The following is a 115,343-nucleotide window of genomic DNA, read 5'->3' as shown; positions in this document are numbered from 1 at the left end:
CTTCTACTTTCGATAGCGATTTCTTTCGCTCGGCACTAGGCCGTTTCGCTACAGGCGTCACGGTCGTGACCGGCCCCAATAAAGACCACCCGAGTCAGGCCATTGGCCTGACCGTCAGTTCCTTTAACTCGGTCTCCCTGAACCCGCCCCTGGTTCTATGGTCGCTGGCCAAGCGTTCCCATTCCCTGCCGCACTTTGTGCAAGGCGCAGGCTATGTGATCCATGTTTTAGGGGCCAGCCAGCTGTCACTGGCCAAACGGTTTGCCTGGGGCGAACAAGCTGAACGCTTTCGCGACCACCCCATCAAACACTCCCCGCTGGGTTTACCCATGCTGGACGACGAGCGTTGCAGCGCCTGGTTTGAATGCAAGCCCTATGCCGTGCATGAAGCGGGCGATCATCTGATCTTTATTGGTGAAGTCACCCACTGCGAACGCAGCGCCCATCAGCCCCTGATCTACCATGCGGGCGACTTTGACCTGACCCCATCGCTGGTGTGATGCATCGTTTCGATCCACTGCCTGACTGCGACCACAGGCCGGGAGTACACTACGCCTTTTACTCCAACGCGCCAACAAGGTCTTGATCATGGCAAACGATGTCGATTGCATAGTGCTGGGAGCCGGAGTCGTAGGTTTGGCCTGCGCCCGACAAATGGCTCAGCAAGGCATGGAGGTTCTGCTGATCGAGCAAACCGCCAGTATCGGCAATGGAGTCAGCTCGCGTAACTCGGAAGTCATCCACGCTGGTATCTACTACACGCCCGGCAGCCTGAAGGCCCGGCTGTGCGTAGAAGGCAAAGCCATGCTGTATGACTACTGCCAAGAGCATCATATAGACCACGCCCGTTGCGGCAAGCTGATTGTAGCCACGACACCAGAACAGGAAGCTGGCCTGCAAAAACTGCAGGATCAGGCACGTGCCTGTGGCGTGGACGATTTGCAGTGGCTGGATGCCGCTCAGGCCAAGGCATTGGAACCGGCCTTGAATTGCAGCGCCGCCCTGCTGTCACCCTCTACCGGCATTGTGGATACCCATGCCTTGATGCTAGCTTTGCAAGGCGATGCAGAAAACCACGGTGCACAACTGGTATTCAATACCCCTTTTGTCAGCGCCCGCGTGCTGCCCGGCCAAGGCTTTGAGGTTCAGGTCGGTGGTGCCGAGGCTTTCAGCCTGACCACCACCCATTTGATCAATGCCGCAGGCCTGGCTGCGGTTGATGCAGCAAGGCACATAGAAGGTCTGGACCCCAGCCACGTCCCGAACGCCTATCTGTGCAAGGGCAGCTATTTTTCGCTGACAGGCCGCTCGCCCTTCAAGCATCTGATTTACCCCATGCCCAATAAAGCCGGTCTCGGTGTGCATCTGACACTGGACTTGGCCGGCCAGGCCCGTTTTGGCCCAGACACAGAATGGGTGCAGGACGAAAACTACGATATGGACCCGCAGCGGGGCCAAGCCTTTTACGCTGCGGTGCGCGAATATTGGCCTGCCCTGCCCGATAACAGCCTGAACCCCGCCTATAGTGGTATCCGGCCTAAAATTGTGCCCGCAGGCCATGCAGCGGCCGACTTCGTCTTTTCGGGGCCCGCCAACCACGGCATCCCGGGACTGCTGAATCTGTTCGGCATCGAATCCCCCGGCCTGACCGCCTGTTTAGCGATTGCACAACACAGTCAGCAAACTCTGGCTCAAGCAGATTAAAAACTCTTCTGAAATCTTTACAATACTGTCGATGAACGATTACATCTTGACCCTATCCTGCCCGGATCGTACCGGCATTGTCCACAACGTATCGGGCTGGCTGCTTGAGCAGAACGGCAACATTCTTGAGGCCCAGCAGTTTGGCGACGCCGCCACCAACCGCTTTTTCCTGCGTATTCAGTTTTCTCTACCTGAAAAGCAGGACGTCAACGCCCTGCAAGCCGGTTTTGCGCCCATAGCTGAAAAATTCGGCATGGAAGCCAATATTTATGATGCCCAGCGCAAAGCCCGTTTGCTGATTCTGGTCAGCCGCCAAGGCCATTGCCTGAACGATCTGCTGTTCCGCGCCCACAGCGGCCAGTTGCCGGTTGAAATTGCTGCCGTGGCCTCCAACCACACTGACCACGCCGGTCTGGCTTCTTCCTACGGCATTCCTTTCCATCACCTGCCGGTGACACCGGAAACCCGTCCCGAGCAAGAACAGCAAATCATCGACCTAGCTCGTGATCTGAAAGTTGATCTGGTTGTGCTAGCCCGCTACATGCAGATTCTGTCCACCAATCTGTGCCAGTCTTTATCTGGCCGTGCCATCAATATTCACCACAGCTTCTTGCCGAGCTTCAAGGGAGCACGTCCCTACCACCAGGCTCATGCTCGCGGTGTGAAGATTATTGGTGCCACCGCTCACTACGTGACGGCTGATCTGGACGAAGGCCCGATCATCGAGCAGGACGTTGAACACGTGACCCATGCCGTCAGCCCGACTGAACTGACACAGATCGGTAGCGATGTGGAATCTCTGGTTCTGGCCCGCGCCGTGCGTGCGCACGTTGAGCATCGTATTTTGCTAAACGATCAGCGCACCGTGGTGTTCCGCTAAGCAGCAGGCTTAAGCCAGTCTTAAGCCCAAAAATAAGGCCCTCAATGCCGCGGATGCAGATCCACGGCATTGAGGGCTTTTTTATTGCCCTAACGCCAAACCTTCACGCCTCGGGTCTACCCCGGCCTCCAGCCCTTCCTTGGTCCAGCGAATCACATGCGTACCGCTGGGAAAAGGCTGTTCACGAACCTCGTGCCCCATCGCTCGCAAGGCTTGGGACTGCTCTGTCACAGAGGCTCCCGCCTCCAGTTCTGTTGCCCAGTTACGGCTGCCATAGTGCGGCAGGCTGACGGCTTCTTGCGCATCCAGGTTCCAGATCAACATACCGGTCAACGCCTGAGCCACGTAAGGAATGATGGCGCTGCCACCGGGCGAGCCCACAGCAATCACAGGACGACCATCCTGCATCACGATCATGGGTGCCATAGAGCTGCGTGGACGTTTACCCGGCTCCACTCGGTTCACAGACAAACGTCCCATCTCATCTTTGGGGCTTAAAGCAAAGTCCGTCAGCTGATTGTTCAGCAAGAAACCACGCACCATAATCTTGCTGCCAAAAGCCGATTCCACCGAGGTCGTCATGGACACCACCTGTCCATTAGCATCCGCCACTGACACATGCGTAGTCGATGGCAGCTCCGGCGTATTGTCAGTGGCTGCTTGCGAATCCGCCAGGGGCTTGCCCGGCTGGGCGTGGCCCATGGAACGATCAGCCTGAATCAAGGCGGCACGCGATTTCAGATACTCCGGGGCCAACAAAGCCTGCTGCGGCACAGACACAAACGCAGGGTCTGCAACCCAGGCGTCCCGGTCGGCAAAAGCCAGACGACCTGCCTCGGAGAAATAATGGATCGCTTCGGCTGACTGGGGGTTTGCAGAGGCAATAGGCGTGTGCTGCAAGATACCCAGCATCTGCATCACGCTGATCGGGCCAGAACTGGGTGGTGCCATGCCGCACAGGGCCCATTGCTGCCAGTCCATACAGAGCGGTTCACGTCGCAAGGCACGATAATCGCGCAGATCCGACTCGGTTAAATCTCCGGCAATGGGATCGGCCTCCACGGCAGCCACCATATCGCGAGCCAGATCACCACTGTAAAACGCCTGCGCCCCGTACTTAGCCAGCACACGCAACACTTGTGCGTATTCTTTATTGTGCAGACGATGACCCACCGGCCACGGTTTGCCTTGCCCATCCAGGAAATAAGCTCGGGTAGCGGCCTTATCAGCCAGCTCCGGGTTGTCGGCAATCAGGGCATGCAAGCGCGGGCTGACTTCAAAGCCGCCTTCGGCCAATTCAATGGCTGGGTCAAACAGCTGAGCCCAAGGCAAGACACCGCCATCCTGATGCATCAACTCCAAGGCACGCATCAAACCTGGTACCCCCACCGAGCGACCGCTATTAACCGCCTGCTTGAAGGACATGGTTTTACCGTCCAACTCGAAGCGGTCCAGGCTGCTGGCAGCAGGTACAGTCTCGCGCCCGTCGTAACTCAACAAGCCAGACTTAGGCTGAAACATCAGCAAGAAACCGCCCCCACCCACCCCGGAGGATTGGGGTTCCACCAAGCCCAAAACCAGTTGACTGGCAATCGCCGCATCCACCGCACTGCCACCCTGCTCCAACATGCGCAAACCAGCGCGGCTTGCCAGAGGATGCGCCGTCACCACCATGCTTTTGCTACTCACCACCTTATCGCGTTGCGCATAGCTGCTGGCTGCTTCGGGGTTCAAGTGCTGGCTTAGGTTCTGCTTGGCCTGAGTAGGCAAGGCCAAGGCTACAGCCAGCGCTCCCAGCACGACGCGGGGTTTCCAATGCAGTCTCATGTGTTCTCCTTTTCTTGCACCAGCAGCCATTGTTCCAGCAATAACACCGCGTCACTGGGCTCATTGGCCGTGGGATAACTAAAAAAATAGGCTTCGCTGACAGGCATGGCATGGGGTACCGGCATGATCAGCTCTCCTTGGTCCAGGGCCTGTTGCACCAAAAAGCGCGGCATCAGGGCCAGCCCCATATCCGCTTGCAGTGCCGCCATCACTAAACTGAACAGCTCATAGCGTGGGCCGGAGCTGACACGCAGATCGGGCTCCAGACCAGCGGAGCGATACCAATCTGCCCAGCTATCCGGCCGCGTCGACATGTGCAGGTGAACCAGCTTGTGCCAGTCACCACTGGCTGCCAGCTTGGGCGAGCAAACCGGCACCAAGTCACCTTCATCAAAGAGCTTGATACCTTCGGTTTGCGGCCATAACTGCCGCCCATGATAAATGGCAGCATCAAAGGGGTGGTCACCAAACTGAAACGGAGTAGTACGCACTGACAGGCTAACCGTGATATCGGGATGGCTCTGGGAGAAAAGGGCCAGACGCGGCATCAGCCACACGGTCGACAAGGTAGGCAGCACAGCCAGATGGATGCTACGGCCCACTCCGGCACGTGCAATCAGGCTGAACGTGTCTTTACCGATCTGCTCCAGGTGATGGCGGATACGGGCGGCATAGTCCCGCCCCGCCGGAGTCAGCACCAGCCGACGACGCACACGTGTCAACAAGCTCACACCCAGACGCTGCTCCAGGCCACTAACTTGTCTATACACCGCGCTATGCGTCAAAGACAGTTCCTCGGCCGCACGCGAAAACGTCCCCAAGCGGGCCGTTGCCTCAAAAGCCTGTAATGCACCCAAACTGGGCACGCCTTGTCTCATTCGTTTCCCTCTTGATTGAAATCTCTGTCCTGTCCAACAACGGCCCTGACGGGATCGTTACGCAAGCACACGATATTGTGCAATTTTATCAATTGCCTTGTGCGCTTTATGCACACTATGCTGAGACTTTATATTGATATCGCCTGCTTGCCAGCGCCTGATAGTGCCGCGGCCAGCCACCATCAGCGATACTCAAGCTGCTCTTTTCCATTTTCCAGACCAATGGCGTCCTCGCCGGCCTCATTTGACTGACCGTATTGATCTTCCCGGAGTACCTCTATGTCTGCCAATCCCTCCTTCCATTGGGACGACCCTCTACTGCTGAATCAACAGTTGAGCGATGAAGAACGTATGGTGCGCGACGCAGCCCACGTTTATGCGCAGGAAAAGCTGTTGCCGCGCGTGCTGGAGGCCTTTCGCCACGAACAGACTGACCCGGCCATCTTTGCCGAGATGGGTGAACTGGGCTTGTTGGGAGCCACCATTCCTGAGGCCTATGGTGGCGCCGGTCTGAACTATGTCAGCTACGGTTTGATCGCCCGCGAAGTGGAGCGTGTGGACTCGGGCTACCGTTCCATGATGAGCGTGCAGTCCTCACTGGTGATGGTGCCGATTTTTGAATTCGGTAGCGAAGAGCAAAAACAAAAATACCTGCCCAAGCTGGCTAGCGGTCAATGGATTGGTTGCTTTGGCCTGACCGAGCCCAATCATGGCTCAGACCCTGGCGCGATGGAGTGCCGCGCACTCAAAGTGGATGGCGGCTATCGCCTGAGCGGCAACAAGACCTGGATTACCAACTCCCCCATTGCCGACGTATTCGTCGTCTGGGCCAAGGTCGTCGGTGGTGAGGACGATGGCAAGATTCGTGGCTTTATTCTGGAAAAGGGTATGAAAGGCCTGTCCACTCCCGCCATTCACGGCAAAGTGGGCTTGCGAGCCTCGCTAACCGGCGAGATTGTGATGGCCGATGTGGACATTGCAGATAGCCAGATGCTGCCCAATGTATCGGGCTTGCGTGGGCCGTTCACCTGCCTGAACTCTGCCCGCTTTGGTATTGCCTGGGGCGCATTGGGCGCGGCTGAATCCTGCTGGCATACCGCCCGCCAGTACACATTGGACCGTAAGCAGTTTGGCCGCCCTTTAGCGGCGAATCAATTAATCCAGAAAAAACTGGCCGATATGCAAACCGAGATCACGCTGGCGCTACAAGGCTGCTTGCGTCTGGGGCGCATGAAAGACGAAGGCACGGGCGCAGTGGAAATCACGTCCATCATGAAACGCAATTCCTGCGGCAAGGCGCTGGACATTGCCCGTCTGGCACGCGATATGCTGGGTGGCAACGGCATCTCTGACGAGTTCGGTATCGCCCGCCATCTGGTCAATCTGGAAGTGGTGAACACCTATGAAGGCACCCACGATGTCCACGCCTTGATCCTGGGTCGTGCCCAAACGGGGATTCAAGCCTTCTTCTAAATCAGACTCGCTAAAGGCAGAACAACCTGTTTTGCCCTTGCCCCCCCCCTTTTTGGGGGCGGCGAGCTAAAAGTACCTTAAGGCTTCAGTTCAAACATGCTGGTGGCTTCCAGCTCCAGCACCAGTTCATCGCGCTGGTTGTAGACATTCCAGCTCCAGCGAACGATGCCCAGATCTGAACGACTGCTGGACACACGCTTGGACAGGACGGTGGCTTCCAGACGGATGGAGTCGCCCTCCCGTACCGGCAGGACCCAGCGCAAGCGTTCCAGGCCGGGGGAACCAAAGGACTCGGAGTCATGTAAGGCAGAGTCCACCGCCATACGCATGGTTTTGCCGCAAGTCAGCCAGCCGCTGGCAATCAAGCCGCCCCAGTGGCCTTGCTCGGCTTGCTTGTCGTCAATGTGAAAGGACTGCGGATCGTACTTCTGGGCGAATTCCAGCATTTCTTCGCGAGTCACAGGAACCAGTGGATGCTTGATAAGCATGCCCACTTCAAATTCAGCAAATTTCATGTAGTTGTGCAACCAAAAAAGCCCCACGCTACGCCTTTGGCTTGCTGCCCCAAAAGGGGGAGCTTTTTGCCGGGGGCGCCGAGCCTTGGGACGGCCCGGCGGCAAAAAAAGATCGAGAGCGCCACTCTACCATCTCTGCCAAAATTTGCAGCCCCCCGCCAGAATGCGTACAAAACAGCAGCAAAATGTCCACATCAGGGACCAGGGCCGGCCAGCCAGTGCGCCCCGGATCAATCTATGGCATAAAGGAAGTTTCCTAATCACTTTAGCGCCCAGTTCGTCCGGGGCTTCTGCACACAAAACGGCTATGACAACACTCGATTCATCTTTGCAATTTGCGAGCCTGACTCAGGGCACACAGGCCATCCAGCTGGAGTATCAACGTATTGCCCCTGAACGGGATACGGCCCCCTTGCTGGTGTTTCTGCACGAAGGTTTGGGCTCGATTGCAATGTGGAAGGACTGGCCGGCGCAGTTGTGCGAACAAACCGGCTGTAGCGGCTTGATGTATTCACGCTATGGCTATGGCCGCAGCACCCCGCGTCAGGACAAGGGCCCCAAACAGCCAGACTATTTGCACGAGCAATCTCTGGAAGTACTGCCGCAATTGCTGGAACAATTAGGTGAAGACGGTAAAAAACGCCCGATTGTGCTGCTTGGCCATAGCGATGGCGGCTCGATCGCCCTGCTGGCGGCCAGCGGCTTTAGCGACAAGCTGCAAGGCATTGTGGTCATGGCCCCGCACCTGTTTGTGGAAGATATTTCCCTGCGCGGCATTCTGGTCGCCCGCGAAGCCTACGAGCAAGGCTTTTTACGCGAACGCCTGGGCCGTTATCACGACAATGTGGAATCGGCTTTCTGGGGCTGGAACGCTACGTGGACCGACCCTCAGTTCCGCGACTGGAATATTGAAGAAGACGTCAGCCGCATTACCTGCCCAATTCTAGCGATTCAGGGGGTGGATGATGAATACGGCACGCTGGAACAGATTCGCCGCATCAAAGAGCTGGTGCCCCATACCGAGCTGCTGGAGCTGGAGCAGTGTGGCCACCTGCCCTACCGCGACAAGGAAGCACAGGTGAACCAGGCAATTACCGACTTTCTGAAGCAGACTGCCCGCTAAGCAGCGGCCGCTCTCAATTCCTGAAACACACAGCCCACTTAAACAGCAGACTTACTCAAAGGCCGCTGCAGCGCGACCCAGGCGGTCATTGACCGCCTGCCAGGCTGGTGTATCCGGGCAGCGTTGCACCCAAATATGTTCGTACTGGCCTTGATCCAGGCGACGCAGCATGGCGTACAAATCCTGGGCATACACTTGCGCATCGTTGCTACACACATACCAGTCATGTACATCCGCCGAAAATGGCGGTAAGGCGGCAAAGGCAACCACAGCCTGTTTTCCACCCTGGGCCAAGGCCGCCTGCACCGCTGGTGCACGATTCTCGTCAAATAACGACAAAGGCGTGCGAGGCGCGTAATGGGCTTTCAAGCTGCCCGATACTTGAGGGGCTTGTTGATCCGGGCTGGCAGGCTCATAGCCTATGACTTCGGCAATCATGGCTGCTGTGATATGACCAGGCCGCAACAGCACGGCACCGACACCTTGCTGGGTACGCGACACATCCACAATCGTGGACTCGATCCCCACTTCTGAAGGTCCCGCTTCCACGATCAGCAAGTCGTCCGCACTCATATCGGCAAACTCGTCACGCACATGGCTGGCGGCAGTCGGTGATACCTGACCAAACTTATTGGCCGAGGGCGCAGCCACTCCGGCCTGTCCGGTGGGCTTGAGTTCAGCCATGCGTTTAAGCAAAGCCTGGGCGACAGGATGGGACGGACAACGAATACCGATGCTGCTTTGACCACCACTGACCGTATCAGGGATGGCCGGGTTACGCGGCAGAATCAGGGTCAAGGGACCGGGCCAGAAGGCATCCATCAATTGTTGCGCCACCGGCGGAACATCCGTTACCCAGTAACGTAGGTCGGCTCCGGGTGCCACATGCACAATCAAGGGATGATTGGCTGGGCGGCCTTTGGCCTTGTAAATCAGCTGCACCGCAGCCGGGTTTTCTGCATCCGCCCCCAAACCGTAAACCGTCTCGGTCGGAAAAGCCACCAGCCCCCCCTGTGCCAGCACATGGGCAGCGTGCTCTATCTGCTGGCCAGAAGGGCTATGAGTGGAATCAGTCATGATCAAAAGCGATGTGCAAGGCGGTAGCGGCTCGTGCTGTGCGCTCGCGCACCTGCTGATCGGATTCGCCCACAATATTGACGTGACCCATTTTGCGGCCTGCGCGAGCTTCTGTTTTGCCATACAGGTGCAAAGACACACCCGGCACAGCCAACAAGGCGGCCCAATCGGGTTCACGCATCTGGCCTTGAGCATCAAACCAGATATCGCCCAGAATATTGAGCATCATGGATGGGCACAGCGCCTGGGTATCGCCCAGGGGCAAGGCAGCCATCACTCGTGCCTGCTGTTCAAACTGGCTGGTGACACACGCATTCATGGTGTAGTGCCCACTATTATGCGGACGCGGTGCCACTTCATTCGCCAGCCAGCGGCCGTCTTCCAGAATGAAGAACTCCACACACAATACGCCTACGTAATCCAGAGTCCGGGCAATCGCTGCCGCTGCCTGACGCGCCTGTTCAGACATGGCATCGTCCTGGAACTGGGCACTGACAGTGGACACCGCCAAAATGCCATCGCGGTGTTCATTGCGTGCGCAGGGAAAGGTTTTAACCTGATCATCCAGACCACGGGCCAGGACAACGGATATCTCGGACTTCAAGGGTTGCAAGGCTTCCAGCACACAGGCTTGCGAACCAAATTCTTTGAAAGCGGCCAGGGCTTGATCACGATCCGCAACACGGGCCTGGCCTTTACCGTCATAGCCAAAACGGGCCGTCTTCAAGATACCGGGGAACAAGGCGCTGTCAGCCGCTTGCAGATCATCCAGGCTCTCAATGGCGGCGTACGGTGCCACTGGCACACCTGCCTGCGAGATGAAAGCCTTTTCACGAATACGATCTTGCACAATACCCACTGCATCGCCAGAAGGCGTCACACGTGTGTACTGGGCCAGGGTCAGCAAGGACTGCGCAGGCACGTTTTCGAACTCGGTACTGACGGCTTGGCACAGTTCCCCCAAACGGACCAGCGCTTGCGCATCATCGTAGGCCGCGCAGATATGCAGATCCGCTACAGCACCGGCCGGGCTTTGGGTGTCGGGGTCCAGCACCGCCACTTTGTAGCCCAGGCTTTGGGCGCTATGGCAGAACATGCGGCCCAGTTGGCCGCCTCCAATCATGCCTAGCCAAGAACCAGGAATCAGAAGAGCAGCATCAGTCATGGGGGTCATCATCACAAAATCAAATCAGGCAGTAGCAGGAGGAACACGCATCGCTCGGGCAGCCTCAGTCTGGCGGGCACGGTACGCAATCAGTTTTTCAGTCAGGACCGTGTCATTAACAGCCAGATTGGCAATGACATGCAAGGCAGCATTGGCAGCACCGGCCTCGCCAATGGCGAAGGTGGCAACCGGCACGCCCTTGGGCATCTGCACAATGGACAGCAAAGAATCTTCACCGCGCAAATAACGCGAAGGCACAGGCACGCCAAACACAGGCAAATGCGTCAGGGCAGCCAGCATGCCGGGCAAATGAGCGGCCCCGCCTGCACCCGCAATAATGGCTTTCAGGCCACGGGCCGGAGCCTGGGCACCGTAATCCACCATATCAATCGGCATGCGGTGAGCGGAGACGACGCGGCATTCATAGGACACACCAAACTCGTCGAGAATGGCTACCGCCTGGCTCATGACCTCCCAGTCGCTGGAGGAACCCATCACAATGCCCACTGTGGGGGTCGCAGGAGTTTGTACGCTCATTAGAGATACGCCCTAAAAGGAAGAAGGCGCCATGCTGCCAGGCGCCTTGGTAAATAGAAAAACTGCAGGGGCCATCCAACGATGGGTTTTCAGGCGGGGCAGACTTTGCGCTGCCCATCGCCCTCCCCAAAAGCCCGGCTCGTTGTCGCAAAGTCGTCCAACGACATACAGCCGTGCACCACGCTGCTTATGACGACTAGACCGCTCGTTTACGGCGAGGGCCTGTCCGGGCTGCAGACCATTCACGCCGTCAGGCGCTCCAGGGCTTCGCGGTATTTATCAGCAGTACGCTCGGCCACTTCAGCAGGCAAACGCGGTGCGGGCGGCGTTTTGTCCCAGACCTGGGTTTCCAGCCAATCACGCACAAACTGCTTATCGTAAGACGGTGGGCTGATGCCTTCGGCATAGCTGTCGGCTGGCCAGAAACGCGAAGAATCCGGGGTCAGCACTTCGTCCATCAAATGCAGTTGGCCTTGATCGTCCAGGCCAAACTCAAACTTGGTGTCGGCAATCAGAATGCCACGGCTGGCAGCGTACTCCGCCGCTTCGGTGTACAGACGCAAAGTCACATCACGGATCTGTTCAGCCAGATCCTGACCGACTTCTTTGACCACATGTGCAAAATCCACGTTCTCGTCGTGCGAACCCATTTCAGCTTTGGCTGCTGGCGTAAACAGCACGTGCGGCAGCTTGGCCGCTTGCTGCAAACCTGCCGGCAAGGTGATACCGCAAACGGCACCGGTCGCCTGATAGTCTTTCCAGCCCGAACCGATCAAGTAACCACGGGCTACCGCTTCCACCATGATGGGCTTCAAGCGTTTGACCACCATGGAGCGGCCTTCTACTTGCGCGCGCTCTTCAGGAGCCACAACATCCACGGGGTTCACGCCCGTAGTGTGATTAGGGATGATGTGTGCCAGCTTGTTCAGCCAGAACTCGGTCATCTGAGTCAAGACAGCGCCCTTGCCGGGAATAGGGTCGTCCAGAATCACATCGAATGCCGAAATACGATCACTGGCTACGATCAACAACTTATCCTCACCCACCGCATACATGTCCCGAACTTTGCCGCGTGCGAGTAGCGGCAAGGAGCTCAGGCTGGATTGATGTAAGGGCTCTTGCACGATTTCATCCTTAAAACGAAAACATCCCGCTGAATGATAGGCAGGCGGGACGACAGTCCCGGCGTCCACGACACCGGGCAAAGACGCGGAACCGGAACAGGCAGTGGTACTGCCAGCGCCTGCTCCGCCTGACAATTACTGAACGATCTGGGACAGCTCGCCGGTGCTGTACTGGCGGGCGATTTCCTGCAAAGGAATAGCCTTGATCTTGGAGGCTTGACCGGCAGCGCCAAATTCCTGGTAGCGGGCCACGCAGACTTTCTTGGCGGCTTCACGAGCAGGTTTCAGGTATTCGCGTGGGTCGAACTTCTCTGGGTTTTCAAACAGGAAGCGACGGATAGCGGCGGTCATGGCCAAACGGATATCGGTGTCGATATTGATTTTGCGCACACCGTACTTGATGGCTTCCTGAATTTCTTCCACGGGCACGCCGTAGGTTTCTTTCATGTCGCCACCGAACTGGCGGATTTCTGCCAGCAATTCCTGAGGTACGCTGGAGCTGCCGTGCATGACCAAGTGGGTGTTAGGCAAACGATGGTGAATTTCTTTCACACGTTCGATGGACAGAATATCGCCTGTAGGCTTGCGGGTGAATTTGTACGCGCCGTGGCTGGTACCGATAGCAATTGCCAGCGCATCCAGTTGAGTGCGGGTCACAAATTCAGCGGCTTGCTCGGGGTCGGTCAACAACTGGTCCAGGGTCAGCACGCCGTCCGCACCGTGGCCGTCTTCTTTGTCGCCTTGCATGGTTTCCAAAGAACCCAGGCAACCCAGCTCGCCTTCAACGGTCACGCCCAGCTTGTGAGCCATGTCGACCACTTTACGGGTCACTTCCACGTTGTACTCAAAGTCGGCAATGGTTTTGCCGTCAGGCAGCAAGGAGCCGTCCATCATCACACTGGAGAAGCCCAGGTCGATAGCGCCTTTGCAAATCTCGGGGGACTGGCCATGATCCTGGTGCATTACCACGGGGATGTTGGGATAGGACTCAACCGCCGCTTCAATCAGGTGACGCAGAAAATGGCCACCGGCGTATTTACGGGCACCGGCCGACGCCTGCATGATGACGGGACTGTCCGTCTCCGAGGCGGCTTCCATAATGGCCTGGACCTGCTCCAGATTATTGACGTTGAACGCTGGAATACCATAACCTTGCTCGGCCGCGTGATCGAGCAGCTGGCGCATGGAAACTAGGGCCATGAGAAGACCTCCTGAAGACTAAAATAATTGAAAAACTTGACGAGGCATGGTTGATGCCCCGCCGATTGTGTGTTGAGCATGTCAAGGAGCAGGCCGACGCGCCGACTTGGGACGAAAAGCGTGCACCACCTGCTCGTGAGTTTGTGCGTAGGGTCCGCCGATCAGGTCGATGCAATAAGGAACGGCTGCAAAAATACCGGGAACCAATACGTGTCCGGTTTCTGAATCCCGTAATCCTTCCAGTGTTTCCTGAATGGCTTTGGGCTGCCCAGGCAGATTGATAATCAGAGCAGCGTGGTCCTGAATCTCTCGGATGACCGCAACTTGCCGCGACAAAATCGCTGTTGGTACGAATTTTAAACTGATTTGGCGCATCTGTTCACCGAATCCGGGCATTTCGCGCGTTGCAGCGTCCAGAGTGGCCTCGGGTGTCACATCACGGCGAGCCGGACCGGTGCCGCCAGTAGTCAAAATCAGGTCGCAACCCGCCTCGACCAAGTCGACCAGGGCGCCGGTAATCTGGGCACGCTCGTCAGGAATCAAGCGCTCCAGATAGGCCGGGGCGACCGTCAAAGCGCAGTCCAACCAGCGGCGTAGCGCTGGTATACCTTGATCCTGGTACTGTCCACTGGAGGCGCGATCCGAAACCGACACCAAGCCGATGCGCAATTGATCCGGATGTTCGCGGGACGACTGTCGATTGAATGTCATGCTTTTCCTTGGAAGCGAAATAAATTACAGGCCCTGAACGGGCCTGCCAATAGCACGATTGTAACGAATCGCAGTGGGGCTTAAATACAACGGCCGCCGTCAACTTCGATGCAGGTGCCGGTTACAAACTCTGCTTCGTCCGAGGCCAGATACAGCGCCGCCGCCGCAACGTCCTTGGGTGTGCAAAAACGTCCCAACGGAATCCCCGCCAAAAAGCGGCTACGGTTTTCCGGCGTATCAGGCATACCCATGAATTGTTCCAGCAAAGCCGTGTCACCAATCACTGGGTTAATGCAATTCACGCGGATATTATCCGGCCCCAACTCAGCCGCCATACCCTTGCTGATCGTCACCACGGCGCCTTTGGTGCCGTTATACCAGACTAGGCCTGGACGCGGCCGTAACGCGGCGGTCGAAGCGATATTGATAAACGAACCGGAACCCTGAGCCCGCAAATACGGCACAAAATGCTTGGCGCTCCAGTAAATGCTTTTCACGTTCACGGCATAGACCAGATCGAACTCGCTTTCACTGACCTCTAGCAAAGGCTTGTTGCGGTGCGTGGTGCCCGCATTATTCACCACAATATGCAGCCCACCACATTCGCGCAGGGCAATATCCAACAGGGCATGAACTTCGTCCCCTTGCGATACATCGCAAGCGGCAAAAATGGCCTGACCGCCTTGTGCCTGAATCTGGGCAACTGCGGCCTGCCCTTGTTCTACATTCAGGTCCGCAATCAGTACACGCGCTCCTTCGCGTGCAAAGCGCTGTGCAATGCCCAGGCCAAAACCCGAGGCACCGCCCGTCACGATAGCCACTTTGTCTTGCAATCGCATGCTTGTCTCCTTCTGCTCTTATATAAAAATGGCGGCTCAACGCCGCCATGTAGAAATACGATTTAGCGTTCAGCAGCCATGCTGCCAGAAAACGCCGGGCACCACAGCCGCGCTTACCCCTAAATGCCCCGGTGATTAGCTGGCAGCATGACGTAAGGCAACCGTTTTCAGACTGGTCAGGGCGTATAGAGCCTCAAAACCTTTTTCACGCCCGATACCAGATTGACCGGTTCCGCCAAAAGGCAGCTCCACTCCGCCTGCTGCGCCATAGTTATTCACAAACACCTGACCGGCCCGCAACTGTCTGGCCATGCGAACCTGGCGGGCGCCATCACGGGTCCAGACACCGGCAACCAGGCTATAGGGTGTGCCATTGGCCATGTCGATCGCTTCCTGCTCCGTGCCAAAAGGCTGAGCCACCAGCACAGGACCAAAGATCTCCTCCTGTGCCAAACGGTGGTTCACCGGCACGTGGTCCAACAACACAGGCACTTGATAGAAACCGCCTGCCGGGGCTTTGGAATCCAGCTTGCCCTTGGCCAGTACCACAATGCCATCCTGATCCAGGTTTTCCAGGTAGGAGCGCACACGAGCCTGTTGCTGCGCACTGATCAGCGGGCCGCAATCCAGATTGTCGCTAGCCGCCCCGGTCAACAGGGCTTTGAAGGCTTCAGCCAGACGCTCGGTAAAGTCGCCATAAATAGCGCGCTGAATCAGCACACGGCTACCCGCCGAGCAGGTTTGCCCGGCATTTTGCACGATCGCATTAACGACAACCGGCAAAGCCGCATCCAGATCCGCATCCGAAAATACGATCTGCGGGGACTTACCGCCCAGTTCCAGGGTGACGGGCACAAAATTCTGCGCCGCCTGCAAAGCCACCTGACGACCAGTGTCCGGCGAGCCGGTAAAAGAAATATGGTTGATGTCAGTATGTGCGGCCAAGGCTTGCCCAGCCTCCTTGCCCAAGCCAGTGCAAATATTCAACACCCCGGCGGGCAGACCGGCCTCGTGCAAAAGCTCAGCCACACGCAGCAAGGACAAGCTGGCATCTTCTGCTGGTTTGACCACGCAAGTATTGCCCGCAGCCAGCGAGGCCGCTACGCTGCGGCCAAAGATCTGCAGGGGGTAATTCCAGGGAATGATGTGCGCTGTGACGCCCAAGGGTTCACGCAAGGTAAAAGCCGTCATCTCCCAACCCAACGGGATGGTTTGACCATGTAGCTTGTCCACCGCACCGGCATAGAACTCGAAATAGCGGACAATAGCGGCAGCATCGGACTGGGCCTGACGCAAGGGCTTGCCGGTATCACGCGATTCCAACCTTGCCAGCTCCTCGCGAGCATCGGCAAGCGTTCGGGCACAACGCAGCAGCAATTGACTGCGCTGCGCCGCACTCAGGCGGCTCCACGGCCCCTGACTGGCACGCCGGGCGGCCTGGACGGCCCAATCAATATCCACCTCGGACGATTGCGCCAGCCGGGCAAAGGTTTCGCCTGTAGAGGGGTCGATAACCGGTAACAAACCACCGCCCTCCGCGCCAAGCTGCTGTCCGTCAATCCAATTGCGACACTCCATGACCGCCTCCAATGCTATTGTTATCTCAGCCAATCGAGCTTTGCTCGAGATCATTCTACTCAAGGACCTGCTGCTGTGGATTCTCAAAACTGTACTTTGCTCCTAGCGGGCGCGGGCGATCTCGGTACTCGCACCGGTCTGCTGGCCCGACGTCACGAATGGCCGGTAATTGGACTGCGCCGCCACGTACCTTTGGACGATCAAAGCGGAATTGAATGGGTTGAAGCGGACTTGAGCGAGCCCACCTCCCTGCGTCTGAAACACCGCAAGATCACCCACGTACTGTACGCCGTCTCTCCCGACCAACGCAGCCAAGCCGCCTACGAACGTGTGTTTTTGCATGGCCTGGAAAATCTGCTTAACGAGCTGGACCTGAAAGCCCTGAAACGCTTTGTCTTTGTATCGTCCAGCGCAGTGTACGGCCCAACAACGGAATGGGTAGACGAGAACTCCCCCACAGAACCCGCCCAATTCAATGGACAGGTGCTGCTAGAGGCCGAGCAACTACTCCACCACCGCATCCCTGCTCAAGCCGTGGTTATCCGCCCCAGCGGCCTGTACGGGCCTGGACGCACCCAACTGCTGGATCGTCTGCGTGAAGGCCGCGCCACGGTTCCAGACAACCCGGATCACTGGGCCAACCGCCTGCATATTGAAGATGCCGCCCGCGCCTGCTGGCACTTGCTACGGGCTCCCGCGCCTTTTCCTTGCTATATCGGGACGGACAGCCGCCCGTATCGGATTACCGAGCTGTATGACGGCTTGGCCGATCTGCTGGAAGTGGCCCACCCCGAACGACGCTCTTCCAGCGAAGGTGGCAAACGCTTAAGCAATCAGCGATTGCTGGATAGCGGGTTTCAGCTGGATTGGCCGGATGCACTGCAGGGGTATGCACAGTTGATTAAAGATGGGGCGTAACCAACGTCGCCCTTATTGCCCGATACCAACGGAGTGACTCGAACCTATCTCGTCTTTAGTTCCGTAATACAGCTAAACCGCGACCAAAAAAAATCCAGCCCACCTAAGTGGGCTGGATTTTTCTTTCAGCAGAATTCTTTATTAAGATCTTCTGCCAAGGTAATACAAGTGCGTTAAGCCTTGTCTTCCAAAGCAGCCACCGCAGGCAAGCGTTTGCCTTCCAGAAACTCCAGGAATGCACCGCCGCCGGTGGAGATGTAGTCCACATCCTCACCAATATTGAACTGGGCAATCGCCGCCAGGGTGTCGCCACCACCAGCAATCGAGAATGCTTTGGAGCCGGCAATCGCGCGCGACAAGGTTTCTGTGCCTTGCGCGAAAGCGGGGAATTCAAATACGCCCAGGGGGCCATTCCAGACCACGGTGCCGGCCTTGGCAATAATGGCGGCAATCTGTTGGGCTGTTTGTGGACCTACGTCCAGAATCAGGTCGTCGTCCTGCACCTGATCGGCCGCTTTGGTTTCAGCAGCGGCATCGATAGCAAAAGACTTGGCGCACACCACATCCACAGGGATAGGGACTTCAGCACCGCGCTCTTTCATGATGCGGATAACCTCACGGGCCTCTTCCAGCTGGCTGTCTTCCACCAGGGATTTACCCACGGACAGGCCGCTGGCCAGCATGAAGGTGTTGGCAATGCCGCCACCGACCACCAGTTGGTCAACCTTTTCAGCCAAAGCGCGCAGGATGGACAGTTTGGTCGATACCTTAGCGCCACCCACAATCGCCACCAGAGGGCGAGCGGGCTGGTTCAGGGCACGGCCCAAAGCCTTCAACTCGGCTTCCAGCAAAGGACCGGCGCACGCCACTGGGGCAAAACGGGCGATACCTTCGGTGGTAGCTTCAGCACGGTGAGCCGTACCGAAGGCGTCGTTTACGTAAACGTCACACAAGGCCGCCATTTTGCGAGCCAATTCGGGATCGTTCTTCTTCTCGCCCACATTGCAGCGGCAGTTCTCCAGCAACACGACCTGACCGGGCGACACTTGCACGCCGTCCAGCCAGTTGCGACGCAGCTCAACCGGCATGCCCAGCAATTCGGACAAACGTTGCACCACAGGTTCCAGCGAATCCACAGGCTGGCACTCGCCTTCTTTGGGGCGACCCAGGTGAGACGTGACCATTACCGCAGCGCCGGCATCCAGCGCCATGCGGATGGCAGGCACCGAAGCACGCACACGCGTGTCTTCCGTAATGCGTCCGTCTTGCAGGGGGACATTCAGATCAGAGCGGATAAATACCCGCTTGCCTCGCAGCGCGTCCGTTTCGGCCAGCGCAGACAAGGTCTTGATGCTTGTAGACATGATTTCTTGTTCTGGGAATTAACGTGACAGGGGCGGGAAATCCCGCCCCTGCTATTCAGATCTTACTTGGCCGACATCAGTGCAATGGTACTGTCGAGCATACGAATGGAGAAGGCCCATTCGTTGTCGTACCAGGCAGCCACTTTAACCATATTGCCGCCGGTAACTTTGGTCAGCAGGGAGTCAACCGTGCTGGACGCGGTGGTGTGGTTGAAGTCGATGGACACCAGAGGTTCGGTGCAGTAATCCAGAATGCCCTTCAGAGCACCTTCCGACGCTGTCTTCAGAATGCTGTTCACTTCTTCAACGCTGGTGTCGCGGCTGGCCACGAAGGTTAGGTCAACCATGGACACGTTGATGGTGGGCACGCGCACGGCGTAACCATCCAGCTTGCCATTCAGTTCAGGCAACACCAAACCGACCGCAGCGGCAGCGCCGGTCTTGGTAGGGATCATGCTGCTGGTAGCCGAACGGGCACGGCGCATGTCTTTGTGACGCACGTCGGTCAGGACCTGGTCATTGGTGTAAGCGTGGATGGTGGTCATCAAACCGCTGAGCACGCCCAGCTCTTTGTGCAAAGGAGCAACCAGGGGGGCCAGGCAGTTGGTGGTGCACGAAGCGTTGGAAATAACGGTGTCGGTGCTTTTCAGAATGTCGTGGTTCACACCGTACACGATGGTGGCGTCCACATCTTTGCCGCCAGGGGCCGAGATGATGACTTTCTTGGCACCGGCTTGAATGTGCTCACCGGCCTTTTCTTTGGTGGTGAATGCGCCGGTACATTCCAGCACAACGTCCACACCCAGCTCTGCCCAAGGCAGGGTCAGCGCATCGCGCTGGCTCAGCAAGCGGATACGGTCACCGTTAACCACCATGTAATCGCCATCCAGCGACACATCGGCGTTAAAGCGGCCATGCACGGAGTCATAGCGAGTCAGGTGCTCGTTGATCTCGGCACCGCCCGAGGCGTTGATCGCCACGATCTCGATATCGTGTTTTTTGCCGTACTCGTAGTGGGCACGCAAGATCATGCGGCCGATACGGCCATAACCATTGATTGCGACGCGAATCGTCATATCAGACTCCAATTACAAAATTTCTTGAACGGCCGCAGCGACCTTCTCTGCTGTCAGACCAAAATGCTTGAACAGGACACCAGCCGGGGCGGATTCACCGTAGGTATCAATGCCCACTACAGCGCCTTCCAGGCCCACGTACTTGAACCACAGCCCTGTCGTACCGGCTTCAACCGCCACACGCGGGAGGCCGGGAGTCAGAACCTGATCACGCCATTGTTTGTCCTGAGCGTCGAACAGATTGGTACACGGCATGGACACCACACGGGTCGCAATACCTTGTTGAGCCAGCTGTTCTTGCGCTTGCAGAGCCAAACCGATTTCCGAACCGGTCGCCATGATGATGGCGCGCGCATCTTGCGCGTCGCGCAGCACATAGCCACCACGGCGGATGTTCTGGATGGTCTGCGCATCACGCTCGACAAACGGTAGGTTCTGGCGCGACAAGAGCAAGGCACTAGGACCACCGTTCTGAACATCCATGCCAATGCTGGTGGGACGCTCAACCGAGCAAGCCCAGGCCACAGCTGTTTCTGTGGTGTCGCAAGGACGCCAGACATGCAGATTGGGGATCAGACGCAGGCTGTTGGCGTGCTCGATGGACTGGTGTGTAGGACCGTCTTCGCCCAGACCAATGGAGTCGTGGGTGAATACGTGTACAACACGCTGCTTCATCAAGGCAGCCATACGGATGGCGTTGCGCGAGTAATCGGAGAAGGTCAGGAAGGTGCCACCAAAAGGCAGGTAACCACCATGCAAGGCCAGGCCATTCATGATGGCGGCCATACCGAATTCACGCACGCCGTAGTTGATGTGGCGACCAAAATGCAGGCCATCGGCCTGAGCGCGAACCGCTTGAGCGCCCTTCCAGTCCGTGAAGTTGGAACCGGTCAGGTCAGCCGAGCCGCCCAGCATTTCTGGCAATTCTTCAACCAGTGCGCTGATGGCCAGTTGCGAGGCTTTACGCGAAGCAATGGTTTCTGCTTTCTGAGCAGTTTCATCAATAAAGGCTTGAACCTTGGCGCTGAAGTCTGCGGGCAGCTCGCCTTTCAGACGGCGGGCCAGTTCAGCGGCCAATTCAGGGTGAGCCTGGCGGTATGCGTCAAAACGCTCTTGCCATTCTGCTTGCTGAACACCGCCTTTTTCGCGGCAATCCCAGCCTTGGTAGACTTCCTGAGGAATTTCAAACGGACCGTGATTCCAGTCCAGCTCGGCGCGGGTAGCGGCGATTTCGTCAGCTCCCAGTGGGGCGCCGTGTACTTTTTCGGAACCCGCCGCGTTAGGTGCGCCCTTACCGATGACGGTACGGCAGCAAATCAGGGTGGGGCCCGTGCCTTCTTTGGCGTTGCTGCGAGCTTGTTCGATAGCCTTATCGATCGAAGCAGCATCGTGACCGTCAACTGCGCGAATCACGTTCCAGCCATAGCTTTCAAAGCGGGCGGGAGTGTCATCACCGAACCAGTTCTCGACCTTGCCGTCGATGGAAATGCCGTTGTCGTCGTACAGCACGACCAGTTTGGACAACTTCCAGGTACCGGCCAGGGAGCAGACCTCGTGCGAGATGCCTTCCATCAGACAGCCGTCACCGGCGAACACCCAAGTCAGGTGATCGACTACATCGTGGCCTTCACGGTTGAATTCGCGGGCCAGCAAGGCTTCAGCCATTGCAAAACCGACTGCGTTACCCAGACCTTGGCCCAAAGGACCTGTGGTGGTTTCCACACCCGAGGTAATACCCACTTCAGGGTGACCCGGCGTACGCGAATGCATCTGACGGAAGTTGCGCAGCTCGTCCATAGGCAGGTCGTAGCCGCTAAGGTGCAACAAAGCGTAGATCAACATGGAACCGTGGCCGTTTGACAACACAAAACGGTCGCGATCAAACCAGGCCGGGTCGGCCGGATTATGTTTCAAGTGCCGGGACCAGAGAACCTGGGCGATATCGGCCATGCCCATAGGCGCACCGGGGTGGCCCGAATTAGCTTGTTGCACGGCATCCATAGACAAGGCACGGATGGCATTGGCTAGGGTTTTATCAGAGGCTGACGCAATATCCATTAGATGCTCATTGGGGCGGTGGCGCGACAATTCCGACTGGCGGACGGCTCACGGCCCTGATTAGTTTATAAAACGCGCTATTTTAGCATTGCTGGCGCTAAATCGGCCCGACTTGACCGGCGGGCTTGCGCTTTCTTCCCCAAGCCTGGGTACGGTATGCTTGTGCGGTTTTTTATGCTTGATGGTGTCTTCATATGGCAGCTCCCCGTTTCTACCACCCCTTGGCCCTGACGGCCGACACTGAAATTGCCTTGCCCGAGGCTCTGGCCCATCACGCCATCCGGGTCCTGCGCCTGAAAGATGGACAGGACATGGTGCTGTTTGATGGACTGGGCACAGAGTACCCGGCCACCTTGCGCATCGACGGCAAGAAAGGCTTTGCCGATTTGGGTGCCGCCCAGACACCAGTGCGTGAACTGGCAGGCCGCATCACCGTGCTGCAGGGCATTGCCTCCAGCGACAAGATGGACTGGATTATTGAAAAGGCCGTGGAAATGGGGGTCAGTCGCTTTGTTCCGATTCGCGCCCAGCGCAGCGTGCTGCAACTGAGTGCGGAGCGGCAAGCAAAGCGCATGGCTCACTGGCAAAAAGTTATTGAATCGGCCAGCGAGCAATGTGGTCGAAACCGTCTAATGGAACTGGCCGCCCCACAGACCTTGGCCGAATACTTTCGCGAAGCACAAACCGGCCTGCATTTATTTTGCGACCCGGATGCACCCAAGCGATTGGCACAAGCCCTTGGCCCGCAGGATCAGGCCATGAGCATCTTGGTTGGTCCTGAGGGTGGCTGGTCGCCCGAAGAGCAGAAAGTGGCACTGGATGCCCAGGCGCAGGCGGTTCGTTTCGGGCACCGCGTGTTGCGGACAGAGACCGCCGCCTTGGCGCTGACAGCAGCGATCAGCGCCTTGCAAGGCTGGGAATAAGGTTTATTCCTCGTCCGAGCTGGAGTAAGAAGCAGGGTCCAAACCGGGTTCCGGATCAGGATGCTTGCCAGCGTGCAGAACGACACATACAAAACGGCGCTCGTTATTCGAGGCCCAGGCATGAACATCTTCACAAACACCCAAAATAGCCTGGGCGTCTTTTTCCAATGCTGGGTCACCACTGTGCAGATTGTCCAGCCACAGGGCCAGGCCTGCTTTCTGGTCCAGCACGGTGTCGCACAGGCAATCGTAGAGTGAATCCAGATTGCCACCAAAAAACTCAGGATAATCAACAGCCTTGGCGACTGCTCGCAGCACAGCAGAACGATTGCGCGCACGATCACAACTTACTTCCAGGGCGGTAAGCCCCTGGTCCTGCGCCTGCTCCTGAAAATCAGCAGCCGTCAGGCCCGTTGCGTCGAGCACGCCGCCTTGTTGCAAAGCTTCTTGCAAAGTCAGGGATTGGCTCATCAGGACGCTTCCTTAAAAAACGCTAACACTTCTTCACGACGACTCATGGTATCGGTCTTTCCTAACTCGATCAGCTCTTGGGTGTAGCCGGACTCGAATAACAAGTATGAAATTAATGCGCCGCCTGTGGTCGGACCGGACTTTGAAGATACACCAAGTACTCGAAATAGGGTACGTGCAGCAGTTGGCATCTGATGAATATGCCGTGTGGCAATTTCATCCAGCGAACGGCTGGGAGTGATGGCAAACGTGCTGACAGGACGCAGCGATTGGCTTTGTAATACATTTGCAGGCATATAGGCAAGCAATGTATTGATGCGCTCCATACGCTCAATATCCGTTGACACACTATCCAGGAATATGTTGGATAAAGCATAGCCACTGATCTGCGCCAAAGAGGGGTATGGCGGATCCTTGGATTCTTGCTCGTGGTAGGTATTGTCCTCATAGCCTGTCCCCACGATCAGCACCTTGTGCGCCCCTAAATGAATGGCCGGACTGATGGGTGCCAACTGGCGCATCGTCCCGTCTCCACACCATTGGGTTTGCTTGCCCACTTGCAGGGACTGAGCCGGAAACATGAAGGGAATGGCGCTGGAAGCCATCAGGTGATCCACCCCTATCACACCGGGGATGGCACGACGCAAATTGCGGGACCAGGGCCGAATACGCTCGTCGGACTGATAAAAGGTCAGGTGTTCCCCGGTGGTATAAGCGGCCGCCGTAATCGCCAGGGCCCCCAAATGTTGCTGGGCCAGATTGCGTTGCAAACGATCAAAATCCAGACTCTCTTCCAGCAGGTCACGCAACGGTGAATTGTCCAGCATGGAGTGCGGCACATGGTCGCGCAAGCGAGGGGACAGCCAGCCCAGGGCCAAAGTGGCTACCCAGTGCACACTGGTGGCCAGCAACTGCAAGGGATCAGCATGAAAAATATCGTTGGTATGCAACGACGCCCACAGCTGTTGTATATGGTCGACAGCCTCATGTGGTTTATCGGCACGGCAGGCCAACCCAGCCGCATTAATTGAACCGGCCGAAGAGCCACAAATAATATCGAAGGGATTTCTGAACTGGGGATTGCGATCAGGGTCCAACAACTCCAGCAAACCGGCCAGCACTCCGGCCTGATACGCGCCGCGCGCACCGCCCCCATTCAAGATCAAAGCCACAGGAGCGGGAGAGCGCTGAATCATGATGGGTATTAGCCTTCAGTAGCGACGTTGGCATCCACGACTGTCACCGCCGTCATATTGACGATACGTCGCACCGAGGATGTGGACGTCATGATGTGTACCGGTGCCCGCGCACCCAACAAGAAGGGGCCAATGGCAACGTTACCGCCCGCCGCCGTCTTGAGCAGGTTGTAGGCAATATTACCGGCCTCCACGTTCGGGCACACCAGCAAATTGGCCTCGCCGCTCAGGGCTGACGTTGGCAGGATTTGATGACGTGCTTTTTCATCCAGCGCGCAGTCACCGTGCATTTCGCCATCCACTTCCAGACTGGGGTCCAACTGGCGTACACGCTCCAGCGCACCGCGCATGGTCACCGCCGCCGGGGAGTCATTGGTCCCAAAGTTGGAACTGGATAGCAAAGCCACCTTGGGCTCGATATTGAACTGGCGCATCTTGCGCGCCGCCGCCAAAGTAATTTCCGCCACCTGATCCGAATTGGGATCGTGGTTAATATGCGTATCCGTCAGCGCCACCGTACGCTCACTAAGCAGCAAAATATTCATGGCAGCATAGGTCTGAACGCCAGGGGCCTTGCCAATGACCTGATCCACCAGTTCCAAGTGGTTCTCGTAACGCCCCACCGTGCCGCAGATCATGCCGTCAGCATCGCCCAGGTGCAGCATCATGGCACCGATCAAGGTCGGACGACGGCGCATTTCCACTCGCGCCATCTCTTTACTGATCCCGCGACGCGACATGATTTCCCAGTAACTGGTCCAGTAGCGATGAAAGCGATCATCCTGTTCAGGGTTGGTCACTTCCACATCAATACCCAAACGCAGGCGCAAACCATAGCGCTCGATACGCTGCTGCAAGACTGCCGGTCGGCCCACCAGAATCGGAGTCGCCAGCCCTTCGTCCACAATAATCTGCACAGCGCGCAGCACACGTTCGTCTTCACCTTCGCTGAACACCACGCGCGATTTGGCACCGTCCTGCACCAAGCCACGGGCCAGCGAGTAAATCGGCTTCATGAAAGAGCCGGATTTATAGACGAACTGGCGCAACTGATAAATGTAGCTCTTCAGGTCCGCAATCGGACGAGTCGCCACGCCCTCTTCCATGGCCGCCTTAGCCACAGCGGGTGCAATACGCACAATCAGACGGGAGTCAAAGGGACGAGGAATAAAGAAGGAGGGGCCGAAAGAGACTTCTTCCAGACCATAGGCCGCTGCCACGCCTTCGTCCTGCTCTTCACGAGCCAGTTGGCAAATCGCCTGCACAGCGGCTTTCTCCATGCCACGCGTGATGGTCGTCGCTCCTACATCCAGGGCACCACGGAAGATGTACGGAAAGCACAGCACATTATTGACCTGGTTCGGGTAGTCCGAACGGCCGGTTGCCATAACCACATCGTCACGCACCGCGTGGGCGTCTTCAGGCAGGATCTCGGGATTGGGATTGGCCAAGGCCAGGATCAAAGGTCGGGCTGCCATTTTCTTCAGCATTTGCGGCTTGAGCACGCCACCCGCAGACAGGCCCAGAAATACATCGGCCCCATCAATCACCTCATTCAAGCTGCGGGCGTCGGTTTGCTTGGCAAAACGGGCCAGCTCAGGCACCGGATTACCGGGGCGTCCTTCGTACAGCACGCCATCAATATCCGTAACCCAGATATTTTCCAGCGGCAGGCCCATGTCAATCATCAGATCCAGACAGGCCAGGGCCGCAGCACCTGCGCCCGAGGTCACTACTTTGACCTGCTTGAGGTCTTTTTCCACCACGCTCAGGCCGTTCAGAAAGGCCGCGGTCACGCAAATAGCCGTGCCATGCTGATCATCGTGAAAAACGGGAATGCTCATGCGCTGACGCAGCTTGCGCTCTACCTCGAAGCACTCGGGCGCTTTGATATCTTCCAGATTGATGCCGCCAAAGGTTGGCTCCAGACCCGCAATAATATCGACCAACTTGTCGGGGTCGGTTTCATTGATTTCAATATCAAAGACGTCCAGACCGGCAAAGCTCTTGAACAGCACGGCCTTGCCTTCCATCACCGGCTTGGCGGCCAGAGGGCCAATATTGCCCAGACCCAGCACGGCGGTACCGTTGGAGATCACTCCAACCAGATTGCCACGGCCGGTATAACGGAACACATTTTGCGGATCATTGACGATTTCCTCGCACGCCGCCGCAACCCCAGGCGAATACGCCAGTGCCAGATCCCGCTGGTTTGATAGTTGCTTGGTCGGCGTGACCGATAACTTTCCGGGCCTACCCTGCTCGTGATATTCCAGGGCTGCTTTCCGAAAATTGGCGTCCATGCTGTGTCCCTACCAAAAAAATAAGCAAAGACCATTCTAGCCCTTGAGTTACAGCAGGGGTCAAGCACAGGTCAGGGTGGGCTTACAGCGTCTGGCCTGGATAGGAAAATCGGTCGACTGGATCAAACAAAGCCTTGATACGGCTGTCGACATCCTGCGCCTGCCAGGACTGCTCCTGATTAGGCCAGGACCAGCCTTCCGGGTCTGAGCCAGTCAGCACAGTCTCGTCCAGCACCAGCCACTCCACCCAGGCTAAATCCCCACCATGACCCAGCATCAAGTGGGCCAAGTTGATGTCCTCGCCTTCTGCCGGCTCCAGCGCATCCAGACGGTATCGACCCGGCCACAACGCTTGCCGCAAGGCTTGCGTCTCGGACTCGCCCATCAGTTGAAACAAGGCGGGAATCAGCTGCTGCATACGCAGGCTATCAAGCGGATTACGGTTGTCCTGCCCAAAGGGGCCCAAGGCAGCTTGGGTGTTGTCGGCCAAAATTACCGAGCAATGCAGCACGCCCGACAAATTGGTACGGCCGGTGGGCCAGTCGTGTTGACGCCGGTCGGCCAACCACGCGGCGACGGTCATCCCGGCAGGGGCGTTAGCCAAGCCTTGAAAACCTTTGGCTTCCATTTCCCCCAGCAAGCAGCCGGGTTGAACAAACCAGCGATTGGAGTTTGGTTCCAGGCGATCACAGCGGGCCATCTGACGCCCAGGGGCTAGAACAATCAGCGGGCCGTCAGTTTCACTGGCCTGCGGCACCCCTTCCAGGCACACCGTCACGCCGTACTCGCCGGCCAGCGTCAGTACCATATGGACGTCCGCACTGGAAGCCGGCTCCAAGCGAGCCTGTTCGTGATCCGGTTCGGCACTGAGTTCCGTCCACTCGCCCTGAACACGGGCTTTCAAACGTGAACAAAATGTCTGCCAAACCGTCTGGGGAGGACGACGCCCCATCAAAAATGCACGCCGCGACGAAGAAACCATAGACTTTTCCTGCAACAAACCTAAACTTAAGGCCAACTGGCCCGCCGGTTTGCGCCCCCATCGAGCACACGCGCATGCCACAGCCACCTGACGCCCTTTTGAGCAAGGTCCTACAATACACTTTTTACCCGAGATTTGCCGTATGTCCCGCCTCGCCAGTCGTACCGAACACGTTCTTCCTTTTCATGCTGTTGAACTCTTCAAACAGGCCAATGCCCTCAAGGCCACTGGCCGCGACATTATCAGCCTGGGCATAGGCGAACCGGACTTCACCGCCCCGCAAGCCGTGGTCGACGCCCTGCATCTGGCCAGCAATCAAGGATTGGGCCAATACACCGCCCCGGCAGGTCTGACAGCCTTGCGTGAGCGCATTGCCCTGTACTACGAGCAGCAGTTCCAGGCCCGCGTCGACCCATCACGTATTGTGGTGACAGCGGGTGCCTCGGGTGCCTTGTCATTGGCAACCCTGGCCTTGATCAACCCCGGCGACGAAGTGCTGATGCCCGACCCGTCCTATCCGGCCAATCAGAACTTCATCATGGCCGCAGGTGGTACCGCCCGCCTGATTCCGGCGACGGCAGAGGAACGTTTTCAGCTCAGTGCCCAGCACATTCGCGAGCACTGGGGTCCAAAAACTCGTGGTGTCCTGATTGCCTCGCCCAACAACCCCACTGGCGCGACGATTTCCCGTCCCGCCCTGCAAGAGCTGATCAAAGAAGTGCGTGCCCGTGATGGTTTCATCATCATGGACGAGATTTATCTGGGCCTGTTTTATGAAGAAGCACCGCTTAGTGCCTTGACCTTGGATCAGGACATTATTGTTATCAATAGCTTTTCCAAGTACTTCCACATGACAGGCTGGCGCTTGGGCTGGTTGATTCTGCCTACGTGGATGACCGAAGTCTGCGAGCGCATGGCCGCCAGTCTGGCAATCTGCGCCCCGTCTTTAGCTCAACATGCCGCCCTGGCCTGCTTTGAGCCTGAAACCATGGCAATTTACGAAGAGCGTCGCCTGGCCTTCAAACAGCGTCGGGATTACCTGCTACCCGAACTGGAACGTCTGGGCCTGCGCGTGCCTGTCCGCCCAGATGGCGCCTTCTATATCTACACGGATATTCGTGAGTACAGCCACGACAGCGATGCCTTCTCGCAGCAGCTTTTGCACGAAGCGGGCGTTGCCGCTGTACCGGGTCGGGACTTCGGCACCTTCCACGCCCCCCACACCTTGCGACTATCCTATGCGACCGGTATGGACCGCCTGCAAGAAGCGATCAGCCGTCTGGGGCAATTTCTGGGCCGCTAAGTACAGCCCTTTGTCAGTTCTTAGGCCTACGCAGCCCGACGCCTGATCTGCGCCTCGGGCTGCCCAGCCCTGCTTCTGCTCAGCCGGGAACTGAACTTATCGTGCCCGGACTGGAATCCCTGAAGCCAAGGCAATCCGTCTGCGCTCGGCCAAGACCTTGGCTCCATAGCCGCCATCGCTGGGACCAGTGGCTCCCACATAACAGGCCAAACCACCCTCAATCGAGCCACGGCGACGGATACAGTCCGACAAAATCTGCCCGCCCACACGAATATTGGCTTCGGGGCTAAGCACCGCCAGCGTGCCTTCCATATAGATATCGAATTTCTCTTTATGGACTTTGGTCATCACCTGCATCAAGCCTTGCGCACCCACATGGCTTTCCGCATAGGGGTTGTAGCGTGACTCAATGGCAATCACTGCCAGGATCAGCTGCGGGTCCAGATTCTTTTCCCGGCCCACAATAAAAGCGGTGTGGATCAAGGCTCCAGCCACCGAATAGGCAATCTTGTACTTGCGAGCCAGATAGCTGCGCAAGGCCTGCTGCTGGGCCGCTGTGACGCCCGCGATGGGCTGCCCGGTCACCGAAGCACGCAGGTTCTTCATAAAGCCTTGATACGTAGAAACCGCTTGTTGCTGTTCCGTCTGGTTCAAGTCCTCACCGTCTTCTGACAGGGCTGGCTGGGTTTTATCCGCAGGCCAGACCGCCTGGCTGTATGCATCGTATTTCACCGCCTCGGGGCGCAAGGTTTGCACGAGACCGGTATAAAGCTGGTTAAACTGAGCGCGCATCGATGGCACAACCACACAGGCTGCAATCGTCACCAGTACGGCAATGCCCAGGTACATGGCACACACGTGCACAAACTCACCGATGCGATACGTCAGGGTGCGGGCCGAGCGACTAAGCACATAGTCCATATCTTGGAAGCCCATGGGATCATCCTTAGTATTGCTAACTGCCCGATGTTAACCTTAGAACCCGGTCAAGGTCTTTGCATGGTTCCCGCAAGACATAAAAAGATCTTGGGCAGGTTCTTTACCACCTAACTATCTGTAAGCGGAGCCCCGTTCTTCTGTGAAATACCGTGACTTAAGAGACTTTATTGCCCAGCTTGAAGCCAAGGGTGATCTGAAACGGATTACGCAGCCGGTTTCCACCTCGCTGGAAATGACTGAAATCAGTGACCGGGTGTTGCGTGCCGGTGGACCGGCGCTTTTGTTTGAAAATGCCCAGCATCAAGGCTCCAAAGCCGCCATGCCCGTCCTGGCCAACCTGTTTGGAACTCCGCAACGGGTTGCCTGGGGCATGGGTGCGCAGGATGTGTCGGCATTACGCGACACCGGCGAACTGCTGGCCAATCTGAAAGAGCCACAAGCGCCCACTGGAATGCGTGATGCCTTGTCCAAGGTGTCCATGCTCAAATCCGCCTTGTGGGATATGAGCCCCAAGAATGTACGCTCCCCTGCATGTCAGGAAGTGGTGCTGGAAGGCAAGGATGTGGATCTGAACCAGATCCCCCTGCAGTTGTGCTGGCCCGGTGACGTGGCTCCCTTGCTGACCTGGGGTCTGGTCATTACCAAAGGCCCGCATGCCAAGCGTCAAAACCTGGGCATCTACCGCCAGCAGTTGATTGGCCGTAACAAGCTCATCATGCGCTGGTTGTCCCACCGTGGCGGTGCCCTGGATTTTCGTGATCATGCACTGACAAACCCCGGCACGCCCTTCCCGATTGCCGTCGCCCTGGGTACCGACCCGGCAACGATTCTGGGTGCGGTCACTCCTGTTCCTGACAGCCTGTCCGAATATCAATTTGCCGGATTGTTGCGCGGGTCGCGCACCGAAGTGGCCAAGGCCTTGGGCAGCGATCTGTCTGTGCCCGCTTGGGCAGAGATTGTGCTGGAAGGCCATATCCTGCCCAGCGATCACCCGGATGCGCTGCCCCCCCAGGTGCCTGAAGGCATGAAGCCGCCTGCCGACAGCAGCTACGAGATGGCACTGGAAGGCCCCTACGGCGACCACACCGGCTATTACAACGAGCAGGACTGGTTCCCGGTCTTTACCGTTGAGCGCATCACCATGCGCCGCAAGCCGATTTATCACAGCACCTACACCGGCAAACCGCCGGATGAGCCTGCCGTGCTGGGCGTGGCCCTGAACGAAGTGTTTGTGCCCTTGCTGCGCAAGCAGCTGCCCGAGATTATCGATTTTTACCTGCCACCTGAAGGCTGCAGCTATCGACTGGCTGTGGTGTCGATTCGCAAACAATATGCAGGCCACGCCAAACGCGTGATGTTTGGTGTCTGGAGTATTTTGCGCCAGTTCATGTATACCAAGTTCATCGTGGTGGTGGACGAGGACGTAAACACGCGCGACTGGAAAGAAGTGATCTGGGCCATGACCACCCGTATGGACCCGGTGCGCGATACCGTTCTGGTGGAAAACACACCGATCGACTATCTGGACTTCGCCTCGCCCGTGTCTGGTCTGGGCGGCAAGATGGGTATGGATGCCACCAATAAGTGGCCCGGAGAAACTCAGCGCGAATGGGGCACACCGATCAAGATGGATGAGTCCACCAAGAAAAAAGTGGACGATATGTGGGGTTCGCTGGGGCTGTAAGCCCCCAGAATCACAAGATATCTATCTGAATGTAGGCAGATAGCGCCTGTCATTTCCATGGCAAAGCTTGCTGACAAGCTAGCCCTGTTCTGCCATCTACATGCAGCGTTAAAAGGGCCCGTGCACAACACGGGCCCTACTATTTCCATCCTCAGCATCAAGCAGACACCTGCTAAACACGCCTTAAAGTGGCTCCACCAGTTCAATCAGGTATTCGTCCGGATCGAATACAAACGCAATAGTGCGTTTGCCATGATTCATCTGTTTAGGGGGCGTCTTGATCTTGACACCACGCTCTTCAAGATAGCGCACTGCCTGATGAACGTCCTTGACCATCAAAGCCAAATGACCAAAAGCACCGCCCTTTTCATAAGCTTCGCTCTGGTCCCAGTTCCAGGTCAGCTCCAGACTGGATTGAGTCGCTTCATTAAAGCTAAGAAACACATTGGTGAATCGACCGGACTCATACTCTGTGTGACGCACAAGCGTCATGCCCAGCGTATCCCGATAAAACGCCAGGGATCGCTCCAGATCCAGAACGCGCAGCATGACGTGATCAAAGCCAAATTGAATTTCAGTGGTACTCATGAGCAAGACCGATGTTTAAAAATGGCAATGTAGCAAAACTGCCCCACTTCAATCATGACCGCTCATCAAGGAGCCATGAGAAATACTCAAGGTGACTCAGGCCGGAGTCATCAGCGTGGAGGACATGGTCTGGATAAACAAAGGCACACAGGGATTGGCATTACTTTCCTGCCACATGATGTTGATAAAGGACTGCGGATGTTGGCCAGACAAGTCCAGATCTATCGCCACCAGATCTCGGTGTACATACTTGCGCAGGGATTGGGACAGGATGGCAATACCAATATTAGCGGCGACCATACTCATAATCCCCGTAATGGTGCTGGCTTCCTGCACCGAATTGGGATGAAAGCCCGCATGGCGGCACAGCGAATAAAAATAGCGCCGCCATACCTGCCAGTGCGTCTTGCTGCCCACCACAAAGCGTTCATTGGCCAGCTCCACCAAGGGAATCGACTTTTCCTTTGCCAGTGGATGATCACTTTGCAAAAGCACAATCGGGTCGTCCCGACACACCGGCTTCCACTGCACCCCTAGCTCCTCGGGGTCGTCAGAAAAGGCAAAGCCGAAACCCAGGTCCAGGCTGCCTTGCTGCAAGCCCTGAATCTGCTGCTGGGTGGGCATATATAACAAATCAGTAGTGATGTTCGAGTATTGCTGCTTAAAGTGCTCCAGCGTTCGGGGCAGAACGTCCTGCACAGCATAGTCGTTGTAGGCAATGATCAAGTGGCCAATGTCGCCAAACTTGGCCTTTTGAGCCAACTCAATCCCGCGCTCCAGATGTACAAAGACCTGCTCTATTTCTTGTAATAGTAAAAAGCCTGCCGCTGTCAGCTTGACCTGGCGCGTGCTGCGTTCAAACAGGTCTACCTGCAAATCTTCTTCCAGCTTTTTGATGATACGCGTCAGCCCCGGTTGCGTGATGTGCAGCAGCTCGGCCGCCTTCTTGAAATGCAATTGTTCAGCCACCGTTTTAAAGGCACGCAGGTGATGCAAATCAAGACGTCCAGGGATCATGACTCAGCTCATTTTTTCGATTGATAACATTTCGATCAATAATAGTGCGCGAATAGTGAATGGACAAGCAATTTACAGAGGTTTAGCTTATCAATCACGCGCTGGCCAGCCTGTTAATGCCGGTAGCAAGACTTGATGCAGATCCAGAGCAAAAGGAGACATTCAGCCCATTCCAGTTGATTCACTATTCAACTTTTGAATCACTAAAAACAAGACTAATACCCACTTATAAATAATAAAAACAGAGCGCCCCACAGGCTTTGATTTCAGAAAAAAACAGATAGTCCCAATACTTGAGGAGACATAAGTATGCACAGGGAAACCACGATGGCCGAATCGGAGCATACCGATACAGGCCATATTAAAAAAGTAATGATGGGTTCAGCGGCTGGCACAATCGTTGAATGGTTTGATTTTGCTTTATTCGGCTATATGGCCGTCTATATTGCACAGAACTTCTTTCCGACCGAAGACAAGATGGCGGGCTTGCTGGCCACCTTTGCCGTGTTCCTGGTGTCGTTTATTGTGCGGCCCTTGGGGGGCATTTACTTTGGCCGGCTGGGGGATCGCATTGGCCGCAAGAAAATTCTGGCCCTGACGGTCTTGCTGATGTCCGGCTCAACGGCTGCCATTGGTCTGATTCCCACTTATCACAGCATTGGTATCTGGGCACCGATTCTGCTGATTATCATCCGCTGTATCCAGGGGCTGTCGGCCGGTGGCGAGTATACCGGTGCCACCATCTATACCGTTGAACACAGCCCCATGAACAAGCGCAATTCCTACGCTTGGGCCATGTCCGGCGCGACCTACTTTGCCTTTGCGCTGGCCGCCGGGATCAGTGCCGGTTTGGCTGCGCTGATCGGTGCTGAAGCCATGGGCGACTGGGGCTGGCGCACCATCTTCCTGCTGGCAGTTCCCATGGGCATTGTGGCTTTCTTTATCCGTGACCATTTGGCTGAATCTCCCGAGTTCCAGCAAATGCGCGCCGAAAAGAAAGGCCAGATCAGCTATAGCGCCTCGCAGGTATTCAGGGCAGAAGGCTCCAATATTGTGAAGCTGGGCGGGTTCATCGTGCTGTACGCCCTGTCCTTCTATATCTTCTCCACCTACATGAATACCTTTCTGCGTACCGTCATTGGCTTGTCGTCGGTCCAGTCCCTGACAGCCAATATGGTTGCCTTGTTGTTCGTCACTGCCCTAACCCCGATTGCCGGCATTATTTCCGACAAGGTGGGTCGCCGTAGAATGATGCAGTTTGCTGCTGTCTGGCATGCTCTGTTTACCATTCCTGCCTACATCATCGTCAGCAAAGGGGCCTCTCTGGAAGCCGCCATTTTCGGGATGCTGATTATCGGTATTGGCCAGGTCGCAGCCAGTGTGGTGGCGGTAACGCTGCTGTCCGAGATGTTCCCTACCGACATGCGCTATACCGCATCGAGCATGTGCTACAACATCACCTTCGCAATTTTTGGTGGTACTGCCCCTTATCTGGCTATCTGGCTGACCACACAAACCGGCAGTTATCTGGCCCCCGCTTTCTACGTGACCGTAGTCGCTGTGCTGTGCTTTTTCTGGGTAACGATACTGATGCCAGAAACCGCCAACAAGCCCTTGCGCCGTTATCACACCGACCCGGCCTCTGAAGCTAAAACAGCGGTTAGTTTAGGGAAAGCCAATATCAGTTAGCCCCTAAAAACCCGACTGATTGCTGGTATCGAACAGCCCTGTTTTACAGGGCTGTTTTTTTATGTCGGAAAAGCATTGATTTAGCGTAAAAGCTATTAACAAAAACGAAAGTCTGCTTATACAAAAATCGTATTCCCATCCCTGCTTCTATAGAATAGCCTTCTATAAAACACCGCAAAAGTAGACTCACTCCCTGCCTCCTGCAGACTGAAGAACGAGCTTGCACTGCCCAAGGGAACCCCGCACATGACCACCCTCAGCCTGACCAACGTAACCGTACGCAGCGATGACAGCTCGCGTTCAGAGGGATGGCTGACGGTGGAGTTCAGCAATGGTCACACGATTAACGCCTACTGCCCTGAAGGCAATGACAACTGGACCCAAGGCACCCAACGCCTATGTGCAAACGACCAGGAGCCCGGTCTACAAAACGTCCTAGTCGATAAGCTCTTGCTGCAGGCTGCCAACGATGGCGGCTACATCGTCTTGCAAGCAGATCTGCCCAGAGCAGCCATCCCCATGACCTACGCCCGCCCCGCGAATGAACATGTCTATATGGAACTGCCCCATCAGCAACAAAGCGTACTCAGCGCAGACTTCCTGCTTATTGCCGCCATCATTGCCGCTGCGCTGTGCGGCCTGAAATGGCTATTTGAAAAGTACCTGCTGCCTAAACTGTAAAAACGCGGGGCATAAAAAAACGCCCTGTAAAAACAGGACGTTTGACTCAAACAAAAAGGCCGGCAACTACAGAGCAAGAACCGTACCGGCTCCTAAGAACCGTTGCTGCAACTGCAAAGCCTGCGACAGCAGAACATCATCCTGATGCGGCTTGCCAATCAACTGCAAACCCATAGGCATTTTCTGGTGATAGCCCAAGGGCAAAGACACGACAGGCAGTCCGGCCAACTGCCAGGCTCGGCTCATGAAGGGCGCCCCCGTGCCTACCGTTTTATATGGGGCAACACCAGAAGCGGCAGGCGCCAGAATGAAGTCCACCTGCTGGCTATCAAACCACTGCAACAAGCTGCGCTTGAGCTCATCAGCGCGTTCCAAGGCGGCAATGTACTCCTTGTAGGGCAAAGCCAAGCCACTGCTGAGCAAACCCTGCATATGCGTGCTTAAGGTTTCATGCTGCTGCTGTTCATAAACCAGATTACGGGCTACTTCATAAGCCATGATCTGGGCATGCAAGGTCGTTAACTCAGCCATTTCATCCGAGAACGGGAAAGCAATACATTGATGCCCCTGCTCCAACAGCGCTTGCTGGCAGGCGGATAGCGTCTCCAGCATGGGGGCCTGCATCTCGCCCAGAGCCTCCCCCGAAAAGCTGGCAAATACATAAGACTGCGGCGTACCCGGTGCCGCCAGACTCAAGGATTTATGCAGCAGAATATTCCGTACCAACAAGGTATCGAGCACATCGTTGCTGATGATGCCCAGCGAATCCAATGACTGAGCCAAAGGCTGGATATTGCGCAAGGAGAACTCGTTTTTACTGCCGACATAGCCGATACAGCCACAGTACGAGGCAGGCCGTATCACTGAGGCAGCGGTTTGAGTACCAAAGGCAATGGGCACCATATAATCCGCCACCGCTGCGGCTGAACCACTGGACGAACCACCCGGCGTGCGTTCCGGATCATGCGGGTTGCTTGTTTTACCCGCTTGGAAATAGGCAAATTCGGTAGTAACGGTTTTGCCCATCAAAATACCGCCGGCTGCTTTCATGGCGGTCACACAAGAGGCATCCATATCCGGGATACGATCCTGATGAATGGCAGAGCCCATGGTGGTGGGGATGTCAGCCGTATCAATGACATCCTTGACTGCAAAGGGCAGCCCCATCAAGGGTGAGGCTTTGTAGAACTCGCTACGGCTCTCATATTCGGCCAGATAGTCTTCCTGATCGATCAGGTATTGCCAGGCCCCTACTTTCTCATCTCGTACTGCAATACGTCCGTAAAAAGAGGCCACTATCTCTGGCAGTGTGGCTTCTCCCGTATGCAGAGCGTGCAGCAATTGATGCAGGGGTAACTTAAACCACTGTCGTTTCATGCTGCCACTCCTTAAGATTGCGCAACAACTGGGCATTCACAGTGGCCACGCCGCCCCCGATACGGCCCTTTTCCCCGGCACCATCAATCATGCCCAGCAAAACCAAAGGCCCTGTATCGCTGGCCATCACCGCTACAGCATCAGTAATGCCTGCACGGCCCGCCAGAAAGGGCAAATGGGTTTTCAAAAACTGGCTTTGACGATTCAGGTAATCCGCAGGTAAAACAGCCTGCAGATTTTGGGCACTGAATGCAGCTAGGTCCAGGCACTGTCCACCCAGCCCGACAAAATCCACCACCGCGCTGTCGCCCAAGGTACCTAGGGCTTGAGCCTGCTCTTTACCGGCTTCTTTACTACCCACGATGGCCGGCGCATCCACAACCAGCCAAGTCTTGGCGCCCGCCAACTGCAAGCCAAAACGCAAGCCGTTGCCCCCTACTTTGACAATGGCATCCGTCCCTGCTGCCTGTTCCTGCGTCGCCAGAATAAGGGCGCTGGCTGCCATCCAATAATTCAGTGCCCACGCCATCGCACCGTAAAGAAAGCTCGTGCTTTGTTCATCATTAATACCCCAAGAGACAATAATGTCGGCCAGCAGGCGAGAAGCATGCATCGTGCGAGCATGACCATCATCACCGTTAAGCAGCGACGCCTGCACAATGGGTGCCAGATCGACAGGGGCGCCAAAATGAGCGACCAGCCTTGCGCCCAGATCCTGATGCAGCCAGCGCAGATGCGGCATCATTTCCTGCGCAAAAATACCCAGGCGTGTACACCACTGCATCCCTTCATTTAGCACGGAGTACTTCTTGTTTGCGGGCCGATTGGCATCGCTCACTTCAATGAGGAACATGGAGGGCGTCGCTACCCCGGCCAAGGGAACAAGCACACCGTAATCCTGGGCGGGAGCCAGTTGCACTCCGCCTTCATCCAGCAAGGTTTGAGCCTCTGCCTTGTTGCTTGCCCAGCCTTCATACAGGATGCCTACCAGTACTGAATTGCGGATGGCGGGCGGCAACTCCGCCGGGCTACGAAAAGGCGGCCCGGCATGCAAAACCAAACGGGCCTGTGAAGGCAGAATCTCTTGCAAGGGTCTGACGCCAGTCCAGAACGGCAGAACTGCTGGCGCGTGCTTATCTACATGCTGAGCCATACCACCTCCTTACGCCACGCGCACCCAGGTTTCACTATTCGCCAAGCTGGCCGACTGCGCCCGCGTGCCGTTGAAATCCCGCTCTATCGTGCTGCCCGCCAAAGGCGTGCCATTAATCAGCACCTTGGCTTCCTGCGCAGGGTGGAATACGCACATCATTTCGTGCTTCTGGGTTTGAGTCTGGCTTTGTGGCAGGTCCACACAAATCGCGGGCTGCGTCATTTGATGCCATTGCAACGCTATGTTCACACCCGCGCTGGCCGAGCTGACCGACTCTGTGACTAACTCAGGAAAGCGATTGACCGTCTGAAACACGCCGTCGCCCAGTACCTTCAACTTGTCCAGGGCAAGCGCTTTACGGAACAGGCCAAAATGACGCACAAAGTCCCGCACCAGATATTCGGCTAAAGGCAGATTGTCGGTAATTAGCCAGCGTGTGTCGCTCTCGTCGCCTTCCTCGTATGGTTTGTCCAGCACCAGAATGGCCTGACCACTGCCGTACTCCGAACTGGCGATACGGAAATACAAGGACAAGGAAGACCAGTCCTGATCCGGATCGGTTTTCAAATAAATAAAGGGGTTATCACCCGTCCAGTCCAAGGTGCCTGTTTTAATACCGTTCATGCTCAGTCTCCGTACTTATGTTTTAGTCATGGGCGTAATCTGGCTGTGTTTAAGCCTGCTCTTTCGCCACCGCATATTCTTCGCGTAACTGCGTGAAATCCGTGCTGGGCTGCCAACCCAGGATGTCCTTGGCGGCACTGCTGCTGAAAATGGAAGCGCGCGGATTGTTCTGATACCAGCGTGGATTCTTAATCGGCGGGACAGCCCCAATAATCTGCGGATACCAGTCGGTAGTAGCCGCAGGATGAGAGCTGTCATCGGCGCTGATAAAGAACACCCCGTAGCGCAGCCCTTGCAGATTGACGGCGGCTTCAAAAGCACGCGCCAGATCAGCCGCCCAGATGTAATAGAACAGCCAGTTACGATCCGGGCTATCCACAAACTGAATGTACTCAGCAATGGTTTCCGGCAAGACCACAGCCAGCGGACGCAGGCAGATCACTTCCATATCTGTGGCATCGCTAAAGCTCTTTGCCATCTGCTCCATCATGATCTTGCTGACGCTGTAGGCCTGATAAGGCTTGTTCTCGTGAGCCTCATCAACAGGCAGATACTGGGGCGTCCAGTCGGCACGCATCTCCGACAAGCCGCAGGCAGAAATGCTGGAGCAAAGCACCACTTTCTTGACGCCGTTTTCACGACAGGCCTGCAGCACATGCCAGGTGCCACGCACATTGACATTGATGTATTGCTCTTCCGGCGCTTTCCAATCGAAATCGATAGCGGCCAGATGAATCACGGCGTCCGCATCTTTGGTGGCTGCGCGTACAGCCTCCAGATTCATCACGTCGGTTTGAATAAATGACACCTGATGCTGGCTAGGCTTCAAATCGGCCACCACCACGTTCATGGTTTGCATCAACTGCTGAACCACGTAAGACCCTACACGGCCCGAGCCGCCTGTAACCACCACTTTTTTCATGGTGTGTTCTCCTGTTTATTGTTATAGATCTAAAACTAATTCGGCCGACACGGCTCGGGAAACGCAGATCATCATGGTTTCATTCAGCTGCCGCTCCTGGGGGGACAAGACAAAGTCCCGGTGTTCAGGCTGGCCGGAAATCACAACCGTCTCGCAGGTGCCGCAAGTACCGTTCTGACATGAACACTTGACCCGTATCCCCTCGCGTTTCAGGGCTGCCAGGATGCTTTCATCACTGGCGACCACGACGCTTTTACCGGACTTTTGCAAGGTCACCGTAAAGCTCTTGCCTTGCAACAAGCCTGGATCGGCTTGCACCGAAAAGCGCTCCAGCACCAGTTGCCAAGCGATGTCAGCCTGTTCCTGTTGATAGCTTTCCAAGGCATTAAGCAAGGCTTGCGGGCCGCAGGAATACACAGTGGTGTGCTCGTCCAGCGCCTTTAAGGCCGCTTCCAGGTCAAACAAACCATCCTGATTGGAGGCATGCGTTGTAATGCGTGCCCCATCCACTTGCTGCAGTTCCTGAAGAAAGATAAAGTCCGCCGCATTTCTGGCCAGATACAGCAAATGCCAGTCCAGACCGGCTGCGGCAGCCGCCTGGACCATAGGCACAATGGGCGTAATCCCAATGCCGCCGGCAATAAAAAAGCACTTTTTATCGGCAGCAAAAGGAAAGTGATTTTTGGGAGGGCTGACCGCCAAGGCATCACCTTCCTGCAACACGTCGTGAATGTAAGCAGAACCACCCCGACCGGAATCCTCTCTCAAAACAGCGATCTGCCACTCGCGGCTATTGGCCTGCTGACCGCACAGCGAATAATGACGATAGAGCGGCTCGCCCTTGGAAACCGCCAGCTCCAGCTCAATATGGGCGCCGGGCTCCCAGACAGGGAATTCGGCCCCGTTTTGCAGACCGAGCGTCAAACCCACCACCCGTTCCGAAAGTCGGGTCTTTTTCAGCACGCGTGTTTGCAATGTTTGCTGCATGATGCCGCTCCCGCCCTCTTAAGCAATCGCGCGGATAGGCAGGACCCGGCTCTGCTCATCTGCCCGGCTATCTTCTGCGCGGTACAAATCAATCAGCCAGTTCTGCAAACGCTTGATGACCAGCTCTTCATTGGTCAAACGGCCGCGGGAGGCAAAATTCGACTGCATGCCCTGATGCGAACGACGCCATGCGAACAGATCCTCGATCATGACGGGATACAGATCATCGTGTTCCTGATCGAACTTCTCTTTGTGATCCTCACGCTCCAGCGTGGATTGCGGATACATCCAGGACACGCCGTAGGTGGACTGCTTGGCGCTCTTAGGCAGCCACATGAAGTACTTCACCTTGTCGGGCATGCCTACCAGCAGCAAGTTTGGTGCCACGGTCACGTAAGACAGCTGGGTGCGCTCCTGATCGCTCAAGGAATCCATTGCTGGCTGCAGGACCGAGCCAGTATGGGTCGGTGCCGCGTCAATATGCGTGGAAATCAGGTTGTAGGACACAATGCCGTTGGAGACGTCGTTAAAGACGGCGCTTTCATCCACGCGCTCCGGATTGGTTTCATACATACCGCCCCAGGAGGAGGCATGCAGGAAACTGCAGTGGTAGCACTCGTCGTTAAAGATTTTCCAGTTCCAGTCAAAACTTTCCATCTTCAAGGGCTCGGAAGACTTCAGTTCGGACATGCGGTAGTTCTCTAGCTGCTTGCCCAGATTACCCAGACGGGTATGCAGGGCGGGTGCCAGCGCGTCGTAATTAATGAAAATGAAGCCTTCCCAGACTTCTGAACGAATCTTGGGCAGACAGACACTCTTGGGATCGAAGCTGGCACCGCTATCGGTCAGGCCCGGGGCCGACACCAGCTCGCCTTCCATGTTGTAGACCCAGGCGTGCAAAGGGCAACTGATACGACGCACATTGCCTGCACCTTCCAGCAAGAGCATATTGCGGTGGCGACACACGTTCGAGAGCACATTAATGCCACCTTCACGCGTGCGAATGGCCAATAAGGCGTCATTACCCACATCAAAGGTGAAGAAGTCACCCGCATTAGGAATGTCGGTGGCACGGCCAACACAGAACCACTGCTTCTTCCAAACCGCATTCAGCTCAAACTCAAAAAAGTCTTCCGAGTTAAAACACTCGGGCGGCAAGGCATAGACTTCATCCGTTTCTTGCTGAAAGTAGCTTCGATCGAACTCTTCAATAGCAATCGGTGAGCGTAGGGCTTTATTCATCTCGATATCTCCTCTGGTCTGCTTGAGCACCATGAATGGCTTGTTATTAGGTCAGGCCAATCATGCGACAGGGAGCGAGGCTTGAAAATTGAGCAAATTTGACGGAACGATGAGTTTTTTTTGAGGCTGGAGCGGATTCCGTCAAAAACTGCTCGATTCTGGACACAAAAAAGCCTGCGAAATCGCAGGCTTTCTACGTACAAGGATAATCAGATAGCGCTTAGCGAATGGCGATAGAAGCCACCCAATCAATAAACTCCTGCTCCTGGCTGCTTATATTGGCTTCTTTGGGATAGGCCAGAAAATACGCGTACTCATCCAGGTACACATCAAAGAGCTGAACGATTTCCTGCTTCTCCAGCATAGGCTTTAACAGAGCCGGGCAGCCCAGCATCACGCCTTGCCCATTAAGCACCGCGTTCATGCGCACATTGGTGTCGTCAATGTGAAAGCCCTTCTTGGCCGTCAACTCCTGCCCAGCCGCCTTGCGTAACCATTGCTCCCAGCACAGCTGGTTTTCCTCATGAATCAACACATGCTGGTTCAGGTCAGCAGCAGACTCAATCTTGCCGTGCATCTTTAAGTAGGACGGCGCACACACCGGCGTCAGATTTCCCGGAATGATGCGCAAGGTTTGCAACTGCGGCCAATCACCCTGCTTGCCCCACACAATCGCAAAGTTGATGTTGTCGCGGAAAAAATCAGGTGCTTGCAAACGATGCAGCAAATTGATTTCAATATCCGGGTGCTTCAGCCAGAAGTCTCCCAACTGCCCGGTAAACCACATGCTGGACACAAAGGGCCGTAAAGACAGATTAATGCGGCTCTTGCCATGCGGCATACGCAACTCGCTCAAAGCCTGGTTGATTTCGTAAAACGGCCGCTGCAAGCGATCGAACAAAAACTGCCCCTTGTCCGTCAGCTCCAAAGAACGGTTTTTACGCAAGAACAGCTTGCAGCCCAAGTATTCTTCCAGCACTTTGACCTGGTGACTGACCGCCGAAGGAGAGACCAGCAGGTCTTCTGCCGCCTTGGTGAAGTTCAACCTTTGCGCGGACACCGTAAAGGTTCTTAAGGCATTCAGTAATGGCACCTGCATGACGGGCTATCTCTCCTGATTATGTATTTCCAAGACTGGAATTATTTATTATCTGGAGCATAAGCCCAGCAGGCTGCAAAAACCAGCCTGTCACTCTGGCTGACACACAAAGAAAAACCGGCCTGGGCCGGTTCTCTAAAAACACTGAATGATCAAACTTCCGTATCCGTCTTACGACGTACCGGAACCAACACTCTGCGTGCTTTTTCCCGCGAAGCCTTGGAGGAGTCATATAGCTTCCATGCCCCCAGAGCCAAGGCCCCGAGCCGCATCCAGCGACCACCAAAACTGCTGATGACCGCCGAGGCCCCCGACAGCAAAAACGGATAACGGCGTGACAAGGACAAAGCGCTGGTCACCATACCGCCCATGCTCAGGCCGGAGGGTTTGACACTGTTCCACAAATTACCGGGACTTAAATCGTCGCCTAGCGAATGAATCTGAGACGACATGCTCTGCCGCTCCAAGGAAGCTCGGACTCGCAGCAGTTCGATACGCACGGCCCGTTCCTGGGCGGACATGCTCTCTTGCTTGGTGCTCATTTCACGTCTCCCTCAGAATCCCTCAAGCGCTCAATAAACGCAACATCGCGGCGCAACTCGGACAAGGTAGCCGAAAAAGGAATCGGTCCTGTTGTCAGGCGGCGGCGTACGGCCAGGAACAAACCCACTCCCAAACCCGCATACAGGACGACCAATGCGCCCAGGGCCCAATAGCGGTAATCGGTAGGCCAAAAGTACAAAGCCAGCAACAAGCTGAAAACCAGCACCGCCAAAGTCGAGAACAGCAGCGCGCCGAACACCATACTCAGTATGGTTATCAGGCTGGCCTTCTGCTGACCGGCTTCCAGAGCGAACAGCTCCAGCCGCGTACTGACAGCTCCTATCAAGGTAGAACCAAGCTGACTGATAGTTTGCCTAAGCGCCATGATTTATCCCTGCTCTGCGGCATCTTGTCATTGCCAGCAATGACAAGAGCCTGATGTCTAAGAGGCTGCCGACCTGGACCGTAAAATCCAGATCGGCAGGGCTGCTTTTTTTGCTGCTGCGGCCCCGGACAGGGCCAGCAGCGCAGAGCACAGACAGATTAACGACGGCTGATCAGCATGCCGAACATCAAGCCCACAACGCCGGCCACGCCAATGGCTTGCCAGGGTTTATCGTGAACATAGTTGTCGGTTGCTTTTGCTGCACGCACGCTGTGTTCAACCACAGCTTCTTGGGCATCGTGCAAAGAATCCCGGGTCAGCCGCAATGAGCGCATCGCTTTTTCACGCAGCTCACCGGCTTTATCGCCCGTGGCTTCGGCTGCTTCACGCATCAGTTGCTCGGCCTCATCCAGGCTTGCCTTAACCTCTTCGATGAATTTGTCTCCGCTGTTTTCCACACTTTTCTTGGTAGCCATATACAACTCCTTGCAGTTGAAAGGGACACGCGACAAATACGTATCGCCAAGTGAATAGCGCAATAGAAGCGCCGCATAAAATTCTTTAACCTGCTGCTTTCACGATCAGGATAAAGATGCTCGGTGGACCTGGGACAAGTGGGTCACAGGTTTACTTCAGTTGCGTCACGTCCACCGTAGACGGTGCACCATTCTGAATACTTTCTTGTTTCATAACCATTTGTACTTCCGGGCAATACCAGTCGGTTACCTGGGAGTTAATCCCCGGAATAGGCAGGCTAATGCCACTAAAGCTGGCCTGAGTAGGCTCAATCTCGCGCTGGTAGCGGATAGGCCAACATTGGTAATTGCCCAGTGCCGTCTGCACGGTTTGCTGGGCTCCTACTGTCTTGGCACCCGTATGAATACGTAAAACATTGGACTGGACCCGCTTGTCCAAATTGATCTGAAAATCCTGCCGGGGGAAAGTCTGACCTTCCTGCAATCCACCATGTTCATAAGAGAACAGGCCCAGCAAACGCAAATCGAATGAGCCTTGAACGGGTTCCAGACCACCACGACCATCATCGCGCTGGAAACGTGTACGGCCATCGCGCACGGTCATGACGTAATCAATATTGGGTTTACTGGCAGGCAAGCCTGCCAGAGCCACACTGGCCTTACCCTGAACCCGAGCCTGACACTGATCGCCACCCTGCTTTTTCACGTCGGAAAAAGCCAGATCCGCCCCCAGGGCCAAAAACCCCGAACCAGTCAGTTGTACCTGTCCGCCATCACGCATAAAAGGGACATCGCACAAACCGGCCTGAGCCGAACTCAGTCCCAACATGACCAACAGCGGTGCAACCATCCAAGCATTCAGTTTCATGTACATCCTGATTCAGTGAAACTCACGTTTGACTCATTATTATGCCTATCCACTTAGGGACACTGGCAAGGGATTGTAAAAAAACACGACAAGTTCTGGTCTGAACCCTCCTTGCCTTAATCTTTTTGACGAGTCCCGAAAATACGATCACCTGCATCACCCAAGCCCGGCACGATATACCCATGCTCGTCCAGACGCTGATCAATGGAAGCGGTATAGATATGCACGTCAGGGTGGTGTTTTTCAAGAGTAGCGATGCCCTCCGGTGCCGCTACCAGCACCAGGGCGCGAATATTTTTGCAACCCGCTTTTTTCAGCAGATCGATGGTCGCAACCATGGAACCACCCGTTGCCAGCATAGGATCAATAATCAAGGCAAGACGCTGATCCAGTTCACCCACCAGACGCTCCAGATAGGTCTGGGCCTCAAGCGTTTCTTCGTTACGGGCGATGCCGATCACGCTGACTTTAGCGCCGGGGATCAGGCTCAACACACCGTCCAGCATGCCAATACCTGCTCGCAGAATGGGAACCACCGTCACCTTCTTGCCAGCCAACTTTTCCACTTCCACATCACCACACCAGCCCGAAATGGTGGTGGGTTCCAGCGGCAAATCCTTGCAAGCCTCGTAAGTCAGCAAGGAGGCGATTTCCTGGGACATTTCGCGGAAATTCTTGGTGCTCAGATCCGCCTTGCGCATCAAGCCCAGTTTATGGCGGATCAAAGGGTGGCGTATTTCGTGTATGGGCATGATTGCTTCATCAAATTAGGGACAAACTAAAACAGGGCCGCCTCAAAGCGGCCCGCACTATCGTGATCGTTAACGCACTGCCAACCACTTCACCACCGCATCAAAAAAGGGCCGTGCAGAGGCAGAACGTTCGTCATTGACCATCATGACGACAATATACCGCTTTCCACTGGCTCCCAGCACGTAACCGGCCAAGGCTCGGCTATCGCGCAAGGTGCCGGTTTTCAGGTGGGCACGCCCCTGAACCTCGTCATCGCGCAAGCGCGAACGCACTGTGCCATCCACGCCGGAGATCGCAAACGAGGAAATGTACTCAGGCATCCAGTTGGAACGCCAAGCGACTTTCAGCATGTCAGCCATGCCGCCCGCCGTCACCCGTGCATTGCGGGACAAGCCCGAACCGTTGTCCACCGTCCAACCAGCCGTATTGATACCTTGGCGACCCAGAACATTCATCACCGACCGCTCGCCACTGGCAACCGTGGCACCCGGGCCATTCATTTCCGCACCGACCGTCAGCAGGATGGTCCGTGCCATGACGTTATTGCTTTGCTTATTAATAAGGCGGATCAGGTCCGACAAGGATTGCGAGTCATGCCAGGTAATAGCCTGGGCACGGGCAGGCACTCGGCCTGCCTTGATATCACGCGCCAAGGTGCCCCCTAGGTCGCGCCATAGGCCACGGAACAGTTTGTCGAAAAACTCCGTTTGAGAGTGCACCAAACGATAAACGCTGAACTCACCGCAAGAGGCGGCCGCCTTGCCGCTGACACGGATCACCATGCCACCAGCCTCAGGCTGAATCTGAGTTCCCACCACAGGGGAACCCGGGCACGTCGCGGTGGACCACTCTACTTCGCCCTGCACACGCACGCCAGGCAAAGGAGGATCGACGATGGCAATCCATTTACGCGCTTGGGTGTCGGGCTGAAACACCAGACGGGAAGCGCCCAGGCCTACCATCATGGCATCGGGGCTGGCGTTGTAGGGACGGTCACCCGCATTATCAAAATCGCCTGGATTGATGGTGACGTTACCAAAGATGGAACGATCCACAACAACTTCGGTCAGATTCTTCACCCCACGCAAGCGGAGTTCACGCAACATGTCCCACAACTGTGGCACCGTCAGAAACGGATCGCCTCCAGCCTTGATATACAAAGGGCCCTTCAAGGTGCCCTGCTCGTCCACCTGCAGGCCATCCTGGGCCATCAAGGTGGTGCGCCAGGTATATTCCGGTCCCAGAGCGGACAGGCCTGCCCAGGTACTGACCAGCTTCATGACCGATGCGGGGTTGCGGGGCTCCTGGGGGTTGATGCCCACCAGACGCGGGCCATCCGCCTCGTCCACCACAATGGACAGGGCCGACTGCGGCAGACGGCTGGCATTCCAGACCGAGGCCAGCTCGGGTGGCAAGGCCTGGGCCAGGGCTAGTGATGCGCCTTGCACCATGAGCAAGGTGGCCAGGGCCACATGCTTGCAACGACTCAAAACAGGCTTTGCCTTTAAAACGCCCATGCCCACGTCTCCAACAGATCAATTCAGGAAAGACCCAAGCATACCGAAAGAAAAACACCGAGGATATGACCGTTTCAGCAATCTGGCGGCAAAGCGGTAAAATAGTCGGTTACCCCATCAGGCCCGGCCTTCTGGCCAGCGGCCCTTTACGACACACCATGAGCATCGACCCCTCTTTAACTATCGCCCAATTCGATTACGAGCTTCCCTCTGATCTGATCGCTCAAAGCCCTCCAGCCCAGCGCCAGGGCAGCCGTCTGCTGCATCTGGACGGCGCCAGCCAATTACATGATCGGCAATTTACCGACCTGCCCAGCTTGCTGCGCCGGGGTGATCTGCTGATCTTCAACGACACACGAGTCATCAAGGCGCGCCTGCAAGGCCAGAAAAGCAGCGGCGGCAGAGTAGAAGTACTGATTGAACGCGTCACCGGCCCCGACACCGCTCTGGCCCATATCCGCGCCAGCAAATCCCCAAAACCCGGCACCTTGCTGGAATTAGCCGAAGGCCGGGTGCTGGCCGATTGCACGGGACGCGAGGACGCCCTGTTTGCGCTGCGCTTTCACGAACCTGTGCTGGACATGCTGGAGCAGTACGGCGCGACGCCTCTGCCCCCCTACATCACCCACGCAGCCGATGAAGAAGACGAATCGCGTTATCAAACCGTTTACGCCCGTCATCCCGGTGCAGTCGCAGCCCCAACCGCTGGCCTGCACTTTACCGACGAGATGCTGGCCTCCCTGCGCGAGCTAGGCGTTGACCAGGCTTTTGTAACCCTGCACGTCGGTGCCGGTACTTTCCAGCCTGTACGTGTGGACACGATCAGCGAACACGTCATGCACGCCGAGCGCTACCATGTGCCCGCCGCCACCCTGGCCAAGATCGAGGCCACCCGTACTGCGGGCGGTCGTGTCATTGCCGTGGGCACCACCAGCGTGCGGTCACTGGAATCTGCCGCCAGCAAGGAGCCTGGCATGAACCAGCGCTGCGCCGATGGCAGCATTGAAGGCGACACGCGCCTATTCATTACCCCCGGCTACCAGTACCAGTCTGTCGATGCCTTGATTACCAATTTCCATCTGCCCCAGTCCACCTTGCTGATGCTGGTATCGGCCCTGGCGGGGATCGAACCTATACAACGTGCCTACCAGCACGCCGTCCAATCCCGGTATCGCTTCTTTAGTTATGGCGATGCTATGTTCATTGAGCCTCTTACCCCATGAGTGGACTGAAGTTTGACCTTTTAAGCACCGATGGCGCCGCTCGCCGTGGCCAGATCACCCTGAACCACGGTGTGGTGCAAACCCCCATCTTCATGCCGGTAGGCACCTATGGCAGCGTCAAAGCCATGATGCCGCACGAGTTGAAAGACATTGGTTCACAGATCATTCTGGGCAATACCTTCCACCTTTGGCTGCGCCCTGGCACAGAAGTCATGGACAAGTACAAGGGGCTGCACAATTTCATGCAGTGGGACAAGCCCATCCTGACGGACTCAGGTGGTTTTCAGGTATTTAGCCTGAAAGGCATGCGCAAGATTACCGAGGAAGGGGTGAAATTTGCCTCCCCTATCACCGGCGAGCGCCTGTTCCTGACGCCTGAAGTATCCATGCAAATCCAGTACTCCTTGAACTCCGACATTTCCATGGTGTTCGACGAATGCACGCCTTATCTGATTGATGACCGCCCTGCCACGCATATCGAAGCGGCCAAATCCATGCGCATGTCCTTACGCTGGGCCCGCCGCTCGCGCGACGAATTCAAGAAACTGGCCAACCCCAATGCCCTGTTTGGTATTGTGCAAGGCGGCATGTACGAAGACCTGCGCGACGAATCCCTGGCTGGCCTGACCGAGATCGGTTTTGAAGGCTATGCTATTGGCGGCCTGTCCGTTGGCGAGCCTAAAGAAGACATGATGCGCATTCTGGCGCACACCACACCCAAACTGCCTACCAACGCCCCGCGTTATTTAATGGGCGTAGGCACCCCCGAGGATCTGGTCGAAGGGGTTAGCCAGGGTGTGGATATGTTTGACTGCGTCATGCCGACCCGCAATGCGCGCAATGGCTGGCTGTTTACCCGCTTTGGCGACATCAAGATTCGTAATGCCCGCTACCGCGACGACACCCGCCCACTAGATACTGGCTGCCAATGTCATACCTGCCAGCATTTTTCGCGTGGCTATTTGCACCATTTACAGCGTTCCAATGAAATTACCGGCTCGCGTTTGAATACCCTGCACAACCTGCATTTTTATCTGCAGATCATGCAAGAGATGCGTGATGCCATCGAGCAAAAGCGGTTTTCAGCCTGGCGTGAACAGTTCCATCAGGACCGGGCGCGCGGAATTGAATAACACGCGGGTTGTGATCCCGCAATAAAGTGCCGCTACAATACACCGTTAGTTTTTGACAACCCACACAAAAAAACCCTCAGGAGCCCCATATGTCCGCTGTTGACATTCTGACTCTCATCCCCGCCCAGATTGGTGGTGGTGATAATGCCTTGATGGGCATGCTGCCCATCATCTTGATGTTCGTTGTGCTGTACTTCCTGATGATTCGCCCTCAAATGAAGCGTCAGAAAGAACACCGTAACCTAGTGTCCAATCTGGGCAAAGGCGACGAAATCATCACTTCCGGCGGTCTGCTGGGCAAAGTCAGCAAAGTTCACGACAACTACCTGACCGTTGAAGTCGCCAACCTGACCGACAAGCCGGTCGAAGTTCTGGTCCAACGCGTGGCCGTTACGACTGTGCTGCCTAAAGGCACCATCAAGTCGCTGTAATGCCTCCGACCCCGGACTTTGGTCCGGGGTTGCCATTTCTGCACCCGTCGTAGATACCCCATGAATCGTTATCCCCTCTGGAAATATCTCATCGTATTGGTCGCGCTGGCGATCGGCCTGATCTATACGCTGCCCAATCTGTTTGGTGAGTCTCCTGCTGTCCAGGTCTCCAGCGCCAAATCCACGGTCCGGCTTGAAACCAACCTGATCAGTCATGTTGAAGAGCTGCTCAAGAACAACAATATTCCTACGACGGGTTCGTATTTCGAGCAAAACGGACCCAGCGCCACTGCGCGTTTTCGTTTTGACTCCACCGATGTTCAGCTCAAGGCCAAAGACCTGATCGAGCGCGACCTGAACAAGGGCGCGAGCTTGCCAGACTACACCGTCGCCTTGAACCTGATGCCCGCGTCGCCCGCCTGGCTGACTGCCCTGGGCGCGCACCCCATGCACCTGGGTCTGGATTTGCGCGGTGGCGTGCACTTCCTGCTGCAAGTCGATATGCAGGGCGCCTTGACGGCCCGCTACGACTCCATGGTGGCTGATGCCCGCAGCGTGCTGCGCGAAGCAAAAATACCGGTTGGCAACATTGAACGTGATGGTCAGGCCCTGCGTCTGAGCTTTGCTTCGGAAGATGAGCGTGATCGCGCCCAGACCGAAATGCGCCGTTCCATGCCCGACCTGGCTTTCACTCCGTCCGGTAATAATGGTCTGAACGCCCGCCTGACCGACACCGCTGTCATCCAGGTACAGAGCAATGCGCTCAAGCAAAACATCACCACCTTACATAACCGGATCAACGAACTGGGCGTTGCCGAACCGCTGATTCAACAGCAAGGCTCCGACCGTATCGTGGTGCAGTTGCCGGGTGTGCAGGATGTGGCCAAGGCCAAAGAAATTCTGGGCCGTACCGCCACGCTGGAACTGCGCATGGTGGAAGACTCCCCCGCCGCTGTTGCCGCCCTGAACTCGGGCACCGTGCCCTTTGGCCTGGAACGCTACACCGAACGTGGTGGCGCGCCCTTGCTGCTGCGTCGCCAAGTCATCCTGACAGGTGAAAACCTGCAAGATGCCCAACCCGGCCGTGACTCGCAAACCCAACAGCCCACCGTCAACCTGACGCTGGACAATAAAGGTTCGCGTATTTTCCGCGATATCACCCGCAACAACATCAACAAGCGCATGGCGATTGTGCTATTTGAAAATGGCGTAGGTGAAGTGGTGACCGCTCCGGTTATCCGCAGCGAAATCCCCAATGGTCAGGTACAGATCAGCGGCAGCATGAACGCTCAGGAAGCTGCCGATATTTCCCTGTTGCTGCGTGCCGGTTCGCTGGCCGCCCCCATGAGCATCATCGAAGAGCGCACCATTGGCCCGAGCCTGGGTGCCGACAATATTCGCCAGGGCTTTAACGCCACGCTGTATGGCTTTATTGCGATTGCGATCTTCATCATGCTGTACTACCACTTGATTGGTCTGTTCTCCACCATTGGCCTGACTTTCAACGTGCTCTTGCTGCTGGCTGTGCTGTCCATGCTGCAAGCGACCCTGACCTTGCCCGGTATCGCCGCTATTGCTTTGACGCTGGGTATGGCCATTGACGCCAACGTGCTGATCAACGAGCGTATCCGAGAAGAATTACGCAATGGCGCCTCACCGCAACAAGCCATTAATCTGGGTTTTGATCGTGCCTGGGCCACTATTTTCGACTCCAACCTGACCAGTCTGATCGTGGGTGTCGCTTTGTTGGCCTTTGGTTCTGGTCCTATCCGCGGCTTTGCAGTGGTGCATGTGATCGGCATTCTGACCTCCATGTTCTCCTCGGTGGTTGGGGTTCGTGCCCTGGTCAATCTCTGGTATGGCAACCGTCGTCGCCTGCAAGGGATTTCTATCGGCCAGGTCTGGAAGCCACAGGACAAGAAGTAAAGCGCCGGGGCCGGTGCAAACCGGCCAGGCCCAACTACAGGCATAGAGCATCATGGAATTTTTTCGTATTCACCGCACCATCCCGTTCATGCGCCATGCGCTGGTGCTGAACCTGATCAGTTTTCTGACATTTATTGCAGCAGTCGTTTTTATTATTTTGCGCGGCTTTCACCTGTCCATCGAATTTACCGGTGGCACAGTCATGGAAGTGCACTATCAGCAAACCGTGCAGGTCGAAGAAGTGCGCCGCTCAGTTCAAGCTCTGGGCTATACCGACTTCCAAGTGCAGAACTTCGGTACGTCTCAGGACATCATGATTCGTTTGCCTGTGCTGGACGGGCAGGATTCGACTCAGCAGAGCGCACAGGTTATCAATGCTTTGCAACAGCAACACTCGGACGTAGAGCTGCGCCGTGTGGAGTTTGTGGGGCCGCAGGTCGGGCAGGAGCTACTGCACAACGGTTTGATGGCGCTGGCCTTCGTTGTCGTGGGCATTGTGCTTTATCTGGGCTTCCGCTTTGAATGGAAGCTGGCGCTAGCGTGTGCTATTGCCAACTTGCACGACGTGGTCATCATCCTGGGCTTTTTCGCGTTCTTCCAGTGGGAGTTCTCGCTATCGGTTCTGGCCGGTGTGCTGGCCGTGCTGGGTTACTCCGTGAACGAGTCGGTCGTGGTGATGGACCGTATCCGAGAAAACTTCCGCAAGCAGCGCAAGATGTCGGTGTCGGACATTATTGACCTGTCCATTACCCAGAATATTTCGCGCACTATCATCACCCACGGGTCTACCCAGATGATGGTGTTGTCGATTTTCTTCTTTGGTGGCCCAACACTACATAACTTCTCGCTGGCACTGACCATTGGTATCTGGTTCGGTATTTACTCCTCCGTGTTCGTTGCCGCTGCCATTTCCATGTGGTTGGGCGTGAAGCGTGAGGATCTGGTCAAGCCAGTCAAGAAAGATGAAGGCGGCGAGGTAGTAGAAGGTTAAGTTGCTTCTTAGCTGTTGCTAAAGAAAAGCCCGACATCACAATAATGTCGGGCTTTTTGCTTTTGAGAGTACAGGCATACCATCAATAGAGTGGCAGCAATAACCCTCTTTTTGTTTTATTAAAGGCCTGAGCAGGTCGGCGGGCGAGTCAGGTTGGCCGCCGCGGGCGGGATGCTGAGGCGGGATGCAAGGGGTGTGCTGCTTGAGGAGCACGCTTACGGTTTGTCCGGGGGATAAATCGCGCTCCGAGTTCACGACCCGCCAAGCCTAGGCAGATCCATTCAATCAAGGTGAGCTGAAAGACTGTAAAACAACGACTCAAACACCAAAACGACGACAAACACGGCAGGCACAAAAGCACGACAGGCCATTTAATCAATGCGGCACAGTCTCATCCGGCCTTAAAGTCAGCACGCGCACACCGCTATCTGTCACAGCTACCGTGTGCTCGAATTGAGCGGACAACAAACCATCGCACGTTCGTACGGTCCAGCCATCTTGTCCGGTTTGTACCGCATGGCCCCCCTGATTCAGCATGGGTTCAATCGTGAACACCATCCCTTCCATCAAACGTAATCCTGTACGCGGCATGCCCCAATGCAACACCTCCGGCGCCTCATGCATTTCGCGCCCAATACCGTGCCCGCAATAGTCCCGCACCACGGAATAGCCATGCTGACGCGCATATTGAGAGATGGCGAATCCCACATCCCCTAAGGTCGCACCAGGCCGTACCGCCTGTATGCCTTTCCACATAGCCTGATAGCAGGCATCGACCAACTTCCGGGCAGCGGGAGCCACCTGCCCCACCATATAGGTCTTACTGGAGTCCGCAATAAAACCGTTCTTCTCTAAGGTGATGTCGAAATTCACGATATCGCCCTCTTTCAGCACATCGGTGATGGACGGCATGCCGTGACACACCACTTGATTAGGCGAGGAATTCAAAACATAAGCATAGCCATACTGCCCCTTACTGGCCGGGCGGGATTGCAAGTCATTCACGATGAAGTACTCAACCAGATCGTTGACCTGCATGGTGTTCATACCAATCAAATCCAGCTGATCCAGGCGCGTAAACACCTGAGCCAGCAAGCGACCCGCTTCCGCCATCAAGGCAAGTTCGTCGGCCGTCTTAATCATGCGGGCTCCCTCTGTTCCAGCGGTACCGCCGGTTCGCCCAGCCCCGCTGCACGCATTTCCCGGGCAACAATATCGTTAAAACTCAAGGTCGGGTTCAGCTCACACAACAGCCCCATGCGTATCCAAAAAGCCGCCTGTGCATTGATGGAGCGACACGACACCGTGCTGGCCTTGCGTAGCTGATCGTGCAGTTCATCATCAATATTCACAATACCCATTCCACTTCCTTTATATGATCCATATACGAATCATATATTTTCTGAAAATGTGATGCAAGCAGGATAAATCGGTTTCCACACTCTGCTCAGTACTGTTTCAACTACCTTCCCGTCAAAAAAGCGGCCCGCCAGCAACAAGTCCAACAACATAAGAGCGCGCCTTGTGGCTCACTGGAGGCCGGGCGCTATAATGCTCGATTCATCATTTTCAATAGCCCGCGGGATATACACCCGTCACGGCTCCTTCTATGACAGACACCACACTCACTACTCCCGCCAGCGCGGATTCCGCCGCCAAGCCTGCCCGCAAGCTCTTCATCCGCACCTTTGGTTGCCAAATGAACGAGTACGACTCCGAAAAAATGGCCGATATCCTGAATCAGGATCGCCCGATAGAGCTGACGACCAACCCCGAAGAAGCAGACATCATCCTGTTTAATACCTGTTCGGTGCGCGAAAAAGCGCAAGAAAAGGTGTTCTCGGATCTGGGCCGGGTTCAGCACTTGAAAGCGCTCAACCCCGATCTGGTGATTGGCGTGGGCGGCTGTGTGGCCAGTCAAGAAGGCGACACGATTATTCGTCGCGCTCCCTACGTGGATGTGGTTTTCGGACCGCAAACCCTGCACCGCCTGCCCGAGCTGATCGTCAAGCGCCGCAACAGCGGCCGCTCGCAAGTGGACATCAGCTTTCCAGAAATTGAAAAATTCGACGCCCTGCCCCCGGCACGTGTTGAAGGCTACTCGGCCTTTGTGTCGATCATGGAAGGTTGCAGTAAGTATTGCAGCTTCTGTGTGGTGCCCTACACCCGTGGCCCCGAAGTCTCCCGCCCCTTTGACGATGTGCTGATGGAAGTGGCTGACCTGGCCGACCAGGGCGTGCGCGAAGTGACACTGCTGGGCCAGAACGTGAACGCCTATCGTGGCCCTACCGAGGTCGCTGGCGAGATTGCCGACTTTGCCATGCTGCTGGAATACGTACACGAGATTCCCGGCATCGAGCGCATTCGCTACACCACCTCGCACCCCAAGGAAATGACCTCGCGCCTGATCGCTGCCCACGGCAATCTGCCCAAGCTGGTCCCTTTCCTGCACCTGCCTGTACAAGCTGGTAGCGACCGTATTCTGGCTGCAATGAAACGCGGCTACACTTCGCTGGAGTTCAAATCCATCGTGCGCCGCCTGCGCGAAGCCCGTCCGGACATTGTCTTGTCCTCGGACTTTATCGTTGGCTTCCCCGGCGAGACCGAAGAAGATTTCCAGAAAACACTGAAACTGATTCGCGATGTGAATTTCGACCAGTCTTTCTCCTTTGTATACTCCCGTCGCCCCGGCACCCCTGCCGCCGACCTGGAAGACAACTCCAGCAAAGAAGAAAAGCTGGACCGTTTGCACCGTCTGCAAGCGCAGGTCAACGGGCAGGCTCAGGCAATCAGCCAGGCCATGGTCGGCAGCGTGCAACGCATTCTGGTCGAAGGCACCTCCCGCAAGGACGACACGGAATTGAAAGGCCGCACAGAAAACAACCGCATCATCAACTTTCCGGGCGATCGCCGCCTGATCGGACAAATTGTGGATGTACACGTGACCCAAGTGCTGACTAATACCTTGCGCGGCGAAATCGTGACTCACGACCGGGTGACAGGAGCCTGATATGACTAGCCAACGCCGCCGCATGCCCACTGCTTTGCGTCTGGACGGGGACAATACCCATCTGGCCAATCTGTGCGGCCCCCTGGACGAGAACATCAAGCAGATTGCTATGGCGTACAACGTCACCCTGCGTCGGCGTGGCAGTCATGTTTCGATTGAAGGTGAACGCGCGGACGAAGCCGCCAAGGCCATTGACTGGTTTCATTCACGTGCCGTGCACCGGGCGCTGAATATCGACGATATTCAGCTGGGTTTGGTCGAACTGGGTGCCAGCCGTAGCCACGAACAGGCCAAGAAAGCGGAGCCCCTGCCTGAGCCTCCGCCCGTCGGCCAGGAAGAAATCAATTTACGCACGGCCAAGCGCGATCTGCGTCCTCGTACCCCAGGCCAGCGCGAGTATCTGCGCAACATCCTGGATAACGACATCAACTTCGGCATAGGCCCGGCCGGTACCGGCAAGACCTGGCTGGCAGTAGCCTGCGCAATTGATGCACTGGAGCGCGAATCCGTACACCGTCTGGTTCTGACTCGGCCTGCCGTAGAAGCCGGTGAGCGCCTGGGCTTTTTACCCGGCGATCTAGCCCAAAAGGTAGATCCGTATCTGCGCCCGCTGTACGACGCCCTGTACGATTTAATGGGCGTGGAAAAAGTGCAGCGCCTGTTTGAAAAACAGATTATTGAAATCGCCCCCTTAGCCTACATGCGCGGCCGCACCCTGAACCACGCCTTTGTGATTCTGGACGAAGCCCAGAACACCACACCAGAACAGATGAAAATGTTTCTGACCCGCATCGGTTTTGGCAGCAAGGCCGTCATTACAGGTGACCCTACCCAAGTGGACTTGCCCAAAGGCCAGCGCAGTGGCTTGAACCATGCGGTCAAGGTGCTGGAAAACGTCCAGGGTATTTCCTGCTCGCGCTTTAGCAGCCGTGACGTGGTGCGCCACCCCTTGGTCGCACGGATTGTGGACGCTTATGAGGCCGCTGGTGATGCCTGATTTATCGTTAAGTGTTCAATACGCCGTTGCCTGCCCTGAACTGAGCCGCTCGCGCATCCGTCGCTGGATGCAACGCAGCATTGATATGGCTGTCGAACGTATTCACCCAGAAGATCGCTTCACTGCTTTAGCGGCCACCTTGCGCATCGTAGATGCCGAGGAAGGCCAAAGCCTGAATTCGGGTTACCGAGAGCGTGATTACGCCACCAATGTGCTGACCTTTGAATATGGCCAGGACGAGGAAGGCGTGGTCCACGGCGATATCGTGCTGTGCCTGCCCGTTCTGGAGCGCGAAGCCCAGGAACAGGGCAAGCCATTTTTGCACCATGCCACACACCTGGTTGTGCACGGTTGTCTGCATTCTTTGGGTTACGACCACATTGATGAAGACGAGGCACAGGACATGGAAGCGCTGGAAACAGCCATCCTGGCCAGCCTGCGTATTCCCGATCCTTATCAGGAACGCTAGGCAATTCCGTAGATACGGATGACCACACAGCGATCACAAAACAAGGCGAATACTCTTTACGTTTCGCCCATTGTGAATGATGACAGGTCCATACCCTGTCATCATTTTTCGGTTATGCTTGATTCTCCCTTAACTCGTCCTTCGGACAATGTCAGACTCTGCCCCCGACCCTGAGCCCCGCCCTTCTAAAGCCGGCTCAAACAATCCCATCTCTCGCTTAAGTGCTTTTTTTAATCGGCGTCACGAACCCGAAGATCGAGAAGACCTTAAGTCTGTCCTAGTTGCGGCCCATGCCCGCAAAGTTATCGACGACGAATCTCTGTCCATGATCGCCGGCACACTGGATATGGCCAATAAAACGGTGGCCGATATCATGGTGCCCCGGTCCAAGATCGATATGCTGGACATCGCCAAGCCCTTGACCGAGATGCTGCCCATCATTATTGAAACCGGGCACAGCCGCTTTCCGATCTACGAGACGGAACGCGACAATATCATCGGTATTTTGCTGGCCAAAGACTTGCTGCTGTCGATTGCCAATCCCACGCTGGATTTGCGTCCGCTGATTCGTCCTGCGGTGTTCATCCCCGAGACCAAGCGCCTTAATGTCTTGCTGCACGAGTTCCGTGGCAGCCGCAATCACATTGCGGTCGTCATTGACGAGCACGGCGGCACCGCAGGCCTGGTCACCATGGAAGACGTGCTGGAACAAATTGTTGGCGACATCGAAGATGAATACGATGAAGACGCCGAACAAACCATTTTCCAGGCAGGCCCCGACAGCTGGCGCGTCATGGCCCTGACTGAAATCCCCGATTTCAACGACGCCTTCCACACTAACCTGCCTAACGACGACTTTGATACAGTCGGTGGTTGGCTGGCCTCCGAATTGGGACATATCCCTCGCCGGGGCGATGTGGCCCAGCTCGATGGCATCAGCATTACGGTAGTCCGTGCCGATGCCAAACGAGCCCTTTGGTTACACGTTCAGCGAGCCACCCCCGCCGAGCCCCATCTTGAACAAAACTGATTCCAAGCCTTTACCCCAGGCGCTTAGTGTCGCTTTATTGCTAGCCCTGGGGGGCCTGCATGCGCTGTCCTTCTCCATAGGCCCGCTACCCTCCTGGATTCTGCCCTTTTACCAGATCACTCTGCTGGCCATTGCCTGCTCGCAAATCTTCAGTTCGCGATCGGTACGACAAGCCTTTGGGCGCAGCTATCTGTTTGGCCTAGGCCACTTTGGCGTAGGAATTTATTGGCTGTACATCAGCATGCACCAATACGGCGGCATGCCATCCTGGATGGCCGCCCTGGGAGTCCTGCTGCTGGCCGCCGCGCTAGCCGTCTTTCCTGCCCTGGCATCCGCTGTCTGGCAAAAGTTACGTCCTGAACACGATAGTGATTCCTGGCTACCCCGATTGCTATTATCGGCAGGCTGGGCCAGCTGCTGGGCATTAAGCGAATGGCTGCGCGGTAACTTACTCACCGGCTTTCCCTGGCTCAATATTGGCTACTCGCACGCGGAAGGCATGTTTACAGGCTGGGCACCGGTTATCGGTGTTTATGGCCTGGCTTGGCTGTCAGCTTTCAGTGCCGCTGTCATCGCCCAATTTGCCGCTTCCAAAGACAAAAACCAAAGCCCTTCCAGCGCAATTGGCATTGGTATCGCTATGGTTTTTGGTTTAATCGGCATCAGCTTGCCGCACATTGCCTGGGTACAGCCGCATGGTGCACCTTTTATTGCCCGCCTGGTGCAAGGCAATATCGACCAAAGCGCCAAATTCGGCCCCAATATGGCCGAGGGCATAGAACGTTATTACGAACTGGCTAACCTACCTGCCAAATCTCCTGAAGACGCGCCCCGCCTGATTGTTCTGCCCGAAACCGTCATCCCTGTTTTGCAGAACCGTCTGGAAACCAGCTTCTGGTTACGCTGGACAGAGCTGGCCCAACGTCATCAGGCCAATCTGGTATTGGGTGTACCGATGGACCGTGGCACCGTCAACGGCAAGCTCAGCTATACGAACAGTGCCTTGCTGATCAGCCCGGATACGCAACCACAGGACATCTTGAACAGCACAGCCAGTTATTACGACAAACATCATCTGGTGCCTTTCGGTGAGTTCATTCCGACTGGCTTTCAATGGTTTGTGGACATGATGAGAATCCCTTTGGGGGACTTCCATCGGGGCGCTCTGCCCCAAGCCCCTTTCCAGATGGCTGAAGGACGTGTTGCCCCCAATATCTGCTACGAAGACGTGTTTGGTGAAGAAATTATCCAGGCCGTGCAAGGCAGTCCGGGACAAGAAGGCGCTACCTTGCTGCTTAACATCAGTAACCTGGGCTGGTTTGGTGATTCCTGGGCTTTGAGCCAGCATCTACAAATCTCGCGCATGCGTGCCCTGGAAACAGGTCGCCCTATGTTGCGAGCCACCAATACCGGCATGACAGCTGCTATTGATCCCCGTGGTCGTATCCGCGCCGTCTTGCCGCCATTGGCACCCGGTGTACTGGATGTAGAAGTACAAGGCACTACTGGCCTGACTCCCTACGTGAAATACGGCAATTGGCCCTTCCTGATCTGGGCCAGCCTGATCCTGGTAATTTTTGCCTGGCGCTCGCGACGCCAGCGCTAGACGCAAACGCTGAATCCAGACTTAGAATGCAGTGGGGTTTGTCTGGGCAGACCCTGCTGCTATCGAGCGCGATGCGCCGGGATGCAGACGCTCTGCAAACCCATCAGCCTGATCCCGGTTCCAGGTCTTGCACCAATCCACGAATTGATCAGCAGGAATAGGGGTTGAACACAAATAGCCCTGCATATAGTCGCAGCCAGCATGATTCAACAAATCAAGCTGCTCATGGCTGGTTACCCCCTCTGCTACGACCAGCAAACCCAACTTTTGCGCCATCACAATCATGGCCTGCGTCAGCACCAGATCCTCACTGCTCAAGGCCAGATTACGGATATAGCATTGGTCGATCTTGAGCACATTGATAGAGAAACGCTTCAAGTGCGACAGGGATGAATAGCCAGTACCGAAATCATCCAAAGCCACGCTCATGCCGTATTCACGCAAGGAACGTAACTGTTGCAGGGCTTGTCCCTGATCGTCCAACAGCAAACGTTCGGTAATTTCCACGACCAAAGCCTCGCCTGGAATGCCCTGATTTTGCAGATACTCTACCCAATCCCGTGCGCAGGAGCCGTTCAGTTTGAACTGGGCGGGTGACACGTTCAGGCTGACTCTGAAACTGGGGTCCAACTGGTCTCGCAACATAACTGCAGCTTGGGCAGCGGTCTCGAAGACCCATTCACCGATCAGAACAATCAGCCCGGAGTCTTCAGAAAAAGGAATGAATTCTGACGGCGGCACCAAGCCGAGTTGCGGGTGTTCCCAGCGAATCAGGGCCTCGGCGCGGGTTACTTTTCCTGTACGCAAATCCACAATAGGCTGGTAATAAAGCTGGAACTGCTGCTCGCTCAAGGCTTGCTGCAAATCCTGAGAGAAACGTAAACGCGCTTCTACTGCTTCACTCATAGCAGGCAGGAAACGACAGTATTGATTGCGGCCACACGCCTTGGCGGCGTACATGGCCATATCGGCATTTTTCAGTAGCTGCCCGGCATCATCACCATCTTCAGGAAACAGCGTAATACCCACGCTGGCAGAAACGGACACCGAATTCTTGCCTAACTGGAAAGGCTCTTCAATGGTGTCCAGCAGGCAGCGGCAAGTGCGCTCCACAATGGAGGTGTCACTGATATCCGACAGAATGACAGTGAACTCGTCGCCACCAATACGGGCGACAGTATCCGTTACCCGCACACAGCGTTGCAGACGCTGCGCCACTTCCTGCAAGAGCACATCGCCCTTTTCGTGGCCCAGGGAATCGTTCACATCCTTGAAAAAATCCAGATCCATAAAGATCAGGGCAAAGGGCAAGCCAGTACGACGGGACTGCTCGCGTGCCTGCTGCAAACGGTCCTGAAACATCTGCCGATTAGGCAAGCCCGTCAAGTGATCGTAGTGCGCCTGCTTCCACATCTGCGCTTCACGTTTTTTATGGCTGGTAATGTCAGTGAACAAGCCAATGTGGCGATACACCGTACCATCCGGATTCCAGGCCGTACTGATCGTCAAACGTTCCGCAAAGTCCTCGCCGTTTTTGCGGCGATTCCAGATATCTCCCTGCCAACGCCCGGTTTCGGAGATTTCACGCCACATCTTGCGATAAAAATCACGGTCCTGACGGCCCGAGTTCAGAATAGACAAGGTACGACCCCGGACCTCGTCCAGTTCATAGCCTGTAATACGGCTAAAGGCCGGGTTGGCATCCACCACATGGCCGAAACGGTCAGTCACCACAATGGCTTCGCAGGTGTTCTCGTACACCACCGCGGCCAGACGACCGGTGACTTCGTTACGCACCCGCGTGGTGATGTCCTGCACCACGGACACCATCGCCGTACGCCCCTCCAACCGAATTGGAATCGCACAAATTTCCACATCAATGGATTTGCCGTCGTAGCGAAGCGCCCGGGTTTCATAGCGCAAACTATTGCCGCCTGAACGCGAATCCGGCACCACTTGAGTCAAAGAGGGAAAGCGCGGCTCCAGAAATACCTGATCCACCGTGAATTCCTGGCGCAATTGTGCGCGGCTATATCCCAATGTTTCGGCCAGCTTCTTATTAACAAAATCGAAGCGGCCATCCCGGGATAAATAAACTCCCAATAAAGGGTTATGACTCAAGCTGCGACATATCGCATTGAGCTGCGATAAATTGCGCTGCTGAATAGAAAACTGTGCATCTCGCTGTTGAATCTGCAAGCCGCAGTAATTCAGAATTTGCGATAAATAGCGTGTTTCACTCGTGCCGGAACTGGTGCTTTTGGCCCGATAATTACCACCAAAAAAAGCACTGGCCTGAGCGACCAGCTGCCGCAAAGGATCGGCCGCCCAAGTACGGAACATGAAGTAAGACAGGCATAGGGCAATCAAATCCAGCCCCAACATGACAAACACCGTCCAACGGTGCTGCGAGCGGGTACTTTCTCGCGTGGCATCAAAAGCATCCAGCAATTGCTGGGTGTTATGCCGAAACAAAGAATCTTCCGCATTCAGACTGACGGCCGGCAAGAGCACTTGTTCCGAGCTGACCGGGAAGTCCAGGCGCATCAGACGCCGTTGCCATTCATTACTTAGTTGGGCCACCAGGCCCAGCAAGGGCTTGTCCAGCGGCGTAAGCAGAACACCGTCGACCATGCCACCATCTTTGAGCAACTGCACGACCCCTTGGAACTGCTGATCCAAATAACGCAAACGGGCGGGAGTAGAACTGGAGGGCGCGGACAGGGCCACGGAATAACTGATGTCAGAGAGCTGACGCAGCAAACCACTGCTAGCCTGCAGACGGGTTTCTGCCTGATTTTGCTTGTAAATGACAGTAACCGTTGCCGAGATCAGCAACAGCCAGGCCAAAAGTCCCCAGATTAGCAAAGCACCTAAACTGATTCGTCTGTGTGCATCCACTGGAACAGGCAGAGGTGATGATATGCACTGCTTTGCTGACATAGCGCCATTAAATAAAAAATGCAGGCTAAGGGAATGGCCTACAAAACGTAATTATTGCAGGTGAAATGTTACTCAACGAAGCATACCATCATTAGATTACAGGACAGTCCAAATTTCGCATGAACCCTGCATTTGTGCGCCTAAGGAGAGAATAAAGCAGTAAAAACAAGGACAAAAAAACGACGGCAGGACATGAAATAATTTCCTTCAATTAAGGTTTAAATGAAATTTTGTGACACAAAGAAGATACAAAACTCCGTATAAAACAAAAAGATACAAGCACTTGCGGCTATGTTCTGATCCAGACTTCATCCTTGTAACGAGCCATGGCACAGCTGTCGCCCTGCCACCCTCCAGGCCCTCAGCCAAACCTCCCAAGCATTTTTTTCACTTTATTTAGCTTTTTCCTCTCAAAAAGCTTGCGCAAAGTCTAAAACACCTTCATAATCTCAATTCTTCGTTGGTGGTCGACAAAAAGAACACCGAAATGGGGGTATAGCTCAGCTGGGAGAGCGCTTGCATGGCATGCAAGAGGTCAGCGGTTCGATCCCGCTTACCTCCACCAAAAAACGAAGATTAGTTGTAAGTCCTGTCCCCTTCGTCTAGAGGCCTAGGACACCACCCTTTCACGGTGGGTACAGGGGTTCGAATCCCCTAGGGGACGCCAAAGCTTTTGCTTGGCAACCGCTGCGGAGCGGTAGTTCAGTTGGTTAGAATACCGGCCTGTCACGCCGGGGGTCGCGGGTTCGAGTCCCGTCCGCTCCGCCAAAAGATTTTAAAAATCAGTTCCAGACTGGTTTTAGCAGTTTGAAGTGGCAAGCCTCGTCAAGCCTGACACTTATTTCACTGCTTTGGTGTTTTGACCTAGTCGAAATACAAAGCGATGAAAATTGGGGGTATAGCTCAGCTGGGAGAGCGCTTGCATGGCATGCAAGAGGTCAGCGGTTCGATCCCGCTTACCTCCACCAAAACGACGATGTAGTTGTAAGTCCTGTCCCCTTCGTCTAGAGGCCTAGGACACCACCCTTTCACGGTGGGTACAGGGGTTCGAATCCCCTAGGGGACGCCAAAGCTTTTGCTTGGCAACCGCTGCGGAGCGGTAGTTCAGTTGGTTAGAATACCGGCCTGTCACGCCGGGGGTCGCGGGTTCGAGTCCCGTCCGCTCCGCCAAAAGATTCAGAAAGCCTGATAGATTTCGATCTGTCAGGCTTTTTTCATGCCTGGCCGAAACGTCACCTTCATCACAATCATCAATAACGACCAAAGCCTAAGACTTCTGCAGCCAAGCCTATCCCGGCCTGAATAACGGTCAGCCCTTCGCCTAGCGCCCCTTTGCCCTGAGCTTCTTAGCTCTGAGCCACCCACCATCCCCCCTCTCACCTCTTAGTCTCTTAGTCTCTTAGTCTCTTAGTCTCTTAGTCTCTTAGTCTCTTAGTCTCTTAGTCTCTTAGTCTCTTAGTCTCTTAGTCTCCGGGCAGCGTAACTCCGTAGTTTTCTAAGACAAGGCACTCAATTCTCTTGTCGTATTTCAGCGTTGAAGTTAATGTATTGCGTTATCGTTACTTCAATATTCAACTTCTATGCCAGCCAGCACCCTCGGCCAGCGCGGCCCGACCGAGCACCATCGCCGTGAACAGATCATCGAGCAGGCCAATACGCACTTTCGGCTGTATGGCTATCGCAAAACGTCGGTCGCCAGTCTGGCCAAGTCCATAGGCGTATCCAGCGCGTATCTCTACCGTTTTTTCGATTCCAAGCAGGCTATTGGCCAAGCCATTTGTCATTCGGTTTTAAATGGCATGCATGTACAGCTGCAAGAGATTGTCGAGAGCGATCTGCCGCCCATCGAGCGCTTGCGCCAATTCATTGAGACGGCCTGTACTCTAAGCCTGGAGCTGTTCTTACAGGAAGGCCGAATGCAGGAAGTGGTGATTGAGGCCCTGCAAAACGACTGGGCAACCGTCGATCAGCACAGGCAGGACTTGCAGGCACAGATTGTCGCACTCTTGCGGGTTGGCCGAGAAAGCGGCGACTTTGAGCGCCGCACGCCTTTGGACGACGTGGCCCAAGGCATTCTGCTGGCCTTGACCCCGTGTCTGCATCCTGTCCTGCTGGAGATGCACCCGCCGGAAAAAACTCGCCAAGGCTTGCATGTGATCACGCAACTGATCCTGCGCAGCCTGATGCCCTGACAATCAGGCATTAAGTAACAGTTAACCCAACCATTTACCTTCCCGGAGTCCTGCATGGCTCGTTTCCGCTACCTTAGCCCTGCCTTGAGTTTGTTTACCGCCCTTGTCTTGATGGGGTGCAGCCAGCAAGCGAAGGAGTCCGACCCTCGCACCCAGGCTCCTTTGGTGATTCAAAGCGTGATTCAACCCAAGGCTGATCAGCAGCGACGTTTTCTGGGTTTGATCAGTGCGCGGGTAGAAAGCCCTCTGGCTTTCCGGGTAGGCGGCAAGATTGATACGCGCAAGGTCCAGAATGGCGAGCATGTTGAAAAAGGACAGCTCCTGATGACGCTGGACCCAAAAGACCTGCAACTGGATCACCGCGCACGTCTGGCTGCGGTTCAAGCCGCGACGGCCCAGGCGGAGCAGGCTCAATCAGACTACCAGCGCTTCTCCTTGCTGGTCGAGCAAGGCGGCGTTTCCCGCCAAGCTCACGAACAAAGCAAACAAGCGCTGCGTAGCGCTCAGGCCAATTTGAAGTCTGCCCAGGCACAGGCCGAGATTGCCCACAATGCCGACCAGTACAGCGCATTGAAAGCAGAGGCCAGCGGCATCATTACGGCTCAGTTGGGTGATGTCGGCCAAGTCGTCAGTGCCGGACAAGCTGTGTTGCGTCTGGCTCAAGATGGTCCACGCGATGTCATTGTCAGCCTGCCCGAGCAATGGGATATCCCTTTGGGCACACACGCCACCATTGAACTGACCGACTCTCAAGAAAGTGTGCCTGCTCAACTGCGTGAACTGGCACAGTCCTCCGACCCCGCCACCCGCAGCTATCAGGCCCGCTTTTCGTTTGCGGATGAAAACGTCACGGCCAGACTGGGCTCCAGCGCCATCGTGCACCTGACTCCCCCAGATGCCAATGCCTTGAATCAAATCCCGCTGACGGCAATTTACGATGCCGGCAAAGGCCCCGGCGTATGGGTGATTGACGATCAAAAAACCGTGCATTGGCAAGCGGTGACCATTGCCAAGCTGGCGCAGGAACATGCCTATTTGTCTGAGGGCCCTGAGGCCGGTACGTCTATCGTGGGCTTGGGCGCCAATCTTTTGCATGAAGGCCAGGAAGTCCGCCCCGAGACGCGCGAGGCCAAACCATGACAGGCCGTTTTAATCTTTCCGCTCTGGCGGTACGGGAACGGGCCATTACGCTATTCCTGATTATTGCAATTGCAGCGTCCGGCCTCTATTCCTTCGTCAAGCTTGGACGAGCTGAAGATCCGGCCTTTACCGTCAAAGTTCTGACCGTCACTGCCATGTGGCCCGGTGCCACCGCCCAGGAAATGCAAGATCTGGTGGCCGAGCCTATGGAAAAGCGCATGCAGGAGCTGCGCTGGTTCGACAAGGTGGAAACCGTCACGCGCCCTGGCACCGCCTTGATGGTGGTGACCTTGAAAGACTCCATGCCGCCTGCGGATGTCCAAAACGAGTTTTATCAATTACGAAAAAAATTGCAGGACCAGGCCCCACGATTGCCCAAAGGCGTGCAGGGGCCCTTCGTTAACGATGAGTACTCGGATGTATCCTTCGGTCTGTTTGCGCTGCAGGCGCCCGGCTTACCCCCCCGCTTGCTGACCCGTGAAGCCGAGAAGGTACGCAATCAGCTGCTGCAGGTCCCCGGCGTCAAGAAGGTCAATATTCTAGGTGAGCAAAGCGAACGCATTTTTGTGGATCTGGACGAGGCCAAGCTACACAATCTGCAACTGAATCCGCAGCAGATTCTGCAAGCCTTGTCGAAACGCAGCGCCATGACTGCCAGTGGGGCCGTCAGCACAGATGGCCCACGCATTCACCTGCGCATTAGTGCCGGGCTGGATGATCTGGACGCCATCAGCAATACCTATATTTATGTGCAAGGTCACAATCTGCGCTTGGGCGATATTGCTACCGTCAGCCGCGGTTACGAAGACCCGCCTAGCTTCGAGATTCACCACAACGCGCAATTCGCCATGCTGCTGGATGTGGTGATGCAGGAAGGCTATAACGGTCTGTACTTGGGCAAGGATCTGGAAAAAGCTCGCGAAGATATTGCAGCTGCCCTGCCTTTGGGCTTCTCCTTGGACACCGTCACCAACCAGTCCGTGAACATTGCCTCAGCCGTGGGCGAGTTCATGTTCAAATTCTTTGCGGCACTCAGTGTGGTGCTGCTGGTGTGTCTGGTCAGCATGGGCTGGCGCGTGGGTATTGTGGTGGCCGCGGCAGTGCCTCTGACGCTGGCCATGGTGTTTGTCATCATGATGATGACAGGCAAGGTTTTTGACCGGGTGACGCTGGGCGCACTGATTATCTCGCTGGGCCTACTGGTAGATGACGCCATTATTGCGATCGAGATCATGATCGTGAAAATGGAGGAAGGCATGGACCGCCTGAAAGCCGCCGCCTATGCCTGGAACCATACCGCTGCCCCCATGCTGTCCGGCACTCTGGTCACTATTATTGGCTTTCTGCCGGTGGGCTTTGCCCGTTCCTCCGCGGGCGAATACGCGGGTAATATCTTCTGGATTCTGGCCGCCGCCTTGCTGACCTCCTGGCTGGTCGCCGTAGCCTTCACACCTTATATGGGTGTCAAGCTACTGCCCGCCATTCCTGCCCGCCCGGGGGGGCATCAGGCCATCTACGACACCCCCAACTATGTGCGTCTGCGTCGCATGATTGCCTGGTCGGTTCATCACAAATTCTGGGTTACCGGGATTGTGGTCATTGCCCTTGTGCTGGCGGCCCTGGGCATGGGTTTCGTCAAACAACAATTCTTCCCGACCTCTGACCGGCCCGAGCTCCTGGTGGAAGTGCAGTTGCCTGAGGGCAGTGGCATCCAGTCCACCCAAGCTATTACCCGCAAGGTAGAGAGCTGGTTGCGCGAGCAGCCGGAAACCAAGCTGGTCACCAGCTACTCCGGACAGGGCGCACCGCGCTTTTTCCTGTCCTATAACCCTGAACTACCCGATCCTTCCTTCGCACGTCTGGTGGTTCTGACTGCGGATCAACACGCCAGGGACGACTTGCTACAACGCTTCCGTCAGGTGGTGGCCGATGGCTTGACGCCTGAAGCGCGAGTCCGCGCCACACAATTGGTGTTTGGCCCATCGACCAAATACCCCGTGGAGTTCCTGGTGCGGGGCCCCGATCTGGACAAGCTGCGCGATATTTCCGAGCAAGCCATGGGCGTGATGCGTGCCGATAAGGATATGCGTCAGGTGAACGTTGACTGGGGCTCACGCGTGCCGGTGCTAAAGCTCGATGTTGACCCACAACGTTTGCAAGCCTTGGGGCTGAACCGCCAAAGTCTGGCGGAGCAAATTCAGTTGCAACTGGATGGCACTACCGTGGCTGAATACCGCGAAGACCTGCGCAACGTGTTGGTGGTGGCACGCAGCTCGGCCATCAACCGGCATGACCCCACCCGCCTGTCCGGGCTGACCGTCATGAACGATCAGGGCCAGAACCTGCCTCTGGAGCAAGTAGGTAAGCTGGAAATTATTCAGGAAGAACCCAAGCTGGCCCGTCGCAATCGTTTACCCACCATGACGGTGCGGGGGGATATTGCCCCACACGTACAACCGGCAGAAGTGGCAAATCGTGTGATGAAAGAGTTCGCTTCTCTGCAAGCGTCTCTGCCACCGGGCTACCTGATCGAGATGAGCGGGATTACTGCTGAAGCCAAAAAATCCAATGATGCGTTGCTGCCGGTATTCCCGGTCATGATTATCCTGATGCTGCTGGTCATTGTGATTCAGGTTCGCTCGCTCTCGTCCATGATCATGGTGTTCCTGACGGCCCCCTTGGGCCTGATTGGCAGCGTGCCAGCCTTGCTGATCTTCCAGCAACCCTTTGGCTTTACCGCCATCCTGGGCTTGATTGGTCTGGCAGGGATTTTAATGCGCAACACACTGATTCTGATTGAACAGATCAAGACCAACCGGGCCGAAGGTGCATCGCCCTATGACGCTGTTATTGAAGCCACAGTGCAACGGGCCCGCCCGGTTATTTTGACCGCCTTAGCCGCGGTGCTGGCCTTTATCCCCCTGTCCTTTTCAGTGTTCTGGGGTTCCATGGCATTGACACTGATCGGTGGCACCGCAATTGGCACCGTACTGACTCTGTTATTCCTGCCCAGCCTGTACGCAATCTGGAACCGGATCGAGGACCCGCGCAGCGCATAACTTGCTTGAGGGCTGAAACTGTGTAAATAATGGATGCATGGCCTGAAACAAGCTTTCCCACACCACGCGGGCAGTAAGCCTGCGTGGTGTGGGGGCTCAGTGACACAAACCATGCATCCCACTGCTAGTCTTGTGGGTCCAGAGAACAGAACGACGCAAGATAGCTTATGTCTACACCCAAAGACCTGCCCGCCTCCCTGTCTCACGCTTTCGAGAAGGCAATCTATCGTGTACACAGCCCCCAGGGCGATATAGACGTGCGCATCGGCCAGCTCAATCACCCGCTGAATCAATTACTGGAACAAGAAAACAGCCAGGGAGCAGCCATTCTGACGGCCTGCAATCCAGGCGCACAGATTTGTAGCCGTGCTTTTAATGATGCGGTGCAGGAGAGCCTGTTGCGCGATCTGCAGAAACTGAATCTGCGCTGGTGGCCCGCTGTGAATCTGGACCCGGTAGGCAAATGGCCTGACGAACCCAGCCTGCTGGTGCTGGATATCAGCTTGCAGCAAGCGCGCTGGCAGGCACGCCTGTTCAAGCAACTAGCTTTCATTTATATCCCGGCTAATGGCAAGCCCCAACTGCATCAAGTGCAACAGCGCCTGCCTGAATCGAATCAGGCCGATTTAAACAGTTCCGTTCCCTTCTAGGCGCTGGCGAAAGCCCTCAGCGATAACAGCACCTTTAAGCCGCCCTTCCGGCAGAACCTGTGCCCAGGCGCGCCATTCATGGCCCGTCGCAACCAGCACGCCATCCATATTAAAGACCTGATACTCCAACTTGAAGCGACGATCCATCCATTGAGCTACCTGCACGCAAACGCGAATTTCGCGGTCGTAGGTGACTGGAGCACGAAAGTTGGCCCCCACGTCGACCAAGGGCGTGACCGCATCGTAGTCTTGCCGCAAGATGCGCTGGCTTAAGCCCACCTGACGTAGCCAGGCCTGATAGGTGCAGTCAAACCAATAAAAATAATTGGGATAGAAAACAATCCCTGCTTCATCGCAATCACCCCATTCCACGGTGATGCGGCGCTCGAACACGTGCATGCTTATCCTTTCGCAAAATCGCCCCTCAGTTTACCGCGGATAAAAAAGCTGAAGCTACGGCGATCAGGCACAAAACCAATTCCAGAAACATTTAGAAAACATTGTCGATGAAACAATTTATATCAAACCGAACCTTGATAATTAAGCGAAGTTAATGGCAACTTCGCTTAACTACCCAGCAAATAGCATCCAGACAGTCTAAAACACCCTACTCCTATTCTGTGCCGCAGTCGTCTTTCACAGGCAGAAAATCTAGCATAGCTGCGTCACTGAATAAGGTAGCCTGCCATGTCTGTAAATACTGTTGCCCCCTGGACGATCCGTCGCATCATGGAGCTTTATGACCTGCCCTTTATGGATCTTCTTTTCCAGGCGCAGACCGTACATAGACAGCATCACCCTGCCAATCAAATTCAGCTCTCCAGCCTCTTGTCCATCAAGACCGGCGCCTGTCCGGAAGATTGCTCGTACTGCCCCCAGTCCTCCAAATATCAGACCGAGCTGGAACCCGAACCCTTGATGCCCTTGAATCAAGTGCTGGAAGCCGCCCGTGCGGCCCAGGCACAGGGCGCACAGCGTTTTTGCATGGGAGCCGCCTGGCGCTCGCCCACGGAGAAACAGCTGGACCAGGTGATTGATATGGTCAGCGCCGTCAAGGCCATGGGACTGGAAACCTGCGTCACGCTGGGCATGCTGAAAGACGGTCAGGCCGAGCGTCTGAAACAAGCAGGGCTGGACTACTACAACCACAATCTGGACACCTCGCCCGAGTTTTATGGCCAGATCATCAGCACGCGCACTTACCAGGATCGCCTGGACACGCTGGAGCGGGTGCGCGCAGCTGGTTTGAACAGCTGTTGTGGCGGGATTATAGGTATGGGCGAGAGCCGTCGCGAACGCGCTGGCCTGCTGGCTCAGCTGGCCAACATGCGCCCCTACCCCGAATCTGTGCCTATCAACCAATTGGTTAAAGTACCTGGCACGCCTCTGGATCAGGTAGAAGACCTGGACCCCTTCGAGTTTGTCCGCACCATTGCCGTTGCGCGTATTCTGATGCCCACCTGTGCCGTGCGTCTTTCCGCTGGCCGCGAAACCATGGATGACAGCACCCAGGCGCTGTGCTTTATGGCTGGTGCCAATTCCATTTTCTACGGTGAACAATTGCTGACGACCGGCAACCCGCAGTTCGTAGCGGATCAAAACCTGTTTGCCCGCCTGCAGTTAGAAGCCGCTAAAACCACTCTGTCCGAGCCCCCCCTGTCTCTGGAACAAACCCGTCCACGCGCTATGGTCGAGGCCCTTTAAAATGCTCACCCTGATTGCCAGCATTCTGTGCAGTGTCGCTGTTTCCATTCTGCTAAAAGTGGCCCGCCAACGGCAGATCGATGTGGCCCAGGCCATCATGGTCAATTACGGTGTGGCCGTCACCCTTAGTCTGGTACTGCTGCAACCGCATCCCAGCAGCCTGCTCCATCCTGCCACGCCCTGGTGGATTCTGATTGCCTTGGGAGTCCTGCTGCCCAGCGTCTTTCTGTTCATGGCAGCGGCAGTACGGCAGGCCGGGATTGTGCTGAGCGATGCGGCCCAACGTCTATCGCTGTTTCTTCCCTTGCTGGCCGCCTTCCTGCTGTTTGGTGAACATCTAGGCAACCAGAAGCTGTTGGGCATTGCCTTGGCCCTGAGCGCTCTGCTGTTTTTGCTGATACGCCCTCGTCAAACAAATAGCCAAGACTCAGGCCCTGGACATCCAACTCTGATGCTTTTGGCCGTATGGCTGGGTTATGGCGTGATTGACATCATGTTCAAGCAGCTCTCCAAAGCCGGTGCGGCCTTCTCCAGCAGCCTGGTGGTGTCCTTCTCGCTAGCCGGGGTACTGATGCTGTGCTGGCTGCTGGCCAAACGCACGGTATGGCATCGGGGCAGTCTGTTGGCCGGTCTGGTTTTAGGTTCGCTGAATTTCGGGAACATTTTCTTTTATATCCGTGCCCACCAGATATTCCCTGAGAACCCCACGCTGGTGTTCTCAGCCATGAATATTGGCGTGATTGCCTTGGGTGCCGTGATCGGTGCGGGTTTCTTCAAAGAGAAGCTTACTGTCCTCAATATGGTCGGTGTGGCCCTGGCCATTGGCGCCATCGTTGCCCTGATTCCTCGATAAACCAGAAAAATACCGCAGGGCGTGTTTCATACGTGCTCTGCAAACCGCGTTATAAGCCAAATCGTATATTTGACATTTAAAACTTAAGAGCGCGTTGTCTTTTCATCTCCTGTAGATTAGAAAAAAACTTTTTACCGACGACCACGTCGGAGACTACCCAGGAGACATAATCATGAACGGATTCACCCGTCGTCAACTATTGCTGGCTGCCGCTTCTGCGGGTGCGGGCGCACTGATCGCCCCTTGGGCCAATCGCAGCGTTCTGGCTGCTGACAAGCCCGTAGTCGCCGCATTATTTTGCGGCCATATCGATGACAACGGCTTCATGCAAGCCGGTTACCAGGGCTTTAAAAAAGCCCTGGACCAATTACCCATCACGGGCCAATACAAAGACCAGGTTGCCAACGAAACCCAAGCCCAGATTGCAGCCTTGCGTGAGTTGGCTACAAAATACAAGCCTACCTTGCTGATCGCCCACGGTGGCCAAAACACGGATGCCGCTCTAGCCGTGGCCAAGGAATTTCCCGATATTCGTTTTGTCATTACCCAAGGCGCCGTCACTGCCAACAACCTAAGCAGCTATGACGTGCAGCAGGAAGAATCGGCCTGGCTGGCAGGCGCCTATGCAGCCCTGATGACCAAGACCGGCGTGGTTGCCCACCAGTCGGGAATCCGCGTGCCTCCTGGCCTACGCGCCCGAGCCTCTTATGCGGCTGGCGTCAAATACGCCAACCCCGATGTGAAACTGCTGACCAACTTCTCCGGCAATCAGGATGACGTGGAACTGGCCGCACGCGTGACCCAAGCCCAGGCCAAGGCAGGTGCGGATATCATCTACACCATGCTGAACAAAGGCCGCAGCGGCACCACCCAGGCTTGTCGCGAACTAGGCATCAAAGAGATCGGCAATGTGATCGATTGGGTGGCCCGTGAGCCGGACGTATTCATTGGCTCGGCCTGGGCCGATGTGGGCATTGGCGTGTTCGAGGCTTGCAAGGATTTAAGCGAGAACAAGTTTGAATCCGGCAAAATTTTCAAGGTTGGCCTGCAGCAACCCGACGCCGTGCGTCTGATTATGGCGCCAGACACCCCCGAATCGGTTCGCCAACACATTGCCGCACTTCAACAGGATATTCTGGCCAAAAAGATTCACGTCGAGGCCGAATTCTCAGGGCCTGAATTCCAGATCTAAGCAGCAGGACAGCCATACACAGAAAGCCATAGCGCTTCATGAAAAACCCCAGGCAATGCCTGGGGTTTTTTGTCTGCGGTGACCTACCCTGCGAGATAGCGGAGCAGCTCCCTCAAGTCGCAGAATCCGCGGGTTTACGCTCTTCTTCTGCACTCGCCGTATCAGTAGCGTCCTCTTCCACCACAGGTTCCACCGGCGCACTTTCAACACCTGCTGGCACCCGTTCTTCCATAGGGGGCAAATCTTCGAACACCGGATCATGCGATACGTCGGAGCTGATATCCACTCGTGGGTCCAGAGCCACCGCCGCAGCCGAACTTTGCAAACTGTCGGGCATGGGCACAAAGGTGGTTGGCGCATCCTGGCTCAAGTGATCACCCAGTACCTTTTGTGGACGGATCAGCAAGACCAAGGCCAAGCCACAGATCGCCACAAAGATGTAGTACAGATTGCTGCCTATATAAGTCATCAGACCACCAGCAAGCAGCGGCCCCACACAGGCGCCCAAGCCATAGACCATGTACAGGATGGCGCTTAGACCCACCCGGCGCTCCGGGTCCACGTTGTCGTTGGCAAAGGCCGCGCCCAAGGGGTACAGCGTAAATTGCAAAATCCCGAACAAGGCGGAAAAAACCAGCAAGAACCAGAACGGTGCTTCAAACCAGCCCCATAAGGGAATGGCCAGCACCAGCAAACAGACTGCATTGATACGAATCAGTTTGACGCGATTCATGCGATCGGCCAGCCAACCCACCGGCCACTGCGCCAGCACACCGGCCGCTACCGACACGGCCACAAACAAAGCGGCCTGCTCATTGCTTAAATGCACACGCACTGCATACACCGGCGCCAAGCCGTAAAATGCACCCGTCAGCATCCCGGCCACCAGCAGTACCATCATGGACAAAGGTACGCGGTCCACGTAATAGCGTGCGTTAATCGGCGCGGGCACTTGCAAGGGTGGATGGCTGCGACGAGTAATCGCCACCGGCACCAGACTGAAGGCCGAACAAATAGCCACAAAGACCAGGGGCTCGTAATTCAAGTGCGGGAACAAGGTCAGTGACAACTGCCCCAGCACCGTCCCCAGGCTGGAAAACACCATGTAAAAAGCAAAGATGGTGCCACGCTGGCTATTGTCGCTTTGCTCATTCAGCCAGCTTTCAATCCCCATGAATTGCACGACCATCGCCGCCCCCGCCAAAAAGCGCAGCAGCAGCCAGATGTACATGGAGTCCACCATGATCTGGACCAGCACACAGATGGTGACAATGGCGGCACTGGCAGCGTACGCGCGAATATGGCCCACGCCCATAATCAGGCGGTGACCCATACGAGCACCAAATACCAGACCCAGGTAATACACCGCGATCAACCCGCCAATCCATACCTCTGACACCGAGATGGCCGTCAGGCGCACCCCCATGAAGGTATTGAACAAGCCCGAGCTGAGCAAGAGCATCAGAGTCGCAAAGTACAGGGACGAAAACGCACCCACCGATGACAGCATCCACACATCCTAAAAAAACTGCATCACCATCCTCGCAATCGCTTTCATCGGCCTGTGCAGCCTCAAGTTTGCAATACGAAGACGGTAAAAAAAGCGCCAGCTTGCAGCCAGCGCTTCGTAATCCTTCTATCCCACGCCACGCCGGACAGGCGCGGGATCAGATACTTAAGACTGTACCTGTTTCAACAGCGTGTCTGCATCTGTTGTGTGCAGGCCGCCGTCGTTATCAATGTTCAATTGTGTGACAACACCGTCTTCCAGCAAGGCGGAAAAACGCTTGGCGCGTACGCCCAGGCCTTTGGAAGTCAGATCAAATTCCAGACCCAGTGCTTTGGTCCAGATGGCGCTGCCGTCAGCCAACAAACGGACCTTGCCATTGACGTTCAGGGACTTGCCCCAAGCGCCCATCACGAAAGGATCGTTCACTGCCACGCACCAGATCTCGTCCACGCCAGCTGCTTTGAATGCATCAGCTTTGGCGATAAAGCCAGGCAGATGCTGCTCGGAGCAGGTGGGGGTGAAAGCGCCTGGAACGGCAAACACGGCAATTTTCTTGCCTTTAACCAGATCAGCCACCTGAAAGTTATTGGGGCCCAGAGGGCAGCTTTCCGTGGCGGTTTCAATGTACTCGCTAAGGGTCGCGTCTGGAACGCGCTCACCGACTGAAATGGACATAAGGTCTCCGTATGAATAAATACCGCCAGCATGGCGGCCCGAACAACCTATGATACTAATAGACTGGCCTGTCTAATAGGCAAATAATACTTATCAGTACGTTTCATCATAGAACACCGTCTATAAAACACCAGCATGAACACCCATAAAAAAGGCCGGGCTTGTCGCCCGGCCTTCACGGTGATTCAGGTTTTATGCAGATTGCATAAAGCCGTTCTGCCACATCATGGGCTCACCCGCCCTGAGCGCGGATAGCGATCAGGACTTCTACAGCCATCCCATCATGCGGGGCAGCCAAAGCGTAATTTCAGGTACGAACGTAATCAGCAAGAGGAAGGCCAAACCGGTCAGCAGCCAAGGTACGGTGGATTTGGTCACTTCGGTCAAACCCAACCTGGATATGCTGGAGGCCACATATAAGTTCAGCCCTACTGGCGGCGTCGCCAAGCCAATCTCCATATTCACCACCAGCATGATGCCAAAGTGAACCGGGTCCATACCCAGCTTCATGGCGACGGGGAACAGGATAGGCGCCATGATCAGGATCAGGCCCGACGGCTCCATCACCATGCCGATCACCAGCAACAAGACGTTCACAAACAGCAGGAAAGCAATCAGGCCCATCCCTTGCGAGACAATCCATTCCGCAATCGCCTGGGGAATCTGTTCGGAAGTCAGAATGAAGGCAAACATGACCGCATTGGTGATGATGTACAGCAGCATGGCACTCATGGCTGCCGATTCCAGCACAATGCGTTTTACCTCGCGCAGCTTCACATCCTTGTAGACCCAGACTGCGATTACAAAGGCGTAGACCGCACTGATCGCCGCAGCCTCAGTGGGCGTGAACACACCCGAGTAAATACCGCCCATCACAATGACGATCAGCATCAGACCCCAGATGGAGTCCATGAAGGCACGCCAGCGCTCTTTGTACGAAGCACGCGGCATACGGGGATAGTTCAGTTTCCAGGCGCGGAACATGGTGGTCGCGCCCAGGAACACGGCCAGAATCAGGCCTGGCACTACACCCGCAATAAACAGCTGACCAATCGAGGCCGTGCCCACTTTCATGCCATCCGGGCCTTCCACCATCATTCCGCTGGTGGCCACGGCATACATCACCATCACAATCGAAGGTGGCAGCAAAATACCCAAGCCGCCAGAAGTCGCCACAATGCCTGTCCCGAACTGCACGGGATAACCTTGTTTGACCATGGCGGGAATCATGATAGAACCAATAGCCGCCACCGTTGCAGGCGAAGAACCACTGATGGAAGCAAACAAGGCGCATGCCAGCACAGCAGCCAGACCCATACCGCCGGGCAAGTGGCCCACCATCGAGGCGGCAAAACGAATCATGCGCTGCGCCACCCCACCATGGGTCAGGAAGCTACCAGCCAGAATGAAAAACGGGATCGCCATGATCTCGAACTTCTCAATTCCGGTGAATAGCTTGAGCGCAATACTGTCCATGGGTACTTCGGTCATGGTGAACAGGAAACCCATCACCGTCAGACCCAAAGCAATTGAAACTGGCATCCCTGTCAACAGCAGGACAGCCAGCATAGCGAAAATAATCAGGGCGGTCATGCGCGCGCTCCTTCGGATTCAGACACACCGCGCTCTGTTTCGTCCATCAGATCAGCGCCGGGCTGATGCTGAGGCAAATGGCCAGTCTGGATAAAATTCATCAAGGCTTGCAGGAAGCGGAAGCACATCAGCAAGGAACCCGAAGGCACCGCCAGATACACAATCCACACAGGCACTTCCAGGTCAGCCGATACCTGGGCGGTCTGGGCAATGCCGTACACGAACTTGCCGCCAATCCAGGCAACAATGGCCGTAAACAAAGCGCCGGAAGACAGGGAAATGACCACCAGCAGATGACGCCAGCGCGGCCCCACGGAGTTGACCAACACATCCACCCCTACGTGGATCCCCACACGCACACCGTAAGCCGCGCCAAATTTGGCCATCCAGACAAACAGGTAAATACACAGCTCTTGCGCCCAAAGCAAATTGAGGCTCACAACGCTACGGTAGGTAGAGCGCGCCATGGCCATCAAAGACTCGTGACCATTCGCTCGCGCCCAGGACACCAGATCGGCCAACAGGCTGATCGAGTAGCGCTGGCACACCGCGACGAAAATAATTACCACGGCGGACACCATCAGAAACGAAATAAACGTCTCCTCAAAGCGGTCCAGAATACGTAAAAACATGGATAGCTCCAGACTACCAATGGCCCACCCGGCAGCGGGTGAGCGCAAAGCAGTAGCGGGAAGGAAAAGAGAACAGGTCTGAATCAGACCTGTACAAGGCAATCAGGCGGGCAAGCCGCTTATTCGGTGGCTTTATAGAAAGCGTCGATCACGTCCTGACCAATGCGCGAGGACATTTCTTTGTGAACCGGGCGCAATTGCTTGACCCACTCTTCACGCTCAGCAGCGCTCAACTCGTAGAACTGAGTCTTGCCCGAGGCTTTCATGGCACTCATGGATTCCTCGTTTTCCTGCTCGGCGATGTCGTTGGCATAGACCGTGGCTTCATCCATGGCTTTTTCCATACCCTTGCGAATATCTTCAGGCAGACCTTCCCAGAACTTCTTGTTCACGATGACGGCATAGCCCAGGTAACCGTGGTTGGACACGGTGGCGTGCTTTTGCACTTCGTGCATTTTCTGGGTGTACATATTGGACGGCGGGTTCTCGGTACCATCCACAACACCAGTTTGCAGAGCCTGGTAAACCTCGGAGAATGCCATCACCTGGGGCACGGCATCCAATGCTTTGAATTGAGCTTCCAGCACCTTGGAGGACTGGATACGCATCTTCAAGCCCAGGAAGTCGTCAATGCTTTTCAGGGGGCTGTTGGCGCTCATGACCTTAAAGCCGTTATCCCAGTAGGACAGACCCTTGATGCCTTTAGGCTCCAGCTTGTCCAGCAACATGCGGCCCACAGGACCTTCGGTGACCTTACGCAAATCACTGCGGTCATTAAAGATGAAAGGCAAGTCGAACACTTCAAATTCACGCACGCCCAAAGGACCGAACTTGGCCAGCGACGGAGCCAGCATGTGAACAGCACCCAGTTGCAGCGCTTCCAGCTCTTCCTTGTCTTTGTACAGCTGCGAGTTCGGGTAGACTTCAACCACGACCTTGCCTTCAGTGTACTTTTCAGCCAATTCTTTAAAGCGCACAGCGCCCTTGCCCTTGGGTGTATCTGGCGATACAACATGGCTGAACTTGATGATCATGGGGTTGGCCCAGACAGGCGCGGACAGGAATACGGACGCCAGCAAGCTGGCCACAAGGGTCTTTTTCATGTTTGCCTCCGGTCGGTTGAGAACCGACACGTTTTATTGATTGATATGCGTTAAAGCGTGTAGCTTAAAAAAGCAGCCCAGAATTATCTATTGTGGAAATCCGAAACTATTTGTCATGATGCGTCTTGCCCGTCCGTCCGGATTCATACGCCAGGCTGCTTCGCGCACCTTGGCCGCTCACCCGATCAGCACCTATGTGCCTATTTTGGCGATCCTGATCATTGTGCTGTTGATGGGCGTGTTTGCCTGGGCAGTCAATAATGAGCGCGACGATGAACAGTCCAATGAACTGATCCGCAATGCCTTGTGGGTTGAGCAGTCCCTATCTTTTCAACTGCGCTCACACGAAAACAACCTAAGCCGCATTGCCAGCGAAATTGAGGTTCAGTCGGATCTCATCAGTACCCAGTCGGCCCTGACACAACTGCAGCACTTCAAGACCATTCACCCGGATCTGTTGAAAGTTGCAGTGCAAGACCGCTTTGGTACTACTTTGCTGGTGCGCCCCCCCGGTGCCGATACCCGGATTGCGGCCCACGTCAGTACCCCACGCACATCGACCTGGCTACCCGCCTATTTTTCCAACGAGCACCAGGAAAGCGTGCTGGATCTGGTCGTGCCGATTTACGAAGAGAACGATATTGTCGGCACCTTGCGCGCCACCTTTTCCCTGGCCACCATCCTGATGGAAAACGTGCCCTGGTGGATTGCCGAGCAGTATCACGTCACCCTGATCGACCAGAGCGACCAAGCCCTTGCCATGCGTTCCAAAGGCGAACCGGGCGAGAGCGAATTGCGCTACGCCATGTCGGTAGACCCGCCTTTGCATGGCGTGCGTTTACTGATGACGCCCTACCCGCAAAAGAACATTCCCACCTTCACCCTGCTGCTAACGGTGATTGCCGGTCTGGCCCTGCTGGCCGTCGTCAACCTGGCCATGCAGCACCATTACGCCCGCAAGCGTCGCGATGCCGAGCTGGCCTTGATGCAGGAACAGGCCTTTCGCAGCGCCATTGAAAACTCCATGGTTACCGGCATGCGCGCCCGCGATTTGGACGGCAAGGTGCTTTACGTGAATCCGGCTTTCTGTGAATTGGTGGGCCGCAGCAGCGAAGACATTATTGGGCTGACACCGCCCATGCCCTGGTGGGTGCCGGAAATGATGGACGAAACCCTGGAACGCCGGGATCGTCTGAAATCCGCCCCTTCCGTGCAGGTCTTTGACACTCTGTTCCAGCGCCCTGACGGTTCGCGCCTGGATATACAAGTTTTTGAGTCCCCCCTGATCGACGCCCAGGGTATGCATGTGGGCTGGATCAGCTCTGTCATCGACATCAGCTCCCGGAAGCAGGCCGAGGCGCTGGCCAGCTCTCAATCTGAACAGCTGCATCACACAGCCAAGCTCGTCACCATGGGAGAGATGGCCTCGACCTTGGCCCACGAACTGAATCAGCCTTTATCCGCCATTGCCAGCTATGCCGCCGGGTCGCTGAACCTGTTGGCCAATGAGCCGCTGGACCCCACCCAACTACGTCGGGGACTGGAGAGTCTGGCCGAACAAACCCGCCGCGCAGGGCAGATCATTCACCGTATTCACGACTTTGTACGCAAGCGAGATCCGCAGCTCAGCCCACTTAATCTGTCCGAGGCCTTGCAAGGAGCGCTGGCCATGGCCAAGGCTGGGCTGCGCCATCATCAGATTCAACTGATTGCGCCCGCTCACCCGGAACACCTGCCCGTTATGGGTGACAAGGTGCTACTGGAACAACTGATCTTCAATTTGCTGCGCAACGCATCAGAAGCCATGTCCGGCCTGGAGCCGGAGCGTCGGGTGCTGGAAGTGACTATGCAGGCCAGCAACGGTGTGGTGCTGGTGATGGTGGCAGACCAGGGCCCTGGCGTGGCCTCCACCATCATGGCTGAAGTGTTTCAGGCCTTCACTACCACCAAAGCCCAGGGCCTGGGAATTGGTTTGAATATTTGCCGCTCTATCGTTGAGCTGCACCATGGCAAACTCTGGTTTGAAAACGGGGTTCCCCACGGTGCGACTTTTCTGTTTTCCTTACCTTTGATCGAACATGACTAAGCGCGCTCCTTTGGTCCACATCGTGGACGACGACCCGGCCATTCGCGATGCCCTGTCCTGGCTCTTTGGCACCCGTCAGGTCAACACCGAACTGTGGGACAGTGGCGAGGCCTTTCTGGATGCCCTGGGCCCAGAGAGCCAGGGCTGCATCCTGCTCGACATTCGTATGGACGGCCTGTCCGGCCTGGAGGTCTTTGAGCAACTGCGTGAACGCCAGTCCAGCCTGCCCGTTATTTTTCTGACCGGCCACGGCGACCTGCCCCTGGCCGTGACCGCCTTAAAACAAGGTGCGGCAGATTTTATCGAAAAGCCCTTTAACGATAACGATCTGGTGGACCGGGTTCTGGACGTACTGCGCAGCTACGAGGCCAGTCAGGATGAGCGCGCCACTGAGCAGGCTTTGGAGGCGCGTCTGGAAACCCTGTCCCAGCGCGAGCGCGAAGTGCTGGCTCTGGCCCTGGAAGGACGGCTGAACAAACAGATTGCCCAGGACCTGAGCATTACCATGCGCACGGTTGAAGTTCACCGCGCACGCGCACTGGAAAAAATGCAGTCGCGCACCTTGATTGAACTGGCGCGCATGCTGGACCCAGCTCGCTTGCGCGAAGACCGCAGCCCCTCGGGGCCTTAGTCAAAGCCATCGCGCCGGGTGTATATAATGCAGCCATAAACTATTAGAACCGCGCCCAAGGCCCGGTCCCCGGAGCGATAATGAGCACCACTACCGAAAACACCGATTTGCACCTTTCCCATCTCGATGAAGATGGCAAAGTTCAGATGGTCGATGTCAGCCATAAGTCCGCGACATCCCGTTCTGCCACTGCCCGCAGCGTGGTGCGTTTAAGCCCGGCTGCCTATCAATTGCTGTCGGCCCAGCACAATGCCAAGGGCGAAGTGCTTAACACCGCCCGTGTGGCCGGCGTGCTGGCCGCCAAACGCTGCGCTGAACTGATCCCCATGTGCCACAGCCTGCCACTGGACTTTGTTGGCATTGATTTTGAAAGTGATGCCAGTGCCGGCACCATTGCCGTGCTGGCTACCTGCCGCACCCGCTACACCACCGGCGTGGAAATGGAAGCCATGATGGCCTGTTCCGTTGCAGCCCTGACGATCTACGATATGTGCAAAGCGGCCGACAAAGGCATTGTGATCGAGCAGACCCGCTTGCTGGAAAAAACGGGTGGTAAAAGCGGCACCTGGACCGCCTCGGCGTAGGCCCTTTCACGGAGATATCATGACTAGCCCTTTGACCTTGCGCGTGCTGTATTTTGCCCAAGTAGCTGAGCGCACCGGCCAGCGTCAGGAAAGCTGGGACTGGCCGCAAGACGGCACCGTCCAGCAGTGGACCGACGCCTTGCTGCAGCGCTACCCGAACTTGAGTGATATGGCAGGCCGCCTGCATGTGGCGGTCAATCAGTTTCACGCCAAACCCACTGACCCGGTACGCCCCGGCGACGAAGTGGCCGTGTTCGAGCCCGTCACCGGAGGTTGAGATGATCCGCATCCAGACAGAAGATTTTGATGTCGCCGCCCTGAATGCCGAGCTGCGTGCAACGGCGGGCGGCCAGGCTGGTGCAATGGTGACCTTTACCGGCTATGTGCGCGATCAGGCTGACGGCACGGCTACCGAATCGCTATTTCTAGAACACTATCCCGGCATGTGCGAGCGCGAGATCGAGGCCGTTTGCGATCAGGCCCGCCAGCGCTGGCCGGTTCTGGATACGCTGGTCGTACACCGGGTGGGCGAGCTGCATCTGACTGAGCAAATTGTGTATGTAGGCGTCACCAGCGCCCACCGGGGCGATGCCTTTCGTGCCTGTGAATTCATTATGGATGTGCTGAAAACCCGCGCGCCTTTCTGGAAGCGCGAAACCTTGGCCGACGGCAAGCGGTTCTGGGTGCAGCAGCGCGACAGCGATGCCCAGAAAACCGATGCCTGGAACACTTCTGCGGACACGAACAAGCATGTCTAAAGCCAAGACAGATTTACCCGCTGCCCGCCTGAACGCGGCCGTCCTGACGATCTCAGACCGCCGTGGCCCCGATGAGGACACATCCGGCGATTATCTGGCGGCCAGCCTGACAGATAGCGGCCATCACTGCGTCCAACGTGCCATCAGCAAGGACAATATCTACGCTATTCGCGCTCTGCTCAGCCAGTGGATTCTGGACCCGACCATTCACGTCATTCTTTGCAATGGCGGCACGGGCTTCAGCCATAAAAAGTCCACGATCGCAGCGGTCACACCTTTGCTGGATCAGGTCATTACTGGTTTTGGTGAACAGTTCCGTTATTTGTCCTATCAGGACATAGGCTCATCAGCATTGCAGTCCGACGCCCTGGCTGGGACTGCCAACCGAACCTTGCTGTTTTGCATTCCCGGCTCCGGCGGTGCTTGCAAATTAGCTTGGGAAAAGATCCTGCAAGAACAATTGGACAGCCGGCACCGCCCCTGCAATTTCGCCTCTGAGTATTTGGACCCACCCACCATCTAGCGTCATTACATACCAGTGGCATCCCCATATTGCGCCTTATCGGATCATCATTTCAGGCCCCAGGCCACGACTTTGTTTTATCGAATTTATCCAATCCTATGATCGAATTTGACGTAGCTCAGCAACGGCTGGCCCAGGCAGGACAAATCCCCACTCAAACCGAAAGCTGCGAGTTAGCCCAGGCTTTGGGTCGCATTCTGGCCGTGGATATTCAGGCCCAGCTGGACATGCCTCCGGCTGACAATAGCGCCATGGACGGATACGCCTTGCGCCTGTCTGACATTGCCGACGGCAAAGTGCTGCCTATTCAGCAACGCTGCTATGCAGGCGATATTCCGCAAACTCTGAAAGAAGGCATGGCCATTCGCATCTTTACCGGCAGCATGCTGCCGCCCGGTGCCGATACCGTCGTCATTCAGGAGAACTGCCAGGAAAACGAGCAAGGGGTACGCATTCTGGAAATGCCCCAGGCTGGTGTGAACATTCGTCGCCGTGGCGAAGATATGCGCATGGGTGAAGTGCTGATTAAAACGGGTACTCGCCTGACTGCGGCCCATATCGCTCAAATGGCGGCCCAGGGCCATGCACAACTGACCGTATACCCCATGCTAAGCGTGGGCATTCTGACTACAGGTGATGAGCTGACGCCCGCCGGCCAGCCCCTTAAAGAAGGCCAGATCTACAACTCCAACGCCCCTATGTTGCGTGCTCAATTGCAAGCTCTGGGCGTGGGTACGGTACATGCAGTACACGCCAAAGACACTTTGGAAGCCATTCAGGATGCCCTGAAAGACCTGCTGCAACGCTGCGATCTGGTGCTGACAGTCGGAGGCGTGTCGGTGGGCGAAAAAGACTTTGTGAAACCAGCCATTGAGGGCATAGGCGGCCAACTGGACCTGTGGAAAGTGCGGATGAAGCCCGGCAAACCGCTGGCGCTGGCCTATATCGACGACAAACCTCTGGTCTGCCTGCCCGGCAACCCGGTCTCTTCCTACGCCGTGTTTTCCTTGATGGTGTCGCCGCTGATCCGTCGTCTGCAAGGCCGTCACGCCAGCCTGCCCACCGTGCGCTATGGGATTTTGCAAGGCGGGCGCCACTTTGAAGGCGACCGCGAAGAGTTCATCCGCGTACAAGTAGACAATGACGAACAAGGCCGCCTGTTGGCCCGCCCCTTCGACAATCAAGGCTCAGGTGTAATCAGTTCCTTGCCTTGGGCACAGGCGCTGGCCCGTATTCCTGCGGACACACATGTCGCCCCCGGCGATGTTGTGCGTCTGTATGAATACAGCCAATGGCAGGCTTGACCTCAATCTGCTACCTCAAGCTCGGTGTTCTCGGCAATATCATCACTGACATGCACGTCACGCTGTCAAAGGTACTCGAACAGTGCTTGCTGGCAGCGGCTGCACAGAACATGAAGAAGATCGCGCTGAATCGCGATCAACCATCAGCAACGAATGATGATCCCTGAAACGATAAACCCCTGCAGGCGCAGGTTCAAACCCATCCGCTCAGTCCCTAGAACCCGAATTTCTTATCAAACCGCCAATCAGAGACTCACTTACCAACCCTGCGCTGTCTCCAGGTCTTGCGGGGTATTGATATTGAAGAAAGCATGTGCAGGCGCGTCGCGGAAATCAACTTCCACTGCGCCTATGCTGTGCAGCCAGCTCATCACACGGCGCTCGCCGCTGAGCAAATACTCTTTCAAGGCAGCCGATTGATCAGTACGCAGCAACAAGCAAAGCGGATGGCTGCGTTCAGCCTGGGCATAAGCGGCAACTGCGCCCTGCTCTTGTACGGCCTTGATCAGGCGCTTACCCAATTCGGCGGGGACAAAAGGCAAATCCACGGGGCAGGACAAGGCCCAGGGCGTGGTGACCTGATCCAGCACACTGGCCAGACCCGCCAACGGACCTAGATAGCCTTCCAGCTCCACTGTGTCGGGGACGACGCGGCCCCAGTGGACATACTGCTCCGGATTACGATTGGCACTGATAAAAATGGGACCCACCTGCGGGCGCAGGCGACGTACCAGGTGCTGAACCAAAGGCTGGCCCTGCAAAAGCAGTAAGCCTTTATCGACTTGGCCCGACAAATCAAAACGCCGGGCTCGTCCGCCTGCCAACACAATACCGCTGATGTCCTGTGTGCTTATCATCCGCCGATGTAACTCATTTCTATACGCTCACGACTCGTGGTCAGCTCACCCCGAATCTCCGAATATCGGTCCTGCCGTCCGGTCCAGACGCCGTGCATATAGGCGGCTAACTGTTCGTCAGAGGCATCCGCGCGCAACTGCGCGCGCACATCATACCCTTGCGAAGCAAACAAGCACAAAAACAGACGCCCTTCCGGGGACAGGCGCATGCGCGAACAGTCCCCACAGAAGGGCTGGGTCACACTGGTGATCACCCCCACTTCGCCCGTGCCGTCTTTAAAACGCCATCGGCTGGCAACCTCGCCACGGTATTGCGCGGCTACCGGCTCCAGCGCAAAGCGTGACTGGATACGCTCCACAATTTCCGCACCGCTGACTACCTCGTCCAGATTCCAGCCGTTGCTGGTGCCTACATCCATGTATTCGATAAAACGCAGAATCTGGCCCGAACCTTTGAAGTGTTCAACCATGGGCAAAATCTGATCATCATTCAGACCCTTGCGCACCACCATATTGACTTTGACCGGGCTCAAGCCCACCGCCTGCGCCTTGGCAATGCCATCCAGCACGGTGGAGACGGACACCCCGCTATCGCTCAACTGGGTGAAGCGAGCATCATCCAGCGCATCCAGGCTGACGGTAACGCGGTTCAGGCCGGCGTCTTTCAAGGCCTGGGCTTTACGGCCCAGCAAGGTGCCATTGGTCGTCAGGGTCAGCTCCACAGGATCGCCCTCCGGCGTACGCAGCTTGACCAGCATGGCAATCAGCACCTCGATATTACGACGCAAAAGCGGCTCGCCACCGGTCAGGCGCAGTTTGCGCACGCCCAGGGACACCGCCTGCCGCGCCACGCGCTCGATCTCTTCAAAACTGAGCAGGGAAGAATGCGGCAGGAACTCGTAATCCGTGCCAAACACTTCCCTCGGCATACAGTAGGTACAACGGAAATTACACTTGTCGGTCAGGGAAATACGCAGGTCACGAAACGGACGGTGGCGCTTGTCCAGGGGTTGCCCGGACACAGCAGCCATGCGCACCGTCGGACGGCGCACGGCCTTCGCTGCTTCTTGATGTGGCCTGCCTGAATCCCCGCCTATCGGTCGGGGCTCAGACTTTGGCCCATGATCATCGCTCATGGTGTTCTCTTTCTTTCAAGGACAGGGTTGGCCCCGTCTCATGGTGTATGTGTGTTTTCGTCAAGCTAAAGGGACTAACGCCAGAGCATATCGGCAGCCTGCCCGAATGCCTGCTCCAGCGTCATGATCTGACCTAAACCCCGTGGGTCGTAACCCACCAGATCTTCCATAAATTGACTATACGCGGAACCGCCAATCACGTTCATCAGTTGCTGCATAGGAGCCTTATTCAGCGCCTCCTGCTCAACCGCAATGAAATAACGCTCCTGCGCCAGGGGAATAAACTCCAGCCCGCATCGGCTAGCCGCTGTTTCTACGCCCAGACCGGTATCGGCCATGCCACTGGCTACGTGGGCCGCCACCGCCATATGCGTCAATTCTGTTGTTTCAAAGCCCAGTACCGCATTCGTATTTACCCCTAACTGTCCAAGCAGTAAGGTGGCCAGGAAGCGGGTGCTGGAACCCATTTGACGGTTCACAAAGCGCACATCGGGCCGCAATAAATCCGCCATGCCGGTAATGTTCTTGGGATTACCCTTTTCCACAAACAAACCCGTCCTGCGGGTGGACAGGAAAATCAGTCTATGGCGCGACGGCGACAGCCACTGCCCATAACGGCGCATGGCAGCCACTTCAAACTCGCCCACCGGAACCTGGAAGCCAGCCAGATCGCAGTCGCCACGCTCCAGCGAGGCCAGCGCTTCAATGGCAGTGCGATAGCGCAACTCCAGGGGCAAGCCATCGTTTTCGTTAGCAAAGCGCATCAAGCCTTCAATCGCAAAACCGTGGCTGGCCTGAAAGCGCAAACGGTCCAGGGGCTGGGCATACAGGCGGCCCAGCTCCTCCTCCAGCTCGGAGGCCATGCTCTCCAGGGTAGGCGTCAAACGCGCGTCCAGCCGCCGGTTGGCCCACAACAAACGTTGGGCAAACTCGGTCAGCTTCGTGCCTTTGCGCCGCGAGGTTTCCAGCAAGGCCGCATCAAACTGTTTTTCGGCATTACGTAACAAGCCCCAGGCGTGTCGATAGGAAAACTGGCATTCCTTGCTGGCTCCCGCCAAGTGCCCAAGTCGCTCGATGGCACCCAACAGACGCAGTACATCCCCCATGGGGAGTTCCACGCCGTCTGCATTTTCCAGTATCCATTCAGAGCGCAGCCGGGCTTTGAATTTCTGTTTGGTCATGTGTTTTTAAGACCAGTGTGTTTTCGTATTTATGTTTTGCACTGCATGTACCAAACATTATATATGCGAAATATTGCTTATTGAAGTTATGGACTTAACTGGTTAGATTACGGTAGAAAACACAGTCAAATAATATGCACAGCCGTGCATAAAAAAACATGGAGGCGCAGGCTCCCAACCCGGGCACCGCGCACACAGGACATGCAAACATCCCCTCATGCCCAGGATCAAGACCTGTCCGGTCTGACTCCTGAAGAGGTCACCTTGCAGGCCGTGCAGGAACATGCCGGCCAAAAAGGTAACCTGTTGCCTATTTTGCACACCATTCAAGACCGACTCGCCTGTATTCCCGAGTCCGTGGTGCCGGTGCTGGTCGAACAGCTGGCCCTGTCCCGGGCGGAAATCCACGGCGTTATCTCCTTTTACGCCCACTTCCGCACCCAGCCTCACGCGACTCATACCCTGGAAATCTGTCGGGCTGAAGCCTGTCAGGCGCGGGGCGGGCTGGAGCTGACGGCTCATGCCCGTCGCCGCCTGAACTGCGACTTCCATGAAAACAGTGACGACGGCCAGTACACCTTGGAGCCGGTCTACTGTCTGGGCCTCTGTGCCCAGTCCCCCGCTGTCATGCTGGACGGCGTTCCCCATGCACGCGTCACCCCGGAAAAACTGGACGCCCTGCTACGCAGCCAGGAGGCCCAGTCATGAGCACAATTACCGTTTATGTTCCACGCGACACGGCGGCCATCGCCATGGGTGCAAACCAGATTGCCGAGCAACTGACCGCACAAGCTAAAGCGCGTGGCCTGGATGTGCAGATTGTGCGCAATGGGTCGCGTGGTCTGCTATGGCTGGAACCCATGGTTGAGGTACAGACAACCGAAGGCCGTGTGGCTTATGGTCCTGTGCAAACTGAAGACCTGCCTGACCTGTTCGATGCCGGTTTTCTGCAAGGCGGCGCGCACACACTGTGCCACGGCCTGACAGATGCCATCCCCTACCTGAAAAATCAGGAACGCCTGACCTTTGCGCGTGTGGGCATTATTAATCCGGTCAGCGTGGCCGATTATCAATCCTGTGGCGGCTTTGAAGGCTTGAGCAAAGCACTGTCCATGGACCCCGCTGCCATTGTGAAAGAAGTGACAGACTCCGGCCTGCGTGGTCGTGGCGGCGCGGCCTTCCCGACCGGGATCAAATGGAACACGGTGCTGAACACTCCGGCTCCACAGAAATACATTGTCTGTAATGCCGACGAAGGCGACTCGGGCACTTTTTCTGATCGCATGTTGATGGAAGGCGATCCGCTCTGTCTGGTTGAGGGCATGACAATTGCCGGTCTGGCCGTAGGCGCGACCTATGGCTACATCTACGTACGCTCCGAATACCCGCTGGCTGTAGACGCGCTGAACGAAGCCATTGTGGCCGCTCGTGCCGCAGGCTGGCTGGGCAAGAACATTCAAGGCAGTGACTACGAGTTCGATCTGGAAGTACGCAAAGCGGCCGGTGCCTACATTTGCGGTGAAGAAACAGCCCTACTCGACAGCCTTGAAGGCAAACGCGGTGTGGTGCGCGTTAAACCGCCCCTGCCCGCCATCAAAGGCTTGTTTGGCCTACCTACGGTCATCAATAACGTGGTGTCGCTGGCTTCAGTACCCGTGATTCTGGCCAAGGGCGGAGCCTACTACCAGAACTACGGCATGGGTCGCTCACGCGGGACCTTGGCTTTCCAATTGACCGGCAACCTGAAAAACGGCGGCTTGGTGGAAAAAGCCTTTGGCGTCACCCTGCGCGAACTCTTGTACGACTACGCGGGCGGCAGCGCCAGTGGACGTCCTTTGCGCGCGGTACAGGTTGGCGGCCCCTTGGGTGCCTATCTACCCGAGCACCAGTGGGATGTGCCCCTGGACTACGAAGCCTATATGAAGATCAACGCCATGGTCGGTCACGGTGGTTTAGTGGCGTTTGACGATACGGTGGATATGGCTCACATGGCGCAATACGCCATGGAGTTCTGTGCCATCGAATCCTGTGGCAAATGCACGCCCTGTCGTATCGGCTCTACCCGTGGTGTAGAGACGATTCAGAAAATCCGTCGCCGCGAAGATATGGATAACCATGTCGAGCTGCTGCGTGACTTGTGCGACACCATGTTCTCCGGGTCCTTGTGCGCCTTGGGCGGCATGACCCCTTATCCCGTCCTGTCCGCGCTGGAACACTTTCCCCAGGATTTTGGACTGGCCCCGCAAACCGAGCAGGACCTGGCCAAGGTCTAAGACGGAGATCACTATGAACGAAACTATCGCCGTACGCGAACGCGACCTGGGTACCCCGGCCTCTTTGCAGACCGAGATGGTCAACCTGACCATTGATGGCAAATTGCTGGAAGTGCCCATGGGTACCTCCGTAATGCACGCTGCCGCCCTGGCCGGTATCAATATCCCTAAGCTGTGCGCAACCGATTCGTTGGAAGCCTTTGGCTCCTGCCGCTTGTGTCTGGTGGACATTGAAGGCCGTCGCGGCCACCCGGCTTCTTGCACCACCCTGGTGGAAGAAGGCATGGTCGTGCAAACCGAAAACGACACCCTGCACAAACTGCGCCGCAACGTGATGGAGCTGTACATCTCCGATCACCCGCTGGACTGTCTGACTTGTCCCGCCAACGGAAATTGCGAGTTGCAGGACATGGCCGGTGTCGTGGGCCTGCGCAGCGTGCGCTATGGCTTTGATGGTGCCAATCACCTGGACGACACCACCGACAACTCCAATCCCTACTTTGCCTACGACTCCAGCAAATGTATTGTCTGTAATCGTTGCGTGCGTGCCTGTGAAGAAGTCCAGGGCACTTTTGCACTGACCATCGACAAGCGTGGTTTTGAATCGCGTGTCACCGCGGGTCAGAACGACGGCTTTCTGGGCAGCGATTGCGTGTCCTGTGGCGCTTGCGTTCAGGCCTGCCCGACCTCCTCCTTGATGGAGAAATCCGTTATCGACCTGGGTCAGCCCGAGCACGCCGTCATCACCACCTGCGCTTACTGCGGTGTGGGTTGCGGCTTCAAAGCTGAGATGAAAGGCGACAAAGTCATTCGCATGACACCCTGGAAAGACGGCAAGGCCAACCGTGGTCATGCCTGCGTAAAGGGTCGTTTCGCCTGGGGCTATGCCACACACCAGGACCGTATCCTGAACCCCATGATCCGCAAGAGCATTACGGACCCTTGGCAGGAAGTGTCGTGGGACGAAGCCATCAATTACGCGGCTTCCGAATTCCGTCGTATTCAGGATCAACATGGTCGTGACGCCGTAGGCGGTATTACCTCCTCGCGTTGTACCAACGAAGAAACCTATCTGGTACAAAAGCTGGTTCGCGCCGCCTTTGGTACCAATAACGTCGACACCTGCGCCCGTGTGTGTCACTCCCCTACCGGCTACGGCCTGAAGATGACCCTGGGTGAGTCCGCCGGTACGCAAACCTTTGATTCGGTGATGCACACCGACGTGGTGATCGTGATGGGTGCCAACCCCAGCGCTGCCCACCCCGTGTTTGCATCGCGCCTGAAACGCCGTCTGCGTCAGGGTGCCCGCTTGATCGTGATCGACCCGCGCCAGACCGAACTGGTCAGCTCACCACACATCCAGGCCGACTACCACCTGCCCCTGCGCCCCGGTACCAACACCGCCATGCTGACCGCAATGGCACACGTGATCGTCACCGAGAATCTGGTGAATGAAACCTACGTAGCCGAGCGCTGCGACACGGCTGCCTTCAATGAATGGCGCAGCTTTGTCAGCCAGCCCCAGAACTCGCCTGAAGTCATGGCCGAAATCTGCGGTGTCTCCGCTGACGACATCCGTGGCGCTGCCCGTCTGTACGCCACCGGCGGCAATGGCTCGATTTACTACGGTCTGGGTGTGACAGAACACAGCCAAGGCTCCACCACCGTGATGGCCATTGCCAACCTGGCTATGGCCACCGGCAACGTGGGCCGTGAAGGCGTGGGTGTGAACCCGCTACGTGGCCAGAACAACGTGCAAGGCTCCTGCGATATGGGCTCCTTCCCGCACGAGTTCCCCGGCTACCGTCACGTCTCGGACAATCAGGTCCGCTCGCTGTTTGAACAAGCCTGGGGCGTGCCCCTGCAATCCGAACCCGGCCTGCGCATTCCCAATATGTTTGACGCCGCCTTGAGTGGCAGCTTCAAGGGGCTGTACTGCCAGGGCGAGGACATTGTCCAATCCGACCCGAACACCCAGCACGTAGCCGCTGCAATGGCTGCCATGGAGTGTGTGGTGGTGCAGGATCTGTTCCTGAACGAAACCGCCAAATACGCCCACGTGTTCCTGCCCGGTTCCTCCTTCCTGGAAAAGGACGGCACCTTCACTAATGCCGAACGCCGCATTTCGCGTGTCCGTAAAGTGATGGAGCCTAAAGCCGGCATGGCAGACTGGGAAGTGACCTGCGCCCTGGCCCGTGCCCTGGGTTACCCCATGAGCTACGAGCACCCCAGCCAGATCATGGACGAAATCGCCAGCCTGACACCGACCTTCACCGGCGTGTCCTACGAGCGCATCCAGGAACTGGGCGGCAGCGTGCAATGGCCTTGCAACGAACAAGCCCCAGAAGGCACCCCCACCATGCACATTGATGAGTTCGTGCGTGGCAAGGGCCGCTTCATGCTGACCCAATACGTGCCAACCGAAGAGCGTAGCAGCCGCAAATTCCCCTTGTTGCTGACTACCGGCCGCATCCTGTCGCAATACAACGTGGGTGCCCAAACCCGCCGTACCGACAACGTAGCTTGGCATGCCGAGGACTTGCTGGAAATTCACCCGGTGGATGCCGAGGATCGTGGCATTCGCAGCGGCGACAAAGTCTCGGTTAAAAGCCGTGCGGGCGAGACGGCGTTGCGCGCAACGGTCACCGAACGGGTACAGCCGGGGGTGGTCTATACTACTTTCCACTTTCCCGAGTCGGGTGCCAACGTGGTTACCACCAATAACTCGGACTGGGCGACCAACTGCCCCGAGTACAAGGTGACAGCGGTACAGATTCAGCGCGTCACGTCCGAGTCGGCCTGGCAAAATCGCTGGAACCGTTTCCACGATATTCAGCAGCGCCTCTTGCAAGGTGAGACCTTATCGGCCGAGGATCTGGCCCATGCGGATCACAATCACCAGCATGAGCCTGACGAGGCCGTCGCGAAAGTATGATGCGTCTAAACAGGCCTTAAGGAGTTGCCGCGTGAGCCAGGCAGATTTTCGTGATGCCAGCGCCCCCGCCACTGTGTGGCGGCAGGTGCGTACCCCAGCTGAAGTACAAGCTGACACCCTGCCCCAAGAGGATCAGGATGCGCTGGCGCGCGAACAGGCTGTTGCCCTGGAGTTCAACGGCATCAGCCATAGCGCCTTGCTGTGCAGTCCCAGCGACCTGGAAGATCTGGCTTATGGATTTTCCATGACCGAAGGCATTATCCGGAGCGCAGCCGATATACGCGGCGTGGATGTGCTGGACGGCGAACACGGCAGCTTGCTGCAAATCGAGATAGCCAGCGCCTGTCAACATCAGCTCAAGGCCCGTCGCCGTCAGTTGGCAGGCCGTACTGGTTGCGGTTTATGTGGTCTGGAAAGCCTGGACGAGGTACGCCGACAACTGCCTCGTCTGGATGCTCCCGAGCACAGCCCCGACGCCGCTGCAATCTTCCAGGCCCTGGATGCCTTGCGCTCCAGCCAGCCCTTGCATCAACTGACAGGGGCCACCCATGCCGCCGCCTGGTGCAGCCTGCAAGGCAGTATCCTGGCCGTGCGTGAGGATGTAGGTCGCCACAACGCGCTGGACAAGCTGCTGGGCCATATGTTGCGCAACGATATTGATCCCCGCTCTGGCATGGTGCTGATCTCCAGCCGTGCCAGCTTTGAGATGGTCCAGAAGGCCGCTGCCATGGGCATCAACTTTGTGGTGGCTGTCTCCGCCCCCACTGCCTATGCCGTGCAGATTGCCGATGAACTGGGTGTCATGCTGGCCGCCTTTGCCCGTGACCGCAGCTTCACGCTGTACAGCCATCCCCACTATCTGAATACTGCCGAGTCCAAATCGGCCACATCACCATGAATATTGTTCCTTTGATTCCTATGGCCAACCAGATCGGCCAATTCTTTGAAATCCTGAGCAATCGGGAACAAGGTCTGCGCGAGATTGCGGAACATATCCAGAAGTTCTGGGACCCGCGCATGCGTCGCTCCCTACTGGATTTTGTGCAGGAAAACCCCAGCGGCAAAAGCGCTGATGGCGAGCTCTTGCCCATTGTGTTGCAGGCCGTCGTCACCCATAAGCAGCAGTTGGAACCACGCAGCCAGTAAGACACACCGCAGACACAAAAAAGCCCGCCTAAGCGGGCTTTTTCTTTGGGCTGAAAAGCGATTAATCGCTTTCTTTGACGCGGTACACCAGCACGGTGTTCTTGGCCATATTCAGCACCTTGATGGTCACGCTGCCCAGCAACAGACGGGACAGACCACTGCGACCGTGACTACCGATAAAGATCAGATCGCAGCCTTCTTGCTCGGCTACCTGAACCACACCATCGGCCACATTGAAGTTCGACACGGATTTACCGGTTGCCTTGACGCCAGCGGTCTCGGCACGGTCCAGAATCTGTTGCAGGTATTTCTGCGACTGTTCTTTAGCGGTCTTGTCGTAGTCTTCGTCGGTAATGGCATACGCAGCAGCCATGCCGTCAAAGCCCACTGTCGCTGCAAAAGGCTGGGTTACGTGCAAAGCGAGGACTTCGGCACCAATCTGGCGGGCAAAAGTCACGCCTTTGTTAGCTGCCTGGGCGGACAACTCGGAACCGTCAGTTGGAATCAGAATTTTCTTGAACATGGCATAACCCCTTTGAATGGAGACAGATAGCTTACCGCTGCACCAAGGCACAGGACAAGCTAGTACAGACCTGAACCTTGAGCCAGGTCAGGATTCGTTCAATGCACGAAATAATACGGCACAACGAGTGCCCGTGCGGCAATAGGCCAAAGTCGGGCCTGGTAAGGCTTCAAGTAATTGGCCAAAACGGGCAACATCAGCAGAAGTAATAGCGCTACCCACAACTGGCTGATACTGCACCTGTAAACCTGCCGCCTCGGCAGCCTGCATCACATCAGCCGACAAAGGTTGGCCGGGACCACCTTCCATATCAGGCCGGTTGATAATGACACTTTTAAAACCGGCATCGGCTACGGCTTGCATATCCTCTCCCGATAACTGAGGGGCGACGGCCAATTGCTCGGTCAAAAACTGGTGTGGGAAGGGCATAGAAACTCCTGAAATCGGGATAAACTAAATCAGTTCAAAGGAAAAATAGTATGTTCCCCTCCGAGAGTAAGCAAGCCCCTTTCTCCTCGGCCTTGCCTAAAGGCAATCACGCCAGTGCCTTGCTAATCCGTTCCGCCACGCCAGACGATATGCTGGCAGTGCAAGGCATCTATGCGTATCACGTCCTGCACAGCACGGCGACCTTTGAACAGACCCCACCCGACGTACAGGAAATGCGTGCCCGTTTGGCGCAGGTTCGCGAACAAGGCCTACCTTGGCTGGTCGCTGAACTGGACGAGCACATCGTGGGCTACGCGTACGCCGGCACGTACCGACCCCGCCCGGCTTATCGCTACACCATCGAAGACTCCATCTATCTGGCCCAAGGGCAAATAGGCAAAGGTCTGGGTAAAGCGCTGCTGGAACACCTGCTGATTGAATGCGAAAAAGGTCCTTGGCGGCAAATGATCGCGGTTATTTCAGGCCATGACAGCCGGGGCTCCATCGCCCTGCACCGCTCGCTAGGCTTTGCCCACGTCGGCACCCAGGCTGCCGTTGGCTACAAGTTCCAGCAATGGATTGATGTCGTTGTGATGCAGCGCGCCTTGGGCGAAGGCAGCCAAAGCCAACCTGCCGATCCCGCCTGAGCAGAATTCAGGCAATGCGCAGGCTGTACTGATCCAACCATTGCTGCATCTCTGGACTGGAAAGCACCTCGTACTCGGCCAGACGTTGTGCGCCCACCGGATCGCCTGCCACGGCATTTAAAGAAGGATGGCACATCAGGCTGTCCCCATGCTGCATTGCGGCCAGCCAAGCCTGTATCAAGGCGCTATAACGCTCCTTGCCACCGTGGAAGTCATACACGCCGGTAAACCCGGTATTAAGCGTCACGCCTTTGGCCCTCGCCTGCCGCAGTAAATCCTTAGATCCTAGAGCAGCAATAATCTGTGCTTTGAATCTGTCCTTGAAAGCAAAGCCGACTGCCAGACGCTGGGCACCGGTATAGCGCAACCAAGGCATGGAGGCCGCATAGCGACGCTCCATTTCAGCCAACAAGGCCTCACGAATCATGGGCAGTTGATGTACATGCTGATGACCATCGATATAGTCCGGCCCCTGCCCCATCACATCCTCAAAACGATCCAGCTGACGCGCCACACTCGATTTGACCTTCTCGCTATCCAGGCGATGCAACAGGCTGCGGATAATCACCTGTTTCAACGGCATGGCATAGACGCCCGCTTGCGAGGCAAACTCGGTAAAATTCAGGTGCAAACCTTTTTGCAGCGCACTCTGGCGCAATGCTGCTGCGTTTTGCACAAAGCTGTCCCCATCCACCAAACAGGATGTTCCTGTCAAGCGTTGAGCCTGGGCCAATTTCAGCACAGCCTCGTCGACTGCCGGGGCCATGCCAAAATCATCCGCGCATATACTGATCTGCCTGTCCTTGGCCACTGCTCGCTCCGCTTTCTCTTTATGTCTCGTCAAATCATTCTATTCATTCTGGTTGGCACCCTGGCCGCCCTCACGCACTGGGGCATTGTAATCGCCCTGGTGCAAACGCTAAGCCTGTCTCCGCTGCTGGCCAATCTTTTTGGCTGGCTGCTCGCCTTCCTGGTGTCTTTTGGCGGCCATTACTGGCTGACCTTCCGTTCCCAGAATGCCCAGTTTCTACCTGCACTGGCTCGTTTCTTTCTCGTGTCTGCCGCAGGCTTCGCCGTGAACGAGGCCAGCTATGCCTACTTATTGAATAACTCGGGCCTGCGCTACGATCTACTTTTGGGCCTGATTCTTATCGGTCTGGCAGTACTGACGTTTTTGGCTGGACGACTTTGGGCGTTCCGCCGCACATAAAATCGTGATCATCTTGATCAAAGCGCCACAGTGCAATGCGCTGATCCTCATACAGGCGTTGAGCGTGGTTAAGCACCTGACTTTGGCGTACTGCATCCGGGCCACCAATCAGCCAAAAAACCGTTTTACTGTCCCGGCATAGCTGCTGGCGCAAGGTTGCTCTGTCTATCAAGGTTAAAGCCCCGCGCTGTGGCTCAAAACTAGCGGCTTCCAGCAGCTCTTTGCGCCAGCTGTCCGTACGCATGATCTCGGGATCATCCCAACGCCCCATAACGCTGACACCCATCAAACCAGGAACGTAAAAGCCCAAGTCATAGCGGTAGTTGTTCAGGAACACCACTTGGTCGCCCTGCTGATATTCAGCGGCCAAGACTCGACCCAATTCACGGCTATTAACCTGAGGCCGAACCACCATGGTCACCACGGCAACCAGGCACAGCAGCACACCGACAGCCAGGCTCCAAACAGCACGGCGAGCCACTTTAGCCTCCCCATCCCGCTGGGTTTGACGAATCACCGTATCGGCCAGGAAAAAGGCCCAAGGGCCGATAGCGGGCAAGACATAGCCCACCAGCTTGGAGCTGGGAATGGAAAAGAACAGCAACACCGTCAATAAAGCCGAGAGCATCAAGGCCCGTACGGCAAACAATCCATCCGGCTGCATGCCAGTACCACGAGCGCGCCTGAACAGGAACGGGGTCCAGCTCAAGGTCGCCACGGGCATCAAGGCAAAATAAAACCAGAACGGCTGGGGATTGTTAAAGCCCGTTTCCAAAAAGCGCTGGAAGTGCTGGTAGACGATGTAATAGTCAAAAAAACCGGGATAGCGCGCCTGCATGGCCCACATCCAGGGCGTGGCTACCAACAGCAATACTCCCAGTCCGGTTAAGGAAAACAGTCGCAGCAAAATGCGCCATTGCCCACGCCCCACTAACCAGAACACCAGAATACCGCCGGGTATCAGGATGCCAATTAAACCCTTGGCCAGAAAAGCCAAACCTGCCGTGGCATACAAACCCATCAAGGCCAGACGATACGGCCGCCCCTGCTCCATCTGCAAGGCCGCATGGCCACCCAGCAAGACACAGCTGCTGATCAACGCGGCGACCGTCATATCCAGATTGGCGTAGTGGGAAGCTCCAAACAACAAAGGACTGCTAAGCAGTATCAGTGCCGTCCAACCTGCATGGTGTTGGCTGGCATGGCGTTTCAGAAACGCATGCATCCCTGCAATCAGCAAGGCGGCCATCAGGGCAGGCACCAAACGCGCACCTACAAAATTCACGCCCAGCACTTTCAGACTAAGTGCCGTCAGCCAGTAATGCAGAGGGGGTTTATGGAAGAACGGCAGACCATCCAGCCGGGGTACCAGATAATCGCCTGACTCCAGCATAGACAGGGCCACACCTACGTAGCGCCCCTCGTCCGGGATCAGTAAAGGATAGGCACCCAGCGTCAGTGCAAACCACAGCAATGCCAACAGGCCCACTGATACGCCGGAGAGCGTGCCCAGGCCCTGCACAGCGCGTTGCAGCCAATAGGCTGGCCCACGTTGTTGCTCTAGCGGTAGCGTCGCGCCAGAAGGGGAATAGGAATTATCGATACTCATCGTTCACAGCCAAACCAATAGGGTTAGGCAGCCACCCGCGTGGCTGTCAAAACGATTCAGAATATCGATGTAGCGTTCAAGTCCTGATCAAGGCTGCAGCCAAGAGTGCTGCGTTGCGTGTCCTTAGTCTTGCTGCTGGTCTTGCGCTTGGCCTTGCGGCTGGAACCGGTTCTGGCCTGCGATCTGCCCCTGGGTTTGAGCCGGGTTGTGATCCTGCACCTGAGCCAAGCCCTGCCCCCGGCGACGATGCACCAAATACAGCGGCCGGTTTTTGACCTCGGCAAAGATACTGGCGACGTATTCACCGACCACGCCCAGCGACAGCATGTTCACACCCGCAAAGAACAGGACCACGGTAATCAAGGAGGCCCAGCCCCGGACAGCATCGCCATACAGCAAATGCTTGAAGATAATGAACAAGCCATAGCCGAACGACAACATGGCCAATACCGCACCCGCCAAGCTCAACAAACGCAGCGGCCAGGTCGTGAACGCCGTCAAACCATCCACCGCAAAGCGCAAAAGTTTGGCAGGCTTGAACCGGCTAACCCCATGCAAACGCTCGGCAGGCGAATAGTAAATAGGCTCGGAAGGAAAGCCTACCCAGGCAAACAGCCCCTTCATGAAACGGCTGCGTTCGGGCAAAGCCAGCAAGGCATCCACTACGCAACGATCCATCAGGCGAAAATCGCCCGCATCACGCGGCACGCGCAAGCCATTGGAGGTACGCATTAGCTTGTAGAACAGGCTGGTGCCGACCCGCTTCATCCAGGTCTCGTCATCACGGGTTTCCCGCACCGCATAGACCATTTCCAGGCCAGTAGACCAACGTTCCAACATGGCTTCAATCAAGGCGGGAGGATGCTGTAAATCCGCATCCATGCACACGACCACCTCTCCCCGGCTAGCCTCCAGACCTGCCGTCAACGCCGCTTCTTTACCGAAATTGCGCGACAACTGGAGATACACCAGTTGAGGATAGGTTTGACGCAATTGCTCAATCACCAAAGGCGTCGCATCTGTGCTGCCATCATCAACGAAAATGATTTCAAAGTCCTGGACCAGTTCACGCAACGTCGCCACCAGCACCGGCATCAGGGCGGGCAGGTTTTCTGCTTCATTCAAACCAGGGATGACGCATGAAAGCGTCTGGGCCTGTCTTCTTGTCATCATTCGTTCTTGAGTACCATGCTGTAACAAAACCAGGTTTTAACCAACAAAAAGTAATCGTAGCCCGCCAGACCGCCCAGTGCAATTTAGCTGCCGTGATACTTATCTTTCAACAAACAAGGCTATCAACGATCTTTAGGACATTTACAGCCATTCACGCTTGCCCAGTATCGAAAATGCTACATCCATACTCTGAAACTCCCGCTCAGTGTAGGTAGGCAGGCGTTGAATCTGCGTGAAATCAGGCCGTGAAAACACTCCTTTCCCAGCCATTTTCTTTCCGGCTTGACCCCAAAGGACAAGGCCAATAAGATAGATAAAATATATATCTTTAAACTCAAAATATTATGACTCTCAATGCTTTGTGTACCCGCCAGGAAATTCATGACCTGGTCTGGGACTTTTACGATCGCATCCGTATGGATGACGTTCTTGGCCCGATTTTCTCCGAGCGCATCAAAGATTGGGATACTCACCTGGGCGTGATGGAAGAATTCTGGTCATCCCTGCTGCTCAAGACAGACGGCTTTAACGGCAATCCCATGGCCAAGCACTTATCGCTCAGCCACATACAAGCCAGCCATTTTGAACAATGGTTGCGTCTGTTCAAGGAAACCTGTCTGGAACGGGAAAATAAGGCGATGGCCGAGCTGGCCCTGGAATACGCCCAACGTATCGCCCGCAGCTTCTGGTTTGGCTATCAGTTCCAGCACAACCCCACCAAAGTGGCCAGCGAGCTGCAACTGCCTTAATCATGCGCCTGACCAACCTCACCGACTACGCCCTGCGTCAATTAATGTACCTGGGCCAGAACGAAGACAGGCTCTGTACCATCGCGGAAATTGCCCAATACCACCAGATTTCCCAGGCTCACCTGATGAAAGTCACCCACCTGTTGTCCAAAGGCGGATGGATTCAGACACAGCGCGGGAAAAATGGCGGAATGCGGCTAGCGCGTGCGCCAGAACAGATCAATCTGGGCGAACTTGTCCGCTATACCGAAACCGATCTGGCTGTGGTGGAATGCCTGGGTAGTGGTACCCATTGCATCCTGAGCGGGCGCTGCAACCTGAGCAATATCCTCAAGCAGGCCCTGGCCCAGTTCCTGGCCTATCTGGATGGCTACACGCTGCAAGACATTATTGTTCCCGGCAGCAGCCCGGAACAAACCATCGCCTGGCCGACCAAATCCATGCATTCAGCCTGATAGCGAAGGGCCCTGGATTCTTTGGAATCCAGGGCCCTTTGTTTACGCTCTGACTTTGATCTTAGGCGGGAAAAATCAGATCGCTACGTACCGTGCCGGGATGAGCACGCACCGCATCCAGCAAATCTTGGCCGGGTACGCGATCCAGATCTGTCATGGCATAGCCCAGTTCACCTTGCGTCTGCAATTGCTGACGAGTGATGTTAATGCCATGCTGCGCCAGGATATTGTTCAGGCCACCCATCGCGCCGGGCACGTTGCGATGCACATGCAATAGACGAACGGCACCTTGAATGTCGTAGTAAGACACTTCAGGGAAATTCACCGCGCCCTTGGTCGCGCCGCTACGCAAATAGCTGACCATCTTCTCGGCCACTTCACGACCAATGTTTTCCTGCGACTCTTGGGTGCTGCCACCAATATGCGGCGTCAAGAGCACATTAGGCATTCCGATCAGAGGGCTCTTCAAAGGCTCATCCACGCTTTTCGGTTCGGTTGGGAACACATCCAGCGCAGCGCCTGCCAAATGGCCGCTGACCAAAGCCTGATGCAAGGCCTCAATGTCCACCACCGTGCCACGCGACGCGTTGATCAGAATGGAACCCGGCTTCATGGCGGCGATAGCTTCGGCGTTCATGATGTTATGCGTGCCCTGCCCGCCTGGTACATGCAACGTCACCACGTCGGACTCGGCCAGCATCTGCTTCAAGCTGCCGTAGACACGGGCATTGCTTAAGGGCAGTTTGGATTCCACATCGTGGTAGAGCACGCGCATACCCAACGCTTCCGCCAAGGTACCAACCTGCGAACCGATATTGCCGTAACCAATTACGCCCAAGGTCTTGCCACGGATCTCGAAAGCGCCATCGGCACTCTTGTCCCAGAAACCCTGGTGCACACGCAGGTTTTTCTCGGGGATACGACGCAGCAACAAAATGGCCTCGCCCAGCACCAGCTCAGCGACCGAGCGGGTATTGGAAAACGGCGCATTAAAGACCGGCACACCGTGGTTCTGGGCCTGATCCAGATCCACTTGGTTAGTACCGATACAAAAACATCCCAGAACTTTGAGCTGATCAGCATGCTCCAGCACGCGACTGTCAAACTGGGTACGGGAACGAATCCCGACAACGTCGGCGCCTTTGACAGCGTCCAACAGCTCCTGACCCGACAAGGCTCCCTTGTAGGTCTGAATATCGGTCAAACCAGCAGCCTCAAAAACTTCACGGGCGCTAGGATGAATGTTCTCAAACAGGACAATGCGACTCATGATGGTTCCAGTCATTGAAATAGTATCTAAATGGTACTATTTTTTTAGCCCGCCTGATCGAGCATCAACAATAGCAGCAGGGGATTCAAGTCTAGTACACAGACTAAGGCAATGAATCCAAAGCCAAATACAAAAACCCAGGCTTGGAAAACAACATCCAAGACCTGGGTCACACTCAGGCAGCTTAAGCCATCAAAAGCCGGAGCCGCCTGCACAGTCTGCTATCAAGAACCAAATGGCACCGGACGAGGCGTGTTGTCGCGCGAAGGTGGCAGGATTGGCAACATGATCTCAGGCTGCTTGCCCGTCAGCGTTTTCAGGAACGCAACAATCTGAGCATTTTCTTCTGCAGAGAAACTGCGACCCAACTGCAGACGTCCCATTGTATCCACGGCTTCGGTCAAGGTATTGACCGCGCCATCATGGAAGTAGGGGTAAGTCAGTTCAACGTTACGCAGCGTTGGCACTTTGAAGTTGAAGCGGTCGGCGTCCTTGCCCGTCACGCCTGCACGGCCTTCGGCGGGGTTGGAGGTTTGGTAGGGCTCGATCAAACCCATTTTCTGGAAAGACGTACCGCCCAGATTGGGGCCGTTATGGCACGCCACACAACCACTACCCTTGAACAGTTGGTAACCCGCCAGTTCCTGGTCGCTAATGGCTTTCTTATCGCCCTTGAGCCACAGGTCAAAACGTGAATCGGGCGTGACCAGGGTTTCTTCAAAGGCCGCAATGGCTGTGGTGACTTCATCAATGCCGAACTCAGCTTTACCAAAAACCTGCTTGAACTCAGCCTTGTACTCGGGAATAGAGCTCAGGAACTCCATAGCCAGTTCGTGCGTGAAAGCCATTTCCTTGGGGTTGGCAATGGGGCCGCCGGCCTGCTCTTTCAAGTCGCTGGCACGACCATCCCAGAACTGAGCCACGTTCAGGCTGGAGTTCAAGACGGTGGGCGAGTTGATGGGGCCTTCCTGCCAACGGTCGCCGATGGAGGTACGGATATTATCTGTGCCGCCCATGCTCAGGTTGTGACAGGAATTACAGGAGATAAAACCCGAACGCGACAAGCGGGGTTCAAACCACAGCTTTTTGCCCAGTTCAACGCGTGCCGGATCGGTGACCACTGCGGCGGGGATAGGCTGTACAGGCTCATTTTCCTGGGCCTGCGCGGCGGTGCCAAGCAGTAAACCGGCAGCCAGAGCAGAGAGAGTGAACAGGCGTAATTTCATAACAACTTCCTTATGGGATGACAGAGCTTCCTGCCAGTAAGAGGTCCGGGTAGGACCCATAACCCTGCTGGCCTTATGGACATCGTAAGGAATGCCATTTCATTACACATTGATACATCGCAAAGAAAGAATCTTTACTAATACCGTTAGGGAACTTTCGGGATGAAGTGCAACTACCTCGCAACAGCACCCGCTTCAGCCTTGACGAAAGGCATAAAAAATGCCGCCCGTACCAAGACGGGCGGCATGTCAGCTGTATTGCAGAATGTGTTTTTTAAACGCCCAAATAGCGCGTCCACAAGGTTCGATCTGCTCCTAGCGCTTCAGAGTTCCCCTGCCAGACCAATTTGCCACGTTCCAGAATAATGTGGTGATCCGACAAGGCCATCAGACGCTCGACGTATTTGTCGATCAGCAAAATGGTTTGCCCTTCTTCACGCAATACGGCCAGACAGTTCCAGATTTCTTCACGCACTTTGGGTGCCAGCCCCTCAGAGGCTTCGTCCAGAATCAAGAGCTTGGGGTTGGTGACCAAAGCGCGGCCAATAGCCAGCATTTGCTGTTCACCGCCCGAGAGCTGGTTGCCCATATTGGACGCACGCTCGCGCAAGCGCGGAAAGAAGTCGTAGACACGTTCCGGCGTCCAGGTCTTGTGCGCCTTGGGGTTGCGGTTGCAGGCAAAAGCAGTCAAATGCTCGGCGACTGTCAGGTTGGGAAAACACTGACGCCCTTCGGGCACAATGGCAATCCCGGCCCGCGCGATGCGGTCCGAATTCCAGCCTGCAATAGACTGACCGTCGAACTTCACATCACCGCCACGCACAGGCAACTGGCCCAGAATGGTTTTAAGCAAGGTAGTCTTGCCCATACCATTGCGGCCCAGCACCGTTACCACCTGCCCGGTACGAATGGACAGGTCTACCCCAAACAGCACCTGACTGGCGCCATAGCCACTTTGTAATTGAGTCGTTTCAAGCATGGCTTTCCACCTTGGTTGGGACTGGTGTGTCGTCATCACCCAAATAAGCTTGGCGCACAGCCTCGTTGTCGCGGATTTCAGCCGCCGTACCGGTAGCAATAATGTGACCTGCCACCAAGACAGAAATCCGGTCAGCCAGACGGAAAACAGCTTCCATATCGTGCTCGACCAACAGCATGGTGGCTTTGCCACGCATAGTTTCAATCAGCTCGGTCAGACGCAAAGTTTCATCTGGCCCCATCCCTGCCATAGGCTCGTCCAGCAACAAGACTTGCGGACGGCTGGCCAAGGCCAAGGCAAATTCCACTTTTCGCTGCTCGCCATGCGGCAAGACACCGGCCTGGGTATGCAAAAGCGTAGGATCAATGGCGCACTCGGCGGCCAAGGCACGGGCCTGTTCGTACAATTCCGTTTCTGCCTGGCGAGCACGCCAGAAACGGAAACTGCTGCCACTGCAGGCCTGCAAAGCCAGCACCAGATTATCCAGTACCGTGTAGTTCTTGAAGATATTGGTGATCTGGAAAGAACGTGCCAAGCCTGCGGCAACACGCTCGTGTCCGGACAAGGCCGTCACATCGCGTCCGCCCAGCAAGAGCTGCCCCGCATCGGGCTTCAAGGTGCCCGAGAGCAGGTGAATCAAGGTGGACTTACCAGCACCGTTCGGGCCGATCAGACCATGAATTTCACCAGGGACCAGATCCAGGGAAACATCATTGGTAGCCTGCAAAGCACCAAAGCGCTTCATCAGACCACGGGCTTGCAAAGCGGGCGTTCCGCCCGCCGCCATGGAGGCGGCTGCTACTGTGTTCGTCATGCCTGCTCCTTGGCGGTCGTCGCTGGATCAGCGGCCGAACGGATACGCACCAGTCCAGCCAGCCCCTTCGGTGCAAAGAACACCACCAGCAGCAGCAAAATACCCAAAGGCATATGCCAGTACTCGGTCCAGTTACGCAGCATCTCTTCCAGCACCAGCATCACAAAAGCACCCAGGGCACCACCATACAAAAGGCCAATACCGCCCACCAGAACCATAATGATCAGGTCCGCCGACTGGGTCCAGTTCATCAGGCTAGGCGAGACAAACAGGTTGTGGTTGGCCAGCAAAGCACCAGCCAGACCCATGATGGCACCGCTCAAGGTGTAGGCCGTCAAACGAATCCGGTAGACGGGGTAACCCAAAGTCGTCATGCGGCTTTCGTTTTCACGCGTGCCCATCAAGGCCTGCCCAAAGCGGGCTTTGACCAGGCGTTGAAACAAGAACAGGACCACAAGCAAAATGGCCAGAACCAGGTAATAAAAGCTCAGGTCATTGCTGAGATCAATACCGGGCAAGGAGGACGGGCTGTACATATTCATGCCGTCCTCGCCACCGTATTGGCGCAAAGAGATAAACAGGTAAAAGATCATCTGGGCAAAGGCCAAGGTAATCATGATGAAGTACACACCACGAGTACGCAGCGACACTGCCCCCGTCAGGAAAGCCAGCAAGCCGGAGATCAGCATGGCAGCAGGCCAGGCAATCAGGCCGCTTTGCACGCCTTCAGAAGCCAGAATACCGACGGTATAGGCCCCTGCTCCGAAGAATGCCGCATGGCCCAAGGCCACCATCCCGCCATAACCCAGCACCAGATTCAAGGCACTGGCTGCCAGGGCATAGATGAAGATGCGACGTACAAAAGAGATATAGAACTCAAGGCCATACATCGGTGCAATCAAAGGGAAAGCCAATAAGGCCACCAGCACCAAGACAGACAAAATACGCGAAGTAGACATACATTAACCTCGCGCCGGGAACAGGCCCGAAGGACGGAAAACAAGAACAACGGCCATCAGGACATAGATCGAAATGGCAGCAATCGTGGGGCCTACGCTGGAGGCTACATCAGCCGGGAAGACATTGCGCAGCAACATGGGCAAGAAAGCACGGCCAGCGGTATCCACCATCCCCACCAGCAAAGCGCCTACGAACGCGCCACGAATCGAGCCAATCCCGCCGATCACGATGCAGACCAGAACCAGGATCAGAATATCCTCGCCCATACCGATCTGAACGGCCGTAATCGGGCCCAACAAGGCACCGGCCAGCGCGGCCAACGCAGCACCCAGGGTAAAGACGCCCAGAAACAGAATAGGGACACGCACCCCCATCAGGGTGGCCATTTGTCGGTTGGAGGCTCCGGCACGCACCAAGACCCCAGCTCGTGTTTTGGTCACGAAGGCATATAAAGCCAGCGCAACTAACAGACCAACCGTAATAATCATCAGCCGGAAGGCGGGGTAAAGGAAATCAGGCAAGAGTTCTACCGGCCCAGACAACAAGGCAGGCATATTCAACATCACGGGGGTTGGACCCCAAATCATCTTGACCGCATCATTGGCGATCAAAATAACGGCATAGGTTCCCAATACCTGGGCCAAGTGGTCACGGGTGACCAGCTTGCGCAGAATGAGAATTTCCAAGGCAATACCGACCAGGGCTGTTACCGCTACCGCCACCACAATGGCGGCGGTAAAAGACCCTGTACGCTGCATGGTTTCCGCGGCCACATAGGCTCCCGCCATATAGAGGGAGCCGTGGGCCAGGTTCATGATATCCATAATGCCGAAGACCAAAGTCAGGCCCGCGGCAATCAGAAACAACATCAAACCAAATTGCAAACCATTCAGCAATTGCTCGCTAATCAGAATGAGCGACATGCTTTTACCACCTGTGAATCTTAATTAAGTTTGCACTCTTTGGCGTAGACGTCCTGGTAGGAGTCAAACACTTTGCTGACCATACGGTTCACAAGGCGTCCGTCCTGATCCTTGACCACTTCACGCAGGTAGTAAGCCTGAATCGGGAAGTTGTTGTTGCCGTAGGTAAATGGGCCACGAACCGAGTTGTAGTCGGCGGCTTTCAGTGCCTTGAGCACAGCATCGCGGTCGGACACTTTGCCATCGACTTGTTTGACGGCGGCGTCAATAGCCAAAATCACGTCATAAGCCTGGGCGGCGTAGACCGAGGGATAACGGCCGTCATAGGCTTTGCGGAACTCGTCCACAAAGGTCTTGTTGGCAGGAATATCCAGGTCTGGCGACCACTGGGCGGTATTCAACATGCCCAGGATAGGCTCGCCCACCGCAGGGATGATGTCCTCATCACCGGAGAACGCCGGGCCCAGCAGAACCACATCTTTGTTCAGGCCAGCAGCCACAAACTGTTTGATGAAGTTGATGCCCATGGCACCAGGCAGAAAGAAAAACACCGCTTGAGGCTTGGCAGCACGAATCTGCGCCAACTCAGCCGAGTAGTCGATCTGGCCCAGCTTGGTATAGAGCTCATCGCCTACCGGTTTGCCGTAACCGCGCTTAAAGCCAGTCAGGTGATCCTTGCCTGCTGGATAGTCGGGGGCAATGATGAACATTTTTTCATAGTTGCGATCCGCAGCCACTTTACCGGCGGCTTCGTCAAAGGCGTCGTTCTGGTAAGACACGCCAAAGAAGTACGGATTACAACCGGCACCGGCCAATTGGCTGGGGCCTGGGTTGCTGGTCAGATAAGGCACTTTGGCCGAGAACAGGGCGGGAGCCACTGCCAGGGCAACGTTGGAACCTACGGGACCGGTAAAGAAGTCGATCTTGTCGCGCTGAACGAAGCGATTGACCAATTGGCGGGCCTGGTCGGGGTTACCGGCCATATCCTGCGCAATGAACTCGGCCGGGAAACCTCCCAGCTTGCCGTCCAGTTGTTTGATGGCCAGATTAAAACCATCACGAACTTCACCACCGACGGCAGCAAAAGGACCCGAGGTGTCCATTGCCATACCCACTTTGATGGTATCGGCGTGAGCCAAAGAACCGCCAAAAGCCGCGGCCAAAGCCACGGTCAATGCAATACGTTTCATATTATCTCCTTGCGCCACCGCGCTTGTAGGCTGTCTTTATTTAAGATGCACAGCAGATCGAACAACAAATTCAACTATGCCAACCATTCATTTATAAATAGTTTAGTTATGAAACAATTTTGCTGGCAAGCTGTGGTTTTTACCTACACCTCATAAATGTCCGCTTAATTCGACAAGAAACTCGCGTCCCTGCCAATCTCCCGGACCGATAAGCACTATAACGACTGGACGGATGGCCGTTTATGCACGTTTTCCTTAATTTTGTTAACAATGCCCTGCCAAGCCCGCTGCTAAACTCAGGACTCGCCCCATTCTTGGAGATCCCATGCGTATTTCCCACTCTCTGTGCCGCCTTGCGCTGGCCAGCGCCCTGCTCGTTCCTTTCTTGAGCCACGCACAGTCCTCGGAATCCGTTTATCTGGCTGATTTGGCCAAGTCCAGCAAGCAAGTGGCCCAGCAATATCAAAACCTGATGCAGGACGTCGCTAAAAACGCCAGCTGGGTAAAAGAGTTCGGCACGGCCTCGCCCGGCGAAACCGTCTCCCTGGATGGCCGCAACTACCAACTGTTCCAAGGCTGCAAGCCGCATGACTGCACCAGCGCAAGCTATGTCGTCCTGCTGGACACCCAAAAGCAGACGATGGCCCATGGCGCCTTTGTGGAAAACAAGGAGTCCGGTACCGGGTTGGCCAGTAGCCAGATTCAATGGCTGGGTAATCCAGAACTGGATCAGGTCCGCCTGATCGCCCCTGCCCTGTTTTAAAAAAACAGCGCTTGACCTTGCCACCGTGGTAAGCCTTAAGCTGGCTCCATTACTTTTATTAAAGGAGTCAGCTATGTCCACCTTCTCCGTTCCCGACATGACCTGCGGCCATTGCGTACGCAGCATCACCGAAGCCATTCAGGCCGTCGCCCCTCAAGCCACCGTCAGCACTGATCTGGATAAACACCAAGTGACTGTTCAAGGTCTGGATGGCGCTCAGGCACTGAAAGTGATCGAAGAAGCGGGCTACACGCCCAGCGCCCTGTAAGTACGGCACGCCGCTAAGGCGTGCATCATGCAGAGCAAATGAAAAGGCCGGTATGAACCGGCCTTTTTTGTTCCTGCTGACGTTCTGCTGAGGTACTGCTGGAGCGCTGCGTACCCCCCTCACGAATCCGGTTGTAATGTCGAGTGACTGACGGGCCTTATCCCAGCTGCCCCAAAACAGGAAAGGCTTTCAACACCCAGATGGCGAAGCGAGCCAACTCACCGGTTGCCATAGCCCAACCCATCACAATTAACACCAACCCCGCCCCCCAACGAATATAACGGCCAATCCGACGGATGCTTGTCATGCGCTGCAAAAAGGGGGTCAAAAAGCAGGCCGCCAAAATAAAAGGCACGCCCAAACCCAAAGCATAGACGGACAGCAAAACACTGGCTTTACCTGCACTGGCGGTACTGGCCCCCATCATCAAAATTCCGGCCAGAATCGGGCCAATACAAGGCGTCCAGCCAAAGCCAAAAGCCAAGCCCATCACCGTGGCCCCACCGGGGCCAGCTGCCTTGCCTGATTCAAAACGGTAATAGCGTTGCAGGCCCATGGGCATGCGCAACACACCCATCACGCTCAAGCCTGCCAAGGCCACCATCACCCCAGCCGCTATGTTCAGCTGGTACCGGTAGGACATCAGCATTTGCCCCAGATAGGACAAGCTGGCGCCCAGGGCAATGAACACCAGCGAAAAACCCGCTACAAAGCAAAGGCTGCGCCCCAGCAAGTGGCTGCGCTTGACCTCGGTGTAGGCCTGCCCATCTCCGGCCAGATACGACAAGTAACCAGGAACCAACGGCAAGACGCAAGGGGACAGAAACGAGGCCATCCCCGCCAAAAACGCCGTTATCAGGGCAATGACGCCCAAATCCAAAGACACAAGTTCCATATCAGGGGGCCGTAGCGGGTTCCGGTGTAGAGTTGGCAGGCAGGCGCATACGTTCACGTGCCAGCTGCAAGCCCTGGTTTACGACCTTGGCGGTCTCAGAGTCCGGCGGAAATTGCGCCAGCAAACGCTGCCAGTAGTCGATGGCTGCCGGGTACTGTTCCTTATGCAGAGCGGCTGCTCCCGCCAGCATCAAACCCAAGGGCTCCTCAGGATATAAATCCAGCGAACGCTTGACCAAACGGCCTGGCAAACCATCCAGCGTATCCATACCCGCCAGGAGCATGGACTCTGCATATTCCGCCAAGGCAGCGGGGTCCCCGTCCACCACAGGCATGGCCTTGGCATACGCCTCAGCCGCTTCCTGGTGACGCCCATAGTAGCGATGTGAACGAGCCATCATCAGCCAAGCGCCGGGGTCATCCGGATTTTCTTTCAGGCGCTGTTCAAGACGGGCCACCATCGCCTCAATATCCACGGGCTGCGCATTGGCTTGCTGCTGCAAGGCGCTCGGGTCCAGCATGGCCGGATTACCCAGATAGAAGTACAGGGCAATTGCGGCGACCGGAATGCTGACCATTAAGGTCCAGGCCAACTTGGGTGCGCCATTTTGCAGCGCAGGTTCGGTTTTTAACCCCTCGTTTTCTTCCAGCACACGCTGACGCAAATCCATCTGGGCCTGCTCAAAATCCTGGGCCGACAACACCCCTGCCAGCTTGTCTCTTTCGATTTCCTTAAGCTGTTCGCGCAAGATCGCCAGATTGGCTTGCTTGTGCTCCACCACCCGCTGCAAGGCCGGTTTGCGCTTGACGCTCAACATTAAGTACGCCGCGCACGCTAGCACCAGAAGCGCAGCCACAATATAAAAAGCAATAGTCACGATTGTTCATCCCGAGAAGAACCCTGCAACAGGGCATCGGCTTGACGACGTTGTTGATCGGTCAGGTCCGCAACCTCGCCAGCACGGCGACGACGGCGCAAGGTCAAGGCGTAGACCAGAAAACCAGTCAGCAACAAGAGCGCTGGCCCGAACCAGAGCAACAAGGTAGAGGACTTGAGCGGCGGACGATACAAAATAAAGTCGCCATAGCGATCCACCATATAGTCACGAATCTGATCCGGATTACGCCCCTGCCCCAGCTGCTCCATAATCTGCTGGCGCAGATCCACGGCCAGCTCAGCACGCGAGGCAGCAATCGATTCGTTCTGACACACCAGACAGCGCAGCTCGGCAGCAATTTCCAGCATCACCGACTCTTGAGCGCCCTGTCCTCCCGACTGGGCCTGAGCAGACGGCACGAACAGCCACAAGCAGGCTGCCAGCACCGCCATCCACTGACGCATCATCATGGCTGCTGCTCCAAACGACGAATTAAAGGCAACAAGGTTTCCTCCATGGATTCGCGCGACACAGGGCCTATGTGCTTGAAGCGCACAATGCCCTGCTTGTCGATCACGAAGGTTTCTGGAACCCCGTATACCCCAAAATCAATACCTACTCGCCCGTCTCTATCCATGACGGAAACCTCGTACGAGTTGCCATTACGCAGCAACCACTCACGGCTTTCCTCGGGTACGTCCTTGTAGTTCAAACCCACCACCGGCACCTTGTGCTTGGTGGATAACTCTTTGATGAAAGGATGCTCAGTCAGACACGGATAGCACCAAGATGCCCAGACGTTCAGCAGCCAGACGCGACCCTTCATTTGCTCGCCCGAAAAACTGGCTTCCGGATTGTGCAGTTGGGGCAAGCTGAAAGACGGAGCCGGCTTGTCGACCAAAGGCGACGGGACTTCGCTGGGCTTTAAGGTCAGCCCTATGCCCAGGAACACCAACAGCAGTACAAACCCGATTAAGGGGACGGTAAAACGGTTCATGCCTGCACCTGCTTATCCAAAGGTTTGCTCTGTGCCGCTGTACGAGTTTGTTTGGCACGGTAACGTCGATCACTGATTGCCAATCCGCCCCCAAAGGCCATCAACAAACAACCCAGCCAGATAAAGTCCACCAAGGGTTTGTAGTACAGCCGCACGCTCCAGCCGCCCTGCTCAAAGTTGTCACCTAGCGCCACGTAGATATGACGCAAACCATTGGCATTAATGGCCGATTCCGTCATCGGCAAGGCCGAGGACAGATAGGTGCGTTTTTCCGGATGCAAAGTGGAGACCACTTTGCCGTCTTGCAACAGTTCAACCGTGCCACGCTCCGCTGAGTAATTTGGGCCAGGAACAATGTGTACGCCCTGGAAGCGAGCATCATAGGCCCCCACCTGAGCAGTCTGGCCGGGCTTTAGCAAGACATCGGTTTCCGTCTCGTAATGGCTGACCATGGTCACACCCAAAACGAACACCGCTACCCCAATATGGGCCAGATGCTGACCTAACCAGCTGCGTGGCTGCGAAAACACGCCCGAACGGGTGGCACGCACACGCTTGACCACATCAAACAAGCTGCCCAGCACAATCCATATCGCCAAGCCAGCACCCAAAGCCGCTGTGCCCTGCCACTGGCCGTAGAACAAGGGAATGGCCGCACCCAGCACAACGCTGAACACAATCACCAGAGCCAGCTGACGCACCATATCCATAAAGCTGGCCCGCTTCCAATTCGCCATCACACCAAAGACAATCAGAACCAAAGCCGGAATCATCAAGGGCACAAAGACCTTGTTGAAATAAGGCGGGCCCACCGAGATTTTGCCCAGCCCCAGCGAATCCATAATCAGCGGATATAAAGTGCCCAGCAAGACGGTGCCAGTTACGACCACCAGCAAGACGTTATTCACCAGCAACAAGGATTCACGCGACACCACGGCAAACTGCCCACCGGCGCCTACACGAGGGGCACGCCAGGCAAACAGAATCAACGAGCTACCAACGATGACCGCGAACAAAGCCAGGATGAACACACCGCGTGCAGGGTCAGTGGCAAAAGCGTGGACCGAAGTCAGCACGCCCGAGCGCACCAGAAACGCCCCCAAAATCGATAGGGAGAAGGTGCTGATGGCCAGCAAAACCGTCCAGTTCTTGAAGCTGCCGCGCTTTTCTGTCACCGCCAGAGAGTGAATCAAGGCCGTACCCGCCAACCAAGGGACAAAAGAGGAGTTTTCCACTGGGTCCCAGAACCACCAACCGCCCCAACCCAGCTCGTAGTAAGCCCACCAGCTACCCACGGCAATGCCCAAGGTCAGGAACAACCAGGCAGACGTTGTCCAGGGACGTGACCAACGCGCCCAGCTGGCATCCAGACGGCCTGCCAGCAAGGCCGCAATTGCAAACGCAAAGGCGACGGAGAAACCCACATAGCCCATGTACAGCAGCGGCGGGTGAACAATCAGGCCGATATCCTGCAAAAGCGTATTCAGATCCAGACCTTCAGCCGGAACCGGGAACATGCGCTCAAAAGGATTAGAGCTGATCAACACAAACAGCAGGAAACCGGCGGTAATCAGGCCCAACACCCCCAGCACACGAGCCAACATGGCTTCCGGCAAGGAACGCGAGTAAATACTGACCGCAAAAGCCCAGCCCGTTTGCATGAACATCCACAGCAGCAGCGAGCCTTCATGCCCGCCCCACACCGCAGCGATGCGATAGAACAAAGGCAGCTTAGTGCTGGAGTTCTGAGCCACATAGGCCACAGAGAAATCAAAGCTGACAAAGGACCAGGCCAGACACAATAAGCTAAAGGCCACCAGACCGAACTGCCAACGCGCCGCTGGGCGAGCAAACGCCATCCAGGCCAGATTGCCGCGCCAGGCACCGTATAAAGCCACCACACCTTGGGTCAGCGCCAGCACAAAGGTCAGGATCAGGGCAAAGTGCCCAAGCTCCGGGATCATGGCTGGGCTCCTTGCTTGGCGCGCTCAGCCTGTTCCATGGCGTGCATGGCCTCGGGTGGCATGTAGTTTTCATCGTGCTTGGCCAGCACTTCTTCAGCCATAAAATGACCTTGCTCGTTTAAACGGCCTTGGGCAACCACGCCTTTCCCCTCTTGAAACAGGTCCGGCAAAATGCCG

General features: G+C 56.0%; 111 protein-coding genes and 6 tRNA genes (2 of these 117 running past the window's edge). 53 read left to right on the top strand and 64 right to left on the bottom strand.

Going from position 1 to position 115,343, the window contains the following annotated elements; genetic code table 11:
* The 3 genes in view from IE156_RS07325 to purU are tightly spaced (at most 25 nt apart) and all read left to right on the top strand, a layout consistent with a single transcriptional unit that may run on beyond the window.
* Positions 1-500, top strand: partial view of a flavin reductase family protein gene (locus IE156_RS07325; protein WP_189391872.1) — the 3' portion only. Its footprint begins 13 nt before the window's first position; only the last 500 of its 513 coding nucleotides appear in the window; the start codon falls outside the window, past its left edge; the stop codon is at positions 498-500.
* A 25-nt stretch (positions 501-525) separates the two neighbouring features.
* The gene (locus IE156_RS07320) at positions 526-1,704 is read left to right on the top strand and encodes an NAD(P)/FAD-dependent oxidoreductase (protein ID WP_268248106.1); all 1,179 of its coding nucleotides are present in this window, start codon (positions 526-528) and stop codon (positions 1,702-1,704) included.
* Positions 1,705-1,729: 25 nt separating this feature from the next.
* Positions 1,730-2,584 carry a formyltetrahydrofolate deformylase gene (gene purU / locus IE156_RS07315; RefSeq protein WP_229841166.1) on the top strand — a complete coding sequence of 285 codons (855 nt, stop codon included), beginning with the start codon at positions 1,730-1,732 and terminating at the stop codon, positions 2,582-2,584.
* A gap of 81 nt (positions 2,585-2,665) precedes the next feature.
* Here the strand turns inward: purU and ggt are convergent, their stop codons facing one another.
* Positions 2,666-4,411, bottom strand: a complete 1,746-nt coding sequence (ggt, locus tag IE156_RS07310) for a gamma-glutamyltransferase (RefSeq protein WP_189391869.1) — start codon at positions 4,409-4,411, stop codon at positions 2,666-2,668.
* Positions 4,408-5,289, bottom strand: a complete 882-nt coding sequence (locus IE156_RS07305; protein ID WP_189391868.1) for a LysR substrate-binding domain-containing protein — start codon at positions 5,287-5,289, stop codon at positions 4,408-4,410. Before IE156_RS07305 ends, ggt begins: the two co-directional genes overlap by 4 nt.
* A 279-nt stretch (positions 5,290-5,568) precedes the next feature.
* On the opposite strand from IE156_RS07305, the gene IE156_RS07300 reads away from it, so the two are divergent.
* Positions 5,569-6,762 carry an acyl-CoA dehydrogenase gene (locus IE156_RS07300; protein ID WP_189391867.1) on the top strand — a complete coding sequence of 398 codons (1,194 nt, stop codon included), beginning with the start codon at positions 5,569-5,571 and terminating at the stop codon, positions 6,760-6,762.
* 77 nt (positions 6,763-6,839) lie between these two features.
* Here the strand turns inward: IE156_RS07300 and IE156_RS07295 are convergent, their stop codons facing one another.
* The gene (locus IE156_RS07295) at positions 6,840-7,277 is read right to left on the bottom strand and encodes a MaoC family dehydratase (protein WP_189391866.1); all 438 of its coding nucleotides are present in this window, start codon (positions 7,275-7,277) and stop codon (positions 6,840-6,842) included.
* A 307-nt stretch (positions 7,278-7,584) separates the two neighbouring features.
* On the opposite strand from IE156_RS07295, the gene IE156_RS07290 reads away from it, so the two are divergent.
* The gene (locus IE156_RS07290; protein WP_189391865.1) at positions 7,585-8,400 is read left to right on the top strand and encodes an alpha/beta fold hydrolase; all 816 of its coding nucleotides are present in this window, start codon (positions 7,585-7,587) and stop codon (positions 8,398-8,400) included.
* Positions 8,401-8,451: 51 nt separating this feature from the next.
* Here the strand turns inward: IE156_RS07290 and IE156_RS07285 are convergent, their stop codons facing one another.
* The 8 genes from IE156_RS07285 to IE156_RS07250 form a co-directional block, all read right to left on the bottom strand.
* Positions 8,452-9,477: an L-threonylcarbamoyladenylate synthase gene (locus IE156_RS07285; protein WP_189391864.1), complete on the bottom strand. Its 1,026-nt coding sequence runs from the start codon at positions 9,475-9,477 to the stop codon at positions 8,452-8,454.
* On the bottom strand, positions 9,470-10,651 hold the full coding sequence (locus tag IE156_RS07280; protein ID WP_189392238.1) for a 5-(carboxyamino)imidazole ribonucleotide synthase: 1,182 nt from the start codon (positions 10,649-10,651) through the stop codon (positions 9,470-9,472). Before IE156_RS07280 ends, IE156_RS07285 begins: the two co-directional genes overlap by 8 nt.
* Before the next feature lie 15 nt (positions 10,652-10,666).
* On the bottom strand, positions 10,667-11,179 hold the full coding sequence (gene purE, locus IE156_RS07275) for a 5-(carboxyamino)imidazole ribonucleotide mutase (RefSeq protein WP_189391863.1): 513 nt from the start codon (positions 11,177-11,179) through the stop codon (positions 10,667-10,669).
* A 242-nt stretch (positions 11,180-11,421) separates the two neighbouring features.
* A complete protein-coding gene (locus tag IE156_RS07270) occupies positions 11,422-12,303 on the bottom strand; it encodes a phosphoribosylaminoimidazolesuccinocarboxamide synthase (protein WP_189391862.1) in 882 nt (293 codons plus the stop codon).
* 135 nt (positions 12,304-12,438) lie between these two features.
* Positions 12,439-13,503 carry a class II fructose-bisphosphate aldolase gene (gene fba / locus IE156_RS07265; protein WP_189391861.1) on the bottom strand — a complete coding sequence of 355 codons (1,065 nt, stop codon included), beginning with the start codon at positions 13,501-13,503 and terminating at the stop codon, positions 12,439-12,441.
* A gap of 81 nt (positions 13,504-13,584) precedes the next feature.
* Positions 13,585-14,214 (bottom strand): molybdopterin adenylyltransferase, encoded by a 630-nt coding sequence (mog, locus tag IE156_RS07260; RefSeq protein WP_189391860.1) that lies wholly within the window; start codon positions 14,212-14,214, stop codon positions 13,585-13,587.
* Positions 14,215-14,294: 80 nt separating this feature from the next.
* Positions 14,295-15,053 (bottom strand): SDR family oxidoreductase, encoded by a 759-nt coding sequence (locus tag IE156_RS07255; RefSeq protein ID WP_189391859.1) that lies wholly within the window; start codon positions 15,051-15,053, stop codon positions 14,295-14,297.
* A 135-nt stretch (positions 15,054-15,188) separates the two neighbouring features.
* A complete protein-coding gene (locus IE156_RS07250) occupies positions 15,189-16,631 on the bottom strand; it encodes an aldehyde dehydrogenase family protein (RefSeq protein WP_189391858.1) in 1,443 nt (480 codons plus the stop codon).
* Positions 16,632-16,706: 75 nt separating this feature from the next.
* Between IE156_RS07250 and IE156_RS07245 the strand changes: the two genes are divergently transcribed.
* Positions 16,707-17,549, top strand: a complete 843-nt coding sequence (locus IE156_RS07245) for an NAD-dependent epimerase/dehydratase family protein (RefSeq protein ID WP_189391857.1) — start codon at positions 16,707-16,709, stop codon at positions 17,547-17,549.
* Between the two features lie 173 nt (positions 17,550-17,722).
* Here the strand turns inward: IE156_RS07245 and IE156_RS07240 are convergent, their stop codons facing one another.
* The 3 genes from IE156_RS07240 to tkt form a co-directional block, all read right to left on the bottom strand.
* The gene (locus IE156_RS07240; protein WP_308430470.1) at positions 17,723-18,913 is read right to left on the bottom strand and encodes a phosphoglycerate kinase; all 1,191 of its coding nucleotides are present in this window, start codon (positions 18,911-18,913) and stop codon (positions 17,723-17,725) included.
* Between the two features lie 62 nt (positions 18,914-18,975).
* Positions 18,976-19,989, bottom strand: coding sequence for a type I glyceraldehyde-3-phosphate dehydrogenase (gene gap, locus IE156_RS07235; protein ID WP_189391856.1), 1,014 nt, complete (start codon positions 19,987-19,989; stop codon positions 18,976-18,978).
* A gap of 12 nt (positions 19,990-20,001) precedes the next feature.
* Positions 20,002-22,047 (bottom strand): transketolase, encoded by a 2,046-nt coding sequence (gene tkt, locus IE156_RS07230; RefSeq protein ID WP_189391855.1) that lies wholly within the window; start codon positions 22,045-22,047, stop codon positions 20,002-20,004.
* A 194-nt stretch (positions 22,048-22,241) separates the two neighbouring features.
* Between tkt and IE156_RS07225 the strand changes: the two genes are divergently transcribed.
* Complete coding sequence (locus tag IE156_RS07225; protein ID WP_189391854.1) at positions 22,242-22,970, top strand: 16S rRNA (uracil(1498)-N(3))-methyltransferase; 729 nt, start codon at positions 22,242-22,244, stop codon at positions 22,968-22,970.
* 3 nt (positions 22,971-22,973) lie between these two features.
* Here IE156_RS07225 and IE156_RS07220 read toward each other — a convergent pair whose 3' ends face one another.
* From IE156_RS07220 to IE156_RS07205, 4 genes are all read right to left on the bottom strand, one after another.
* Positions 22,974-23,441 carry a barstar family protein gene (locus tag IE156_RS07220; protein WP_189391853.1) on the bottom strand — a complete coding sequence of 156 codons (468 nt, stop codon included), beginning with the start codon at positions 23,439-23,441 and terminating at the stop codon, positions 22,974-22,976.
* Complete coding sequence (locus tag IE156_RS07215; protein WP_189391852.1) at positions 23,441-24,637, bottom strand: patatin-like phospholipase family protein; 1,197 nt, start codon at positions 24,635-24,637, stop codon at positions 23,441-23,443. The genes IE156_RS07220 and IE156_RS07215 overlap by 1 nt, the downstream gene beginning before the upstream one ends.
* An 8-nt stretch (positions 24,638-24,645) precedes the next feature.
* Complete coding sequence (locus IE156_RS07210) at positions 24,646-26,940, bottom strand: NADP-dependent malic enzyme (RefSeq protein ID WP_189391851.1); 2,295 nt, start codon at positions 26,938-26,940, stop codon at positions 24,646-24,648.
* An 82-nt stretch (positions 26,941-27,022) separates the two neighbouring features.
* A complete protein-coding gene (locus IE156_RS07205; RefSeq protein ID WP_189391850.1) occupies positions 27,023-27,922 on the bottom strand; it encodes a hypothetical protein in 900 nt (299 codons plus the stop codon).
* Between the two features lie 142 nt (positions 27,923-28,064).
* Between IE156_RS07205 and IE156_RS07200 the strand changes: the two genes are divergently transcribed.
* Positions 28,065-29,225: a pyridoxal phosphate-dependent aminotransferase gene (locus tag IE156_RS07200; protein ID WP_189391849.1), complete on the top strand. Its 1,161-nt coding sequence runs from the start codon at positions 28,065-28,067 to the stop codon at positions 29,223-29,225.
* Positions 29,226-29,321: 96 nt separating this feature from the next.
* Here IE156_RS07200 and IE156_RS07195 read toward each other — a convergent pair whose 3' ends face one another.
* Entirely contained in the window at positions 29,322-30,161 is an 840-nt protein-coding gene (locus tag IE156_RS07195) for a lytic transglycosylase domain-containing protein (RefSeq protein WP_189391848.1), read from the bottom strand.
* Positions 30,162-30,303: 142 nt separating this feature from the next.
* Here IE156_RS07195 and IE156_RS07190 point away from each other — a divergent pair, with 142 nt between their 5' ends.
* Positions 30,304-31,848, top strand: a complete 1,545-nt coding sequence (locus IE156_RS07190) for a UbiD family decarboxylase (RefSeq protein WP_189391847.1) — start codon at positions 30,304-30,306, stop codon at positions 31,846-31,848.
* Between the two features lie 183 nt (positions 31,849-32,031).
* Here the strand turns inward: IE156_RS07190 and gloA are convergent, their stop codons facing one another.
* A complete protein-coding gene (gene gloA / locus IE156_RS07185) occupies positions 32,032-32,436 on the bottom strand; it encodes a lactoylglutathione lyase (protein ID WP_189391846.1) in 405 nt (134 codons plus the stop codon).
* A gap of 96 nt (positions 32,437-32,532) precedes the next feature.
* On the bottom strand, positions 32,533-33,453 hold the full coding sequence (locus IE156_RS07180; RefSeq protein ID WP_229841085.1) for a LysR family transcriptional regulator: 921 nt from the start codon (positions 33,451-33,453) through the stop codon (positions 32,533-32,535).
* Positions 33,454-33,762: 309 nt separating this feature from the next.
* Here IE156_RS07180 and IE156_RS07175 point away from each other — a divergent pair, with 309 nt between their 5' ends.
* Complete coding sequence (locus tag IE156_RS07175) at positions 33,763-35,142, top strand: MFS transporter (protein WP_189391845.1); 1,380 nt, start codon at positions 33,763-33,765, stop codon at positions 35,140-35,142.
* A gap of 246 nt (positions 35,143-35,388) precedes the next feature.
* A complete protein-coding gene (locus IE156_RS07170) occupies positions 35,389-35,823 on the top strand; it encodes a hypothetical protein (RefSeq protein WP_189391844.1) in 435 nt (144 codons plus the stop codon).
* A gap of 66 nt (positions 35,824-35,889) precedes the next feature.
* Here the strand turns inward: IE156_RS07170 and IE156_RS07165 are convergent, their stop codons facing one another.
* The 13 genes from IE156_RS07165 to dacB form a co-directional block, all read right to left on the bottom strand.
* Positions 35,890-37,200 (bottom strand): amidase, encoded by a 1,311-nt coding sequence (locus tag IE156_RS07165; protein WP_189391843.1) that lies wholly within the window; start codon positions 37,198-37,200, stop codon positions 35,890-35,892.
* Positions 37,181-38,353, bottom strand: coding sequence for an oxamate carbamoyltransferase subunit AllG family protein (locus tag IE156_RS07160; protein ID WP_189391842.1), 1,173 nt, complete (start codon positions 38,351-38,353; stop codon positions 37,181-37,183). Before IE156_RS07160 ends, IE156_RS07165 begins: the two co-directional genes overlap by 20 nt.
* Positions 38,354-38,362: 9 nt before the next feature.
* On the bottom strand, positions 38,363-38,977 hold the full coding sequence (locus IE156_RS07155; protein ID WP_189391841.1) for an NAD-dependent dehydratase: 615 nt from the start codon (positions 38,975-38,977) through the stop codon (positions 38,363-38,365).
* Between the two features lie 49 nt (positions 38,978-39,026).
* Entirely contained in the window at positions 39,027-39,899 is an 873-nt protein-coding gene (locus IE156_RS07150; protein ID WP_189391840.1) for an NAD-dependent epimerase/dehydratase family protein, read from the bottom strand.
* A 21-nt stretch (positions 39,900-39,920) separates the two neighbouring features.
* Positions 39,921-40,886, bottom strand: a complete 966-nt coding sequence (locus IE156_RS07145; protein ID WP_189391839.1) for a PDR/VanB family oxidoreductase — start codon at positions 40,884-40,886, stop codon at positions 39,921-39,923.
* Between the two features lie 18 nt (positions 40,887-40,904).
* Positions 40,905-42,128, bottom strand: a complete 1,224-nt coding sequence (locus IE156_RS07140; protein ID WP_189391838.1) for an aromatic ring-hydroxylating oxygenase subunit alpha — start codon at positions 42,126-42,128, stop codon at positions 40,905-40,907.
* Between the two features lie 220 nt (positions 42,129-42,348).
* On the bottom strand, positions 42,349-43,227 hold the full coding sequence (locus tag IE156_RS07135; RefSeq protein ID WP_189391837.1) for a LysR substrate-binding domain-containing protein: 879 nt from the start codon (positions 43,225-43,227) through the stop codon (positions 42,349-42,351).
* 152 nt (positions 43,228-43,379) lie between these two features.
* Positions 43,380-43,769 (bottom strand): hypothetical protein, encoded by a 390-nt coding sequence (locus IE156_RS07130; RefSeq protein WP_189391836.1) that lies wholly within the window; start codon positions 43,767-43,769, stop codon positions 43,380-43,382.
* Positions 43,766-44,155, bottom strand: a complete 390-nt coding sequence (locus IE156_RS07125) for a phage holin family protein (protein ID WP_189391835.1) — start codon at positions 44,153-44,155, stop codon at positions 43,766-43,768. The genes IE156_RS07130 and IE156_RS07125 overlap by 4 nt, the downstream gene beginning before the upstream one ends.
* Before the next feature lie 158 nt (positions 44,156-44,313).
* Positions 44,314-44,631 (bottom strand): ElaB/YgaM/YqjD family protein, encoded by a 318-nt coding sequence (locus IE156_RS07120; RefSeq protein ID WP_189391834.1) that lies wholly within the window; start codon positions 44,629-44,631, stop codon positions 44,314-44,316.
* Between the two features lie 151 nt (positions 44,632-44,782).
* Positions 44,783-45,499 (bottom strand): hypothetical protein, encoded by a 717-nt coding sequence (locus IE156_RS07115; RefSeq protein ID WP_189391833.1) that lies wholly within the window; start codon positions 45,497-45,499, stop codon positions 44,783-44,785.
* A gap of 116 nt (positions 45,500-45,615) precedes the next feature.
* Positions 45,616-46,251 (bottom strand): uracil phosphoribosyltransferase, encoded by a 636-nt coding sequence (gene upp, locus IE156_RS07110; protein WP_189391832.1) that lies wholly within the window; start codon positions 46,249-46,251, stop codon positions 45,616-45,618.
* Between the two features lie 69 nt (positions 46,252-46,320).
* Entirely contained in the window at positions 46,321-47,769 is a 1,449-nt protein-coding gene (dacB, locus tag IE156_RS07105; RefSeq protein WP_189391831.1) for a D-alanyl-D-alanine carboxypeptidase/D-alanyl-D-alanine endopeptidase, read from the bottom strand.
* Positions 47,770-47,927: 158 nt separating this feature from the next.
* Between dacB and queA the strand changes: the two genes are divergently transcribed.
* The 5 genes from queA to secF all read left to right on the top strand — a co-directional run bounded on the left by queA (position 47,928) and on the right by secF (position 53,473).
* Complete coding sequence (gene queA / locus IE156_RS07100) at positions 47,928-48,992, top strand: tRNA preQ1(34) S-adenosylmethionine ribosyltransferase-isomerase QueA (protein WP_189391830.1); 1,065 nt, start codon at positions 47,928-47,930, stop codon at positions 48,990-48,992.
* Complete coding sequence (gene tgt, locus IE156_RS07095) at positions 48,989-50,125, top strand: tRNA guanosine(34) transglycosylase Tgt (protein ID WP_189391829.1); 1,137 nt, start codon at positions 48,989-48,991, stop codon at positions 50,123-50,125. Before queA ends, tgt begins: the two co-directional genes overlap by 4 nt.
* 89 nt (positions 50,126-50,214) lie before the next feature.
* Complete coding sequence (gene yajC / locus IE156_RS07090) at positions 50,215-50,556, top strand: preprotein translocase subunit YajC (protein WP_189391828.1); 342 nt, start codon at positions 50,215-50,217, stop codon at positions 50,554-50,556.
* 60 nt (positions 50,557-50,616) lie between these two features.
* Positions 50,617-52,482, top strand: a complete 1,866-nt coding sequence (gene secD, locus IE156_RS07085; protein ID WP_189391827.1) for a protein translocase subunit SecD — start codon at positions 50,617-50,619, stop codon at positions 52,480-52,482.
* Positions 52,483-52,534: 52 nt separating this feature from the next.
* On the top strand, positions 52,535-53,473 hold the full coding sequence (secF, locus tag IE156_RS07080) for a protein translocase subunit SecF (protein ID WP_189391826.1): 939 nt from the start codon (positions 52,535-52,537) through the stop codon (positions 53,471-53,473).
* A gap of 375 nt (positions 53,474-53,848) precedes the next feature.
* Here secF and map read toward each other — a convergent pair whose 3' ends face one another.
* Positions 53,849-54,616 (bottom strand): type I methionyl aminopeptidase, encoded by a 768-nt coding sequence (map, locus tag IE156_RS07075; protein ID WP_189391825.1) that lies wholly within the window; start codon positions 54,614-54,616, stop codon positions 53,849-53,851.
* Positions 54,613-54,834, bottom strand: coding sequence for a ParD-like family protein (locus tag IE156_RS07070; protein ID WP_189391824.1), 222 nt, complete (start codon positions 54,832-54,834; stop codon positions 54,613-54,615). Before IE156_RS07070 ends, map begins: the two co-directional genes overlap by 4 nt.
* A 248-nt stretch (positions 54,835-55,082) precedes the next feature.
* Between IE156_RS07070 and miaB the strand changes: the two genes are divergently transcribed.
* From miaB to lnt, 5 genes are all read left to right on the top strand, one after another.
* Positions 55,083-56,483, top strand: a complete 1,401-nt coding sequence (miaB, locus tag IE156_RS07065; protein WP_189391823.1) for a tRNA (N6-isopentenyl adenosine(37)-C2)-methylthiotransferase MiaB — start codon at positions 55,083-55,085, stop codon at positions 56,481-56,483.
* Position 56,484: 1 nt separating this feature from the next.
* Positions 56,485-57,480 carry a PhoH family protein gene (locus IE156_RS07060; RefSeq protein ID WP_189391822.1) on the top strand — a complete coding sequence of 332 codons (996 nt, stop codon included), beginning with the start codon at positions 56,485-56,487 and terminating at the stop codon, positions 57,478-57,480.
* On the top strand, positions 57,473-57,949 hold the full coding sequence (ybeY, locus tag IE156_RS07055; RefSeq protein WP_189391821.1) for an rRNA maturation RNase YbeY: 477 nt from the start codon (positions 57,473-57,475) through the stop codon (positions 57,947-57,949). Before IE156_RS07060 ends, ybeY begins: the two co-directional genes overlap by 8 nt.
* Positions 57,950-58,097: 148 nt before the next feature.
* Positions 58,098-58,979: a CorC family transporter gene (locus IE156_RS07050; RefSeq protein ID WP_189391820.1), complete on the top strand. Its 882-nt coding sequence runs from the start codon at positions 58,098-58,100 to the stop codon at positions 58,977-58,979.
* Positions 58,966-60,585: an apolipoprotein N-acyltransferase gene (lnt, locus tag IE156_RS07045; protein WP_189391819.1), complete on the top strand. Its 1,620-nt coding sequence runs from the start codon at positions 58,966-58,968 to the stop codon at positions 60,583-60,585. Before IE156_RS07050 ends, lnt begins: the two co-directional genes overlap by 14 nt.
* A 21-nt stretch (positions 60,586-60,606) precedes the next feature.
* Here the strand turns inward: lnt and IE156_RS07040 are convergent, their stop codons facing one another.
* Entirely contained in the window at positions 60,607-63,435 is a 2,829-nt protein-coding gene (locus IE156_RS07040; RefSeq protein ID WP_229841083.1) for a bifunctional diguanylate cyclase/phosphodiesterase, read from the bottom strand.
* Between the two features lie 582 nt (positions 63,436-64,017).
* On the opposite strand from IE156_RS07040, the gene IE156_RS07035 reads away from it, so the two are divergent.
* From IE156_RS07035 to IE156_RS06990, 10 genes are all read left to right on the top strand, one after another.
* Positions 64,018-64,093 (top strand) — tRNA-Ala (locus IE156_RS07035).
* A gap of 26 nt (positions 64,094-64,119) precedes the next feature.
* A tRNA-Glu gene (locus IE156_RS07030) sits at positions 64,120-64,195 on the top strand.
* 24 nt (positions 64,196-64,219) lie between these two features.
* Positions 64,220-64,296: transfer RNA gene (locus tag IE156_RS07025), tRNA-Asp, on the top strand.
* Positions 64,297-64,420: 124 nt separating this feature from the next.
* Positions 64,421-64,496, top strand: a tRNA-Ala gene (locus IE156_RS07020).
* A gap of 25 nt (positions 64,497-64,521) precedes the next feature.
* Positions 64,522-64,597, top strand: a tRNA-Glu gene (locus IE156_RS07015).
* 24 nt (positions 64,598-64,621) lie between these two features.
* Positions 64,622-64,698, top strand: a tRNA-Asp gene (locus IE156_RS07010).
* Positions 64,699-65,108: 410 nt separating this feature from the next.
* Positions 65,109-65,720, top strand: coding sequence for a TetR/AcrR family transcriptional regulator (locus tag IE156_RS07005; protein WP_189391818.1), 612 nt, complete (start codon positions 65,109-65,111; stop codon positions 65,718-65,720).
* Positions 65,721-65,774: 54 nt separating this feature from the next.
* Positions 65,775-66,860 carry an efflux RND transporter periplasmic adaptor subunit gene (locus tag IE156_RS07000; RefSeq protein ID WP_189391817.1) on the top strand — a complete coding sequence of 362 codons (1,086 nt, stop codon included), beginning with the start codon at positions 65,775-65,777 and terminating at the stop codon, positions 66,858-66,860.
* Complete coding sequence (locus tag IE156_RS06995) at positions 66,857-69,919, top strand: efflux RND transporter permease subunit (RefSeq protein WP_189391816.1); 3,063 nt, start codon at positions 66,857-66,859, stop codon at positions 69,917-69,919. The genes IE156_RS07000 and IE156_RS06995 overlap by 4 nt, the downstream gene beginning before the upstream one ends.
* A gap of 167 nt (positions 69,920-70,086) precedes the next feature.
* Positions 70,087-70,569 (top strand): DUF3293 domain-containing protein, encoded by a 483-nt coding sequence (locus IE156_RS06990; RefSeq protein ID WP_189391815.1) that lies wholly within the window; start codon positions 70,087-70,089, stop codon positions 70,567-70,569.
* Here the strand turns inward: IE156_RS06990 and IE156_RS06985 are convergent.
* The gene (locus IE156_RS06985) at positions 70,546-70,968 is read right to left on the bottom strand and encodes an acyl-CoA thioesterase (protein ID WP_189391814.1); all 423 of its coding nucleotides are present in this window, start codon (positions 70,966-70,968) and stop codon (positions 70,546-70,548) included. The genes IE156_RS06990 and IE156_RS06985 overlap by 24 nt on opposite strands.
* Before the next feature lie 288 nt (positions 70,969-71,256).
* On the opposite strand from IE156_RS06985, the gene bioB reads away from it, so the two are divergent.
* The 3 genes from bioB to IE156_RS06970 all read left to right on the top strand — a co-directional run bounded on the left by bioB (position 71,257) and on the right by IE156_RS06970 (position 74,318).
* Positions 71,257-72,273: a biotin synthase BioB gene (gene bioB / locus IE156_RS06980; protein WP_189391813.1), complete on the top strand. Its 1,017-nt coding sequence runs from the start codon at positions 71,257-71,259 to the stop codon at positions 72,271-72,273.
* A 1-nt stretch (position 72,274) separates the two neighbouring features.
* Positions 72,275-73,126: an EamA family transporter gene (locus IE156_RS06975; protein ID WP_189391812.1), complete on the top strand. Its 852-nt coding sequence runs from the start codon at positions 72,275-72,277 to the stop codon at positions 73,124-73,126.
* 172 nt (positions 73,127-73,298) lie between these two features.
* Complete coding sequence (locus IE156_RS06970; protein WP_189391811.1) at positions 73,299-74,318, top strand: BMP family protein; 1,020 nt, start codon at positions 73,299-73,301, stop codon at positions 74,316-74,318.
* 112 nt (positions 74,319-74,430) lie between these two features.
* Here IE156_RS06970 and IE156_RS06965 read toward each other — a convergent pair whose 3' ends face one another.
* The 5 genes from IE156_RS06965 to IE156_RS06945 form a co-directional block, all read right to left on the bottom strand.
* Positions 74,431-75,828: an MFS transporter gene (locus IE156_RS06965; protein WP_189391810.1), complete on the bottom strand. Its 1,398-nt coding sequence runs from the start codon at positions 75,826-75,828 to the stop codon at positions 74,431-74,433.
* Between the two features lie 165 nt (positions 75,829-75,993).
* Positions 75,994-76,503 (bottom strand): peroxiredoxin, encoded by a 510-nt coding sequence (locus tag IE156_RS06960; protein WP_189391809.1) that lies wholly within the window; start codon positions 76,501-76,503, stop codon positions 75,994-75,996.
* Between the two features lie 267 nt (positions 76,504-76,770).
* Positions 76,771-78,096 carry a TRAP transporter large permease gene (locus IE156_RS06955; protein ID WP_189391808.1) on the bottom strand — a complete coding sequence of 442 codons (1,326 nt, stop codon included), beginning with the start codon at positions 78,094-78,096 and terminating at the stop codon, positions 76,771-76,773.
* Positions 78,093-78,728, bottom strand: a complete 636-nt coding sequence (locus IE156_RS06950; protein WP_189391807.1) for a TRAP transporter small permease — start codon at positions 78,726-78,728, stop codon at positions 78,093-78,095. Before IE156_RS06950 ends, IE156_RS06955 begins: the two co-directional genes overlap by 4 nt.
* A gap of 119 nt (positions 78,729-78,847) precedes the next feature.
* Positions 78,848-79,831 (bottom strand): TRAP transporter substrate-binding protein, encoded by a 984-nt coding sequence (locus IE156_RS06945; protein WP_189391806.1) that lies wholly within the window; start codon positions 79,829-79,831, stop codon positions 78,848-78,850.
* 115 nt (positions 79,832-79,946) lie between these two features.
* On the opposite strand from IE156_RS06945, the gene IE156_RS06940 reads away from it, so the two are divergent.
* From IE156_RS06940 to IE156_RS06905, 8 genes are all read left to right on the top strand, one after another.
* The gene (locus tag IE156_RS06940; RefSeq protein WP_189391805.1) at positions 79,947-81,917 is read left to right on the top strand and encodes a sensor histidine kinase; all 1,971 of its coding nucleotides are present in this window, start codon (positions 79,947-79,949) and stop codon (positions 81,915-81,917) included.
* A complete protein-coding gene (locus IE156_RS06935) occupies positions 81,910-82,548 on the top strand; it encodes a response regulator transcription factor (protein ID WP_189391804.1) in 639 nt (212 codons plus the stop codon). Before IE156_RS06940 ends, IE156_RS06935 begins: the two co-directional genes overlap by 8 nt.
* A gap of 80 nt (positions 82,549-82,628) precedes the next feature.
* Positions 82,629-83,132 (top strand): cyclic pyranopterin monophosphate synthase MoaC, encoded by a 504-nt coding sequence (moaC, locus tag IE156_RS06930; RefSeq protein WP_189391803.1) that lies wholly within the window; start codon positions 82,629-82,631, stop codon positions 83,130-83,132.
* Positions 83,133-83,151: 19 nt separating this feature from the next.
* On the top strand, positions 83,152-83,409 hold the full coding sequence (moaD, locus tag IE156_RS06925; RefSeq protein WP_189391802.1) for a molybdopterin converting factor subunit 1: 258 nt from the start codon (positions 83,152-83,154) through the stop codon (positions 83,407-83,409).
* Position 83,410: 1 nt separating this feature from the next.
* On the top strand, positions 83,411-83,890 hold the full coding sequence (locus tag IE156_RS06920; RefSeq protein ID WP_189391801.1) for a molybdenum cofactor biosynthesis protein MoaE: 480 nt from the start codon (positions 83,411-83,413) through the stop codon (positions 83,888-83,890).
* Positions 83,883-84,413, top strand: a complete 531-nt coding sequence (gene moaB / locus IE156_RS06915) for a molybdenum cofactor biosynthesis protein B (RefSeq protein WP_189391800.1) — start codon at positions 83,883-83,885, stop codon at positions 84,411-84,413. The genes IE156_RS06920 and moaB overlap by 8 nt, the downstream gene beginning before the upstream one ends.
* Before the next feature lie 98 nt (positions 84,414-84,511).
* Positions 84,512-85,717, top strand: a complete 1,206-nt coding sequence (locus IE156_RS06910; RefSeq protein ID WP_189391799.1) for a molybdopterin molybdotransferase MoeA — start codon at positions 84,512-84,514, stop codon at positions 85,715-85,717.
* The gene (locus IE156_RS06905; protein ID WP_189391798.1) at positions 85,705-85,884 is read left to right on the top strand and encodes a hypothetical protein; all 180 of its coding nucleotides are present in this window, start codon (positions 85,705-85,707) and stop codon (positions 85,882-85,884) included. Before IE156_RS06910 ends, IE156_RS06905 begins: the two co-directional genes overlap by 13 nt.
* Before the next feature lie 90 nt (positions 85,885-85,974).
* Here IE156_RS06905 and mobA read toward each other — a convergent pair whose 3' ends face one another.
* The 3 genes from mobA to IE156_RS06890 all read right to left on the bottom strand — a co-directional run bounded on the left by mobA (position 85,975) and on the right by IE156_RS06890 (position 88,891).
* The gene (mobA, locus tag IE156_RS06900) at positions 85,975-86,574 is read right to left on the bottom strand and encodes a molybdenum cofactor guanylyltransferase MobA (RefSeq protein WP_189391797.1); all 600 of its coding nucleotides are present in this window, start codon (positions 86,572-86,574) and stop codon (positions 85,975-85,977) included.
* Complete coding sequence (gene moaA / locus IE156_RS06895; protein ID WP_229841163.1) at positions 86,571-87,605, bottom strand: GTP 3',8-cyclase MoaA; 1,035 nt, start codon at positions 87,603-87,605, stop codon at positions 86,571-86,573. Before moaA ends, mobA begins: the two co-directional genes overlap by 4 nt.
* A gap of 179 nt (positions 87,606-87,784) precedes the next feature.
* Entirely contained in the window at positions 87,785-88,891 is a 1,107-nt protein-coding gene (locus tag IE156_RS06890) for a substrate-binding domain-containing protein (protein ID WP_189391795.1), read from the bottom strand.
* 201 nt (positions 88,892-89,092) lie between these two features.
* Here IE156_RS06890 and IE156_RS06885 point away from each other — a divergent pair, with 201 nt between their 5' ends.
* The 5 genes from IE156_RS06885 to IE156_RS06865 are packed head-to-tail and all read left to right on the top strand — an operon-like array spanning position 89,093 to position 95,245.
* Positions 89,093-89,599, top strand: a complete 507-nt coding sequence (locus tag IE156_RS06885) for a formate dehydrogenase subunit gamma (RefSeq protein WP_189391794.1) — start codon at positions 89,093-89,095, stop codon at positions 89,597-89,599.
* Complete coding sequence (locus IE156_RS06880) at positions 89,596-91,164, top strand: formate dehydrogenase beta subunit (RefSeq protein WP_189391793.1); 1,569 nt, start codon at positions 89,596-89,598, stop codon at positions 91,162-91,164. Before IE156_RS06885 ends, IE156_RS06880 begins: the two co-directional genes overlap by 4 nt.
* Positions 91,165-91,177: 13 nt before the next feature.
* Positions 91,178-94,099 carry a formate dehydrogenase subunit alpha gene (gene fdhF, locus IE156_RS06875; RefSeq protein ID WP_189391792.1) on the top strand — a complete coding sequence of 974 codons (2,922 nt, stop codon included), beginning with the start codon at positions 91,178-91,180 and terminating at the stop codon, positions 94,097-94,099.
* Between the two features lie 31 nt (positions 94,100-94,130).
* Complete coding sequence (gene fdhD / locus IE156_RS06870) at positions 94,131-94,997, top strand: formate dehydrogenase accessory sulfurtransferase FdhD (protein ID WP_189391791.1); 867 nt, start codon at positions 94,131-94,133, stop codon at positions 94,995-94,997.
* Positions 94,994-95,245: a formate dehydrogenase subunit delta gene (locus IE156_RS06865; protein ID WP_189391790.1), complete on the top strand. Its 252-nt coding sequence runs from the start codon at positions 94,994-94,996 to the stop codon at positions 95,243-95,245. The genes fdhD and IE156_RS06865 overlap by 4 nt, the downstream gene beginning before the upstream one ends.
* A 61-nt stretch (positions 95,246-95,306) precedes the next feature.
* On the opposite strand, the gene IE156_RS06860 is transcribed toward IE156_RS06865, so the two are convergent.
* Together IE156_RS06860 and IE156_RS06855 are read right to left on the bottom strand one after the other, a co-directional pair.
* Positions 95,307-95,768: a universal stress protein gene (locus tag IE156_RS06860; protein WP_189391789.1), complete on the bottom strand. Its 462-nt coding sequence runs from the start codon at positions 95,766-95,768 to the stop codon at positions 95,307-95,309.
* 87 nt (positions 95,769-95,855) lie between these two features.
* Positions 95,856-96,197: a protein tyrosine phosphatase family protein gene (locus tag IE156_RS06855; protein WP_189391788.1), complete on the bottom strand. Its 342-nt coding sequence runs from the start codon at positions 96,195-96,197 to the stop codon at positions 95,856-95,858.
* Between the two features lie 50 nt (positions 96,198-96,247).
* Between IE156_RS06855 and IE156_RS06850 the strand changes: the two genes are divergently transcribed.
* Entirely contained in the window at positions 96,248-96,844 is a 597-nt protein-coding gene (locus IE156_RS06850) for a GNAT family N-acetyltransferase (protein ID WP_189391787.1), read from the top strand.
* 7 nt (positions 96,845-96,851) lie between these two features.
* On the opposite strand, the gene IE156_RS06845 is transcribed toward IE156_RS06850, so the two are convergent.
* Complete coding sequence (locus tag IE156_RS06845) at positions 96,852-97,610, bottom strand: ChbG/HpnK family deacetylase (protein WP_189391786.1); 759 nt, start codon at positions 97,608-97,610, stop codon at positions 96,852-96,854.
* 66 nt (positions 97,611-97,676) lie between these two features.
* Between IE156_RS06845 and IE156_RS06840 the strand changes: the two genes are divergently transcribed.
* Entirely contained in the window at positions 97,677-98,054 is a 378-nt protein-coding gene (locus IE156_RS06840; RefSeq protein WP_189391785.1) for a GtrA family protein, read from the top strand.
* On the opposite strand, the gene IE156_RS06835 is transcribed toward IE156_RS06840, so the two are convergent.
* Both IE156_RS06835 and IE156_RS06830 read right to left on the bottom strand, forming a co-directional pair.
* Positions 97,993-99,663, bottom strand: coding sequence for an ArnT family glycosyltransferase (locus IE156_RS06835; protein ID WP_189391784.1), 1,671 nt, complete (start codon positions 99,661-99,663; stop codon positions 97,993-97,995). The two genes, IE156_RS06840 and IE156_RS06835, sit on opposite strands and share 62 nt — an antisense overlap.
* A 123-nt stretch (positions 99,664-99,786) precedes the next feature.
* On the bottom strand, positions 99,787-100,836 hold the full coding sequence (locus tag IE156_RS06830) for a glycosyltransferase family 2 protein (RefSeq protein WP_189391783.1): 1,050 nt from the start codon (positions 100,834-100,836) through the stop codon (positions 99,787-99,789).
* Positions 100,837-101,180: 344 nt separating this feature from the next.
* Between IE156_RS06830 and IE156_RS06825 the strand changes: the two genes are divergently transcribed.
* Together IE156_RS06825 and IE156_RS06820 are read left to right on the top strand one after the other, a co-directional pair.
* Positions 101,181-101,585: a group III truncated hemoglobin gene (locus IE156_RS06825; protein WP_189391782.1), complete on the top strand. Its 405-nt coding sequence runs from the start codon at positions 101,181-101,183 to the stop codon at positions 101,583-101,585.
* 2 nt (positions 101,586-101,587) lie between these two features.
* A complete protein-coding gene (locus IE156_RS06820; protein ID WP_189391781.1) occupies positions 101,588-102,040 on the top strand; it encodes an RrF2 family transcriptional regulator in 453 nt (150 codons plus the stop codon).
* Positions 102,041-102,101: 61 nt separating this feature from the next.
* Here the strand turns inward: IE156_RS06820 and serA are convergent, their stop codons facing one another.
* From serA to IE156_RS06785, 7 genes are all read right to left on the bottom strand, one after another.
* Complete coding sequence (serA, locus tag IE156_RS06815; RefSeq protein WP_189391780.1) at positions 102,102-103,310, bottom strand: phosphoglycerate dehydrogenase; 1,209 nt, start codon at positions 103,308-103,310, stop codon at positions 102,102-102,104.
* Between the two features lie 224 nt (positions 103,311-103,534).
* The gene (locus IE156_RS06810) at positions 103,535-104,536 is read right to left on the bottom strand and encodes a cytochrome-c peroxidase (RefSeq protein ID WP_189391779.1); all 1,002 of its coding nucleotides are present in this window, start codon (positions 104,534-104,536) and stop codon (positions 103,535-103,537) included.
* A gap of 274 nt (positions 104,537-104,810) precedes the next feature.
* On the bottom strand, positions 104,811-105,515 hold the full coding sequence (locus IE156_RS06805; protein ID WP_189391778.1) for an ABC transporter ATP-binding protein: 705 nt from the start codon (positions 105,513-105,515) through the stop codon (positions 104,811-104,813).
* Complete coding sequence (locus IE156_RS06800; RefSeq protein WP_189391777.1) at positions 105,508-106,329, bottom strand: ABC transporter ATP-binding protein; 822 nt, start codon at positions 106,327-106,329, stop codon at positions 105,508-105,510. The genes IE156_RS06805 and IE156_RS06800 overlap by 8 nt, the downstream gene beginning before the upstream one ends.
* Positions 106,326-107,288, bottom strand: coding sequence for a branched-chain amino acid ABC transporter permease (locus tag IE156_RS06795; protein ID WP_189391776.1), 963 nt, complete (start codon positions 107,286-107,288; stop codon positions 106,326-106,328). The genes IE156_RS06800 and IE156_RS06795 overlap by 4 nt, the downstream gene beginning before the upstream one ends.
* Before the next feature lie 3 nt (positions 107,289-107,291).
* A complete protein-coding gene (locus IE156_RS06790; protein ID WP_189391775.1) occupies positions 107,292-108,212 on the bottom strand; it encodes a branched-chain amino acid ABC transporter permease in 921 nt (306 codons plus the stop codon).
* A gap of 20 nt (positions 108,213-108,232) precedes the next feature.
* A complete protein-coding gene (locus tag IE156_RS06785; RefSeq protein ID WP_189391774.1) occupies positions 108,233-109,402 on the bottom strand; it encodes an ABC transporter substrate-binding protein in 1,170 nt (389 codons plus the stop codon).
* A gap of 325 nt (positions 109,403-109,727) precedes the next feature.
* On the opposite strand from IE156_RS06785, the gene IE156_RS06780 reads away from it, so the two are divergent.
* Both IE156_RS06780 and IE156_RS06775 read left to right on the top strand, forming a co-directional pair.
* The gene (locus tag IE156_RS06780) at positions 109,728-110,165 is read left to right on the top strand and encodes an Ivy family c-type lysozyme inhibitor (protein ID WP_189391773.1); all 438 of its coding nucleotides are present in this window, start codon (positions 109,728-109,730) and stop codon (positions 110,163-110,165) included.
* A 73-nt stretch (positions 110,166-110,238) separates the two neighbouring features.
* Complete coding sequence (locus IE156_RS06775) at positions 110,239-110,433, top strand: heavy-metal-associated domain-containing protein (RefSeq protein ID WP_189391772.1); 195 nt, start codon at positions 110,239-110,241, stop codon at positions 110,431-110,433.
* Between the two features lie 157 nt (positions 110,434-110,590).
* On the opposite strand, the gene IE156_RS06770 is transcribed toward IE156_RS06775, so the two are convergent.
* The 6 genes in view from IE156_RS06770 to ccmE are tightly spaced (at most 17 nt apart) and all read right to left on the bottom strand, a layout consistent with a single transcriptional unit that may run on beyond the window.
* Positions 110,591-111,328 carry a cytochrome c biogenesis CcdA family protein gene (locus IE156_RS06770; protein ID WP_189391771.1) on the bottom strand — a complete coding sequence of 246 codons (738 nt, stop codon included), beginning with the start codon at positions 111,326-111,328 and terminating at the stop codon, positions 110,591-110,593.
* 1 nt (position 111,329) lies between these two features.
* Complete coding sequence (gene ccmI / locus IE156_RS06765) at positions 111,330-112,184, bottom strand: c-type cytochrome biogenesis protein CcmI (protein ID WP_268248105.1); 855 nt, start codon at positions 112,182-112,184, stop codon at positions 111,330-111,332.
* Between the two features lie 17 nt (positions 112,185-112,201).
* The gene (locus tag IE156_RS06760) at positions 112,202-112,675 is read right to left on the bottom strand and encodes a cytochrome c-type biogenesis protein (RefSeq protein ID WP_189391769.1); all 474 of its coding nucleotides are present in this window, start codon (positions 112,673-112,675) and stop codon (positions 112,202-112,204) included.
* On the bottom strand, positions 112,672-113,202 hold the full coding sequence (locus IE156_RS06755; protein ID WP_189391768.1) for a DsbE family thiol:disulfide interchange protein: 531 nt from the start codon (positions 113,200-113,202) through the stop codon (positions 112,672-112,674). Before IE156_RS06755 ends, IE156_RS06760 begins: the two co-directional genes overlap by 4 nt.
* Complete coding sequence (locus IE156_RS06750; RefSeq protein WP_189391767.1) at positions 113,199-115,166, bottom strand: heme lyase CcmF/NrfE family subunit; 1,968 nt, start codon at positions 115,164-115,166, stop codon at positions 113,199-113,201. Before IE156_RS06750 ends, IE156_RS06755 begins: the two co-directional genes overlap by 4 nt.
* Positions 115,163-115,343 carry the 3' end of a cytochrome c maturation protein CcmE gene (gene ccmE, locus IE156_RS06745; protein ID WP_189391766.1) on the bottom strand. The gene runs 269 nt beyond the window's last position, so the window shows 181 of its 450 coding nt (coding positions 270-450); its start codon lies beyond the right edge, outside the window — the gene reads right to left on this strand; the stop codon is at positions 115,163-115,165. Before ccmE ends, IE156_RS06750 begins: the two co-directional genes overlap by 4 nt.

Origin of the sequence: Alcaligenes pakistanensis (assembly GCF_014652815.1) — a bacterium.
In the GTDB taxonomy this organism is placed as follows: domain Bacteria; phylum Pseudomonadota; class Gammaproteobacteria; order Burkholderiales; family Burkholderiaceae_B; genus Alcaligenes; species Alcaligenes pakistanensis.
Note: the sequence above shows the minus strand (reverse complement) of the source record. Positions and strands in the feature narration are given on the sequence as shown.

Coding starts and splice junctions, on each gene's coding strand:
- ggt (WP_189391869.1), bottom strand. CDS start 4,411: ATGAGACTGCATTGGAAACCCCGCGTCGTGCTGGGAGCGCTGGCTGTA.
- IE156_RS07305 (WP_189391868.1), bottom strand. CDS start 5,289: ATGAGACAAGGCGTGCCCAGTTTGGGTGCATTACAGGCTTTTGAGGCA.
- IE156_RS07300 (WP_189391867.1), top strand. CDS start 5,569: ATGTCTGCCAATCCCTCCTTCCATTGGGACGACCCTCTACTGCTGAAT.
- IE156_RS07295 (WP_189391866.1), bottom strand. CDS start 7,277: ATGAAATTTGCTGAATTTGAAGTGGGCATGCTTATCAAGCATCCACTG.
- IE156_RS07290 (WP_189391865.1), top strand. CDS start 7,585: ATGACAACACTCGATTCATCTTTGCAATTTGCGAGCCTGACTCAGGGC.
- IE156_RS07285 (WP_189391864.1), bottom strand. CDS start 9,477: ATGACTGATTCCACTCATAGCCCTTCTGGCCAGCAGATAGAGCACGCT.
- IE156_RS07280 (WP_189392238.1), bottom strand. CDS start 10,651: ATGACCCCCATGACTGATGCTGCTCTTCTGATTCCTGGTTCTTGGCTA.
- purE (WP_189391863.1), bottom strand. CDS start 11,179: ATGAGCGTACAAACTCCTGCGACCCCCACAGTGGGCATTGTGATGGGT.
- fba (WP_189391861.1), bottom strand. CDS start 13,503: ATGGCCCTAGTTTCCATGCGCCAGCTGCTCGATCACGCGGCCGAGCAA.
- mog (WP_189391860.1), bottom strand. CDS start 14,214: ATGACATTCAATCGACAGTCGTCCCGCGAACATCCGGATCAATTGCGC.
- IE156_RS07255 (WP_189391859.1), bottom strand. CDS start 15,053: ATGCGATTGCAAGACAAAGTGGCTATCGTGACGGGCGGTGCCTCGGGT.
- IE156_RS07250 (WP_189391858.1), bottom strand. CDS start 16,631: ATGGAGTGTCGCAATTGGATTGACGGACAGCAGCTTGGCGCGGAGGGC.
- IE156_RS07240 (WP_308430470.1), bottom strand. CDS start 18,913: ATGTCTACAAGCATCAAGACCTTGTCTGCGCTGGCCGAAACGGACGCG.
- gap (WP_189391856.1), bottom strand. CDS start 19,989: ATGACGATTCGCGTCGCAATCAATGGTTATGGCCGTATCGGCCGCATG.
- tkt (WP_189391855.1), bottom strand. CDS start 22,047: ATGGATATTGCGTCAGCCTCTGATAAAACCCTAGCCAATGCCATCCGT.
- IE156_RS07225 (WP_189391854.1), top strand. CDS start 22,242: ATGGCAGCTCCCCGTTTCTACCACCCCTTGGCCCTGACGGCCGACACT.
- IE156_RS07220 (WP_189391853.1), bottom strand. CDS start 23,441: ATGAGCCAATCCCTGACTTTGCAAGAAGCTTTGCAACAAGGCGGCGTG.
- IE156_RS07215 (WP_189391852.1), bottom strand. CDS start 24,637: ATGATTCAGCGCTCTCCCGCTCCTGTGGCTTTGATCTTGAATGGGGGC.
- IE156_RS07210 (WP_189391851.1), bottom strand. CDS start 26,940: ATGGACGCCAATTTTCGGAAAGCAGCCCTGGAATATCACGAGCAGGGT.
- IE156_RS07205 (WP_189391850.1), bottom strand. CDS start 27,922: ATGGTTTCTTCGTCGCGGCGTGCATTTTTGATGGGGCGTCGTCCTCCC.
- IE156_RS07200 (WP_189391849.1), top strand. CDS start 28,065: ATGTCCCGCCTCGCCAGTCGTACCGAACACGTTCTTCCTTTTCATGCT.
- IE156_RS07195 (WP_189391848.1), bottom strand. CDS start 30,161: ATGGGCTTCCAAGATATGGACTATGTGCTTAGTCGCTCGGCCCGCACC.
- gloA (WP_189391846.1), bottom strand. CDS start 32,436: ATGAGTACCACTGAAATTCAATTTGGCTTTGATCACGTCATGCTGCGC.
- IE156_RS07180 (WP_229841085.1), bottom strand. CDS start 33,453: ATGATCCCTGGACGTCTTGATTTGCATCACCTGCGTGCCTTTAAAACG.
- IE156_RS07175 (WP_189391845.1), top strand. CDS start 33,763: ATGCACAGGGAAACCACGATGGCCGAATCGGAGCATACCGATACAGGC.
- IE156_RS07170 (WP_189391844.1), top strand. CDS start 35,389: ATGACCACCCTCAGCCTGACCAACGTAACCGTACGCAGCGATGACAGC.
- IE156_RS07165 (WP_189391843.1), bottom strand. CDS start 37,200: ATGAAACGACAGTGGTTTAAGTTACCCCTGCATCAATTGCTGCACGCT.
- IE156_RS07160 (WP_189391842.1), bottom strand. CDS start 38,353: ATGGCTCAGCATGTAGATAAGCACGCGCCAGCAGTTCTGCCGTTCTGG.
- IE156_RS07155 (WP_189391841.1), bottom strand. CDS start 38,977: ATGAACGGTATTAAAACAGGCACCTTGGACTGGACGGGTGATAACCCC.
- IE156_RS07150 (WP_189391840.1), bottom strand. CDS start 39,899: ATGAAAAAAGTGGTGGTTACAGGCGGCTCGGGCCGTGTAGGGTCTTAC.
- IE156_RS07145 (WP_189391839.1), bottom strand. CDS start 40,886: ATGCAGCAAACATTGCAAACACGCGTGCTGAAAAAGACCCGACTTTCG.
- IE156_RS07140 (WP_189391838.1), bottom strand. CDS start 42,128: ATGAATAAAGCCCTACGCTCACCGATTGCTATTGAAGAGTTCGATCGA.
- IE156_RS07135 (WP_189391837.1), bottom strand. CDS start 43,227: ATGCAGGTGCCATTACTGAATGCCTTAAGAACCTTTACGGTGTCCGCG.
- IE156_RS07130 (WP_189391836.1), bottom strand. CDS start 43,769: ATGAGCACCAAGCAAGAGAGCATGTCCGCCCAGGAACGGGCCGTGCGT.
- IE156_RS07125 (WP_189391835.1), bottom strand. CDS start 44,155: ATGGCGCTTAGGCAAACTATCAGTCAGCTTGGTTCTACCTTGATAGGA.
- IE156_RS07120 (WP_189391834.1), bottom strand. CDS start 44,631: ATGGCTACCAAGAAAAGTGTGGAAAACAGCGGAGACAAATTCATCGAA.
- IE156_RS07115 (WP_189391833.1), bottom strand. CDS start 45,499: ATGAAACTGAATGCTTGGATGGTTGCACCGCTGTTGGTCATGTTGGGA.
- upp (WP_189391832.1), bottom strand. CDS start 46,251: ATGCCCATACACGAAATACGCCACCCTTTGATCCGCCATAAACTGGGC.
- dacB (WP_189391831.1), bottom strand. CDS start 47,769: ATGGGCGTTTTAAAGGCAAAGCCTGTTTTGAGTCGTTGCAAGCATGTG.
- queA (WP_189391830.1), top strand. CDS start 47,928: ATGAGCATCGACCCCTCTTTAACTATCGCCCAATTCGATTACGAGCTT.
- tgt (WP_189391829.1), top strand. CDS start 48,989: ATGAGTGGACTGAAGTTTGACCTTTTAAGCACCGATGGCGCCGCTCGC.
- yajC (WP_189391828.1), top strand. CDS start 50,215: ATGTCCGCTGTTGACATTCTGACTCTCATCCCCGCCCAGATTGGTGGT.
- secD (WP_189391827.1), top strand. CDS start 50,617: ATGAATCGTTATCCCCTCTGGAAATATCTCATCGTATTGGTCGCGCTG.
- secF (WP_189391826.1), top strand. CDS start 52,535: ATGGAATTTTTTCGTATTCACCGCACCATCCCGTTCATGCGCCATGCG.
- map (WP_189391825.1), bottom strand. CDS start 54,616: ATGATTAAGACGGCCGACGAACTTGCCTTGATGGCGGAAGCGGGTCGC.
- IE156_RS07070 (WP_189391824.1), bottom strand. CDS start 54,834: ATGGGTATTGTGAATATTGATGATGAACTGCACGATCAGCTACGCAAG.
- miaB (WP_189391823.1), top strand. CDS start 55,083: ATGACAGACACCACACTCACTACTCCCGCCAGCGCGGATTCCGCCGCC.
- IE156_RS07060 (WP_189391822.1), top strand. CDS start 56,485: ATGACTAGCCAACGCCGCCGCATGCCCACTGCTTTGCGTCTGGACGGG.
- ybeY (WP_189391821.1), top strand. CDS start 57,473: ATGCCTGATTTATCGTTAAGTGTTCAATACGCCGTTGCCTGCCCTGAA.
- IE156_RS07050 (WP_189391820.1), top strand. CDS start 58,098: ATGTCAGACTCTGCCCCCGACCCTGAGCCCCGCCCTTCTAAAGCCGGC.
- IE156_RS07005 (WP_189391818.1), top strand. CDS start 65,109: ATGCCAGCCAGCACCCTCGGCCAGCGCGGCCCGACCGAGCACCATCGC.
- IE156_RS07000 (WP_189391817.1), top strand. CDS start 65,775: ATGGCTCGTTTCCGCTACCTTAGCCCTGCCTTGAGTTTGTTTACCGCC.
- IE156_RS06995 (WP_189391816.1), top strand. CDS start 66,857: ATGACAGGCCGTTTTAATCTTTCCGCTCTGGCGGTACGGGAACGGGCC.
- IE156_RS06990 (WP_189391815.1), top strand. CDS start 70,087: ATGTCTACACCCAAAGACCTGCCCGCCTCCCTGTCTCACGCTTTCGAG.
- IE156_RS06985 (WP_189391814.1), bottom strand. CDS start 70,968: ATGCACGTGTTCGAGCGCCGCATCACCGTGGAATGGGGTGATTGCGAT.
- bioB (WP_189391813.1), top strand. CDS start 71,257: ATGTCTGTAAATACTGTTGCCCCCTGGACGATCCGTCGCATCATGGAG.
- IE156_RS06975 (WP_189391812.1), top strand. CDS start 72,275: ATGCTCACCCTGATTGCCAGCATTCTGTGCAGTGTCGCTGTTTCCATT.
- IE156_RS06970 (WP_189391811.1), top strand. CDS start 73,299: ATGAACGGATTCACCCGTCGTCAACTATTGCTGGCTGCCGCTTCTGCG.
- IE156_RS06965 (WP_189391810.1), bottom strand. CDS start 75,828: ATGCTGTCATCGGTGGGTGCGTTTTCGTCCCTGTACTTTGCGACTCTG.
- IE156_RS06960 (WP_189391809.1), bottom strand. CDS start 76,503: ATGTCCATTTCAGTCGGTGAGCGCGTTCCAGACGCGACCCTTAGCGAG.
- IE156_RS06955 (WP_189391808.1), bottom strand. CDS start 78,096: ATGACCGCCCTGATTATTTTCGCTATGCTGGCTGTCCTGCTGTTGACA.
- IE156_RS06950 (WP_189391807.1), bottom strand. CDS start 78,728: ATGTTTTTACGTATTCTGGACCGCTTTGAGGAGACGTTTATTTCGTTT.
- IE156_RS06945 (WP_189391806.1), bottom strand. CDS start 79,831: ATGAAAAAGACCCTTGTGGCCAGCTTGCTGGCGTCCGTATTCCTGTCC.
- IE156_RS06940 (WP_189391805.1), top strand. CDS start 79,947: ATGATGCGTCTTGCCCGTCCGTCCGGATTCATACGCCAGGCTGCTTCG.
- IE156_RS06935 (WP_189391804.1), top strand. CDS start 81,910: ATGACTAAGCGCGCTCCTTTGGTCCACATCGTGGACGACGACCCGGCC.
- moaC (WP_189391803.1), top strand. CDS start 82,629: ATGAGCACCACTACCGAAAACACCGATTTGCACCTTTCCCATCTCGAT.
- moaD (WP_189391802.1), top strand. CDS start 83,152: ATGACTAGCCCTTTGACCTTGCGCGTGCTGTATTTTGCCCAAGTAGCT.
- IE156_RS06920 (WP_189391801.1), top strand. CDS start 83,411: ATGATCCGCATCCAGACAGAAGATTTTGATGTCGCCGCCCTGAATGCC.
- moaB (WP_189391800.1), top strand. CDS start 83,883: ATGTCTAAAGCCAAGACAGATTTACCCGCTGCCCGCCTGAACGCGGCC.
- IE156_RS06910 (WP_189391799.1), top strand. CDS start 84,512: ATGATCGAATTTGACGTAGCTCAGCAACGGCTGGCCCAGGCAGGACAA.
- IE156_RS06905 (WP_189391798.1), top strand. CDS start 85,705: ATGGCAGGCTTGACCTCAATCTGCTACCTCAAGCTCGGTGTTCTCGGC.
- mobA (WP_189391797.1), bottom strand. CDS start 86,574: ATGATAAGCACACAGGACATCAGCGGTATTGTGTTGGCAGGCGGACGA.
- moaA (WP_229841163.1), bottom strand. CDS start 87,605: ATGGCTGCTGTGTCCGGGCAACCCCTGGACAAGCGCCACCGTCCGTTT.
- IE156_RS06890 (WP_189391795.1), bottom strand. CDS start 88,891: ATGACCAAACAGAAATTCAAAGCCCGGCTGCGCTCTGAATGGATACTG.
- IE156_RS06885 (WP_189391794.1), top strand. CDS start 89,093: ATGCAAACATCCCCTCATGCCCAGGATCAAGACCTGTCCGGTCTGACT.
- IE156_RS06880 (WP_189391793.1), top strand. CDS start 89,596: ATGAGCACAATTACCGTTTATGTTCCACGCGACACGGCGGCCATCGCC.
- fdhF (WP_189391792.1), top strand. CDS start 91,178: ATGAACGAAACTATCGCCGTACGCGAACGCGACCTGGGTACCCCGGCC.
- IE156_RS06865 (WP_189391790.1), top strand. CDS start 94,994: ATGAATATTGTTCCTTTGATTCCTATGGCCAACCAGATCGGCCAATTC.
- IE156_RS06860 (WP_189391789.1), bottom strand. CDS start 95,768: ATGTTCAAGAAAATTCTGATTCCAACTGACGGTTCCGAGTTGTCCGCC.
- IE156_RS06855 (WP_189391788.1), bottom strand. CDS start 96,197: ATGCCCTTCCCACACCAGTTTTTGACCGAGCAATTGGCCGTCGCCCCT.
- IE156_RS06850 (WP_189391787.1), top strand. CDS start 96,248: ATGTTCCCCTCCGAGAGTAAGCAAGCCCCTTTCTCCTCGGCCTTGCCT.
- IE156_RS06845 (WP_189391786.1), bottom strand. CDS start 97,610: ATGGCCCCGGCAGTCGACGAGGCTGTGCTGAAATTGGCCCAGGCTCAA.
- IE156_RS06840 (WP_189391785.1), top strand. CDS start 97,677: ATGTCTCGTCAAATCATTCTATTCATTCTGGTTGGCACCCTGGCCGCC.
- IE156_RS06835 (WP_189391784.1), bottom strand. CDS start 99,663: ATGAGTATCGATAATTCCTATTCCCCTTCTGGCGCGACGCTACCGCTA.
- IE156_RS06830 (WP_189391783.1), bottom strand. CDS start 100,836: ATGATGACAAGAAGACAGGCCCAGACGCTTTCATGCGTCATCCCTGGT.
- IE156_RS06825 (WP_189391782.1), top strand. CDS start 101,181: ATGACTCTCAATGCTTTGTGTACCCGCCAGGAAATTCATGACCTGGTC.
- IE156_RS06820 (WP_189391781.1), top strand. CDS start 101,588: ATGCGCCTGACCAACCTCACCGACTACGCCCTGCGTCAATTAATGTAC.
- serA (WP_189391780.1), bottom strand. CDS start 103,310: ATGAGTCGCATTGTCCTGTTTGAGAACATTCATCCTAGCGCCCGTGAA.
- IE156_RS06810 (WP_189391779.1), bottom strand. CDS start 104,536: ATGAAATTACGCCTGTTCACTCTCTCTGCTCTGGCTGCCGGTTTACTG.
- IE156_RS06805 (WP_189391778.1), bottom strand. CDS start 105,515: ATGCTTGAAACGACTCAATTACAAAGTGGCTATGGCGCCAGTCAGGTG.
- IE156_RS06800 (WP_189391777.1), bottom strand. CDS start 106,329: ATGACGAACACAGTAGCAGCCGCCTCCATGGCGGCGGGCGGAACGCCC.
- IE156_RS06795 (WP_189391776.1), bottom strand. CDS start 107,288: ATGTCTACTTCGCGTATTTTGTCTGTCTTGGTGCTGGTGGCCTTATTG.
- IE156_RS06790 (WP_189391775.1), bottom strand. CDS start 108,212: ATGTCGCTCATTCTGATTAGCGAGCAATTGCTGAATGGTTTGCAATTT.
- IE156_RS06785 (WP_189391774.1), bottom strand. CDS start 109,402: ATGAAACGTATTGCATTGACCGTGGCTTTGGCCGCGGCTTTTGGCGGT.
- IE156_RS06780 (WP_189391773.1), top strand. CDS start 109,728: ATGCGTATTTCCCACTCTCTGTGCCGCCTTGCGCTGGCCAGCGCCCTG.
- IE156_RS06775 (WP_189391772.1), top strand. CDS start 110,239: ATGTCCACCTTCTCCGTTCCCGACATGACCTGCGGCCATTGCGTACGC.
- IE156_RS06770 (WP_189391771.1), bottom strand. CDS start 111,328: ATGGAACTTGTGTCTTTGGATTTGGGCGTCATTGCCCTGATAACGGCG.
- IE156_RS06760 (WP_189391769.1), bottom strand. CDS start 112,675: ATGATGATGCGTCAGTGGATGGCGGTGCTGGCAGCCTGCTTGTGGCTG.
- IE156_RS06755 (WP_189391768.1), bottom strand. CDS start 113,202: ATGAACCGTTTTACCGTCCCCTTAATCGGGTTTGTACTGCTGTTGGTG.
- IE156_RS06750 (WP_189391767.1), bottom strand. CDS start 115,166: ATGATCCCGGAGCTTGGGCACTTTGCCCTGATCCTGACCTTTGTGCTG.